Below are 115,343 nucleotides of genomic sequence, written 5' to 3'. Positions count from 1 at the left end.
CGGGAAGTAAATTTAAAACCCTGGCGGATTGTTCGCGCAGTTTTAATTCAGTCAATGCAAGGTTTAACTTTTGAATCTCTTGTTCCTTTTCTTTCAAATGGCGATCGTGCCATTCAACAGTAGGATTAATAAATTGATGAGCTTGTTCGCTGAAATAACTAAATATTTGCTCTTTTATTTCTTGATAAGTCTTTGTTTTCAGAATCAAGTTTTGAATATTTTCGCTTTTCCACAGTACATCTAGAGTGTATTGCAGCAGTGGTAAAGAATCACCTTGTTGGTGAAAATCATCAATAATTTGCTCAATTAGTCCTGGTTCAAAGGTCACGCCATGTCTCGCAGCAGGTTCGGCGATCGCTAACTTTAATTCTTCATCGCTCATTCTAGTGAGTATACAACTATAGCGATCGTGGATCTTCGCAAGTTGCGGATACTCGCTAAATCTATCCAAAAAATCAGAGCGCATTGTTAAAACAATTTTGACAGAGCTATCCTGCTGCTGGAGCAATTGAAAGAGACTAGCAACAAATTTGTCGCGTTCTGGCTTTTGAGTCTTCGTAAACAGTTCTTCAAATCGGTCAATAAAAATTAGAACGCACTCATAATCTTGTTTGAGTATTGTGACAATTTGAATTAAGGTATTTTCTTTGATTTCTCCTGCAATATCTGCTATTTGTGATTTTTTACCATAAGTAAAAGCAAGACACTTATAAAGAGATTTAAAAGGATTTTCATTTGGTTGAAAAGTTATATTAAATAATGAATTTTTATGATATCCTAAATCAGGAATTAAACCTGCCAAAATTAATGATGATTTCCCACTGTATGCTGCTCCTAAAAGCAAGAGTGTATTATCTTTTTTTAGGCGATCGCTAATCTCAGCAATCCACTTTCCCCGACCAAAAAATTTGTCTTTATCTTTAATTTCAAAAGTTTTTAGTCCTAAGTAAGGAGAGTCTATTTTGAGTGGACGACGATGAATGTCCTCAGACTGACTGTCATAAAAAAAGTTGTATTCAGAAATACCTTGGATATGACATCCAATATTTATATCGCTTTCAGAACTGTTAACCATCTTATCTCCTTACCTTTGGACACCCCTGGCTAAATCTTTCCCTCAGTTATAGTTCCTCGGCTAATCTTTGTAAGTAACTCAACAAAATTAATTACACATTCTCTTGCGAAGCTTTCCCTGTCGCCACCCTATAGGATCGCAAGTCGAATTACCCCCCTTAATCCCCCCTTGCAAAGGGGGGAAACCGGAAAATCTAGTTCCCTCCCCTTTACAAGGGGAGGGTTAGGGTGGGGTAAAACCAGCTTTATTCAGCGAAATTACTTAAGTCAAATTTAAAAAATTGTAGTAACTTTATCCTAAAACGCCGGAAATGACAAACGAGATGGAACTTTTTGATCATCTACACCTTGCTATGTTTAGCGGCAAAGGTGGAGTCGGAAAAACAACAATCTCCTGCACCTTTGCATATCGTTGGGCGCAGCAATTTGTCAACGAGCAAATTCTTTTAATCTCAACCGATCCGGCTCACTCTCTTGGAGATGTCTTACAAGTTAGCGTTGATGACATTCCTCGTCCCATAGCGGAACTACCCAATCTACTGGTAAGGGCGTTGGATGCAAAACGTCTGCTACAAGATTTTAAAGAACGTTATGGTCAGGTTTTAGAACTTTTAGTAGAGCGCGGTAGTTTTGTTGAAGGCGAAGATTTACTTCCAGTTTGGGATTTAAATTGGCCTGGACTGGACGAGTTGATGGGTTTGTTAGAGATCCAACGCCTTCTCAACGAACAGCAGGTAGATCGAGTCGTAGTGGATATGGCTCCTAGCGGTCATACTCTCAACTTGTTTGGCTTGATGGATTTTTTAGACACTTTCCTTCACTCTCTGGAACTGTTTCAAGAAAAGCATCGGTATATTAGCAAGACCTTTGCGGGAAGTTACAAACCCGATCGCGCTGACGATTTTTTGCATACCCTAAAAGCTGAACTATCGCAAGGTCGTCGTCTGCTTCAAGATCCTAAGCATACAGCTTGTTTGTTAGTTGCGATCGCCGAACCAATGAGTTGGTTGGAGTCAAAACGATTCCTAGAAGCCTTACAAACCATGCAGATGCCTTGCGGAGGATTGTTTGTCAACCAAGTTCTTAGCAGTGCCACTGACCCAGATCGTTACCAAGAACAACAACCGCTGATCGGTCAGTATACGGATCTTGCTAACGGAAAGCCGATTTTTATTGTGCCACAGCAAGATGAGGAGCCTTTAGGGATTCTAGCCCTCAGCCATCTGATCGACCAAATCCATATTCCTGAGCTTGAACCGCTATTTCCTATCAATCTACTCCCAGTTCAATGGCCTGAAACAATTCCTCCTAGCTTTGGAGATTTTCTCACCCAAGGTCGCCGCCTGTTACTAATTGGCGGTAAAGGTGGAGTAGGCAAGACTACAGTAGCAGCTGCGATTGGTTGGGCGATGGCTCAACGACATCGCGATCGCAAAATTCGCATGGTTTCTATCGATCCAGCGCACTCCTTGGGCGATGCCTTTGGTCTGAGTTTAGGGCACGAACCATATCAAATAACTGCTAATCTTCGAGGGTCAGGAAGTAGATAGCGATCGCCTTCTGGAGCAATTCAGAGCCGATTACCTGTGGGAACTGGCCGAAATGATGAGTGGCGAAACCCAAACAAGCGAAGCTATTGAAATGGCATACTCTCCTGTTGCTTGGCGCAAAATTGTCGAGCAAGCTTTACCGGGGATTGATGAAATGCTTTCCCTGTTAACAGTAATGGAATTGCTAGAGCAACAAGAAGAAGACTTAATTATTTTAGACACAGCTCCTACAGGACATCTTCTGCGTTTTCTAGAAATGCCAACTGCACTAGCAGACTGGCTAGCTTGGATTTTCAAACTCTGGATCAAGTATCAGAATGTCCTTGGTCGTACAGAGTTTATGGGGCGTTTACGAACTTTGCGACAGCGCGTAGTCAAAGCCCAAAAAGTGCTAAAAGACCCACAACAAGCAGAGTTCATTGGCGTTACACTTAACCAGGCTAGCGTACTTGCCGAACAACAACGCCTATTCAAATCTCTGCAAGAAATAGGTGTAAGCCAGAATTACCTTGTTCTAAACCGCTTTACTTCTACAGCGATCGTTAATTGCGATTTTCCAGGTTTGACAATGGTTCGCTTACCAGTGCTTCCTCGCTCAGTTCAGCCTTTAGAACGCATTCAAGCAGCAGCCCGCTGTTTATTTTAAGTGCTAATTAGACTAAATACTTTCATACCCAAAGAGAAATTTATTATGCATCGCACTCCAAATCGCGGACAAATTCAAGCCAAACTTAGCTCAATGCCTCCTCAACGTTCACAAGCAAGAGTTTACTTAAATGCTTACAAAATGATGTTGGAAAAAGAGCGTTTAGAGCAGGAACTACAGAAACTCGAAGCACGCCGACATCAGATTCAGCAGCGTCTTGCTATTTTAAACAGTCAAATCATTGCTGAAGAAGATAAGACTCACCAGCAAGCAAATACTGACTTAGAGGACAATACACCAAAATTCAACACCATAACATTAGAATACTAAGTATTAAGATTTCAGCTGCCTATTCTTCACAACTTCCTTAGGTGGTCGGGGCTTAAATCAGATTTTGTAATGATACTTAAAAATAAAATGAGTGCTTCAATTAAGGAATTTGATATATGGGTTGAGCTTGATGAATATGATGCTACGGAAAAGCAGAATTTAGATGAAGACTTCTGTAATGCAATAATATGCTATCCTGATGGTTCACGGATTACTCTTAATATCTGGAGTGAAAATTACCTCTACAACCAGATTAATAATCTTGATTGGATAGATAAACAAGTAGCTATCTTGCCAGATATTGTAGTACGTAATTTTAACTCTGACTCAATTCGGCAAGCTATTAAAAATTTAGTTAATAATTATAGTTGGCTAGAAGGGCGTGGCTTTCCAGCGTTATCTTGTGAGTAGTTCGGTTTATCCTGTTTCGATACTAATACAAAACATTAATGCAGCGATCGCCTTGTGTGATGTCGGAATTTTTGGGTTAAGCGATATTGGGGTAAAAGCGGTTAGAATAGAGCATTCAGTTTGTATTAGCCTGTAAATAACCCATTTTAATAGGAAAATCATGAATGCTCACGAGTTATTGCAGCGATATGCTGTTGGAGAGAGAGATTTTAATGGGGTTGATTTAAGTAATATTGAAATATTTGGCTCACATTTAGAGAAAATCAATTTGAGTCAGGCAAACCTGAGCAGGGCTAATTTAAAAGATACCTGGTTGTCTGAAGCTAACTTGGATGGAGCAATTTTGGTAAAAGCTTCCTTGAGTGGGGCAAACCTTGACTATGCCAGTTTAAGACAAACTAACTTAGATGGGTCTAATTTGAGCGAAGCAAGTTTGATGGGAGCGAATTTAGAGGGGGCTAGTTTGAGAAATGCAGAATTGAGAATGGCTAATTTGTACAATGCTAACTTGAGAAACGCTAATTTGGAATTAGCTTGTATAGGAGAAACTGATTTATCCTATGCAAATCTTATAGACGCAAATATCAAAGGAATTAATATAGATACTTTGCTGTCCTGTTGTGGTAATACAGTCTTGCCTGATGGACAAGTTGCCAGTGACCCCTTGGGCTGGTTAAGCTTTTAACAAAATTAAAAACCAATACTTAAAGAATAATAATCAGAATTTGCTTATCAAAAGGGTAGAAGTTAAGAAACAGATTAAGAAAATAATTTTTTCTAAAGTCAAAAGCTTTATTGATAAGGATTTCAGCCACCAATGCTGACTACCTTGATTGCGCTGTCAAAGTTAGCAGATAGAAAAACCATTTATCAAGCATTTCACAGCAAATGGTGGAATTTTTCATCAATCGTTGCGATACCCCAAAGTGAGCAATAAAGCTTATCTCAAACCCTTATATATTCAGCTTTGCGCTAGGCACGAAAATTCGTTGCTTAGTTATTTCTTACTTCTACTCAATTGTCTAAAATTAGCCATATCGCTTCACAAGGAATGGAGAATCGACATCTAAAAGCCAATTCTCATCAATAAATTCTAGATTTTCATCATAAACAAAAACTAATTCACCAACTTTTTGAGCATTGCTACTTGCAGTTTTCACACGATCAACAGCATCAGCTATGAGCAAAAACTTTAGTTGTAAAAAACGTTCCTTGTGAGTAACGCCTATTGAACTGCTAACTAATTCGGCTTCTAGGGTACGAGGTAACGTAATTTTCTCATAATATTCATCTTGTTCATCCCAATAGCCACACACTTTATAATCACACCGATCAAGATGTTCTTGAACAATAAGAGTAGCATCTAAACTTTGTAATATTTCAGTTAAATCTTGCCAAACTTGATGATTTTTTAATTCGAGCCTTGTCATAGTTATGTGAGTTTAATGTTCTGTTACAAAACAGGGAAGTGCAATATAATTCAAATGTTTACAATTTGATAAGTTAGATTATAAATAAGTAGAAAGTACACTGTTGGGGCAGTAATTTATCAGTAAGCTGGGAAAGAATTAACCGAAATGGACAATTATGACAATTTCTTGCGGGGGCTAAAAGAACGCATACGCAACGCCCAGGTACGAGCGGCATTATCTATTAACCGCGAATTGATATTGCTTTATTGGCAAATTGGACGAGATATTCTTCTTCGACAACAACAACAGGGATGGGGAACAAAAGTTATTGAGCGTCTTGCCAGGGATTTAAAAGAAGCCTTCCCGGAGATGAAAGGATTCTCAGCACGTAACCTGAAGTATATGCGGGCTTTCGCGGAAGCTTACCCAGATGAACAAATTGTGCAACAGCTTGTTGCACTAATTCCTTGGGGGCATAATGTCCGTATTTTGGATACTATCAAAGATACTTCAGCAAAGCTATGGTATGTACAAAAAACCTTAGAAAATGGTTGGAGTCGCAATATTTTAACTCTACAAATTGACAATAGACTTTTTGAGCGTCAGGGAAAAGCTGTCAATAACTTTGATGCTATATTACCCTCTCCTCAATCAGACATTGCTAGAGAGACTTTAAAAGACCCTTACATTTTTGATTTTTTAACTTTAGGAGAAGCAGCACAAGAACGAGAAATAGAAAAAGAGCTTGTTAAACATATTACCCAATTCCTTTTAGAATTAGGTATAGGATTTGCCTTTGTTGGACAGCAATATAATTTAAAAGTTGGAAATGAAGATTTTTATATAGACCTGCTTTTTTATCATGTAAAATTACATTGTTTTGTAGTAATTGAACTAAAAACAGGTAAATTCAAACCTGAGTACGCAGGAAAAATCAATTTTTATCTTTCGGCTGTAGATGATTTACTTAAATCTCCTCTAGATAGTCCTTCAATTGGTTTAATTTTGTGTGCAAGTAAGGATAATATTATTGCTGAATATGCGCTGCGTGATGTCAATAAACCAATTGGTATTGCTGAATGGCAAACTAAACTTACTAAATCACTGCCCAAAGAGTTACAAACAAATTTACCAACTATTGAGCAGTTGGAAGCAGAATTGGAGAATTTGTCTGTAGAAGTAGGTAATGAAGAAAAGGAGTAATAGTGTAAGTTAATCTACAATGCTTGCTCGAATATCTTTTAAAGTCATCATTAGTGTAAATGGTTCTATTGGTGATACTTGAAACGGAAATCGTCATATCGTGCCGCAAGCCCCAGACTCATTAATCCGAAAAGTATAGTGGATTTTGCCTGGATGCTGTTCGCGGCATCGTAATGAAACTACTTCTAAATCTTTATCAACAAAATATTCTCCGCTATCTGGTTCAACTGCAACAAAGCAGTTGTAGTGAGTTTCAATTAATTCTGATTTTACTCGCTCAAAAATAGGTTTACAACGTTGGTAAAAAGCCTCGCGTTCGGCTTCATATCGTGCTTTTTGTTCTTCATTCCACTGAATTTCAGGGAATATTCGTCCCCTGCGTGCGGTACGAGTGGGTTTGGTTTCAGTCATGGCTGATTATATTCGGAATCGCAATACTTATATTTTCTCTCATCCACACATCACGGATTAAATTCGATGAAAAAAGCCTCGCCTTCGGGGGTGTAGTTCCTCCTCTGGAGACACTTGCGTGGGCGGGTTTTCCGACTTGAGCAAAGTGTCGTCCTCCTGCATCACTCTTGTGTGCGATCGCGTTCTTGCTTTTCTGCTTCCAGAATCGCTAATAAAAGGGCTTCTTCCTGAATTTCAAACTCTTCTTCAGGAATTTCTCCCATATCAAAAGCAAGTTGAAGTGCTAGAAGCTGCTTGCTGAGATTTTCTTTATCATCAATTTCAGTACTTGCTTGTTCTAAAATTTTTTCCCCAAGCCACGTTACCCCCATTAATGGGCCGGTAATCGGTAATAGTAAAAAGCGCAGAACCATATCACTTTACACTTGTGTGGTTTTATTAAAGCTGTCTCACAAGACCGTAATCATGCTGATGACATAAATACTAAACATTACTAGTCTTATGTTGATGCCAAAATCCTTTGGATTTGAATCCAGTTAAAGCTTATTGACATCCGTATTTTATATATCCGATGTGCAAAAAATTACTTTTACATAAAATTACTATTGAGGAGGTACTTAGAGCTTGACAACAGTATTAAATGCATCTCCCCAGCGATTTGTCAATACCCCTGCTGTTCAACGCGTCGCTCAACGTGCTTTGCGCTATCTACAGTCAGGTTTTTCAGTACATTTACGTGGCCCGGCCGGAGTCGGAAAAACTACTCTAGCAATGCATCTAGCTGATTTGCTCAATCAGCCTATCATCCTCTTATTTGGAGATGATGAGTTTAAAACCTCAGACTTGATTGGCAATCAATTAGGTTACACCCGCAAAAAGGTTGTTGATAACTTCATCCACAGCGTTGTTAAAGTTGAGGATGAACTGCGGCAACACTGGGTTGACGCACGATTAACCCTAGCTTGTAAAGAAGGATTTACGCTGGTTTACGACGAATTTAATCGATCGCACCCGGAGGTAAATAACGTTTTACTTTCCGTACTTGAGGAAAGGCTATTAGTATTGCCAACAAACCAGCATCGAGCCGAGTATATCCGGGTTCATCCCCAGTTTCGCGCAATCTTAACATCAAATCCTCAAGAGTATTGTGGAGTCCATGCAACTCAGGATGCTTTGATGGATCGTGTTATTACCATCGATATGCCTCCACCTGATGAACTAACTCAGCAGGAGATTGTAATTCAGAAAACAGGCATAGATTCCGAGAAAGCAGACAAAATCGTGCGCTTAGTGCGGATGTTTTGGAGTCGCTCTGGCTCTGGGACAAGGCGGCGGCTTACGTTCCTGTCTGATGATTGCTAGAATCTGCCACGAACACGAAATTTCTGTAAACTTTGAAGAGCCTAACTTCCAAGATATTTGTGCTGATATCCTGCTTTCTCGCACAAATCAACCTCGTATGGAAGCAACTCGGCTACTGGAAGAGGTTTTGCGTGAATTGTATCGTGGTACAAATACTCAATCTCAGTCAGCAGAAGAGATAATATCAGACAGTCAAAATCAGATTGTATTGGAACAACGAGTACCTTACGAGCATGAAGTCTATAACTACCTGTGCAAGTCTCCAGGAAAGCGTTTCTCTGATTTGGCAGCAGAATTAGGGATCGATCGCAGTCAAATTGTAGCTGCACTCAAGTCTCTCAAAGAGCAAGGAGTATTATTGCAAATGCAGGGTAATACTGAACTGCCGAACATATCACAAGTGGCTTTTGATTCAGGCCATTTAATAAACAAATGAGTACTCATACTAACCGGGGAGTTATTACAGCAACTCAAGGTTCTACCTTGGCAGATATTCTCGAACGGGTTTTAGATAAAGGCATTGTGATCGCAGGAGATATTTCTGTTTCCGTCGGCTCCACAGAACTGCTCAACATCCGAATTCGTTTGTTGATTTCTTCTGTTGATAAAGCCAAAGAGATTGGAATTAACTGGTGGGAGAGCGACCCCTATCTTAATAGTCAAGCTCGTTCCTTATTAACAACTAATCAACAACTTCAAGAGCGTGTTGCCAGTCTAGAAACAGAACTGCGATCGCTCAAAGCACTCAATCCTATTAATCATCAGAATGCAGGCGATTAGCAAATCAAAAGGTTCCGATTCCGGTTTAGCACCGTTATTACTGACGGTTGTGGAACTGATACGCCAACTCATGGAAGCTCAGGTGATTCGGCGCATGGATGCTGGCACTCTCAACGACTCTGAGTTAGATCGGGCTGCCGAAAGCCTGCAAAAGCTTGAACAGCAGGTTGTTCAGCTTTGCGAGATATTTGATATTGACCCAGCCGAGCTAAATATTAACTTGGGTGAAATAGGAACTTTACTTCCCCAATCTGGAGGATATTACCCTGGCGAAACCTCTAGTCAACCTTCTATTCTAGAACTCCTCGATCGCCTATTAAATACAGGTGTGGTAGTTGAAGGTGACTTGGACTTAGGACTAGCTCAATTAAACTTAGTTCATGCCAAGTTAAGATTAGTACTCACTTCTAAACCTTTGTAACTTTTTTATCTACATTCTTATTGGTAATACATTCTTATGAGTTATGGCTTTTACATTTACGGAATTTTAACCTTACCTGCTCCGCAAGATTTAAATTTAGAAGGGTTAGATCGTCAACCCGTACAAATTAAAATTTTGGATGGTTTTGCAGTAATCTACTCGGAAGCACAGCAAGAGCGTTATTTAGCAAGCCGTCGTAACCTGCTAAGTCATGAAAAAGTCCTTGAGGAAATCATGCAAGCAGGCGATGTCTACGACGGGCTACGCCAACGCAATTTACTGCCCGTGCAATTTGGACTTTTGGTTGCAAGTTGGGAAACGTTTTCACAACAATTAATTCGTCCTCATCAAGAAGAATTGACCCAGTTGCTAGCAAAATTATCCGGTCGCCGAGAAGTTAGCGTTAAAGTTTTTTGGGATACCGAGGCAGAAATTAAGGGATTATTAGCAGAAAATCCAGATATCAAAACCGAAAGGGATAAGCTAGCGGGTCAACCTCTGAATATAGAGCAGGTGATTCAAATAGGACAAGCCATCGAACAGGGAATGAGCGATCGCAAACAAGGCATCATCAATTTATTTCAAGGCACGCTCAACTCCATTGCGATCGATGTAGTGGAAAATAATCCCCAAATGGACACAATGATTTACAACGCAGCCTACCTAATTCCTTGGGAAGCAGAATCACAATTTAGCGAACAGGTTGAAGCACTCGATCGCCAATTTGAAGAACGTTTGCGAATTCGCTACAACAACTTTACTGCCCCCTTTAACTTTGCTCGTCTGCGATTATTCAGTTCCAACTAAACAGCAATAAAAATTGAAAATCAAAAGACCTCTTGCACCAATCAGATTATGACTACTAAACAGCTAATTTCTCTCGAACTCTCTGCGCCTCTGCGTCTCTGCGTGAGATAAAAAATTCTTGTTTTCCAACATTCGTGCAAGAAGCCTATTGAAATTAAATTTTTCTCTATCTTTTATTTAAGTAAAATCAATGGACGACATATTTAAAGGATTTGAACAACTACTAGAAATTGCCAAAGCTTTAGAAGAAAAAGCAGAGAAAGGCGAGTTAAAAACTTCTATTCAAATTCGCTCTCATAATCTCAGTAGTATTCCCCGACAAGGCAATATTCCGAGAAAAACTAGTTCCAGCCGAGTCCAATCCAATTCCAGCGATGCAGCGACACCAATGGATGATGCTGAAGTCACCCCCCCATCACCTCGGACAAACTCAAAAACTTCTTGGCAAGATGTCGGCGGCTTAGGTGATGTTCTTAAAGAAATCAGAGAGTTAGTTGAAATCCCACTGAAACGTCCAGATTTATTAGCGAAATTAGGGTTAGAGCCTCCGCGTGGAGTTTTGCTAGTTGGCCCCCCCGGAACCGGAAAAACTTTAACAGCCCGCGTTTTGGCAGAAGAGTTAGAGTTAAACTACATTGCCATCAATGGCCCAGAGGTGATGAGCAAGTATTACGGGGAAGCAGAAGCTCGTTTGCGAAGCATTTTTGAGAAAGCAACTCGTTCTGCTCCCTGTCTGATATTTATTGATGAAATTGACAGCCTCGCCCCAGATCGCAGCCAAGTAGAAGGAGAAGTTGAAAAAAGACTAGTGGCGCAGTTGCTTGGGTTAATGGATGGGTTTGCCAAAACCGAGGGCGTACTCGTACTAGCAGCAACAAATCGTCCCGATTACCTCGATCCGGCGCTGCGTCGTCCGGGACGTTTCGATCGCGAAGTTCATTTTCGCGTTCCCGATCGCAATGGACGATTGGAAATTCTCACAATTTTAACAAGTGCCATGCCCTTGGAGACTGCGGTTGATTTAGGAGCGATCGCCGATTTAGCTGTCGGTTTTGTCGGTGCGGATATCAAAGCACTTTGTCAAAAAGCAGCCTACATTGCCCTGCGTCGTCAAGTCCCTTCGCTCAACAGTGCCATTCCTGAGAACATGACTGTTATGCAGCAGGATTTTCTCGAAGCAATTAAGGAGATAAAACCCTCAGTTCTCAGGTCTGTAGCAGTGGAAGCACCGAATGTCAGTTGGGATGACATTGGTGGTTTGGATGATGTGAAACAAAAACTTCAAGAATCTGTAGAGGGCGCACTCCTCTATCCCGAACTATACGAGCAAACCAGAGCCAAGCCTCCCCGTGGGATTCTGTTGTGGGGACCGCCGGGAACCGGAAAAACATTACTGGCAAAAGCGATCGCTTCCCAAGCTAGAGCCAACTTTATTGCTGTGAATGGCCCGGAATTACTCAGCCGATGGGTAGGAGCCGCAGAACAAGCAGTTAGAGAACTCTTTGGTAAAGCTCGGCAAGCAGCACCTTGCGTTGTGTTTGTAGATGAAATTGATACTCTGGCACCAGCACGGGGCAAATTCAGTGGTGATTCTGGAGTTAGCGATCGCGTTGTCGGTCAACTGCTCACCGAATTGGATGGGTTGCATGAATGCCCGAAAGTCCTTTTAGTAGGAGCAACCAATCGTCCAGAAACCCTCGATCCTGCCTTGCTCAGAGCCGGAAGACTAGACTTACAAATCAAAATCGATCTACCAGATCGAGCCAGCCGATTAGCGATTTTACAAGTTCACAATCTAGATCGTCCCTTAGTTGATGTCGATTTAGAAACATGGGCGACAGTTACCGAGGGTTGGAATGGCGCAGACTTAGCTTTGTTGAGCAATCAAGCTGCTTTAAGCGCAATTCGTCGATACCGCGCACAAGGATTGAGCGACTCCAGCTTGATTCAGATTACAAATGATGATTTTCAAGTTACATATCAGATGCTTGCTAATCAGCATCAATCTGAATAGTGATTCATCGCATTGAAGGCTTATAGATCCCCGACTTCTTTAAGAAGTCGGGGATCTGAACACCCCTAACCCATCGAAAATTTATGTCAATATACGCCTATGCTCTTCTAGTACCGATCGCATCACCGCTTATCCTACCTTTAGGGATGGAAAGGAATACCGAACTCGTTTACTCTTCTGGTTTAGCCGCGATCGTAGAGCCGGAAATCTCGCTGGAAGCATTACAAGCAACCGATGAGCGTTTACTTCAATCTGTATTAACCCACGATCGCGTGATTCGAGAACTTTTTCAACAAACTCCCCTTCTTCCCTTACGCTTTGGCAGCGGTTTTACCTCGCAAGAAAAACTGCTGAATCATCTAGAACAGCACCAAGAGCAATATCTAGAAACCCTAACTCAGCTAAGAGACAAAGTTGAGTACACTTTAAAATTGACACCCAGTTGTTTGCTTGACGACTCTGACACTATTGATGCTAGGGGAAAAGCCTATTTATTAGCGAAAAAACAACGCTACCAAACACAGCAAGCATTTCAAGCACAACAATGCCAACAGTGGGAACTCTTGCACCAGCTAATTCTCAAAACATATACGAATGTTATCTGTGAAACTCGACAGCAAGATGTGCGGCAAATCCACTTTTTGGCACAGCGCAACGATTCAACGCTCAGTACACAGCAGTTTTCCCTCTGGCAAGTACAATGCTCGCACTGGCAATTGGCACTCAGCGAACCTCTGCCACCCTATCATTTTCTAAAAAATACTCTCATATAAATTCATAAAAAATAATAATTATAACTTTCCCAGAAAAAATAAAGACGGGCTGATTTTTTCTTGAATTTTTTTCTAAAAAATATTGTTAACTTTTTAGTATTTTTTTATTTTATTATATTTATCTCCGATTTTTGGGAACACTAAACTCAGGAAGAATAAAACACATTGTGTAAGTTTTACCTATTGCTCAATCAGAGCAAGATGAAATAAATAATTAGAGTTGTGAGAGGGAAAGAAAATGGCTGTTGAAAAAGTTAACTCATCTTCAAGTCTGGCTGAAGTTATTGACCGCATTTTAGACAAAGGAATTGTAGTTGATGCTTGGGTACGTGTTTCTTTAGTTGGTATTGAATTACTAGCAGTCGAAGCTCGCATTGTAATTGCTTCAGTTGAAACTTACTTAAGATATGCAGAAGCTGTTGGTTTAACATCTCAGGCTGCTGTTCCATCTGCTGCTTAATATCACATTAGAAAAAGGGAGTCTTAATTTATGGCTCCCATTTAATTTTTCTAGTTAACAAAATAGGAGATTTCAGCTGATGGCTCTCAAGAATTTATGGGAACAAGAGCGACAAGAGCGATTGCAAATAACTGCTGAACGCCGTCAAAAAATTAACCAGTGGAAACAGTTAACTCAACAAGAATTGCAGCTGCAAGCAGATTTGCTTCATCAAGAATTGAGCAATTTTGTTACCAGCCTTCACAACAATAGAAAGTTACAACAGCAGCAATTTCAGCAAGAGATTGTAGAGCGCCAATTAGAAATATTGCAAATAAAAACAGATGTCTGCCAACGCCAACAACAATACCGCCAACAGCGGGCAGCAAAGGCTCAGGCATTATTCCAAGATTTGCAAAATTTCCGGGCAATTTTACATAAAAATGTTTGGGGCGATAGCACTCACAAACAAGTAGTTGCCCCGCCTCCTGCTAAAACAGAGAAATTAGTGCCAACGGTTCCAAAATGGTCAATTTCCCGTTCTGGAATTAAAGCTACTGGTTTTCGTCCTTCCGTCAATACCATGACTAGAAAAGTGCCTACATCGAATGCAGATACTAAATCTAAAGTGCAGCAATATATTCAGCAAGCCCAAGGAGCTACTCTAACAGAAATTGAAGAGGCGATCGGCTTAACCAGGGTGCAAACGATAGATATCCTGCGCTCCTTAATCAAGCAAGGGATACTAGAACAACGCGATCGCCAATACTTTATTCGGCAACAAGCAATTTCTTGACAAACTGGATTCAAGCTCATTTTTTGTAATTGCAGACTAGCTGCTCTTGCGATCGCTTGTGTCTTTTGCCTAAAGCCGACATAGTACGCAATCGCTCGGCATTAAAGCTGGTCTATGGTTTGTAATATTCAACATTTCCATCTTTTTAAGGTCTGTATTGACAAGCAATTGTCTCAGTATATGTAACATTGCAAAAGTAATATAGATAACTTTTTTCTAATTAAAAAAAGAGCTTAAATCTTTGTTAGAGCTTCCGGTTTTGAACTTTCAAAATGTCTGGATTGGAAAGGGATATAACAAGCTGGGGTAGCTCAATTCAAGTTTTGAACTTTGCTATTGGCGATCGCATGATGAGGTTAATAAGCTGGATTGTTTGGGGAATTCTAATGTAAATGCAAAACTCAAGATATATATGGAGGTGCGATCCATTGTGAATCAATTGATCGAGCAACTTCAAACTAAATTATTCACAGGTAGGCTGAATCTTGAAGCAAGGGACGGGCCGACTTGGACGCTATATTTTCGTTTAGGACGATTAATTTGGCAGGCTGGCGGTTCTAATGCCGATGAGCGATGGCGACGGCACTTGTTGCAGTACTGTTCTAATCTGGATGTGACAAAGTTGGAGGGGCTGGTCTCTCCCCAGGAAAGTTATCGCGAGTATTGCATTCTTAGTAAATTGCGAGAACAAAAATTAATCGAACAACAACAACTTGTTAGCCTAATTACAAGCTTAATAGCTGAAGTCCTGTTTGATATAATCCAGTACGTTGAAGCCAAAAGAAATGGCAACAATCCAGCAGGGCAGTTGTCACCTACTACCGTTGTTGGTGCAGTTCCTGGATTTCTCCTAGCTGTAATACCAACTGAGGAAGTCTTAAAACAAGCTACACAAGCCTGGCAAGAATGGCGAGATGCAGGATTGGCTAGTTACTCGCCTAATTTATATCCTGTCATTGACAAACTTGAACTACTCCAAGGACAAGCATCCTCTAAACAGATTATTTCTCTAGTTGATGGCACAAAAACTTTACGAGGTCTAGGGCAAAAAAGCGGTCGGGATGCCTTAGTTTTGGCCCGGTTCTTGATGCCATTGGTAAAAACAGGGGCGATCGCTTTTTCACCCACTCCAAGCCCCAGAAAGGTTGCAATTCAAGAAACTGGCAACCCCTCCAGTGCAGTTAATAATCCCAATTCTTCACCCAAGAGTGAAGAAAACACTGTTATACAAGTTGCACCCCCAGCTACTAGCAAACAAATTGTCACGTCTAGTACAGTTAATCATCCCAATTCTTCCCAGAAGACAGAAGAGAACACTGTTATACAAGTTGCTCTCCCAGCGACTAGCAAACAAATTGTCAGTCCGTCTAGTGCAGTTAATCATCCCAATTCTTCCCGGAAGATAGAAGAGAACACTGTTATACAAGTTGCTCCCCCAGCAGCTAACAAAGCAATTATTGATGTCTCAAGACCTTTAGTAGCCTGTGTGGATGATAGTCCGACGATCTGTCGCAGTTTGGAGGAAATTCTCACCCATCAAAATTATCGCTTTGTTGGCATTCAAGACTCTTTGACGGCAGTTTTAAAGCTAATTAAAAGCAAGCCCGACTTCATTTTTTTGGATCTTTTGATGCCAAAAGTGAATGGCTATGAAATTTGTTCTCAAATCCGTAAAACTCCAAGTCTTAAAGATGTGCCAGTCGTCATCTTAACGGGGAAAGATGGAATAGTAGATCGGATGCGAACAAAATTAGTAGGCGCGACTGACTTTTTGGGTAAACCCGTAGAGGCAGACAAAGTACTTAATATGCTGCACAAGTATTTAAGCGTTTAGGTTAGATAAATCCGAATTTCAATCTCTTTCTCTATGCCTGGAGCGTCTGGGCGCGAGACAAAAAAAGTCTCCTGCCTCCTACCCTCTGCCTTATTTTCAAATTCTGAATTAAATAGTTAGGAATAAAAATGAAAAAAGTTCTTTTAGTTGAAGATAGCCTCACAGAATCCGAAAAGATGACGCGTTACCTCGAGCAAGGAGGATATTCAGTTTATGAAGTTCGCAGTGGTGAAGAGGCTCAACTGCGTTTGAAACAACAAAAACCTGACTTGATTCTACTGGATTTGATTTTGCCAGGCCAAAGTGGATTTGAGTTCTGCCGCAAGTTGAAAGCCGATCCGACAACAAAAGCAATCCCGGTAGTGATTTGCTCAACTAAAAACACAGATGTTGATAGAACTTGGGGCAATATGAGTGGAGCCGATGCCTATTTAGTCAAACCTGTAGATGAAAATACCTTGCTCCAGACTGTTAGTAAATTTATTCGCTAAAGGAAACTGGGGCAATGGTACAGGGCAACGATCGCTTTAAAGAGCTACCCATTAATAGCCAATTTCGACTTGAAAACTCTTCCCAAGGAAACAACCAGAGGTTTTTAAGATTTCCGTTGAATGGAAAGGTGAATGGTTTACTCCCACTAGCTGATTTGCGGGGAGTAATTCAGGTTGCGCTGACGGAGATTTTGCCAGTACCCCAGGTAGCAGAATTCTTGTTAGGCATCATGAATTGGCGGGGAGAAGCGATTTGGATTCTTGATTTAGCAGGTTTGTTGGGAGCAACACACTGGTGTCGGCGAGAAAGTGTGCGTAACTCTGGCATGGCGATGCTCGTTCAAGTCCAGAATCAAACCGTCGGGCTGTTGGTGGAGCAAGTCAATACCATTGAAGTTTATGACCCCCAAGAGCGGTTAGCGATTTCGACATCGATGTTACCTGCTCGACTAGGCTCGTTCTTACAGGGTTATTTTGTGGATTCTCAAGGTAGCCCTTTGATGTTAATTGACACCCATGTTGTGATTCAAGCCCTTCAGCCTATTTAACACTAGACCTCTTGCAAAAATAGTTTTGCACTCTTGGGGGAAAGGGGAAAGGGGAAAAGGTAAAAACCTCGCCCCGCACTTCGGGCCTCTACGCTAACGTGGGCGACTTGTTCATTCCTTTTCCCTTTAACCTTTTCCCTCTTTCTTATCCCTTTTCCCGACTCCTGCAAGAAGTCTACTCTGCATTCTACTTTTTAACTCCGACAACCTTCATAGCAAGAAAGATTATGGTAATGCATACACCCAGCCAACCACACTCAAATTCCGGCAACGGTTATAAGGATACCGATAACGGGCATACCGACGATCTAAGAGCAAAACAGCAAATCACCTCCACTCTAGAAGAATTGCGGACTGAACTGGATCAAGCTGATTGGGTGGAAACAGGGCCATTGCGAGACAGAATCCGCAAGTTAAAAGAACTGGTAAGTGTGTTGCCATATCAAAACGGAGGAAACGGAGGAGATGGATTCGAGGTAGAGCAATTACAGGCGATCGCCAGCAAAATCCGCCAATTTTCCGATCTAGATACCTTGCTTGCTACTGCTGTCATGGAGGTACAAAACGCCCTGCAAGCCGATCGCGTGGTGGTGTATGAGTTTACGAATCCGACGCTGGGGATAGTTGCTGCGGAGGCGATGAGGGATGGCTTTACGCCAATGCTGAAGGAAAAACTGCCCGCCGTTACTTTTGGGTTAGGTTCTACCAAACTTTATCAACAAGACAAATTAGTAGCGATCGCGGATACTCATACTGCAAGCTTGTCTCCTTACCAAAAGCAGCTTGTAGATCGGTTTCAGGTAAGGGCTTGTTTGAGCTTGCCAATCTTAACAAAAGATGGGGTTTGGGGTTTATTGGTAGTGCAGCAATGTACTGCACCTCGCCAGTGGCAGAATGCGGAAATTAAGTCACTAAAATTACTCGCGCAGGAATTAGAAGCGCAACTGCAAGTTGCCGCGATTCAATCTACATTGAAACAAGAAGTAGAAAAAGACCAAATCCTTACCGATGTAGCGAGTAAAATTCTCCAGTCCAAAGATGTGGATACCATCTTTCGCATTGCCACCCAAGAAGTGCGACAGTCACTAAAATGCGATCGCGTGGCAATCTATCGTTTCCAGCCAGATTGGAGTGGAGAATTTGTTGCTGAATCTGTGGGATCTGAGTGGGTTTCTTTATTACAAGAACAGCGAAACAACCCTGCAATTGTCAAGAACGTTAACTATTGCAGTGTGAGGAACTTTGCAGACGAAGGGGGATTAGTTGGGACAACAGGGCGATCGCACGATAGCTACATTCAACACACCCAAGGCAAAACCTTCCATCGCGGACAGGTCTATCGAGTCACTAATGATATTTACAGTGCTGGTTTTTCTGACTGCTATATCAAAATTTTAGAAAGCTATCAAGCCAAAGCATACATTATTGTTGCCATCTTCCAGGGAGAACAATTGTGGGGCTTGCTTGCTGCTTATCAAAATTCGCAGCCTCGTCAGTGGAAAGATAGTGAAGTGCGACTGATGGTGCAGGTGGCATCTCTATCTAGTATTGCTATTCAACAGTTGCAATATCAGCAACAACTTTATCAACGCTCTGAAGAGTCAGCCAAACTAATCGAACGAGAACGTACTGTTTTCGGCATCATTGAAAAGATTGGACAAGCAACGGAGCTTCGCACCCTTTTCCGCACTACCACCCAAGAGTTACGGCGATTTTTAAAATGCGATCGCGTAGTCGTTTATCAATTTTATCCAGACTGGAGTGGAGAAGTTATCGCTGAATCTGTGGCTGCTGGTTGGTCGTCCCTGTTGGATATTCAGGAACAAGAAACCATTTTAAAAACAGGCATGGTATCTTCAGAGCGTTGCAGTGTTAAAGATTATGGCTCCCCTGGAAAACTCGATCCCGATACATATCTCAAGGAAACGCAGGGTGGAATGTACGCCAAAGAAAGGCGCTTCCGCAAAGTCAATGATATTTATGCTGCTGGTTTTTCACCTTGCTATGTAGAAGCATTAGAAAAATTCCAAGCTAAAGCGTACATCATTGTTCCGATTTTCCGCGCTGGTAAGCTTTGGGGTTTGTTAGCAGCTTATCAAAATTCTGATGTTCGCAAATGGACTGAAGAAGAGACTGGTGCTTTGTTGCAGATTAGCGAACCGTTGAGCATTGCCCTCCAGCAAGCTGAATATATCGAACAGCTACGGTTAAAAAATCTAGAAATGGCCCAAGTAGCTGAAGTAGAAAACGCCATTGCGCGTATGGCGGAGAGAATGCGTCAGTCCCAACAGCTAGAAATCCTCTACCGCACTACCTTGGCAGAATTGCGCCAGTTGTTCAAGTGCGATCGCTTGGCAATCTATCGCTTCAACTCTGACTGGAGTGGTGAATTTATTGCCGAATCTGTAGGAAGTGAATGGATACCTCTAATTGGCCCCGATGTCAAGACCATCTGGCAAGATGAATACCTACAGCAAACCCAAGGCGGGCGATATCGCAACAATGAAACCCTTGCCGTCAATAACATTTACACTTCTGGTCATACCCAGTGCTACATTGACCTACTGGAGCAGTATCAGGTTAAAGCTTATACCATCGCCCCGATTTTTACTGGAAACAAACTTTGGGGTTGGTTAGGAGCCTATCAGAATAGCGGCCCCCGCCAGTGGAATGCCGATGAGGTGCGATTACTGAGCAAATTGGGCATTCAGTTGGGTTTAAGCGTGCAGCAAGCCGAGTATATCGAACAACTGAAAACCAAGAATGCAGAGTTGGCGCGAACAGCAGAAGAAGAACAAGTGCTGACAGGGATGGTAGAAAAAATCCGTCAGGCACAGGATACAGACACAATTTTTCGGAATTTGCTGCCAAGTTTACGCAAACAACTACAGTGCGATCGGCTAGCAGTATTTCGCTTTCATCCCGACTGGAGTGTGGAATTTGTTGCCGAATCCGTAAAAGACCAATGGTTGTCTTTAGCTGGTTCCGACATCAAAACGATTTGGATGGACGATCACTTGCAAGAAACTCAAGGCGGACGCTATCGCAATCATGAAACCTTTGTTGTCAATGATATTTACACTGTCGGTCACGTTCAGTGCCACCTAGAGATATTAGAAAAAATCCAGGCCAAGGCTTACATAATTGCGCCTATCTTTACTGGCAGCAAACTCTGGGGCTTTTTAGGAGCATACCAAAATACTGGCCCCCGACACTGGAAGCCCAAGGATGTGCAACTGTTGAAAAAAGTAGCCGTGCAAATGGGTATAGGTTTGCAACAGGTTGAGTATATCGAACAGCTCAAGAAGAAGAATGCAGAGTTAGCCAGAACCGCAGAAGGGGAACGAGCCTTGACAAGGCTGGCAGAAAAAATCCGCCAAGTTCAAGAGCTAGATACGATTTTCCGCAATGCCTTACCAGAATTGCGATCGCACTTGGAATGCGATCGGCTGGCAGTGTATCGCTTCAATCCAGATTGGGGTGGGGAATTTATTTCCGAATCCGTAAGTCGTGAATGGGTAGCTTTGGTTGGCCCCGATATCAGGACTGTATGGGAAGACGAACACCTCCAACAAACCCAAGGTGGACGCTATCGCCATAACGAGACGTTTACGATTAATGACATTTACACTTCTGGTCATGCCCAGTGCCACATAAAAATTCTAGAGCAATTCCAGATTAGAGCTTATATCATCACCCCAATTATTGCTGGAAACAAGCTTTGGGGTTTGTTAGGAGCATATCAGAATGACGGGCCGCGGCAATGGCAAGATAATGAAATCAACTTGGTAGCGAAAATCGGTACGCAGTTTGGGGTAGCTGTCCAGCAATCGCAATACTTACAACAAACCTTAAACAAGAATGAGGAACTGACAAAACTGGCAGAACGGGAAGTAGCAAACGCCAGATTTTCTTATCGCTTGCCAAGTCGGTTAACAGAGATGGCTCAAACTCATGGTGATGTTCTGGAATTTGTCCAGTTTGCCACCCACGAACTTCGTCAACTGCTGAAAGTAGACCGAGTTGGAGTTTACCGTTTTGAGCCTGATTGGTCTGGAGAATTTGTAGTTGAGTCCGTAACCGGGGATTGGCCGAAGCTTGTGGGAACTAGCCTTGCCAGAGTTAGAGATACCTTTCTCCAGTACAACAAAGGCGGACGTTATGCCCGCAAAGAAAGTTTGCGGGTTGACGATATATATAGTGTCGGTCATGACGAATGCCACATTCAATTGTTAGAAACGTGGGGAACTAAAGCCTACATGATTGCGCCGATTTTCCAAGAAGATCGGCTCTGGGGGCTGATGGCAGTTTATCAAAATAGCGCATCGCGCCAGTGGGAGCAATCAGAGGAGGATGTTCTCAACCAAGCCAGCGTCCAGATTGGTATTGCCCTGAATCTTGCAGAGTACCTAAAACAGGTGCGTACTCAAGAGCAGCAACTAGCAGAAGCAGCAGAGCGCGAACGCACTGCACGGGAAAAACTGCAACAAGGAGCAGTACGCGTTCTCATGGCTTTAGAACCATCCTTCAGAGGCGACCCTCACCGTTCGCGCTCCCTTATCTGAAGATGAAATTGGGACGATCGCCGATGGTTACAATACTACAATCCAAAGCTTGCGAGATTTAGTGCGACAAGTCCAGATTGCTGCTAGCAGGGTGAGTGAAAATTCCAGCAGTAACACTACCTCAGTAGTACAACTATCTAACCAAGCTCAACAGCAAGCAGAACGACTCGAACGCGCTTTGGAACAATTACAAATGATGGTAGCTTCCACCCAGGTAGTTGCTGTTGATGCCCAAAGAGTAGGACAGGCGGTGCAAGAAGCTAATAGAACCGTCCAAGCTGGCGATTCTCTGATGGAAAGAACCGTAGATGGCATTTTGGAGATTCGGGAAACCGTCTCCGAAACAGCGAAGAAGATTAAACGCCTCGGTGAAGCTTCTCAGAAAATCTCGAAAGTAGTCAGCCTGATCGAAAACTTTGCTACTCAAACTAATTTGCTGGCTCTGAATGCGGCGATTGAGGCTACCCGTGCCGGAGAGTACGGTAAAGGCTTTGCGGTGGTTGCAGATGAAGTGCGTTCCCTGGCTTATCAGTCAGCGAGTGCCACCACAGAAATTGAGCGACTCGTGCAAGAAATTCAAAGTGGAACCAACGAAGTTACCGAAGCAATGGAAGTCGGGATTACCCAAGTTGTCCAAGGCTCGAACTTAATCGATGAGACGCGTCATTCCCTGATTGCGATCGTGGCAGCTACCAACGAAATTGGTGGACTAGTGCAAGGAATTACTCAAGCAGTTTCCACGCAAAGCCAGCAATCTCAGATATTGACAGAAGCGATGATGGATGTATCGGCGATCGCTCGCAAGACTTCCCAAAGTGCCATCCACATTTCCGAGTCTTTTGAGGAACTACGAATGACTTCACAACAACTGGAAACCAGCGTTAGCCAGTTCAAAGTTGACTAAGTAAGTCGTGGTGAATATTTGTTCTCAGGATAAGGCAGGAGGCAGAAGGCAGGAGGCAGGAGGCAGGAGGCAGAAGGCAGGAGGCAGAAGGCAGGAGGCAGAAGTGAAGACTTATCTTCCTTGTCCCCCTTGTCCCCCTTATCTTCCTTGTCTCCCTTGTCCCCCTTGTCTCCCTCATCTTCCCCTGCCTCCCCTGCCTCCCCTGCCCCCCTGCCCCCCCTGCCTGCCTTAACAGATAAATCTCCTTGACACCAAGCGTATTATGAACCCCGATCTCATTAATCAAGCGCAGTTAGAGCAGGCTTTTCTGGCTGAAGCGGCAGAGTTGTTGCAAACCATTGAGCAAAGTCTGCTCGGTTTACTTGATGAAAAAACCACAGAAAAAGTTCACGCCTTGATGCGAAGCGCCCATACTCTCAAAGGGAGTGCTGCCAGTGTTGGACACGAAACGATTAAGACAATTGCCCATCATTTGGAAGATGTATTCCAGGCGTTATACCCTCAAGAGTTGGAAATCGATCCAGAATTGGGTGCTTTGCTTCTAGATGCTTATGAGTGCCTGCGAACTCCATTGAGTGCAACCTTGATGGGCTTATCCTACAATGAAGCAGAAATACTCGATAAAACTGCCTCAATCTTCGCCGAACTCCAACATAAACTAGGCGACTTTTTTGGTCGTGAGGCTCCGCTCCCCAATTCTGAAGAACTTGGCTTTGATGTAGTAGAGTCAATATTTTCTGGGAGTGTACCCCAGGATTTGCAACAGCTGGAAGCTGACATTCAAAGCCAAGATCCGCAGCAAATTCAAACAACACTCAACTCTCAAGCAGAATTTTTTGCCGAACTAGCAGCGTCTTATAGCTTATCTGGATTGGGAGAAATTGCCCAAGCAACCCTAAACGCTCTCAAAGCGCATCCAGACAAAGTACTGCAAATCGCTCAGGTGGCTTTAGAAAATTTTAAAGCGGCTCAAGCAACAGTACTCGCAGGCGATCGCATTCAAGGTGGAGAGATATTTCCCCAATTGCGAGAATGGGCAGGAATAACTACTCCTGTCCCAGAACCGCAAGGGCAGCCAGTTTCCATAGCTGCCCCACCCACACAAACGACTACAACTGAAAATCAGCCATCTCCTCTCCTCAGTGCCAGCGAAGCCGAATCAATTTGGTCGTTTTTCCCGAAGCGAACTGATAACTCCGTAGCGAAATCGCCGGAGGTACTGGAACCAATTTCTCAGGATTCAGTAGTAGCTCCCTCTGCCATAGATCGGATTTTACAGTCAATCTGGATAGGAGATCCACAGACATCCTGTCGATACACAGACTCAGAACGGCCAGCCTCTCCACCACCAGCGCCAAGCCTCCAGGCTCAGTCATCGGCAGCACTTCCCAGTATCCGAGTAGCGATCGAACAACTCGATCGCCTCAGCCATACGATTGGGGAATTGCTCATCAACGAAAACCAACAAAACCTCCAATCTAATCACATCCACAAAGCTGCTCAAGAGACTCTACTACAGTTTTTGCACTGTCAACAACAACTGAGTAAAGTTTCTACTTGGTCGGATCGACAATTGCTTCCCGAACGCGCAAAGCAGCGATACCCACGCTGCTCAATTGTCCCTGCTTCCCCAACTGGCCAGGCACAATCTAATTTTGATGCCTTAGAAATGGATAGCTATAGCGAGTTGCACATTCTCTTGCAAAATCTGACAGAAGACATGGTGCAATTAGGAGAACGGATTGAGACTTTTAATACTTTAGTTCAGCAATCTCGCTTTAGTCTCGGAAAGCGCAAGCAACTGCTCTCAGGAGCGCAGGAAGATTTGCTGCAAGCGAGAATGGTGCCACTGGGAACAGTGTTAAATCGCTTTCCTCGCCTCCTGCAACAGATGGTAGCAACTTATCATAAGCCTGTTGAACTTAAGCTTGACGGTACGAAAGTACTGGTCGATAAAGCCATTTCCGAGCAGCTGTACGATCCCTTGCTGCACATGATTCGCAATGCTTTCGATCACGGCATTGAATCAGTAGAAACCCGTAGACAGCAAGGTAAACCAGAAACCGGAACAATTACAATTCAAGCTTATCATCAAGGCAACCGCACTACTATTGAGGTACGAGATGATGGTCGAGGCTTTAACTGGGAATCCATTCGTCAACGAGGTATAGAAAAACACTTATTAACATCGGATCAAGCTGCCTACGCCTCCGAAGACCAACTGGCAGAGTTATTATTTGAACCAGGCTTTTCTACTGCTAACCAGGTTGGTGAGTTATCTGGCCGCGGTATCGGCTTAGATGTCGTTCGCACTCAATTGCAAGCTTTACAAGGTTCGATTGTGGTGCGATCGCTTTCAGGTCAGGGAACCACCTTCACCCTGCAATTGCCCCTGAGCTTAACAACGGCACGCTTGCTCGTTTGTCAATCTCAAGGTATTACTTATGCCTTGCTGTCTGAAGGAATTAGCCAAGTTTTATTACCGCAGCCAGACCAGATTCAAGTCCAGCAATCTTTACACGGTCAAGGTATGCAAAAATTCTGGCAGTGGGGAGAAGGGCAAAATCAGCAACTAGTTCCCATCCGCCCGCTTGCCAATTTGCTGGATTACAAATATCCTTTATTCACCCAAGACCACAATTTAACCCTCAGTCCTTTTCCAGTCAAACAACGCAACACCGTCGAACCTCTGCTACTGTTGCAAACAGAGCAGCAATACCTGTGTTTGCAAGTCGATCAGATTTTAGTCGAGCAGGAATTAGTAATTAAATCCCTCGGCAGAGTCCTGACTTTACCTAGTTACATCCAAGGCTACAGCGTGTTGGGAAATGGTAGTCTCACCCTAACGATTGACCCGTTGGAGTTAGTTCGTCAAACCTGGGAGACAGATATAATGCCGACTTCCCCGGCATCAAGTCTGACAACTAAACTCTTGCCTGCGCCTGAGACTGTTCTTACTCTAGAGGGGCAGCAATCTGAGCTAACGATAACCCAACCGCAACAACAGCCAATAGAACTTAATACAGCCGTTGCTCAACCCAACCGACTAACAGTGTTAGTGGTGGAAGATTCGGTTGTCCAAAGGCAAAGTTTGGTGCAGACGCTCCAGAAAGCCGATTATCAAGTGTTGCAAGCAGGCGATGGTCGAGAGGGAATCGCGCAAATGCTTCAACACGGTAATGTCAATCTAGTGATTTGTGACATTGAAATGCCACGGATGAATGGATTTGAGTTTTTAGAACACCATCGCCAAGACGAGCGTTTGTCCGGAATTCCTGTAGTGATGCTGACTACTCGTAGCGGCCAGAAACACCGCCAATTAGCTTTAGCTCTAGGGGCGAAAGCTTATCTAACCAAACCCTATTCCGAACAGAACTTCCTAGCCACCATCGGCGAACTGGTTAATGGGTAAAGGGGAAAGGAGAAAGGAATGGAAAGGAAAAAAATTGAAACTTTTGAGGATTTAAAAGTATGGCAAAAAGGTATTGACTTAGTTAAACAAATATACTTAATAACTAAGAAAGGTGAACTGAGTAAAGACTTTGCTTTAAGAGATCAGTTAAGACGTGCATCCGTATCAATACCTACAAATATTGCAGAAGGATTTGAACGATATTCTCGCAAAGAATACTTAAACTTTCTAAATATTGCTAAAGGGCTGCTGGTGAAGTTCGCAGTCTTTTAAGAGTAGCGTTAGAAGTGGGCTATCTAGACCAATCAACTTATACACAACTTTCTAATCAAGCTATAGAGTTGAGCCGTATGCTATCTAATCAAATTCAATCTATAAATCAGTCATTAAAATAATCAAACCTTTACCCCTTACCCTTTCCCCCTTCCCCTTCTTCATGAATATTTATGCTCAACACTCCCTTTCCGTTTAAGCGATTATCTGGCGCTGTGAGCGAAACCGACTCATTACGAGTCGTTGTTTTTGCGATCGCAGACTATTTATTTGCTCTGCCAGTTGGTGCAGTTCTCAAAGTGATTGCTTGTCCCCCTATTAGCAGTACGGTTGAAAGTGGTATCGGGATGGTCGATTTGGGAGCGCAAACTATTACGATTGTGGACTTGCGCCAAAAGTTAATTCCGCAATTACAAACCCAACAGGCGCATCAAGTTTCTGCGGTTGACACTTCAGGGCGCTTCCTACTCCTGACTCAAACGCGGACTGGGGAAATTTGTGGCATTTCTGTAGACAAGCCTCCTGCTTTAATCGATATTCCTTTGGAAGTTGTGCGTCCGGTGCCGTGGTCTTATCGGCAAGTGGCGGAGTTAAGCTGTGTGAGCCACATGGCTGTTTTGTCTGTAGCACCAAACGAGGAACCACTCAAAGTACTTCTTCTAGGCATGAGCCAGATATTGGCTGATAAGTTGGGGTTGCCCGGAACAACCCCAACCTTAACTCCTGGGCTGACATCAGGCGAACAACGGCAAAGATTTCTTCGTTTTTCCTTGGGCGATCGAGGAAGTGGATTGCTACCATTCCACTCATTACAGGACATTATTCATCTCGCTAGCCAAGAAATTTCCCCAGCCCCGGCCTTACCAAGTTGGATTTTAGGTTTCTATAATTGGCAAGGACAGATGTTGCGGGTGGTTGACTTAGAACATTTGCTTGGTTATGCGCCGCTTTTAAAGCGGCACTCACGACCAGAAAAGCCAATGGTTCTGGTTATCGAGCTGCAAAATCAGATAATCGGGTTTTTGGTAGCTCATGTCTACGATGTAGAGTGGCAGGATTTACAGCAAGCACAATCGGTACCAACCGACTTTTCTCCAAACAAACTGCAAAATTTTGTTCGAGGTATTCTGCCAGGCGATCGCTGGATTTTAGACACCAAAGCCATCGCCCAGACATTGCAATGGCAAACCCACTGATAAGAGGGAGGGGGCATAAAGGTACAAACCAAACTTCGTTCCGCTCCGCTAACACCCACAAGTGGCGTGATTTTTCCCCCTGCTCCCTTGCTCCCTGCTCCCCTGCTTTTTTATTTGACTTGATGCTGCCAAGGAGTTTTGTGTGACGATCGCAACTTTAGACCCTAATTTTGAAACCCAGCCTGACAATCAAATCCAGATAGAAGAAATTTTGGCTAATGTGGCTGTACTCAAAGCAGTCTTTCAATCTGCTAAGGGGCCAAAGGTCGCTCAATTGCAGCACAAGGTCAGTCAAATCGAAGCTTTTATCCAAGCTTTGACTCAGGATTCGCCCAGTAACAATGATGACTATGTGCAAAGGGCTTTTCAGTCCCAACGAGAACAACTGGCGGCAATTGCTCGGCAAATGCAGCAGGCAAAAGGCCAAACCGCACTTTTGGAAGCTACAGTCACCGCCTTGCGAGATGTTCTCAGTGCCGATCGCGTCCTGATTTATCGTTTTGAGGAAGATAATCGCACTCGAGCGATCGCTGAAGCTATACAACCGATTTGGACATCCTTGCTCAACCAATCCCTACCGATAAATTTGTTTGTTACTCAACCCGATGTTAGTGACCCAACTGAAGTATTAGAACTAACCCCACGCCAACAGCAATTTTGGCAACGCTTTCAGGTGCAAGCGAGTCTGTGCTTACCCTTGATTGTCAAACAACAGCCTTGGGGTTTGTTAGTGATTCAGCATTGCCTTGCACCCCGAAAATGGCAAGAAGCAGAGCGCAGTTTGCTGCAACAAGTAGGAATGATGTTGACAATTAACTTGCACTCGGCTGAAATAGTACCACCTGCTCAACAACTGTCACCGCCTCCCGAAAAGGCTGAATCTTTCGATCGCTCACAGTTATTAGTACCATTGCAGCAGGTGAGCCAGGCCGTACAACAAGGAGTAAGAATTGCCGAGCTAGAGCGCGAGTATTTAATGTCTATTCAAGATACTGTTACTTTTACTAATAAACAGCTGCAATACCTTGGTGAATTTTGCCAGCAAGCTTCTAGCTTTGTTGGCCTTGTGGAAGGCTTAAGTAGCAAAATTCAGATTTTGTCTTTAAATACAGCCATCGAAGCAACAAAAGCTAACGACCAGGAACTAAGTTTGTTAGCTGCTGCCGAACAGGTGGAAATTCTCGCCCGTCAAGCCCGCGAAAGCACTGTAAATATAGAGGAATGGTTCCAAGAACTTCAAGTAGCAACAAAAGACGTTGCTTCTGCTATCGAGCCCTGCGATCGCCAAATTAGTGCGGGGCTGGAGTCAATCGCGCAAATCCAAGAGCAATTTAGAGCGATCGCCCAGATTGCTGCTTCTACCCTCAAATCAATAGACCTCTTGCAAAAGTAACTTTTGCAAGATGGGGAAAGGGAAAAGGTTAAAGGGAAAAGGGTTTTTCTGAGCCGCTTTCCCCTTTCCCCCTTCCCCTTTTCCCGACTTCTGCAAGAAGTCTATAGAATTGTCACAAACCAGGAGTTTCGATGAGTACCGATTTTGTCCCCCAACCGCAGAACGACGATCGCTTTCTAGAAGAAGCGATCGATTTGTTACTGTTCTTGGAGCAGGAGTTGCCTAACTATACAAAAGACAGTAACCCCGGTACAGCTTTGGCTCTCATGGAAGCTGCTGGCTCTCTACATTCGATTGCTATCGCAGCCGAGTTAGATACGATTGCTATAGTTGCGGCTGCCCTAGAAGAGATTTTTCAGCTTTTGTATCAGTATCGAGCAACTATTGACGGCACAATTGCCTCTCTGTTGTCGGAAGGATTAGATTGCTTACAAATGCTATTGATGGCATTTTTAACAGCCTCGAAAATTGAGGAAGTAGAAATTCTGGAGCGGATGTCTGCCATTGTTGCTCGTCTGCAAGCAGAGTTTAGGGATTCCCAGGATACACACCTTGATACATCGTTAGAGCGATCGCAGAAACATCAATCAGTTATCCAGTTTGGCGATTCCTTGGCCGAGGTGGAATCTTCTGCATCTCTACCAGAGCAAGTTATGGTTAAAGACAAGGAACTAATAAGCCAAATTACACAATCCGTTAGTAGCGTTTGTGACTTAGATACTGAGCAGCTTCCCGTTAAGGTAAGGGAACTAGCAAACTTGGAGGAGTATGGGGAAGAAGATTTTCAGGCTTGGTTGGGAGATTTTTTCCTGCCTGCTGAAATATCTGAAGCATCCTTAGTTAAATCTTCGAGCGATCGCCATCCACTCTCTTTGCAAGAATTCATTCCCACCATTATTGCAACCAGTATTCCAGCCGCTACACCCATCAATATTCAACATCTCGAACAACTAAACGCGCTGATTGCAACATTACTAACTAACTACGATCGGCAAGCTTGTCACGAAGAACAACAGCAACATACCATCGGGCAGTTGCTACGACAAGTGAAGCGATTACAACGCCTGTTGGACAATTTACAGGAATGGTCAGGACGTTTAGCAGCAATTTCAGATACCCTTTCTCCTCTAGCTGCTTCTCGCTCTCAGCAATTGTACAGTACTCTGCAATCTGTTTTAGCCCAAGCGTCTCAGGTGACATCAACTGTTCATTCCCTGAATAACGATCGCCATCAACTCAAACAAGAACTCATACAGCAGGAAAATTTACTTAATCGTTCTGCCGATTTAGTCAAAAAAGTTACAAACATTTCTTTAAAAGTAGCCTTAGAACCGTTGCATCGGCTTTGGTCACAGTTACAAGCTCTACAAGATAAGTCTGCTAGATTACATTTACAAATTAGCGATATTCAAGTCGATCGCGCGTTTAGCGATCGCCTCCGTGTCCTCCTGTTGCATATAAGTTGCTATTTACTAGAGCAAAGTATAGAATCTTCCCAAACACGCCAACAGCTAGGTAAAAATAGCAACGGAATTATTGAAATTCAAATTTACCAGCAGGGAAATCAATTAATTATTGATGGCTGTGATGATGGTGCAGGACTTAACTTATCTCAAATCTATCAACAAGCTTTAGCCCAAGGATTCGCCCTGACAAAACCAGGGGATATTTTACAAGTGACTGAGTTGGTACTTGAACCAGAGGTTTCATCTGTTTTGTGCGATCGGGCTGCCTTAGAGTTAGGAGCAGAATTAACCGAAGTTTGCAAGCAATTAACAGCTATTCAAGGAAGAATAGTATTGAAGTCTAAAGCTGGACATGGTACAGCCTTCTCGCTGCAAATTCCCCTAGAGCAAAAAATTGCTCAACTGATTGTCTGTCAAGCTAACTCCAGAGTATATGCATTTATTGCCGATTCCGTAGAGCAAATTTGTCTATCCCAGTCCGAACAAATTATCCAAACTCAAGCGGGACGTATGTTATTATTGCAGTCTTCTGGCACCAGTGGCTTCCTTGGTTATGCTGACGAGCATCTGACAACAGAAATGCTCGTCCCTATCTACTTATTGACTGATGTGCTGACTTGTCTTAACCACCTTCCCACTTCAGTTACTACCTACAGCACAGATACACTAAATGCTTTCAAGCAGGATAAGCCTTTATTAGTATTTCGTTACTTAAACAAACGATGTGCTGTAGAAGTAGATTGCATCATCGGCAAGCAATCCTCTGCAATCCATCCTCTGGGGGAAGCAATCCCAGTTGCTGCTTATATCCAAGGATCTAGCATTCTTGCCAATGGGCAACTTAGCCTGGTTTTGGATGGTCAGCTTCTCACAAAATCTCTAGAGTGAATCAATACCTGCCGAAAAAACTAAGTTACGACGATACTATCCTCAAATACTTTTGCAGTCTGGAAGACCCTCGAATTGAGGTAAGTCCTACAAGAAATCTCAAATATTAAACTGATATCCATCCACGAGGTAGAAGAAACTACTTACAAAATTCCGTATTGTAGAATTGCTGTCTTAAAATCAGGAAAAAACGCTCGTGGTTCCCATTAGAGATAATAATCCGACAAAAATCACGCCTTATGTAACTTATGGGCTGATTGCTGCCAATGTCCTCGCTTTTCTTTATGAAGCAAATCTTCCTCCACAAGCATTAAATGGATTTTTACATCTTGCGGCTGTAGTTCCACGAGAACTGACTTTAAGTTTTGCGGGTATCTCTGTACATCAACCAGTTCCAGAGTGGGCGACTTTGATTACTTCCCAATTTTTGCACGGTGGTTTCTTGCACTTAGCTGGGAATATGTTGTTTCTCTGGATTTTTGGCAACAACGTTGAAGATAAGTTAGGTCATGCCAAATATTTACTGTTTTATTTATCTTGCGGTGTTTTGGCATCCTTGACCCAGTGGTTCTTCGCTCAAGATTCTAGCATTCCTTCTTTGGGTGCAAGTGGTGCGATCGCAGGTGTTATGGGTGCATATATTCTTCGCTTTCCCAACGCCGAAGTCCTTGGCGTTGTACCTTTAGGGTTTTTCTTCCCAACTTTCCGTGTCCCCGCATATTTCTTTTTAGGATTCTGGTTTCTCGAACAAGCCTTCTACGGATTTACCAGCCTGGAAGCACGTACCAACATCGGTATGGAAAGCGGTGGTATTGCCTACTGGGCCCATGCAGGCGGGTTTATCTTTGGGGCAATTCTTGGCCCACTGTTGGGTTTATTTAGCGATAAATCTCAGGAAGAATCTTGGTACAAGTAATTTTTAATATAGGACTCGTATTTGATTGCGTGAAAAAAACTTAGTACACATTCATTAATTCTTCCCTATTCCCTCCCTACGCAAATAATTTCTCCGAATCAAAGCGGATTCCTATAGTATCGTTTTTAGCCTCAATTATGCTGATTGATTGAATAGGTGAAATTGTTTAACCTTCGCAACTGCTAGCCTGACAAGCTATATTGCAGTTAGTCAATAATTTAGGAAAAACATCTGTGTTTCCCCTCTACGATGAAAATCCGACGCGAATTACCCCGTATTTCACCTATGGGTTAATTGGCATGAATGTTTTAGTTTTTATTCACGAGGTGAGCCTGTCACATGCACAATTGAGTCAGTTTTTAAGTGAGTATGCAGTAGTACCTCAAGAGTTAACTACTAATTTGAATGGAGAGTGGATAACGTTATTTACGTCGCAATTTTTACATGGTGGTTGGTGGCACTTAATCTCAAATATGGTGTTTCTCTGGGTTTTTGGCAACAATATTGAAGATCGATTGGGTCATGCCAAATATCTGATTTTTTATTTGGCATGTGGTGCTTTAGCTGCCTTGTGCCAATGGTTTATTGGGATGAATTCTGAGATTCCTTCTTTGGGGGCAAGTGGTGCAATTTCTGGGATTTTAGGTGCGTACATTATCCGCTTTCCCCACGCTCAAGTCATGACTTTAATATTTTTGGGGTTTTTCATCACCACAATCAGAGTTCCAGCACTAGTAATAATTGGACTTTTCATCGTGCAAAATGTAATTTCCGGTCTTGCTACCCTGCAAACAGCCGCTAACATGAGCGTGGAAACTGGTGGAGTCGCATATTGGGCGCACATCGGTGGTTTTGTCTTTGGGGTAATTCTTGCTCCCTTATTTGGCTTGTTTCGGCGCGACTGAATACAGCATTTTCTGAAACTCGTAGCACAAAAATTGCTACCTCTCAATTCTCTGTCCTAATCTTCTCAACGAAACGCTTCTCTTTCTGAGACGCTAAAGCGAATGCCAATGCCATACTCTGCGTTAAAATTTATACATTTGAAAACTATTAGTTTTTGTTGGCACTCGCTGAAACTTCTTCTGACTGTTCTACTTGAGATGTAAATGTTGATGATTTTGCAACTTCTTCAGGTACAGAAACGATGATATCAGCACCATTAATAATTGCTCCCAATAACCCCAGTTCAGATTCAACCAATTGATCGATAGTTTCACCTAGCATATTCTCTTGCGTATAGTTTGGTCGCGCCACCAATACGATCCCATCGCTGTAGGGTTGAATTAACAATGGGTCATTGGATGTGCTGAGTGGGCTAGTATCTAAAATAACTAAATCAAATCGTTCGCGGACATCTTCGATCAGCCGCCGCATTTCGCTGGATTCAAGAATAGCAGCGGATTGCCGTACTGGGCCAGGGCTGGGAAGAATGTATAAATTTTCAACATCAGGAACTAAACGAATACATTCACTCAAATTAGCGTAATAACGCAGGGGTTCAATAGTAGCTTCAGGGTCAGGGATTACTTTCAAGGATGTACAACGAGAAGGCGATCGCAAATCTGTTTCAATAATTAGAGTTCTTTTACCAGCACGAGCGGAAGCAACACCCAAATTATAAGCACTTGCCGTTTTCCCCTCTAGGCTACTGGTGCTAGTAATTAATACTACCTTTAAGTTTTTACCACCAATCCGGCGCATATTACTACGGAATTTCTCATAAAATTCTAAATAAGGAGAATCTTGGGAAAATACTACCGGTACTGCATCTGGCTCCAAATCATCAACTGGCATTAAAGGCAATTCTCCCAACAGTGCCACTTCTCGTTGCTTGAGGCTCTCGCGAATATCCTCTCTGGTTTTGAAAGTCCCTTCCAGCGCTCCTAACAAAAATATCACCCCGCCACCAATCAATACACCTAAGAAACCACCCACAGCAAGGGTAATAGGCACACTCTTCGGAGGTTTAGGATCGACAGTAACTGCGGGGCGTCTGGCAATACTAAGGCTGCTAGTAGTTTCTGCCTCTGCGGTTTTGGCATCGGTTAGCTTCGCCTGCATTTGGTCATAGATGCCTTTTTTGAGTCCAACCTCCTGTTCTAAACGCGATCGCTCTAATTGCTTATTAGGTATCAGAGCATACTCTCGCCGGAGTCGCGCTTCTAGTTGGATTTCTTGAGCTAGTTGTTGTTGCAGTGTCTCCCGTTGGGTTTGTAAAGACACCATTTGGTTTGCCAATTGCTGGCGTGTTGGATCTAAACTGCTTTGAGTCCGAATACCTGCAACGCTACCCTGAAGCGGAGCCGCAGTTCCACCACCACCTAAAACCTCAGCAGCACGTTGTTGTAGTAATTCCTCAGCAGCTTGTTTCTGACGCATTAACTGCACCATCGTTGGATGTTCCGGCCGCAAATCTTTTCTGAGTACAGCGATTTGCGATTCACTTTGATAAATTTGCGCTCGTAAGTTACCAATAATTGGATCGGCACTCAAAGCAGAAGAAACATAAGCTTGTCCGACTGTTAAGCCTAACTTATTTTGTAAACTGCGAGCTTGACCATCAACCCCAGAAATAGTTAATTGAAGTTGTCGTTGTAGATTTTGGCTGGCAGTAATGGCGCTTAACAAGCTGCCATTCTCTGCTGCTAATATTGCAGTTCGCTCGACGCGATCGTATTGTTCCAGCTTCTTTTCAGCAATTTGCAATTCCCGTTTAGCTTGTGGTGTGCGATCGTTAATCTTTTGAATAATTGCTTGTAAGCGCCCAGTATTGATGTCACTACTCAACTTAATCATTGCTTGCATCAATTCCGTCACTACCTGTATGGCTCGTTTGGCGTCACTATCTACATATTTAAGTTCAAAGGTAGAAGACTCTAATTCTCCACTCTTAGCATTTTTTTTAGGTAGAGCAAGAGCAAGACTTGCACCGAGTTGTTTCGGTTTGACACCAACTTTCTCCGCCACACCTGCAATTATCTGGTTTGATAGTAAAACTTCCTCATTTAGTTCCTTCCCTTGCTGTTGGATTTCATTACCAGTTGCAGAGAAAGAAACTGGTGGTCCACTATAAGTAAGTGCCCCAGATGCTATATAGCTAGTAGGTGGCTCTGGTTGCATAGCTACCACAGTTGATCCGGCGACAACTAAACCAAAACTAGCTAATCCAATCCACTTATATTTATCAAAAGCAATCAGATAGCGTTTAACAATTGGTGGGGTCATGGTCGCTTCGCTCCAATTCAAAATTTAAATATTCAAAATTCAAAATTTAGGAAGCACCAAACTAAAGATAGTGGCTTTGATACAAGTATGCTATCAACTTCCTACTGTATATATCGGTTGATATCTTTAATATTTTTCCATTAATAAATTCAAATATCAGTTAGACATGTGGCTTCCTACACGCCAAACTATTTCTAGGTTGTATCCTTTTTTTATGTTACTATCTCGAGCCACCTCCGATGTTGTCAAAAAACCGGAGAAAGGATTGAACATTGAAGAAAGGTTGGGTAATGGTGGTCAAGAAATTAGTAATTCTACCAATGAGGTTCCGACCAACAACAATAACATCGTTATCTTGAAGTGCTACATTTTGCGACGCATCACCGCCGAGAGCTTTTTTAGCATCAAGTTTTTGAGTAACAGCTTTGCCTCGTTCTGAATCAAAGCGAACCAGAGCAATATCTCTCAAATTAGCAGTGTCTAGATTTACACCTCCCAAAGCATCTACAAATGTACTGCCGTTGGGCAGTGCTTGAATGGAAAGACCACCCGCAGCGTAGTTTAAAACTCGGACTCTAATCTGTGGTGTGGCTAAGGATGAACGTGCTACTAAATTGCGGTCATAACCATCCTCATTACCAACTTCACGACGGGGCACGAGTATCGCATCTCCGTCTTGTAAGCGTAAATTCGGGATTGAACCGCCATTTTGCAGTGCTGCGTATAAGTCAATAGTTTGTGAAATCACAGAACCATCGATTAACTTTCGGCGTACTTGCACCTGTCGCAGGTCTGCATTCAACGTTGAACCACCAGATACTAGCAAAGCATCAGCAACGCGGGGTGTTGGTGAATTAATTGGATAAATTCCTGGTCGAAATATTTCCCCGCTAATGGTAACTTGAACTGGTCGCGTTCCTGCTAAGGATACTACCACGATTGGATCTGGGAAAAAGCGACTCAAGCCCAGGCGAATTTTTTCTTGAGCTTCTTCCAAGGTTAAACCTTTTAATGACACCGTTCCGACTTGTGGCACGATGATGTTGCCTTCTGCACTAATTACAGCTTGAAAACTAAGGTCTGGACGCTGCGTTACTAAGGCTAAAACTATGATTGGATCGACTACATAACGATTTAAACCCAAGCGAATTTTTTCTTGAGCTTCTTCCAAAGTTAAACCTTGTAAAGAAACTGTTCCCAATAACGGCACCGCAATATTACCTTCTGGGTTAATTAAAGCTTGAAAGCTTAAATCTGGAAAGCGCTGAACCGAAACGCTAATTCCATCCCCTATGCCTAAACGGTATGGGCCAGGAGGACGCTGAAGCACAACACCAATTGCATCTCCTGGTCCCAAGAGGTAGCGACTGAGTTGCGGAGAAATTTCTTCATTCGTACCTTGAGGTATAACTTCAGTACCTGGCAAAGGCGAAGGGAATAGCCCTGGTGATTGTCTTTGAGATGGAAAAGGTTGGGCAACAACAAGTTGGATAGGTGTTGTTAAGAAAACTCCTACTTGAAGACTGACAAAACACAAGGCGCTGAATCCACGCATATAATAACTGGGATCTATGAACATCGGTGCAGAAAATATTTATATTAGAAATTAGTAGCGCCGAGGGGTTATTTTACTCTAAAAATGCCTTCAATGTCTCTTTTATCTACAAGTATTTACCAAGAGAAAGAGAATAACTTTGCTAAATTTAATTTCTAATTTCATGTTATTAACATCATTTTAGGTGAATTTCAACCTGAACATAATTTATAGAGATACTTTTGAAGAATCTCTGCACAACTGCATCTATAACAAACTCTACAAAGGGCCTGCCATTAATGCAGCTTGTACTGTTTCCCCAATAGACTGGGCTAAAGGCCAAGATGTTTCTACCTGCCCCAAAGGTTCCATTGGAATCAGAATGCTCACGCCAACCCAAGGAGTGCGTTGCTTGCGCCACTGTGCCAGTTGATCTGCCAAGAACCAGTGAAAAGGTGATGGATTTCCGCCGTCTGGCATCGCATACCATTGCAAAACAGCGAAGGTTTGCTGTGGTGTAGAGGCGCGAAAAAATCTAGCTTCTACTTTAGTTTCGACATTAGAAGCCAACTTTGCAGATGGTTTGACAGTAAATTCCGCAGAACGAGATTGAGCTACATCCCACTTTCCCCAGCGTGACCCTTCCCCAACCGTTAACATCTGTCCACTCTACCTCTGGTTGATCCATAGGCCCATTTTGCGGCAACAAAAGCAGGATTGCTTGGGATTCGGAACCTTCTTTTTTAATTACTTGCAAAGACCAATTATGTTCGCCAATTTGCTGTTCTGCTTGTTCAATGGTTTGCCAACCAGGAAGGGTTAACCCAGTCTTGCGGATCTGTTTTAATTCGTGGAGGGTAGGAACAGGGGGCGGTTGTTTCCATTGCCAGTGTCCTGTCAGATATCCGGGAACCCCCGCCATTGCTAGCAGCAGTAGCAATAACAAAAGTGCTGCTACCTGAGTCAATTGGTTTTCCTTGAAAAATTTAGAGAAGGAAATCATCAGTAAAATTTGCAATACTTAGGCAAAATCTTACTTTATAAAATCACATTGTGAGTTCAGTAATATTTAGGACTTACGTATAAGCGATCAAAAATTAAGGGAGTGGAGAGTGGAGAACAGGGGAGAAGTTGCAGTAATTTTTCCCCTCTTCCTCTCTGCCTCTTGTGCCCAATGCCTAATGGTGCTAACTTTCTGCTTCTTGCTCAGTTTCTAGAGATGCTGAAAAATAGTTATTAATCCAATTCAGTAAGGGCACTAGTGACACCAGCATACAAGCAGAGTAGAGATCGCCACCCCAACCCTCATGCAGCCATTTAAAAGCGGCTTCTTGACCCGTGCCGTGAAAGAAAGTCAGTAAAGTATTACGAATGATATTGGCAGTAATACTAACGATCGCAGCAAGAGATAAAAACGATATAGTTGTCCGCCGTGAAGACAAAGCATCTGTCCAATAAAGCAGCATCAAACCAACGTAGAGAGTCGTAAACAACATTTTCAGCCCTGCACAATAAGGAGCAACTTCTACAATCCGTCCTCCTACGTAAAGATTGATCTCATCTACGGTTACTTCCATCCCAAATTGATTCAGTATGAAGCCTGCTGTGCCAGCGATGAAGCTTTGCAGAGGCATGGTATAGGGAGCAATGAGATAGGGTAATGCTGTTGGGGTGGCTAAAAATACTAGTAGTAGAGGAAATCCTTGTAATTGCAAACCTGCTATTCCCTTAAACCACAAGCATAATCCGATTAATATAACGGGCAAGGAAAGGTTAACCCACTCTGTAACACCGCTAAGATAAAAAGCTGCCCCTAATAACAATAAAACAGCGCCCAAAGGATTGATAGTATCTGGCAAACGTCTCCACTTTTTCCGGTTCATCCAGCCCAGATAAGCCGCAAATGGTAGACCAATAATCCCGTGGCTGAAATATTCGTGTTCTGTACTGATATTTTTGTGCAGCCAACCATCCAACCAGTGTAGCAATATTGGAGCATAAAGCAGCAGCAAAACGCCTAAAATAGCTAGATTTAACAAGCCTGATGCGTTTATATTTTTAACCTGTTGCTGGAGTGCCATGATTTTAAGTATTAGTCATTAGTCATTGGTCATTAGTAATTGGTCATTAGTCATTGGTCATTTGCAAAGGATAAATGACAAAGGACAAATGACAAATTAAGTATGAATTAACTTCAGGCTACCACGCTGCCCAGGTCAGCAGTAGATAGATTATCTACCTGATAACTTGTTGAGACTGCATTGGCGATCGCTGCTACAACTTCTTTAACTTGGCTACTACTTAAACCAGGATACATCGGCAATGATAATATTTGCTTTGACAACTTCTCTGCTTGGGGAAAATCTCCTGGTTGATAGCCTAAGTTAGTAAATGCTGGCTGGAGATGACAAGGAATTGGGTAGTGAATACCAGTTTGAATTCCCGCCGCAGTGAGTTTTTCCTGGAGTTGGTGGCGTTCTATTGGGCAAGAATCATCTACTTTAATCACATAAAGATGATAAACGTGTCCTGTATCGCTTTGATTTTCTATGGGGATAATTCCAGCAGTTGCTAAGGGTGCTAGTTTAATATCATACTGTTTGGCAATAGTCAAGCGCTCGCGATTCCACTGCGGCAAATATGGAAGTTTTTTGTGCAAAATTGCTGCTTGCAAAGTATCCAAGCGGCTATTCGTACCTGGTTCAGTATGAAAATACTTTTGCGATGCACCATAATTGCGCAAGCGCACCATCTTCTGGGCTACATCTGAATCTCGTGTCAGCAGGATTCCTCCATCCCCAAATGCTCCCAAATTTTTGCTGGGATAGAAACTAAAAGCTGCTGCTATTCCTACTGAACCAGCGTAATATCCGTCTCTTTGGGCGAGATGTGCTTGGGCGGCATCTTCAAAAATTAGGAGTTTGTAGGTATCGGCAAAGTTCACTAGATCGCGTGGTGATACCATCTGACCATAGAGATGCACGGGGATGATTGCTTTAGTCTGAGGCGTAATTGCCTTTGCGGCTTCTCTTAAATCAATTAAAGCAGTTTGGCGATCGCAATCTACCAAAATTGGCTTGGCGCCAGCACGTAGCACCCCAATTAAGGTGGCGACAAAAGTATTTGCGGGTAAAATTACTTCATCGCCAGCACCAATATTACACGCTTGTAATCCCAAAGCGATCGCATCTGTTCCTGATGCTACACCAACTCCATAAGCCGTACCAGATACTGCTGCAAATGCTGCTTCAAAATCTGAGAGTGCTTGCCCTAAAATAAAATCTCCCCGTTCCAATACAGATTGGATTGCATCTTGCAATTGCGTTTGAATTGGTTCATGTTGTAAACTTAGGTCTACAAAAGGAACTCTAATAGTCATTTTATTCATTACCAGTCGTCCTCAAAAAATGTTTCCTCACATGGAAAAAATAGAAAACCTTGTACAATTTTCGACATGAAATTGTCATAGATTTAATCTATTAGATAAAGGCTTAGATCAATTATTTAGTCGTCGATTATGGTTTTCAAAATCACGCCCTCTTAATTTGAGTGCCCAAAGTCGCCATCAGACTTCTCTAAAGCCGGCACTCCAACTTCTCTCAAAATTCAAAAAGTTCATAAACTGGGCTTTTCAATAATTTGGTAGTTTGCTAATCCGTAGAGATATGGTTGGCCTATTTAGGTCATCTTGCACTAGGATTATCATCTCTGGGTGCTAGTTGTTATCAGTAAAATGTCTATATTTAATTACACTAACATCTATTTTATTAAGTAAATCTACTTTGAATGTTCAAGTCAAAATTTTCCCTTATATACATAAAGAATGATAGCCCCTTTGTATTGTATCCTTAGCATTAGCTTACCCTGGCTGAATTCAAATCTAACGCAGTCTGATTGCAAAATCCCAAGCAATAAAGACTACATCAGTGCTAAATAAAGAACATTCAGCACCAGTAACTAGTAACTAGCAGACACCACATCTTGGCTTAGTGCAAGGGAGAAAAAATTTTTGCCCTAAATTTGTTTGTCAGAGGCAAAATTAGGGAATGCTTAAAAATAGCAATTGATAACCTAGAAATAGGACTTGGATCAATTACACGATAGAGAAATTATTAAGGTAGCAGTGGCAATGATAGAGCCTGAAAACAAATTATTTGCCCTAAAGGATGGTTGGGATTCTCATGAATCAAGAGAACAGCAACGCCTCAAAGCTTTGTCCGATTTAGGTTTGCGGCAACCAGAAACGATTCCGGTTTTTGAAGAAGCCACACAGACTGCTGCCCGCTTTTTGGAAGCGCCAATTTCCATATTGGGATTTGTGGATCAAGAACGCCACTGGTTCAAGTCGGCGGTGGGCTTATCTAGGCTGGGATTAATGAATCATTTAGCACAAAGCCGCCAACTACCACGCCGGGAATCATTTTGTACTCAAGTAGTAGAGACTTTCCAATACATTAAAATAAATGATACGCATAAACTTACCGACCCAATACTTGTTAGCAGTAAGTTGGTGCAAGATTATGGTATTCGTGCTTACTTAGGAGCGCCACTGATTGATGCTGAGGGACATTGTTTAGGTGCATTGGCGGTGATGGATTTAGTCCCGCGCAATTTTACACCCCAAGACATTGAGTTTTTACAAATCATCGCTCGTTGGAGCATGAGTGAATTTGAACGTAATAGACTCCTGCAAGGCAAACTCGAATCAACCCCTGCCAAGAACGTTCCGATATTTTCACTGAATGAGGAACGTAACACTGAGATTAAAATCACTGCATCCACTCAAGATAACGACTCTGTTTCTACTAAGCAACTGAAGCTAGAACTTTTGAGTCAGCTAACTCAGGAATTACGCACGCCCTTAACATCTGTACTCGGTATGGCTAGTGTTTTAGGACGTGAGATTTATGGGCCTTTGACGACTAAGCAGAGAGAATATTTAGAAATTATCCAACACAGTGGTCGGTACTTACTTTCCCTAGTAAACGAAATTACCGAACTAGGAGCGATGGATGAAAACTCAACTGTACTAAATCTAGCTCCCGTGGATATTGAAATGCTATGCCAACAAGCTATCAATACCCTAGAAGAAGTAGCTAATCGCCGCGAGCAAGATATTCGCCTGTCTATAGAACCGGGACGCAATCGCATTTGGCCTTTAGATAAAGACAAGGTGCGGCAAATGCTTTATCATCTGGTTTTCAGTGTGATTCAACTTTCGGCTACAGGTAGCATTGTTCGCATTCATGTTTCTTATAAAGAAGATACGCTCAACATTACTATTTGGGTTTCTCATCCCTGGTTAGGGGATGGCATAACAGAGGTCGATCCTTACTTCCGTCTCAATTCTTTGTCGCTGCTGGAGCTTACAGGTGAGGTCGCAACTTACAATACTCATACAGAAAGACAAGAACAACTAGATACTTCATCAGTAGCAGTGGAAAATTCCAAAAACTTGAGTGATTCTCACTCAAATTTCTTGGCTACTAGTTCAGGTATAAATTTAGCTAAATCACATGGAAGTCTTTCTCGTGAAAGCTTAGGTCTATTACTAAGCTGTCAACTGGCAGAATTACATGGTGGACATATTTTGATTCAAGGTTCACCAGAATCAGGATATCGTTATGTGCTTTCTTTACCACTGCAACTAGCGACTTCCTCGCAAGCAATTAGCGATGCCTAATTGTGGGGATTGGGGAAGGTGGGGTCCCAAGAAGGGGATAAGGGGTAATGGAGATTGGGAAAGACGTATTTTCTATCTAGATTTGATTAATTCTCTGTGTGCTTCTACGCTTACCTATGCCTTTAAATTTCAACCCTCAATTAGCCACTATTTTACATCAAGCTGTACTAAGTATATGAAGTAACTATTCTTAACTTCCTATTGGCTGATGGCTAGGAATAAGAGCGCCATCACGCGATGGGCAATTTCTGTTATTACCTTTTTATAGCTATAGGCATTATGATCGATTCCAAGTTCTGCGTCGGCAGGCTAATCGATCGCAATGTTTTTTATGAATTTAGTCTGGCAACGATTTACTCTATCAACTTTACCGCTCAAAGAATATCTTGCTACCAGTTATGTACACCGCTCTCTGGTGGGATTGCTAAGTTCTTGGCGGCAAACTAGCGTCTTGCTTCAATGGGGAGATGCGATCGCAGCGGCTTTACTCAGCTTAATATATGCTCTAGCACCTTTTGCTTCGAGTACATTGGTAGGCTTTTTGCTGGTGGCTTGTGTCGGATTTTGGCTGTTGTTGACTATATCTGATGAAGTAACACCAGCAAATGTCTCGTCAGTCACTCCCATTCACTTACTGGTATTGCTCTATTGGGGAGTTGCCGCAGTCGCAACAGCATTATCACCAGTGAAAAAGGCGGCACTTAACGACTTGGGAACCTTGACCTTGTATTTGCTACTATTTGTCCTTTGTGCCAGGGTATTAAGGTCGCCTCGCCTCCGTTCTTGGATTATCATCCTTTATCTGCACGTATCGTTAATTGTTAGTGTATACGGGTTGCGGCAATGGTTTTTTGGAGCCACAGCACTGGCGACTTGGGTCGATCCTGAATCTCCTATGTCTAAGACTACAAGAGTCTACAGTTATTTAGGCAATCCCAACTTATTGGCTGGATACCTCTTACCAGCAGTAATTTTTAGCTTAGTGGCAATTTTTGCATGGCAAAGCTGGCCTAAAAAAGCTCTTGCATTAACTATGCTAATTGTCAATAGTTCCTGCCTGATTCTGACTTTTAGTCGTGGCGGTTGGATTGGACTAGTGGTGGCAGTTTTGGCTGTGATGACATTGCTAGTTTATTGGAAAAGTGTGGAAATGCCTCGTTTTTGGCGTACTTGGTCAATACCGATTATTTTAGGAGGTTTGATCGGCGTATTGGTGCTAGCAGTGATATTTGTAGAGCCAGTGCGACTGCGAGTGTTTAGTATTTTTGCCGACCGTAAAGATAGCAGTAATAATTTTCGCCGAAATGTGTGGGATGCTGTTTTTGAAATGATTCGCGATCGCCCGATTTTCGGCATTGGGCCTGGTCACAACTCTTTTAATAAAGTTTATCCCCTTTACCAACGCCCTCGTTACACTGCTTTGAGCGCCTATTCGATATTGTTTGAAGTGACTGTAGAAACTGGCTTTGTTGGTTTAGCCTGCTTTCTCTGGCTACTAATTGTCACATTTAATACCGCATTTTTACAAGTGCAACGATTGCGACAAATCAGAAGTGTAGAAGGATTTTGGTTAATCGGAGCGATCGCTACTTTGTTGGGTATGCTAGCTCACGGCACCGTAGATACTGTCTGGTATCGTCCTGAAGTCAATACCCTCTGGTGGCTGATCGTTGCCTTAATTGCCAGCTACTGGACACCTTTAGCTCAAAACCAGACAAATACAACTAACTCAGATCCAGCAACAAACTAATATAAATAAGTCGTCAGTTGTTTTCTTACCGAACAACTGACAACTTTTGAATTTTGCATAAATAAATTTTGAATTGTCTAGTCTCTGTAGGTAGTGGCACTTGGAGCATTAGGGTCGCGATAAGCTACAGATTCGCGATCGTTCTTTTTACCAGCCAACCCGCCTAGACCGAATAAACCAAGCAATCCTAACCAACCCCAATCAAAATCGTTGCGGTTGTTAGTAGTCGTTGTTGGAGCAGTAGTGGTTCCAGTGTCATTAGTTGTTTGAGCTTGTGCAGATAGAGTTAAAGGTAAAACTCCCATACTCAAGGTGAGAATGCCAGCGCTAACAGCGGTAATGAAATTACTTTTCATAAGTTGTAAAAGTTCCTGATGCTATCCGAAGTCACTCACCACTGTATCGATTCTCAACTTTAACAAAATCAATCTGTGGCTATAAACTAAACATTTTCATAACTCACGCTGTAGACATACGACATAGCTTTTACAGCAATACGTTTCTCACTCTTTGTGGTAGTTTAGCAACACTGAATCCTCAATAACTTTTCATTGCCCGTTGAATGTCACGTTGGTCTTGGCGTCGTTTCAGGTCTTCTCGTTTATCGTGGAGCTTTTTACCTTTGCCAAGAGCTATACTGACTTTTAACCAGCCTCGTTTGAGATACATTTTCAAGGGGATTAAAGTTAAACCTTGCTGTTCAACTTTGCCAATTAGCTTACGGAGTTCTTGACGATGCAATAGAAGTTTACGTGTACGCCGTGGTTCATGATTAAAATATTGTCCACTAGCGTTGTAAGGCGAGATATGCACATTGATCAACCATGCTTCGCCATTGCGAAGCAAAGCATAGCCATCTTGGAGATTGACTTTACCCGCACGAATCGACTTCACCTCTGTTCCTGTCAACTCAATTCCAGCTTCGTAAGTTTCTAGAATTTCATACAAATAACGGGCTTGACGGTTGTCGCAAATAACTTTGTAACCTTCGTTCTTGTCGCTCATTGATAATTTTGTGTGCTTTAAATGTACCTAAAAAATTATTTGGATTGGCTTGTGAATTATACGGTGTATCTTAGAACCGCTATAAATGGTGAACTGTATATCACTAATTTAGCTTTTCTAAGTTCACAATTAAGGTTTTCTGACAATTTTAAGTTAGCTGATACCGATTACCTCTAAGATTTCATAAAACAAGTTGCTTGAGCAACTTGTCTCACCAAGCCAGATTTTGTGCAGTTTCACAAATAGGACTTACACATCAAGTAAAGGCAATACCTTGTGGTAAGCCGCTTATCTAGGAAAAACTCCGTACAGAAAATCAAGATTTTCACTTTCTTTTTGCATAAGTCCTGACAAAGAATTGGTATGACACTAATGATGATGAGTTGTTACAAATTACAAAGCTCTCTATGCCTCCTTAGCACAGGGAGTCTAAGGTGGTTACACTTCGTTAACCTTTCTAATGATTTAAGATTTTCTTTATAAATAAACCCTGAGAGCACTCATTAGCTGATAATCCTGTCATAGTATGAAACATAAGAACACTATTATTGTCTGTGTTCATTAACGGAGTACATAAAAGCAAATTTCTGAGTAAAAAAATGCTAGGGGTGTATTATCCATGCCCTTGACGATCCTTGTAGTGGATGATGATTTGGGCACTCGTCTGTCTGTTAGCGACTATCTTGAACTGTCTGGCTACTCAGTGATCGTGGCTAATGACGGTCAAGAGGCTTTGTTTATGGTGGATGAGTATCATCCTGATTTGATTGTCACGGATATTGTTATGCCACGGATGAATGGCTATGAACTGGTGCGCCGGGTGCGTCAACAACCAGTGTTTCGTTTATTGCCTGTAATTTTATTAACGGCACGCATTAAGACCCAAGAAAGAATTCTAGGCTACCAGTCAGGGTGCGATTTATATTTACCCAAGCCTTTTGAACTGGAAGAGTTAGCAGCAGCAATCCGCAATCTTTTGGAGCGATCGCAAATTATCCAATCAGAATATCGTTTTTCTCATAAAGATAGTTTGGGCATTTCCGGTTTGACAAAAGCGGGAGATGCCCATAATTCTCTGTCCACTCAAATTCAGAAATCCCATCTGCACTCATCCCTAACTCACAGAGAACAGGAAGTCTTAGAGTTATTGACTCATGGGCTTTCTAATGCCGAAATGGGTCATCAGCTACACCTGAGTCCTCGAACTGTGGAAAAGTACGTTAGCAGTTTATTAAGAAAAACCTCAACCAGCAACCGCGCGGAATTAGTGCGTTATGCGATGAAGCATGGTTTAGTAGAATAAAAGTTAGGAGAAGAGACGCGATTAATCGCGTCTGTACAGGAGCAAGGAATAAAACTCCTAACTCATAACTCTTCCCTTTTAACTTTTGTCAGCAGACCTTCACAAGCATCGATCAGTAAATCAATAACCTGATTAAATCCCTCTTGACCACCATAATAGGGATCTGGAACTTCCTTTAGAGTGTGTCGAGAGCAAAACTCGCACATCAAACGCACTTTATGCTGATATTGCTTAGTTCGATCGAGAGTGAGGATGTTCTCATAATTTTCTCGATCCATAGCCAAAATCAAATCAAAGTCTTGAAAGTCTGACTTTTCAAACTGGCGTGCTCGACCACGCAGTTTAATTCCCAACTTAGTAGCAGCCGCCGCACTCATGCGTCTGTCAGGTGGACTACCAACGTGATAGCTAGATGTACCAGCAGAGTCACAGAGGATATGTTCGCTCAAGCCAGCCTGCTCAATTAGATGATTCATGATATTTTCTGCCGATGGCGATCGGCAGATGTTACCTAAGCAGACAAACAGCAACTTGTAAGGCATAGATATAATTTGTCAATAGTCAATAGTCATTTGTCCTTTGTCCAATGACTAATGACTAATGACCAATGATTAAAATCCAGGTAACTCCAACCCACTGGTTAATTCTTCCATGCGTTCTCGCATTGTTGCTGTGGACTTGTTGTAGGCTTCTTTCATTGCCACTGTTACAAGATCGGAAAGTACTTCTGCACCTTCTGCTAAAGCATCTGGAGAAATTTCTACCCGCTTGGGTTCTTGGTTCCCACTGACAATCACCCTTACAAGACCACCGCCAGATTCTCCTTGAATCTCCATTTGCTCCAATTCTTCTTGGAGTCGCTTTGCGCCTTCTTGAACTTGCTGCGCTTTCTTAAAAGCTTCGGCTAATTCTTTCATTTTTCCTAAGCCAAAGCCGAATCCCTGTCCTTTTCCTGTCATAATTATTTGTACGCGTATGCGTTGAATAACAAATCAAATTCAATTATAGATGCGGTAAGTAATTTGACTCTTTTTTTACCAATAATTAATGCGTCATTGAGTGGGGAGTATGGAATAGGGAGTAGGGAGTAGGACATTGGTTATTAATTCTTCTCCCTCATCTTCCAATTCCCCATTCCCCATTCCCCATTTTTTATCCACAAGCACCTTGAAACTCTCCGAGCATTTTAACTTCTGGCTCTAAATTAATAGACCAACGTTCTTGTACTTGATGTTGGATGTGACGAATGAGACAAAAGATATCACTAGCTTTTGCTCCACCACGATTAACGATAAAATTAGCATGTAGTAGTGCTACTTGTGCGCCACCAATTTGGTAGCCTTTGAGACCAGTTTGTTCAATTAACCAGCCAGCACTGTAAGGTTTGGGATTGCGAAACACACTGCCACAACTGGGGAAGTTGTATGGTTGAGTGCTTAACCGATGCTTTTTGTGTTCTTTGGTAATTGCCACAACTTTTGCTGGGTCTGCACCTGGCGCGAGTTGTAAGGTGGCTTGGGTGACTATGCGATCGCCACCTTGCAATAATGAAGTCCGGTAGCTATAACCTAATTGTTCCGGGGTAAGGGTTTCCAGCGTACCATCGGGTGAAAGTACCTCGGCACTAACTAACATATCTGCGATACAGCTATTATGTGCCCCTGCATTCATTACCACTGCACCTCCGGCTGTTCCAGGGATACCAACAGCCCACTCCAATCCTTGCCACCCTAACTCTGCTGCGGCCCATGCCAAACTAGGAATTGATTCTCCGGCAGCAACGGTTAATTGACCGGTTTGAGGGTCAAAGTTGCTGAAGCGGAGATGACGAGTAGCAATGACTAAGCCTGATATACCACCATCACTCACCAGCAAGTTAGAACCTGCTCCCAGTGTTGTCACCTTTAGATCGCGTTCTTTAGCGTATTTAAGACTTGCTTGCAGTGCTTCTAAGTTTCGGGGGGCAACGTATAAATCAGCGGCTCCTCCAACTCTATAGGAAGTAAACGCTGACAAAGAAGCCTGGGACTTGATCGCACAATCAGTATTGGGTAAGTAGATTACTTCACTCTCCACCGAATTTGTTATTTGGGGTTTCTTTGTATTCAAAGCAGAAACTGTGCAGACGTTTCCAGCTGCCTGGGAAATGGTCATCTTTACTTTATTTTGGTAAAATTTTTACATTAATTTACCGTAAATATACGGTAACAAAATTCACAAATGAACCGTTGCCAGAGGAGCGCTTTGCTCAGAAATAAAACTTCGCAAAGTCTCGACTTAAGATGTGGCTTTAGCCGGCTCACAAAGTGTCGTAATTATTTCAGGAATCACCTGGTTCAAGTTTCCAGCCCCTAAAAACAGTGCCAAGTCTCCTGGGCGTAGTGTTTGTAGTAAGTACTCACACACTGCGGGTAAAGTTGGTTGATAAACTACAGGAGAATGCTGTTTAGCAATTTCCGCCGTTAGACGTTCACCACTAATTTGCCCTAAATTAGGTTCGCCTGCACTGTAAATATCAGTCAACACCACCAAATCAGCGTGGGTAAATGACTCGGCAAATTCATCTAAAAAGGTCAGTGTACGACTATAGCGATGGGGTTGAAAGATGGCAACCACTCTTTGCCCTGGTCTTGCCTGTAAACGTGCTGCGGCGAGAGTAACGCGAATTTCGCTAGGATGATGAGCATAGTCATCAATGAAGGTAATGCCATTGACTTCACCTCGAAACTCAAAGCGTCGTCTTGCTCCTTCAAAGGTGGCGATACCTTTGGCAATTGCTCCAAATTCTAAACCCAAAGCGCGACCAACAGCCACTGCGGCTAAAGCATTGCTGAGATTATGCCGACTGAGCAACCTCAATGTCAACACGCCCAAAGCTTTGCCTTTTTCCCAAACCAAAGCCGTGGTACCATCAGCACGATAATCAATATTGGTGACGGTGTAATCAGCGTCGGTATCTGAGTGTAAGCTGTAGGTAATTGTGGGTTGCAAGCGATCGCGCACTGTCGCACAGTCAATGCTACCTATTAAAGTTTTACAACCCTTAGCAAATGTCTGGAAGGTGTCAATAACTTCTTCTAATGTATCGTAGTGGTCAGGATGATCGAGTTCAATATTGGTGATGATACCAATTTCGGGAGCGTGTTTTACTAAAGAACCATCCGATTCATCTGCTTCGGCTACCAAATATTGGCTGTGTCCCAATCGAGCATTACCGGACCATGCATTGACTTCGCCACCGACTAAAATTGTTGGATCTAGGCCTGCTTCCAGAAGCATATAGCCAATCATACTACTAGTTGTAGTTTTGCCGTGTGTTCCTGCCACTGCAATACTGTAGTAATCCGCAATTAAAGCTGCTAGGACATCTGAACGATGAAAAACTGGACAACCTAATTCCAGCGCTGCTTTGTATTCTAAATTATTAGTGTTAATTGCTGTTGAACAAATGACTTGAGGCAATTTTGACTTAGTAGCAGTAGGTAATTCTTCTGGTGAATTTAATACTACTGGATTAGCTAATACCTGAGGATGAAAGAATTCGAGATTGCTTGCCTCTTGTTTACTAAAAATATGAGCACCGATAGATTCCAACTTGTGCGTAATGTGGTTAGGACGAAGATCCGAACCTGATACTGGAAATTGACGCTTTGCAAGAACGTATGCCAGAGCAGACATACCTATGCCACCGATACCAATGAAATGAAATGGTCTACCACTAAAATCTACAGAATTAGTCATTTATTGCTCCTTTTACACCACACCACACCATAATCACAAATGACACGCGTATCATAACAGGAATTTGATTTTTACCGTAACTACTCCTGTATCATGTTCATGTTTGATGCCCAAATGATGTTTCTGCTCTGGCTTTCCTGGTTGAGAATGATTTTACCTTGGTTGGAGGTTTTTGCTATTTCTGAACTGTTCTTAAGATTATTCTGAAAATTTTGGCTGCATCGGGAAAGAAATTCTTGTAATGTCAAATACATATTTTTGGCTACCTTACTGGAATTGGCTACATAATACATTGTTTAGTGAAACTAATTTGAAATTGCATCAAGTTTAGGCGTGAATTGAGTACAATAGTACATTGGTAATGAAACTATTTTTCAATTGCATATAACCCAGGTTTATCTGGATGCAGCAACTAGCAATTTTTGGTGGCACATTCGATCCAATTCATTGGGGACACCTGCTCGTAGCCGAGACAGCTTTGCATCAAGTATCCCTTGAAAAAGTAATTTGGGTGCCATCCTTAAACCCTCCTCACAAAGAAGCAGCATTGTTTGAGCATCGCGTGCAAATGCTGCAATTAGCCATCAAAGATAACCCAGCATTTACTGTCTCACTAGTGGAGACTAATCGCTCTGGAACTTCTTATGCCATTAACACCCTGATTGACTTATCTGCTTGTTACTCCAATACTCATTGGTACTGGATTGTGGGCTTGGATACTTTCCAAAGCTTACCCAGTTGGTACCGGGGACACGAATTAGCACAAATGTGTAATTGGTTAATCGCACCCCGACAGCTAGGTGGTGAGACTATAACTCAAAGCAAATTAATCTGCAAGCAAGTCGAGCAACAACTCAGGGAGCAGTCTTTGATCGTTCACTGGCAACTCTTGAATATACCAATAGTCGGAGTTTCGTCAAGTCTAATTCGCAAATTTTGCCGCGATAACTTCGTCAACGCCAAGGGCGAACGCCAGTCAATTCGTTATTTAGTCCCGGAATCGGTCAGATCATATATCACTAACAACAATCTCTACTCTTACAAATCTGAATAAATTATGTGTTTTTTTATTGATCTAACACTTTATGGTTAAAAGTGCCCCCCCCCTTTGCGATATGATTGGGGTCAACGATATCAACATAATAAGCATAAATACAGAGGGCAAGACACTGTGATTAGAGTTGCAATCAACGGTTTCGGGCGGATTGGACGTAACTTTGCGCGTTGCTGGGTGGGTAGAGAGAATAGTCGGATCGATCTTGTCGCGATTAATGACACTTCAGACCCTAGAACCAATGCTCACCTGCTAAAGTATGACTCCATGCTAGGCAAGATCAAAGATGCTGAGATTAGTGCTGACGATAACTCGATCATCGTCAACGGTAAGACCATCAAATGCGTATCCGATCGCAACCCAGAAAACTTGCCCTGGAAAGATTGGGGAATTGACCTAATTATCGAAGCAACCGGGGTATTTACTAGCAAAGAAGGAGCGCTCAAGCACGTAAATGCTGGAGCCAAGAAAGTTCTGATTACCGCTCCTGGTAAAAACGAGGATGGTACTTTTGTGGTTGGTGTGAATCATCATGACTATGACCACAACAAACACCACATTATCAGTAACGCTAGCTGTACTACCAACTGCTTGGCACCAATCGCCAAGGTGTTGAACGATAAGTTCGGCATCATCAAAGGTACGATGACCACCACCCACAGCTATACAGGCGATCAGCGCTTGCTAGACGCTTCTCACCGGGATTTGCGACGGGCAAGGGCCGCAGCGATAAACATTGTACCTACTTCTACTGGTGCAGCAAAAGCAGTGGCACTGGTTATCCCAGACCTCAAAGGCAAGCTAAATGGCGTTGCCTTGCGCGTACCAACCCCGAACGTCTCAATGGTAGATTTCGTAGTTCAGGTTGAGAAGCGTACTATTACTGAAGAAGTTAACCAAGCTCTCAAGGATGCTGCCGAAGGCCCACTTAAAGGGATTTTGGACTACAGCGAACTAGAACTAGTATCTTCTGATTATCAAGGTACTGACGCTTCTTCGATTGTCGATTCCAGCTTGACTTTGGTTATGGGCAGTGACCTAGTAAAAGTTATGGCATGGTATGACAACGAGTGGGGTTACAGCCAGCGAGTCTTGGATTTGGCAGAGTTGGTAGCCGAAAAGTGGCAATAATTAATTTGTCATTAGTCATTAGTCATTAGTCATTAGTCATTGGTCATTGGTTTTTCACAAATGACAAAAGACAAAGGACAAATGACAAAGGATTATTGACTAAAATGTTGAAATCCCTGGCTAAGACTTAGAACTTGGTCGGGGAATTTTTGTTGCTCGTCGTGTAATATTACTGTCGAGCCGGCTGTAATCCTGCCTGCGATCGCAGCACCTTCTCCAAGGTGTTGCACTAAGGCTGATGCCAATTCTTGTGGTAAGCACAGCACTAATTCAAAGTCTTCGCCACCGTATAGAGCATATTCCAGCGCTTGCTCTGGTGTCAGCCAATGGTTAAAAGTTTTTGGTAGGGGAATTTGTCTGTGTTCTAAGACAGCACCAACGCCACTCGCGCGGCAAATTTGAATAATCGCATCTGCTAAACCATCGCTGCTATCCATCCCAGCAATGGGAAGTCGGGAGTTAAGAGTTAGGAGTTGGGAGTTAGGAGTTAAGATTTTCCAGAGGATTGGTAAGACATCTAATCGTGGTTGTGGACGTTGATGTGCGCGGATTAGAGCCGTGCGTTCTGCATCTTTGAGGTTTTGTCCTAATTCGGGATGTAAGAGCAGTTCTAAGCCAGCCTGGGAGGCTCCATGAACGCCTGTAACGACGATCGCATCACCTACAACAGCAGCAGAACGGCGGATAATTTGACTAGGGTTAACTTGACCAAAAGCGGTAATTGCCAGAGTAGTAACAGGCGATCGCACCACATCACCCCCAACAATTGGGGTATTGTATTTTTGCAAGCATTCCGTCATTCCCTGGTACAAGCGTTCTACCCAACTCACCTTAAGTTTACTGGGTAGTCCCAACCCGACAGTGATTCCCAATGGGGAAGCACCCATTGCGGCTAAATCTGATAAATTGGCAGCAACAGCTCGCCAACCAGCATCTTCTGGGGAAGTGGTGATGTTGCTAAAATGTACGCCATCAACCAGTACATCTGTAGTCACTACCAAAGATTGCCCTGATGCAGTTTCAAGTACTGCGGCATCATCGCCGATAATTTCTGGTGGGCAGAAACGCTGTAATCTTTCTAAAAGACCTTGTTCGCCAATGTCTTTTACTTGTTGAGAAGATAACTCACTGTTCACAATCGGTTTTCCGTGTTGCAAAATTACGAAGAAAACTGATGATTTACTTTACTGTTTAAGATAAGGGTATTGTCTAGGAGTCAGTTGGAATGGTCACAACACCAGTAACCAGCATCACATTTGAGGAGTATTTAACCTATGATGATAGCAACGGTTTCCATTATGAACTGGTGGATGGCAAGCTAGAGCTAATGAATCCACCTACGATTGAACATTTTCTGATTGTCGATTTTTTGGATACTGCCTTGAAAGCAGAAATTAAACGTTGTAACTCTACTTGGCTGACTTTTCGAGAAAGTGGCGTGAGAACGGGTAGAAATAAATCTAGGTTGACTGATTTGTGTCTAGTGACACTGGAACAAGCTAGAGAATTGTTGAATGCTTCAGCAGTATTTGAGTCACCACCGTTACTAATTGTCGAGATGGTCAGTCCAGAGTCGATGAAACGAGACTATCGTTATAAACGGTCGGAATATGCTGCTTTAGAGGTTCCTGAATATTGGATTGTAGACCCACTGGCAACAAAAGTTTCAGTGTTACTACTGGAAGATGGATTTTACGAAGAAACAGTTTTTACTGATACCCAGCAAATTATATCGCGGACTTTTCCAGAAATGGCGATCGCAGTCGATCGGATATTCACCGCTGGAAATCTGAATCAGGGGAGACGCGATTAATCGCGTCTGTACAAGATTATTTTCCCCTGCTCCCTTGCCCTATCTTATGCAGCTTGCGGCTGAACCAAATTTTCTATTCCTTGAACCACGGTTGCCGATTCAATTTTGTCACCAGCCTTCAGTTTATCCAAAACTTCTTTACCTTCGGTGAGATAGCCAAAAACGGCATAACGACCATCCAATAGATTGCGTCCGGCGGGGGTGAGTTCTGGTTCAAACAAAAAGAAGAAAAATTGTGATGAACCACCATTTACTTCACTTTCGGGACGAGCCATCACTACTGCACCAAACGCAGAAAAAGGTAGAACTGGCATATCAACGTAACGACCAGCTTCTTCTAGAGTAATGCCATAAGTAGGTGCTTTATCTCCTTGAACTAAGATTTCTAAGGGAATAGCGCGATATTTGCCCGTTTTTGGGTCAATGAAACCCACATCTTTACCAGCAGGATCTCCAGTTTGCAAAAAGTAAGATTCTTCAGAACGGGTAAATTCTAAGTCATTATAAAAACCCCTCTGCACCAAATCTACAAAATTACCAGCAGTCACAGGAGCGCTGTAACCATCTACGACAAGGGACAAATCACCTTTGTTAGTTTTGATTTCTATAGTGGCACGACCTTTAAGTTGCGGCAGATTACTGTACTCAGCAGGCACTTCAAAGGGAAATTGTTTCACCATTGACTCTTCTAGCTGAGTAACAAGATTCAAAAGTTTGCTTCTCTCTTGCAGAATTTGTTCTTTATCTTTGCTGTTCGCCAATTCTTGTAATTTACTCACCCCAGATTTCAACTCGGTAATCCAAGCTTCAGCTTGGGGTTGGCGTTCTTCAGGAACGCTTGTTAAGATTTGGGAAGGTTTATCGAGAATGCGGGATGCTTGGCTGATGTCTTTGGAAATAGCACCCCAACGCCGATTCGCCCGCAGTTGGGCAGAGATGTCCTCTAAGCTGCCTTGTAGTTGCCGCACAGATTTGTTATCTATCGGGAGTGCATACCGCAACAAAGCCTTTCCGTCGGTAATTGCATTGCCGGCTGGCAGTGCGGCGCTACTGGAGGGAGTCCACCCAGCTGTAGTTATGCCTAAAAATATTGTTATCAGCAGTATTGCCATTAGGCTGTTCTTCAGCCAGGATTTTAATAAGTTAAGCATGGGATAACTCAAATGCAGCAGTGAATTGTTGACTGGACGTAACCCATAAATAATCTTCCCACAGTATGAGTGCTGAGTGCTGAGTACTGAGTGCTGAGTGCTGAGTGCTGAGTGAAAATAAATGCAAGTGGATGGGGGGAGTGAGGGAGTGAGTGAGCGAGGTGACAAGGAAATAAACAAAACTCCTAACTCCTAACTCAGCACGGGCTAAACGCCCCGCTGACGCTAACAGCACGGGCTAAACCCCCCGCTATCGCTAACAGCACTCATAATGCCCAATGCCCCGTGACTAAATAGCTAATTACTCCGCTTGAAGGGTACAATAAATGCCGATTGTCTTCCAAAATTTGAAAGTTTCATGATCTCCAGTAACGACTTTCGACCCGGTGTTTCAATTGTATTGGATGGGTCTGTATGGCGAGTGCTTGAATTCTTGCACGTCAAACCAGGCAAAGGTTCTGCCTTTGTACGAACTAAGCTAAAAAATGTCCAGAGTGGGAACGTTATGGAAAAAACGTTCCGCGCAGGGGAAACAGTGCCGCAAGCCACTCTAGAAAAAAGCACGATGCAGCATACCTATAAAGAAGGCGATGAGTTTGTCTTTATGGATATGGAAACCTACGAAGAAGGCAGATTGACTCGCGAACAAATTGGCGATCGCGTCAAGTACCTGAAGGAAGGTATGGAAGCCGAAGTGATTAAGTGGGGCGACCAAGTTCTGGGAGTAGAGTTACCTAAGTCTGTGGTTCTAGAAATTGTCCAAACAGATCCAGGTTTAAAAGGTGATACCGCTACAGGTGGCTCAAAACCAGCAACTCTAGAAACTGGTGCAGTTGTGATGGTTCCTTTGTTTATTTCTCAAGGAGAACGCATCAAGGTTGATACTCAGGAAGACAAATATATCAGCAGGGAATAACTTTCATCTCTACAAAGATGCAAGTCCCGATTTAAATCCCTACATAGGGATTAATTCCCTGCCACACTTAAGATGCTCATTTACGGATAGGTCGAGGTAATAAAAACTGTGCCATTGGACTTTAATGAAATCCGCCAACTTTTGGCAACTATCGCACAAACAGATATTGCAGAAGTCACGCTCAAAAGCGATGATTTTGAGCTAACAGTCCGTAAGGCTGTGAGCATTAGCAATCAGATGTTGTCGGTAGGGTCAAGGGACTTTAGGCGGTGTGGTAGGTTCAGGCTTGACATCAGGTTCATCTGGGGGAAACCAGATGAGCGGAAGTCAGGTAACGGAGATGTCCACATCTCGTGTATTTGAGAATACTGGAACTAGCACACAAATGCAGTTATCAGTAAATTCTCCCTCAACCATTGACCAGAGATTAGTAGAAGTGCCTTCCCCAATGGTAGGAACGTTTTATCGCGCTCCTGCGCCTGGGGAAGCGGCATTTGTGGAAGTGGGCGATCGCGTCCGCAAGGGTCAAACAGTCTGTATCATTGAAGCCATGAAGCTGATGAATGAAATCGAAGCCGAAGTCTCTGGACAGGTGATGGAAATTCTCCTCCAAAATGGCGACGCTGTAGAATATGGTCAACCTTTGATGCGAATTAACCCTGATTAAGTATTAATGTATATATGACATGAGTCATTGTTAAAACTTTCAGTCCTTGTGGGTCAACCCTGATGAAACAAACGTTGCCTTTACCACCAGAAGTGGTGCAACAAGTAGCTGAATACTTCAGCCTATTAAGTGAGCCAATGCGCCTACGGCTGCTACACTTATTACGGGATGAAGAAAAATGCGTGCAAGAGTTGGTAGAGGCAACACAGACTTCTCAGGCAAATGTGTCAAAGCACCTGAAGGTAATGTGGCAAGCAGGTATCCTTAGCCGCCGCAGTGAAGGAACTTGCGCCTATTACCGGGTGGAAGATCAAATGATTTTTGAGTTGTGTAATCGGGTTTGCGATCGCCTCGCCACAAGGTTGGAGCAGCAAGCCCGTAATTTTCGCGTATTAAATAGCAAACGTTAGGTCTTTTGTCCTTTGTCATTTGTCAGTTGTCATTTGTAAAAAACTTATGACCAATGACTAATGACTAATGACTAAAGCGGATAATCTTTTTGAAACTGTTCGCGAGTGAGTGGTTGTTGTAACTCTAGACCCTCACCGCCTAAAACATCCAACGGTTTGCCGTTTACGTCAATGTACACTTTGGCTTTGGGATTTAAAGTTGTTGCAGTGTAAACAACTTGTCCCACGCGGCCCATCATTGAAGTGCTACCACCACCGCTAGTAAAATCTTCAGATAAATTAACGCGAACTTCATCTTTTTCCGCCTTCAGCCCCAATAGCTTGGTTCCTTTGGGTATGGTTGTAGAATCTGTTCCTTCTGTTGGGCCTGCTAACAAACTTTGGAAAGCTGCTTCTAAAGCCTGGTTGGGTAGTACAGAAGCTACTTTAACAGGCTGGGGAACCAAAGCAACATTTTTGTCTTTTGGTCTTAGCCAATAAACGTTGGGGGTTTGCTCATTAGCTGGCTGCCTAGTTGATGGCTGTGCTGGCTGTTCAATTCGGCTAGAAGGGTTTGACGGTGTGGGAGGATTGTTGGATTGTGTGGTAAACCAAGCTACACCGCCACCCACCGCTACAACCGCTGCTGATACAGCTGCAATTACGCCTGAAGAAATACGATTAGATCCTTGTTGGTCTTTCATGTTCAAAACCTTCCTAACTGAGGGCTGATATGGTAGTTATGTGAGGAGCAGCCTGGTTAAAGACGATACTTATAAGTAGAGAGTTTCCCACAATCTAGAGGCGGCTTAAATGCTTCTTAATTCTGTAAGCCCCTAATTCAATTTTAGAATTTTTATTTCTAATCCGTCACCTACCAAATTATGTAAATTTTTGAGAATCGAGAGTGAAAAGTTAAGAGTTAGGAGTTAGGAGTTAGGAGTTAAGTAAGTCGGCGAGAAAAAACCTAACTAGGTTACGAAATGTAAATATACCTAAAACCCTTACAAATGAATAAGGACAAATACTTCGACTACGCTCAGTACAAGTGACAAATGACAACCCTCTCCTGAAGGAGACGCTGCGCGAACACTGGTTATCTTTATTTGCATCTATCTACTTAGAAGTTGGGGACAAAAGGACAAGGGGATAAACAAAACTCCTAACCTAGCCCTATAACTCTTAACTCTTGTACAGACGCGATTAATCGCGTCTCTACTCTTAACTCAGCACGGGCTAAACGCCCCGCTGACGCTAACAGCACTCCTAATGCCCTATTGCTTCTGTAATCCAACCTTTGAGTGTTGTTGTCACTTCATCAATGGCAATTTCTTGAGATTTACGGGTGGCTCTTTCTACAACTTCAACTTTGCCATTAGCGATCGCCCGCCCGGTTACAATTCTATAAGGTATGCCAATTAAATCAGCATCTTTAAATTTCACTCCCGCCCGTTCGTCGCGGTCATCCAGTAGGGTTTCAATTCCGGCTTGATTGAGTTCTGTGTAAAGTTTTTGAGCGATTTCGATTTGTTGAGTATCTTTAATGTTAGGGATTGTGACGATCGCGTGATAAGGTGCGATCGCAACTGGCCAAATAATCCCATCTTTATCGTAAGATTGCTCGACGGCAGCTTGGGCTAATCGTGACACACCGACACCAAAACAACCCATCACTAGCGGCTTTTCTTCACCCTGTTCGTTGGTATAAGTTGCACCCATCGCTTGAGAGTATTTCGTACCTAATTGGAAGATATGACCTGCTTCAACTCCACGGGCGCTTTGTAGGATTTGTTCTGGATTATGAATGGCGCGATCGCCTGGTCTTGACTTACGAATATCTACTACTCTCTCTGGTAACTTAAATTGCTCATCCCAATTAGCACCAACTACGTGATAACCAGCTTCATTTGCGCCTGTAATAAAGTTTTTTAAATCAACTGCTGTTCGATCCACCAAGCGCAAAAACTTGGGATGGATCTGTTTATTAGCAGTAATATACTCATCTGCGATATCTGGCGCAATGTAGCCTAAAGGCAGAGATTTAGTTGTCCATGCTTGCTGGGCTTCTACATTTGGTACATTCAAACTAATAATCGTTTTAGCGCCATATTCAGAAGCTAATTTAGTCAGTTCATTTTGCAATTTGACCTCATTAACTTCCTGATCGCCTCGAATGCTTACCAGAACTAACACCGTTACACCATTATCATAAACTGTCTGATAAAGGACATTTTTCACCAATTGAGTCGCAGAACAGTTGAGGAGTTGACACACCTTTTCAATCGTTTCTGTTCCAGGTGTATCGCGTTTCTCATAGGTTGTAAACCGTGAGGTTTCGGCGTCAATTGGTAAAGAAACAGCCTTTTCTACATTAGCTGCGTATTTACCATCCTCAGTGTAGAGAACTTCATCTTCGCCAGCTTCCGCCAAAATCATAAATTCTGTAGAACCAGAACCACCAATTGCACCAGAATCAGCTTCCACTGCCCGAAAAGCTAAACCAGAACGCCGCAGGATATTGCTGTAGGCTTTATACATATCCTGGTAAGTTTCTTTCAGGCTAGCTTCATCGGTATGGAAAGAATAGGCGTCCTTCATGATAAACTCTCGTCCGCGCATTAAACCAAAGCGGGGACGAATTTCATCGCGGAATTTGGTTTGAATTTGGTAGAGATTTAGTGGTAGCTGGCGATAAGAGCGAATCATATCACGAGCGATCGCTGTAATTACTTCCTCATGAGTTGGGCCTAATCCTAATTGTTGCTCGCGGCGGTCAATTAAGGAAAACATAATCCCCTCAGCTTTGGTATAAGTGTCCCAGCGTCCCGATTCCTTCCATAAATCAGCAGGTTGTAATTGTGGTAGGAGACATTCTTGTGCGCCTGTAGCGTTCATTTCTTCCCGCACAATTTGGGAAACTTTTTGCAGTACCCGCCACATTAGAGGCAAATAAGCATAGATACCACTACCGATGCGACGAATGTAACCTGCACGGAGTAATAATTTATGACTGGGAATCTCAGCATCAGCCGGATCGTCCCGCAGTGTAACAAATAACATTTGTGAAAGTCGCATCGTTTATTCCCTTTCCAGAATCTCTAATTTCTTTATAAACCAACTGGCGATTAGAAATCGCGCGTCAGAAAAGCATCTTAGTTTTTGAACTTGCGTGGTGTGCGGTCGGCATCTTACAGCCATTAAGATATCGCATGATATAATCTTTGCAACTATTTAATCTAGGTCTAGGTTATGAGTCCTTTGACATTAAAACTAGACACCGTTCACTTGAGTGACGAACAATTTTATCACTTATGTCAAAATAACCGCGAATTGAAATTTGAACGCACTGCCAAGGGAGAATTAATCATCATGTCCCCCGTTGGAGGTGAAAGCGGCAATCGAGAAGCAGATTTAATTATCGATCTAGGAATCTGGAATCGGCAAACTGGCCTCGGTTACACTTTCAGTTCTTCTACTATATTCAAATTACCTAATGGTGCTGACCGTTCCCCAGATGCCGCTTGGGTTCAACGAGAACGTTGGCAAGCACTTACACCCGAACAAAGACGCAAATTTCCCCCCATTGCACCCGATTTTGTGATTGAATTAAGGTCAGCAACAGATGATTTGGAAATGTTGCGTTCCAAAATGCAAGAATATATAGATGCAGGGGTGCAATTGGCATGGTTAATTAACCCTCAACAGCAGCAAGTAGAAATTTATCGCCAAAAACAAGATACGAAAGTGCAAAATTTACCCACACAATTATCGGGTGAAGATGTATTGCCAGGATTTAGTTTGAGTCTTTCTTGTTATTAAGTTTGCAAGTGCTGCTAAATCTCCACATCTGCCAACACTTTCCATTGCAGCAGAAAATACTTTATAAGTCTGCGTAAGTACGCTTCATTAAAATAATCTGCGTAGACTAAGAAGGTATCCTAGTTTTCTAAGCTGAGTAATGTGCCAAGCACAGCACAATAGGCCAGTTTTACTTTGACTTCATTACTCAGGGCATATTACAGCCGTTAGGATATCTTAAAAAAATAACCATCAGGCGATTATAATCAGGGCATCTTTAGGAGAAACTACTTTGGCAGATGTAATTTATCAAGCACAGGCACCCTTAGAATTTATTCCTCCCGCGTTTAACCCTTTATTGCTAAGAGTTGTCCATCTATTACTACCCAGTTGGATAAACTGGCAAACACCTATTAGCCAAATTGAAGCAGATAACGTAGAGGTTCTAGTGGATCTTTATCGCCAGTGTCAGGAGGGTAAAATCCGTTTTATACTGGCATTTCGCCATCCCAAAACAGACGATCCGTTTTGTTTAGGTTACTTGCTATCTCAAATCGTACCAAAGACAGCGCGATCGCAAGGTACAAAACTACAATATCCCATTCACGCTCATTTTATCTACGATCGCGGTATTCCTCTCTGGGCAGGTTCTTACGTTGGCTGGATTGCTTCTCGTTTAGGTGGGACTCCGATTCAGCGAGGTAAGGCTGACTGGGACGGGGTTACGTTCGGCGCGTGACTTGTTCGCCAATGGCAAATTCCCAATGGCGGCTGCGCCAGAGGGTGCAACCAATGGTTTATCGGAGAATATTAGCCCCCTAGAACCTGGTATCGCCCAATTAGGCTTTTGGTGTGCTGAAGATTTGCAAAAAGCTGGAAGCGACCAACAGGTTTTAATTGTACCAGTTGGGATTAAATATAGTTACGTTGATGCTCCTTGGGATGCGATCGCTAATCTTTTAAGTGAATTGGAAGCGGCTAGTGGTTTACCTGTGAATCCAGCAGAAAATACTTCTATAGAGTCGCTTTATCCCCGGTTATTGACTTTGGCAGAACATTTACTTTTACTCATGGAGGAATTTTACACCCGGTTTTATCATCAAAAACTGCCAGATCCCAAGATTGTCAACGGGCAAATTCCTGATAGAAATGAAGCATTAGCAGTTCGTTTACAAGCTTTATTGAATGCAGCATTGCTCATCTCAGAACAGTATTTTAATTTGCAGTCAAAAGGTAGTTTGAGTGACCGTTGCCGACGAGTCGAACAAGCAGGTTGGAATTATATATTTAGAGAAGAATTTAAAGATGTCAAAGGAGTATCTGCGGTTGAAAGAGCTTTAGGCGATCGCATTGCTGAAGAAGCGAATGCGCGGATGTGGCATATGCGTTTAGTAGAAAGTTTTGTGGCTGTTTCTGGTAATTATATTCGTGAAAATCCAACAGCAGAAAGATTTGCTGAGACGACTTTAATTTTATGGCAAATGATTGCTAAAATCAAAGGCAACAAAACTGTGGAGCGTCCGCAATTAGGTAAGCAAAAAGTAAAAATAACTGTGGGTGAACCCATATCTATTTCTGAGCGTTACCCGGTATATAAGGAAAATCGGTTGGGTGCTAGACAAGCTGTTGCTGATATAACGAACGATTTGCAACACGCGTTGGAAGGTTTGATTTGATTAGAAAGGTTGCATTTTTTGCTAGAACCAGAATAAAGGTGTCAGTCGTCAGGAGGCTTATTCATTTCGACCCCTGTCTCCTGACTTCCTTAAATAGCAAGTTGCAATGTAAATGCCCAAGTGTTCATCCAAATCGGATATTACTTTCTAAAGTAGATCGCGCGTTTAGATGCTTTGTACGGAGATGCTGGCGGGATATGGTTTATTAAGCTTACACAAACCCAAAAGTTTTTTAAAACTATCTAATTCAATGGGTGCAGATAATCGTAGGCTACTAGACCTACTTGGCTTTGCTGCTATTTCACTTTAATACAATTGGGTTAGATAAAGGCAATTGTAACTAAATATGTCATTCTTTATTTGAGTTTTATAAAATTAACGTTAAGTTATCCAAATTATATTTTCCGAAAAATCACGCTTTTATATTTTTGTAATTCCAATTACAAATAGAGGAGTCCAAAAAATTGTGATTCTCTAAATCAATCAATTTATAAATAATGAAAACTCAAAACTTATTCAATTTACTGAAGGTTGGTATTGCTACTTTTGGAATCTTCTTTGTGGCTGGTCAAGGAGCCTATGCCTCAGACTTAAAGGGAACAGCATTTAGCATCTCTTTGGAGTGTCTGAACGACACTACCGGTCTTTTGATGGGTAAAAACTCCACTGATGCTAACGGGTGGCAGTATGCATTTGATTCAAACAAAGATGGGATGAACGGGAATTACTGGGTTGGTGCCGCGCCAGGGAAAGTAAATCCCTACGATATCTCTGGTATGGCTATCAAAGAAACTGCTACCAGCGTCATTGTGGCAATCAATGGCAATATGAAGTTAACAGGAGAGGCTGAACAGGGTGCTGCTGGTGGTCAGATTGGATATGGTGATTTGTTCTTCAATATGGCCGGTAAGACCTTTGGCAATGCTATGAGCAGCGGAGATTTGTTTGGTATTCATTTCGCTTCAGCGAATGCTTCAGGGGTACAACAACTAGGTGTTTATAGTAATGTTCAGGCAAAGACAGTTACTAATATCAAAGAAGGCTACACCATTGCTACATATGGTGGTTTAGCAGGAGGAGGGAATTCTTACGAAAGTCAGGTAAAACAAGGTGGTGGTATTGTCGGTTATGGTGATTTGACCAATAGTTACTTTACCAATAACGGCAAGGACAATACATTTAATCTCAATGTCATCAACTCTGGAAATTATCTGAGTGGAATCTCGTTTTTAGCGCAGGGTAATATAACCCAGCAGTTGCTAACCACTGGCTATGATGCCAGCAAATTTAATGGCACACAAACCATTGCATTTGAATTCAAGAAATCTTCTATTGTCCAATCGACTCCTGAGCCTGCTAGTCTCGCTGGTTTAGGAATCGTCGGTCTGGCTTTGGCTGGTACCAAGCTACGCAAGAAATTAGCGTAGCAATTGGGTAGGGACTATTCGCAATAGGGCTTGATTTCTCTTCAGTGATTATGGACAAGATAAAAGACTACTTTATCTCGTAATAAATGATAGCTGGAGTCATGAAATTTTGGATACAGCTTAAGCGAAAAGTATCCCAAGCTGTATAGATTTCCTCACTAAAGATTAAATAGGTAAACTTCAATGTCCTTACTTTTTAGCAAGGACATTTTTTTTATAAGATAATTATCAAATACAAAACTACTCAGGCAATTCTTTAAAGAATCTCGGTAACGCTTATGACATTTTTCAAACACAAGCAGACAAGCTGCTAGTTCTTCTGCAAGCTCTCGCTGATTAAACTTCACCGATAGAAGATGATAAAATATATGGGTCTTCTTTATCAGTTTCTGTAGTTGCTTCTATACTTACACCCTTCCAAGGAAAATCAAAATATTGTTCCTGAACCGTTTTTAATTCCTTTATTGACTCTTGGAAAAATGATTTAATAGCAGATACGTGGTTTTCTTCAGATAAAAAATCTTGTAAGCTTTTTCGATAATAAATACCTGACCATGCTGGCAAAACTTTTAAATTGCTAGGAGTCCATAAATTGGGTTTATCGTTAATTATTTTTTGCATAGATTCAATAATTTTTGGGCGTTGTCCAAATCTATGAGAAACCTGCAAAAATATACCTAAATATGGATAATCAGTTAAATTATTTGGATTTAAATTGAAGTATCCAAGACCACACCATAAGTCCCATGTTGAGGGAGAAAAGTGGGTGTAGATAATATATCTCTCGTCCCATTTCCATTGAGTCCTACTTGCTGCGCCTTTGATAACACCTCCAAAAGCTAGCTTGAATTCCTGCTGTACTTCTTCACTGAGAGTTGATTCCATAAGAAGGAGAGTTTTGTTGTAATTCACCATTGTCAATAAGTCAACTGATGAAAATTGATTAGTGTGAGACATTCTGTTATTCCTCATAAAAATTAGTATTTCTTGAGCTAAGATATCAGACGCGCGGTCTTTCAAGAAGCTATAAAACTGATACCACCTCAGTTGGAAGAAATTTATCTTGGGTGATAACTCAAGGCAATACTCTTTGATTGCTGGTTTTGGAGCATAATCATATTCCTTGATTTCTTCTTTTGGATCATAATCACGGGTGATGTAAATTAAAATTCGATGTCTGACATTTGGTAAATTACTCAAAATATCAGCATATTTTTTTAATGCATTGTTGCTATCACGAGAACCAATTTTTGATTCAATAAATATTACATCTGTATTTAAACCAGTTGATAGTTCAACTACAATGTCCAATCTACTATCTTCAGTATGGGTTTCAAGTCCTTGGTGTTCTTGTTGGGTTGAAATCTTGATGCTGGAATAATTATCATCACTAATGATTGAGTGATGCTTTAGCCAATCAATTAAAATATCCTTATTCAAGGATAAAAAATAAGCAACAATCTCAGTAAAAAAATCTTCACGCGGTTTGTTTCCTGAATGCAGATTGAGTAAATTTGTGAACAAAGACATTTATTTCTAAGTACTTAAGGTAATTGCAGAAAATTTATACAAAATAATCTAAGGTTGTAGTCCTGCTAGAACAAGTTGAACAAGACTACTGGAAAGTTTTATAAGTTATGTTTATATTCGGTGTTACTAACGTTGCAGCAGTTATAACTTAGCCGATCGCAGTTTGACAAGGGTGCTATACTATACCAACAAAAATAGGGGTAAAAATTTTACCCCTACAAATTTATGTATTATCTTAAGAATAACTAGAGAAGATTATTACTCTGTTAAGTGACTTTCTAGCAAAGTTGCGATCGCTTCTGGATGAATATTCTTGTATTTCTTTTTACCAAGCTGTAAAACACAGTTGGGAGCGCTACCACAGCATTTTTGGCAACTAGTATGTTCAATGCTAACTTTGTCTAGCAAACCGCGATCGCACAAAGTTTTTTCTAATTCTGATAATAAACCTTTACCACCACGTTTCAAGCAACCGCCCTTTTGACATACCATAATCCTCGCTTTGGGTTGAGGTGGTAAATCTTGCTTTGGACACGCATCAATTGGTATCACCTTATAGGCTTTAATTTTAATTTTACTTGTGCGCGAGTCTATCTTACTATGACCACAAACGCGAATTTTCTGACCAGGAACTAAGGATGAACTTAGTAACCGCCGCAACTCTTTAGGCAGTTTAATTTCCACATCTCCAGATGGAACTGCCAATTGCAAGTATTTATATTTTCCTGGTTCACCGCCAACAAAACCTAGTAACTGTCCCTCAAGGTTCAATTCTGATAACGTCAAATATTTGTTACCCATGATTGATAAAAAGTTAGGAGTGGGGAGTTAGGAGTGAGGAGTTAGAAGTGAGGAGTGAGGAGTTAGAAGTGAGGAGTGAGGAGTTAGGAGTTAATAATTCATAACTCTTAACTCATAACTCTTAACTTATAACTCTTAACTCCTAACTATTTTTAAGCTAGGCGTTTAGCTTCTACTGTTTGAGGTAAATTTGCTGTGTCTGGCAATTCACGAAATTCTAATTCCCAACCATTTGCTAGGGTGAGAATCTTGCCATCGTTTCCATCGATTTGTTTGACGACTTCTTCTTCCAGGTCTTTTTTAGCAACGTAAACTACTAAAGTGCCGGCATCATTCATCCGTAGCATTACTTTCATGAGACTCCTCAACCGATTCTAGTTCTTTTTTCTTACAGCCGACGACAAACCCTGTTTCTAAGAAATGCACAGCATATATATAGGAAGTCTGCAAATATGTGCCTATACTCGCTATGTAACCGATATCTCCTTTGTTGACTAAAACTTGGCCGACTTCCTTACCAGGAAAGGTACCATCGTTTTTTAGCAGTTTACGAACTCTGACTTTTTCACCAATTTCAAAAGCAGGTGGCAAGTTTAGTTCTAATTCATCGCGTTGCATGAGAGTACCTCTGTTCTCTGACCAAATTCAATAATTCTTCTGTCGTCAAACTGCGTTTTTTCTGTACCGATTGATGGCGCACTGCGTCTAAAACAGATTGGGTTTCTTGGGAATTCAAGAAAATTCCATGCTGTTCTAGTAAGTTAGCAACTAAATGCCGTCCAGAATGTTTTCCTACTACTAAACGCCGTTCCCAACCCACTTCTTCGGGTGCAAATGGTTCGTAGGTGATGGGGTTTTGCAATACTCCGTGAGCATGGATGCCAGATTCGTGAGCAAAAGTGTTTTCGCCAACGATCGCTTTCCAAGGTGGTACGCTAGCTCCTGATGCGGCTGCAACTAGTTGAGACAGTTCCAGCAAACTGGGTGTGTCAATGCCCAAATTAACGCCGTAGATGCGTTTAATCGCCATGACGACTTCTTCTAATGCTGCATTTCCCGCCCGTTCACCTAATCCGTTGACTGTGGTATTCACTGATGATGCTCCGGCTTTGATACCAGCAAGGGCATTGGCAGTTGCCAGACCAAAATCATTATGCGTGTGGATTTCTAGGGGAATCGTCAACGCTGAAACCAGCCTTTGGACTTTGGTGTAGGTGGTGAAGGGGTCGAGAACTCCCACGGTGTCGCAGAAGCGGAAGCGGGATGCACCCCAGTCTTGAGCATAAAGTGCTACATCTAAGAGGAAGTTTTCATCAGCTCTAGAAGAATCTTCTCCGCCGACTGCGACCCAAAGACCTTGGTCAAGGGCGAAGTGGATTGAGTCTTTGAGTTTTTGCAAACTTACTCGCCACTGACCATGAAATTTAGTGGCAATTTGGATACCAGAGACGGGAATAGCAATATGCACCCGATTCAAACCACAAGCGATGGAAGCTTTGATATCTGAAATGACAGCACGGTTCCAGCCTAAGAGTTTTGCTTGTAAACCTAAGTTAGAAATTGCGGCGATCGCCCGCGTTTCTTCGTCGCCCATTGCCGGTATCCCTACTTCTAATTCCGGTATACCAATGGCATCGAGAAACTTAGCGATCGCTACTTTTTCTTGTAGAGTAAAGGCAACACCTGCTGCTTGTTCGCCATCACGTAATGTAGTGTCATTAATTATGATTTGATTCATTGCAAATATCCCTCTCTTGGAAGTATTCTTAATATCCTTTCCCTCTACAATCCCTCGTGATGGTAAATGCTAAAAATATCACAATTCATAATGTAGGATACATGATCCTTAATTATTGCCCCATTATTAGCATTACATCTGTATGGCAGGGAACTAAAACAATGTATAAATTACTAATCGTTTTTACCGATGTCAGTTGAAATGTCATCGAGTAGCAATGAACTAATATAACTATTAGCAAATCCAGAACAAAGTAATACGCAGAAGCCAGCAATTAAGGATGTAATCATCTTCGTAACCTCATCTTTTCTAGTGCATTTTGGTGTAATTTAGGCAGGTAATGGTACTCAACACTAAGAGGTGCAAATTCGCTAACTTTGGTCTGCTAGCCAATCAAAAATTTTTCCTAGCTGCTCCAAGTCAACGAAACCATACTGCCACAGAAGCATCGGTAGCGGGCCATTTTCTAATTCACGGTGTCGCAGAGCTACAGCAATATCGGCATTTGAAAGTTCAAGTTCATTGTGCAAAAAATTGAGGAGTTTTATATCTCTGTTCCGAGTCGCCATAATTGAACTTTCAATTTCTTAATTTGGGAAAAGGTTAAAAATTAGAAAATCCAATTTATATTTGGGAATTTCGCCTTTTTAATTGTTGCTATATGTCAGGGAAGTTTCAGATTTAGTAGACCCAACAAAATCTCAACCCCATCTAATCCATCTCAGTCTGCAATAAATTCTGCTAGCGGACAGTAGCTTCAAACTCTAAACCTATTTGAGCTTTGTGCATCTATGAACAAAAAGGATGAAGTTCAGTGCTTGCGTCATGAATTCAAGATTAATCGTGCCTAAATTAGGTCTTTTTGAAATAATCATGACTCATCACTGTAATACCAGCAACGCTCTAGCCATTCTAATAATTCGTGACGAGAAGCAAGAAGTTGCATAACTGTACTACGAATTAGAATTACTTCCAGCAAATTGTTCACTTGCACTCGCAAAGAACCATCGGGGGGACAAGAGCAATTAATTTTTAACTCTTGCAAACGGTGATAGATTCGCCAGCGATCGCTCAAAGGAATCTGCAAAACTTGATCGCCTAAAGTGTCATTTGTCATTTGTCAGTTGTCCTTTGTCATTTGTAAGTCGTCCTTTCTCATTTGTCTGTTGTCATTTGCAAATGACCAATACTTCTCTGCGAGACGCTACGCGAACGACTACGCTCAGTACAAGTGACCAATGGCTAATGACTCTTAACGCCTAAAGTTTGCAGTTGTTTTTCGAGTTGTTCGATGCGCGAGAGCAAAGAACGAATCACGGTTGCTTCCACATCGGGTAGCTTTCCATGTTCTAAAGGAGAAAGGCTAGCGCTTTCGTTGCGAGAAATAATTCGACCGGGAACGCCTACAACAGTGCGATCGCTGGGGACATTCTGCAAGACAACGGAACCTGCGCCAATACGGACGCGATCGCCAATTTGCAGATTACCCAAAACTTTCGCACCCGCCCCAATCACTGCATTTTTGCCGACTGTGGGATGACGCTTACCAGTTTCTTTACCAGTTCCGCCAAGGGTGACGCCCTGATAAATCAGTGTATAGTCGCCGACGATTGCAGTTTCGCCAATGACTACTCCCATTCCGTGGTCGATAAACACGCCTTGACCAATCTCTGCACCTGGGTGAATTTCAATTCCTGTCAAAAATCGCCCCAAATGAGAAATTAAACGGGGGATGAAACCCACTCCTCGACAATATAACCAGTGAGCAAGACGATGCAAACATAGCGCGTGTAATCCAGGGTAGCAAAACACCACTTCTAGCCAATTACGTGCTGCGGGATCGCGCTCAAAAATAATGCGAAAATCACTCAATAATGGCTCAAAAAAAACGCCAGAGAGTAAATTTTTCAGCATGGATGTACGGGCAGAATCCTGCGTTTTGGTACTTGGGGGATCGCTAATACTGTCTAAAGACTGTTGCATCGGTAATGTCTATCTGGTAAGAGAGTCATCTGCTATTTTTATGCTTATATCAGGTGACATCCGACTCGATAGAAAACCCAATGCTGATTGGATTTATTGGATTGATTGAGGTTGTACTCAAACACCGAAACCCCGACTCCAAATAAACTTAAAATTTATCTTGGGGTAGGGGCACTAGTATTTAATGATGGGGGTACTAGTATTTTTGGGGCAGGGGTTAAGAATTTATGTTCGCGCTACAAGAAACTTTACCCGTAAGCATTTGCTAAGATTTTATCAAGATATTTTGCAATATATTAAGCTGTACTCAGATGCACTCAAATATGAATTTGGTAAAGTTATAAATCTATTTTTTGTATATCCTATTACTATTAGTATCTTATTATTTGGATAGGCGAAAGACAGCTTTCTTTATTTTGTTTTAGGATTTGCTGTCTGTATGTATGTATACGTTTCAAAATATAGTTATCGCTCATCACGACTGTTTTCTTATTATATAGATGTGTGGGAATAGCGATCGCCAAAATTTTTATAAATCTCGTTTCCAGATTTAAATCTCGTTCCAGGTAGAACCTAGAAATGTACTTCATTGCGACTCTGCCGCGAATTCGGGAGGTAGAGGCTGCAAATAGGCATTCCCAGCCACAGACTGGGAACGAGGTATCTGAAGATTTGTTAATGGAGTTCAAAGGCTCATTAATGGAGTTCAGAGGCTCATTAATGGAGTTCAGAGGCTCATTAATGGAGTTCAGAGGCTCATTAATGGAGTTCAGAGGTGCATTAATGGAGTTCAGAGGCTCATTAATGGAGTTCAGAGGTGCATTAATGGAGTTCAAAGGCTCATTAATGGAGTTCAAAGGCTCATTAATGGAGTTCAGAGGTGCATTAATGGAGTTCAAAGACTCAAGAACCAGATGCAGCTTTAGTAGGTCTACCTTTGATAGCTTTAAAGCGTTCGCCTAACTGTTCAGCGACAGTCTTTAAGCCTGGAGTCTTTTTTGATGCAGTCTTGACATAATCATAAACAGTCAAACTGCTAGTCATAGCTTCACTACCGACAGCCATTAGGGTATCATCTACCTGTTCGCTGAGTTGCTGGATTGAGATTAAAAGTTCGGTCAGCGCTGCGGCTAATTGATAATCCCGAACAAGTTCTTCAACATCAAAAGTGGCTGGAAGGATTTCGCGGTTCGACTGAGCAGCAGTGATACTATTGTTTACAAAGGCTAGGCTTTTGTCGCCCATTTTTACTACCTTACGGCGTTCTTCAGGGCTGAGAGTAACTAAAAAGGGTAGCTTTTGTTGGACTTTCTGTAGCGCGGCTTTAATTTCTTGGATATCTTGTGCAGAAAGGGAGGCTGTAATATTTTGATAGGCCATCGTATATTTACCTTGGAAGTTCTAGGAGTTAAGTAGCAAGTGTAGCTAAGTATAGAATTCCCATTGGTGGATGCGATCGCACATCATAACCTATTTATTTATCTGTTTTAGCGCCGATACTGACCAGATGCAATCAAAGCTTGTCATTCTATAATCCTTTCATCGCCGTTAAAATCTAGGATGCGTGCGGTAACTTCACCGATATCTGTTTGATGCTGAATTACAGCCTCATCTAGCCGAAAATGATCGCCCCAAAAGTCTCTGCGTGGGTTAAAAAACTGTACAAGTTCGCCAGTTTGCCAATTAATTGATCCTAAATCCGTCCCTTTTTGCAGGTTACAGAAAATACAGGCATAGCAGAGATTATCTTCTGTTGTAGCGCCGCCGTGTTTGACGCTGATTATATGGTCAACTTAACAACCTGACGATCTATCTTCTTCAGAGACGAGACAGTACTCGCAAATATGCTCGGCGCGATCGCTAACTAAACGCCGCAATTCTGCATTAATATATGGACGAGACACTTTGAATACTTACTCTGCGCTGATGTACTGACGAGCTTTTGCTTTTGCTAGTAGCATAATATGCTCTAGCGTGAGGAAATGATCTAACTCTCGCTGGTCACTTCCTGTAAGACCTTCAGTTTTTGCGCGGTAAACGAGATCCTCTAAACGGTCTTTGGCTGCATCTGAAAGTTTGAAATCGATAACGCTTTGGGGAGTGGTTCCAGCAGCAATAAACTCTATAATTTCATCGTAGACTTTGGTGGTATTTACAGATGTGTTCATAAGCTACCTTTTTAATTCCTAAATTTTATGCAACTTCCAAAGACTTTCCTAGCGTTTTAGGTTCTGGTAAAAGTTCACCATTAGCCAAAGATGATTCAATCAGCATTTCTAAAACTTCTTGAGCATTTTTAAGAGCTTCTTCATAAGTCTCTCCGTGAGTGCAAGGCTGCATTATATCCGTAAACTCAGGTAGCGAAACCACATAACATTGATCTTCTTCTGACCATTGAATCACAATTGTATATTTCATATTTATTCATAAACTTCTCGCCGATGAGCAATAGTAGTTACCATAACTTGATTTGTTGCATCATCAACTTGATAAATTACTCGATAGTTACCAATGCGATAGCGATAATAAGCTGCAAAGTCACCTTTGAGAGGTTTAACATTAGGATGAAACCGAGGATTTTGTTCTAGTTGCTCAAAGCATCTAGCAACCTTTTTGGCTAAAGCTTGGTCTGCTGTAGCATAAATATCCTCGGCTTTAGCGGATAACACAACGTTATACATCAGACCGAATTGTTCTCCAGCTTTTTACCCGACCTTCAGCAATATCTTTTTTACCTTCTTCAAATGATTCAATAAATCCAGGGATATCAAGTAACTCTTTGGTAGCATCTTCACTCTCCTTATCTGCTAGATATGCTAAAAAATCAGCAACCAGTTGTAAGCGTTCTGAAGATAATCCATCTAGATATTGGTTAATTTGCTGACGAACTTCTGTGTTGTTCATATTTTCACTGCTCTTTTACTTCTCTAATTGTGCCAACTTTTTCTGAGCATACTCCCGCACTTTCTTATCTGGGTCATTCTCTGCTCGGTCACGCAACAGTGGTAAAGTCTGGGGATGTTGAGAATATTGCTTGATAATTATCTCTAGTGCAATCCGCCGAGGGTTAGTGTCCCTGCTTTGCTTACGTTCAAAAGGGTCACAGAAAGCGCAGTTGTAATAAGTGTCAAATAACTCAGGTTGATACCTGAAGTGCTTGGCTAATATTTGGATGGCTATACATCGCACATCCGAATCATCATGTGTGGTTTGTTTTTTAAGGATTGTGTAGGTATTGGGGTCATCTGGAAAATTGCTAGCTAATGTTTCAATGGCTGCAAGTCGTACATTCCCAGATATATCATAAGTGGTGTAGTCTTGCAGGATTGTATCAGTATTGGTGTCATCAGAAAAATTGCTGGCTAATGCTTGAATAGCTGCAAGCCTAACATCCTCATTTTTATCATCAGTGGCGCAGTGTTGAAGAATTGTACAAGTATTAGGATCATATTTGAAACTTCTAGCTAATGTTTGGATGGCTGCAATTCGTATATTCTTAGATTTATCAACAGTGGTGCGATCTTGGAGGATTGTGCAAGTATTGGGATTATATTTGAAATTCCTAGCTAATGCTTGAATGGCCGCAAGTCGCACATCCTCATTCTTATCAGCAGTAGCGCGGTCTTGGAGGATTGTGCAAATATTGAGGTCATATTTGAAATTCCTAGCTAATGCTTGAATAGCTGCGAGTCGCACATCCTCACTTTTATCATCGGTGGCACAGTCTTGCAGGATTGTGCAGGTATTAGGGTCATCTGGAAAATTGCTAGCTAATGTTTCAATAGCTGTACGTCGTACATCCGAATTATAGTCACCAATGGCACGGTCTTGGAGAATGGTATGGGTGTCCGGGTCATTTGGGAAATTTCTAGTTAATGCTTGGATGGCTGCAATTCGCACATTTGCAAATTTATCAGCACAAACGTGAGCTTTAAGGATTGTACAGGTATTGGCATCATCTGGAAAATTTCTAGCTAATGCTCGTATGGCTGCACATCGCACATCGGAATTATCAGCAGTGGTGCAATCTAGAAAAAAGGTTTGAGTATCGGGATCATTTGGGAAATTTCTAGCCAATGCCACAATGGCTGCACGTTGTACATTTTCAGATTTATCAGTAGTAGCGCGGTCTTGGAAGATGGGGCGGGTATCTGGGTCATCTTTAAAATTCTTGGCCAATGCTTGGATGGCTGAACGTCGAACATTTCCAGATTTCTCAACAGTAGCAAGGTCTTTAAGCCAGTGTAATGTATCAGGATTATCTTTCCAAATTGAGCCGACTGTTGCAACTGCTTGAGTATGAATTTCCTGAATTAGCTTAGTTTCTTCTTCATCTTGATAGGGCACGTAATAGTACCAGAGGTCATATTTAGTTAAATCTTTTAGCTTGTTAAGTAATTTAGTAGCAGTTGACGCGATCGCCGAGCGATTTCTCACCTCTACAAGACACTTAGCCGCTAAAAAGAGATTAACAAACTTTTCCTCTTCGCCATCTTGCACCATTAAATACTCAAGAATTTCACCAACAAATTTTGGCTCAATCATTCCCGCAATTAGCAGCAATACCTCATGCCAACTTTCATCTCGCCAGTGTTTGCCAAAAACTTCATTCTTAAGTTCCTCAAGAGTCAGCGTTTGCGTTTCTTTAAACTGCCAGACAAACTCCCAAGCACAGAAATATTCTAAAAATGTCCGATGCACAAAAGCATAATAATCCGCACCCAGGAAACATAACATAAAGTTGCGAGTCCGCAGTTGATTAATCATCACCCGCGCAACATCTCTGGGTTTATCAAATTCTATGGTTTTGAGATAATCAGTCAGAACTTTGACTAAATCATTTTCATTAATCAAATTACCTGCCAAACCTTTCTCACTAGTTTGCATCAGATAAGCAAGCTGACGCAGCATCGCTTGCTTATCTTTATAATCAATAGTCTTGGGGTCTAATCTCTTATCTTCAATCAAAACGCGCTCCACATCCCATTGATGTAGCAGTACCCGCGATGCTTGATTATAAAGCTCCGCTCTATCTCTTGGTAGCTCTTGGTTACGATTCAGAATTGCCATCATCGTCAACAGCAGAGGATTTCCCGCCAATTCTGCAATAGATTTGGAAGCTGCAATTCCTCTTTTTAGCCGTTCCCGTTTTCTCACCTTATCTACTGCATCGGTAAAAGTTAACTCATGCCAACGGTTGATAAAATCCTGAATTTGTTCTGAGTCTAAATCTTGTAAGATAAAGTGGCGAAACTCAGCATTAAGCAATCGTTGCGGTTTATAGCCAATAATCCGAGAAGTGACAATTACCTGCACATCAGGATAGTCATTAGTAAAGCGATGAATATCAGTAATGACATCCTCTCGCTTACCAGGGTCAAAGACCTCATCCAAACCATCAAACATCACTAAGGCATTACCAGCTTTTAATTGTTTATCTAGTTCAAGCTGATTGAGATGATGAACAGCACCACTACATTGATGAAAAAATTCTAGAAAATTATTGCACTCTTTATCTTCCCGTCGCCGCATATAAGTGCGTAATTCAATTAGCAAGGGAATTGGTAAAGATATAACATTATCCAGTGGTGACTCAGCCCAATTCAAAGCCAGAAATTGCAACAATGTAGACTTCCCGGAACCAGGATCGCCCAAAATCACAATATATTTATAATCTTGCTTTTTATTGACAACATCTAAAACTGAACGGATCGGCTGTTCAAAATAAACTCTTTTGTGGCGTTCTAATTCTTCTAATTCAACTGCTTCTACTTGGTCGCTTTCTCGCAGCCGTCTAAGATGTTCTTTAGGCAGTTCGTGAACTTGTGCTAAAACTTGATGAGTTTCCCGGACATTTTGAGCAGTAAAAATCCGCCATAATTTCAGTTCGTTATAGGCATAGCCGCTAGTATCTAAACTATCTAACTTGAGATTGCCATAGCGTTCGCGGATTCCTTCTTGATATTTAACTAAATTAAAATCTACAATAATACCAGCAATTTCTTTGGTATTTATTTCAATATCAGATAACTTTTGTAATTCTAGGATATGGTGTAATTCTTTTAAATCTAAAAGAAGTTCTTGGACTTGTGTAAAATACTGTTCTGTAAGTGATTGCCAGTTAAACTTAGATGGCAGAGGTTTTAATTGCAGCCTGTTCCAACTATCTTCTAGAGTTTTAGCGTCTAGAGATTCACAATTAATATCAAAAGCCTTACCAAGAGTTTCTGTAACCGACTTATCACTGATAAATTTTTGGATGTCTGTGGTGTACTCTTTAATCTCAGTTTCAGCAAGTTTGCAACGAACCTTTAACTGCTGCTGCATTAGTTGCAAAAATTCCTTTAAGGCTTTACCAGCAGCAATTGCTATGTCTTCGTTCTTAAGCTTCTGGAAAATCTTGCCAGGAATGCCTTTTAATAAATCTTTAGCCCAATCTTTAGCAGCATCTTTGGCTAAGTCTTCCAGAATGGGTTTAAAAATCAACCCGGTGGCCTGAGTTACACCCCACATAGCTAACCAGTCCAGCATAATACTCGCTTCTGTTGAGATTTTGATTACGAGTATATCCACTAGCTGGAGTCATGTTTCCAGATTTTAGGGTTATTGCAGAAACATCACAGGTATCTGAAGAACCTCTCTCTAAATCTCTCTCCTAAAAGGAGAGAGACTTTGAATTTTTTTCTTTCACGCTTCGGGAAAGGGTTAGGGGGGTAGGTTTCGCGTTAGTTTTTCGCAGATTAATCAAGATTATCTGGATTTATGCCGAGCGATCGCAATTTCCCCCATAGCACGCTCACCTCACGTCACTCTCGCTACAACCATGAGCCGCCGCTAGTTATACCAAGAGATACGTGCAATCAATTACCACTATTTGAGAAAAACCAAGTCCTCAGCGTTGGGTTTGTCAAACACAAACTTGGCTTTTTGACCGAGAAGTAAGGCTGTTAAGACGCTCTGCATAATGGTTTCGAGGCTAAGTAGCTTGAGAAATATTTTAGTTGACAAGAGCGATCGCTCTGCCTTTTTTATCGATTCACCCATTTTTTGATGAGTTAGAAAAAATAGCAGTAGATAAAGATATTTTAAGTATTTAAAAAAAATAATAGTCCTGAGTTAACTTTGTTCAAATTCTTGGTTGAATCGGCTAGCCAAGAATTATGTGTAATATATCGCTACCAAGCTAGAGGGAAGTTCAAAATGGTTGCATCTACTCTAAAACCAACACAGATACTTGGACGCATACTATCCGCATCACTAATTAGTTTGATGTCCTTAGAGGTTCTTAGCAACGCAGCGATCGGTCAACCCCCCCCTGCGTCTGTTGAAACCAAGCTGAAAGTGCCTAGTACAATGACCTCTTGGCCCTTTAATACTACCCGTTACTTGAAAGTGCCGCCCAATTTCTCTATCTCTGTTTATGCTCGCATTAACAAAGCTCGCTTTATGGCAGTTGCTCCCAATGGGGATCTTCTAGTATCACAGCCCAGTTCCGGTAAAGTGTTAATTGTCCGCCCAAATGGCAGCAAAGACCCGATTATTTCTGACTTTGTAACGGGTCTACGCAAACCACACGACATTGTGTTTCATAAGATTGATAACACCACATACGTTTATATCTCTGAGAGTCATCAAATTAACCGCTTCATCTACAACTCTGGAGACTTAATCGCAAAAAATCGTCAAATCGTTGTAGTTGCCTTACCAGACAGCAGCACACGGGAACTCAAAGGCGCTTATGGTCACGAACTGAAAAATATCGCACTTGATGCCAACCATAAACTTTACGTGTCGATCGCCTCTACATGCAATGCCTGTAAGGAAGATACCGTCAGTACTCCAAAGCGTGGTGCAATTTACCAGTACAACGCTAATGGAACCAATCAGCGGCTTTTTGCTCAAGGTTTACGTAATGCCGAAGGGTTAGCATTCTTACCTGGTACAAACGATCTTTGGGTAGTCGTTAATAATCGAGATAACATCGCCTATCCCTTCAACGATAGCAGTGGCAATTACGGTAAGATTATCCCCTCTTATGTAGACAACCACCCACCAGAAGAGTTTACGAAAGTTCGAGATGGCGGTAACTACGGTTGGCCATTCTGCAATCCCAATCCTGACACCTCAAATGGCCTTGACAATATGCCATTTGACCGCGACTATCAGTTCAATGCTAATGGAAGTGTTAATTGCAATGCAATGGACAGGATTAGCAAAGGTATCCAAGCCCATTCAGCTCCCTTGGGACTAACATTCTTACAAAATACCAACTTTCCCAGCCTATACTCAAATGGGGTAGTAACAGGGTTGCATGGTTCATGGAATCGGCAGAAGAAAACGGGCTACAGAATAGCTTACTTTCCCTGGAACAGTACAACAAAAACCCCAGGACAAGAGATAGATTTAGTCACCGGTTGGGTAGTTCCGACAACGCAAGAAACCTGGGGGCGACCCGTGGATATGGTAGTAGACCAGCAAGGTAATTTGTTAATTTCGGATGACTACAGCGGCGCTATCTATAAGCTTTCATACACACCGTCACAACAAGTTAAGGTCTACAGAGACCCTAACTTTGGCGGAATTTCCCAATCTTTTCCTACAACTCCAGGAGTATACCAAGCCAACCAAGGTGACTTAAATATTGTTGGTAATGACACTATTAGTTCATTCAGTATACCACCAGGTACACGGGTACGTGTGTGCCAACATGTAAATGGTAACGGTTTATGCCGTGAATATACTGCTGGTGATTATAAATCCCTTGGAAATGACCTTGATAATATCATCTCGTTTATAGAGGTCAAGTAGCACGACTCACCGAATTGTTGATTTTAAATTTTGGATTGAATACTTTAAAAGTTTTCTACTGAACGCTTACGCCGTACCCCTCCGGGGAAGCAAGCTACGCGTAGCGTTCTGCAAGAAAGTCCAAAATTTCAAAAGGTCTGATATCAAGTCCGGTTAATCACTTATGATTACCGGATCTGTGCAAAAATCGGAAACGCCTCTTTCCTCCTGCTCTCTGCGGTCTAAATTATAAGTCCTTAGCCAGACATGAGATAAGACGATGTTTGAAAAGTCAACTAGAAACTGCGATGTCTACGACGGGCTGCGCGATCGCAATTTTCCCCACTGCACGACCTGTTTCGCTGTAAGCATGAGCCGCTGCTAGTTCTTGTAAGGGATATGTGCGATCGATTACCACACGAATTTTACCCCCTTCAATCAATTCTTTCAGATAAATCAAATCTTGAGTGTTGGGTTTTTGCAAAATAAATTTCGCTTTTTGGCCGGGAAGCAACGCTGTTAAGACGCTCTCTAAGAAGACTTCGGGGCTGGGTAGTGTGGTGATATAAATTCCATTGGGTTTGAGGACTCTTTTGGTTTGAGAGAGCGATCGCTTACCCACTGCATCAAAGATAATGTCATACTGCGCTATATCTTCAGTGAAATCCTGCTGCGTATAATCAATCACGCGGTCTGCTCCCAGAGATTTCACCAAATCCAAATTTTTGCTACTGCTAACTCCTGTCACCACTGCCCCTAAAGCTTTAGCAATTTGGACTGCAAAAGTGCCCACACCGCCCGCAGCCCCATTAATCAATACAGTTTGTCCTGTTTGAATATTTCCCTCATTTCGTAGCGCTTGCAGAGCGGTGAGCGCTGCTAACGGCACAGCCGCAGCTTCTTCATAAGATAAGTTCGTTGGTTTAAGCGCCACCAAGTTTTCTGGAACAGCTGCAAATTCGGCATAACTTCCTCCAGGGAAGCTAGTACAGCCATAAATAGCATCTCCTGGTTTAAAACGGGTGATACCAGAACCAACGGCTACGACATCTCCCGCCACATCGAACCCCAGAATCTTCGGAAATTTGCTGCCAGTAATTAAACTCAACATTCCCTGACGAATTTTCCAATCAATGGGATTAACGCTACTAGCACGAACTTTCACAAGTAATTGTGTTGGCTCAATTTTCGGTTGCTCCACCTCTTCATACTGCAACACCTCAGTCGCGCCATACCGACGGATAACGACTGCTTTCATCACATTCCTCCTGCTACCATATTTTGCTGAATGAACTCAGACAGCCTGTTTTTCCTGATAAATCTAGTGTAGCGATTTCCTAAAATAGAAATATCAGTCTAAAACTACACCTGTATGCCAGCTAGAGAGCTTGATCGCAACAATGTTAAAAATGCTTTGATTAAAGATAAATGGACAATTACTCACGATCCACTGACTCTAAAGTTTGGTAAAAAAGATTTGTATGTTGATTTAGGTGCTAGACAACTGTTGGCGGCGCAAAAAGCAGAATAAAAAATTGCAGTTGAGATTAAAAGTTTTACTGGCAGATCGGATGTTGATGATTTAGAAAAAGCATTGGGTCAGTATATTTTATATCAGGATATCTTGATGGAATTGGAGCCGGAACGAATACTATATATTGCAGTACCTAATAGTATTTTTGATGATTTATTTGAAGAACCTATCGGCAAACTGTTACTGAGAAATCATCGTTTAAAGCTGATTACATTCGATCCAAAACAGGAGGTCATTAAACAATGGATTACACCAAGTTAGACAACTATCGCCAGGTAATTGAAACTATTCTCAGTGAATATGCTTCACTACCCTATTCTTATGCCAATATTCAATCGGAAGTGGTGTTCGATCGAAGCCGCAATCGCTATTTGTGGATGGATTTAGGTTGGGATGGCGATCGCCGGATTCATGGTTGTCTGGTTCATATTGACCTGATTGATGGCAAAATCTGGATTCAACGAGATGGCACGGAAGAAGGCATTGCCGCCGATTTAGAACGGGCTGGAATTCCTAAAGAACATATTGTTCTGGGGTTTCGTCCACCGGAGTTAAGACCCTACACAGGCTATGCAGTTGCCTAAGGTGCAATCGTTCTTTCTGATGCAGGAAGGGGGTGAGATTTTTTGTTAAGGTTTGTAGTGAGCAATTCAGAAAATTCATTGCGATCGCTCAATCATGTTAGATTATAGTTTGTTGTTTCTCTTAAACACAAAACCTGAGAGTTTCCTGCCCATCTCTTCATTGTGGGAATGAAAAAAAAGAACTGAAAAGTTAAGTTTTTTGAAAACTATGTGCAGCAATACATCTATTCCCACTAGCTTATATGGCTTACCAGACAAGGCTTAAAGGCATAATTGAACATCATTTTCAAAGAAAACTTAAAAGAATATGAAGTGCATTTTTACCCTCAAAAAAATGATATGTTAGATACAGAATTCAATTTAGCGCGTTTATGGAGTAGAACAATATAGATTACTTCAGTTTTTCCCCCTCAAACCCTTAATATTTATTGCTTTTGATGCAAATTGAGGGCAATGTGAGTACACATTTAAATAACTAAAACCCTGTTGCAAATAGATTAAGTTCTTTGCTGGGATTGGGTTGTGGCTGAGTACAAAGAAATCCTGAACCCCTATCTATAAACACTAGAACCCCAACCAAAAAATACCAGAACCCCTACCTGAAAAAATTTTTTTTAATTCTTGTAATGCTTGAAGAATTAGGGTTTTTAGTATTTGAGTACAAAAGTAATAAATCCAATAAATTCTATCCTAGAGAGATGCAACATCTGGCTGGGAGACGGCTGCTATAAATCTTATATCGCCAATCACCTAACGCTCTAAAACAAAGCGAAGAGTGAGTGGAGGGATGACATAGCACCATGCCAGAAGTGAATAGAAGTCGCGCCTTGGGGCACAAATTCTACCCAAGAAGCGAAGGTTGACACACACCAGCAGAACATCAGATATCTATCGCCTGCTTTACTTGAAAACAAGTTACCCGAACCCAAGGGTTTGCAGGTAGTGTGGAAGACGCGACTTCAATTCTGGGCATGAAAGAGTAGCAACAGCATCTCCCACAGTGGCAGCCAAGTCCACCGACCTTTTGCGAAACTCAATGACATCACCGTCTACACGACTCCTCAACTCCAACGCTACGGAATCGCCAACCCAAGCAAAATCAGGTGGTTGCGGCTGCGACAGCACCAGCAGCACCACCGTGGAAAGGGACGAAAAGCTCCAAGAACGCATTGCGAAACATCCCTGCTACAGCGAAGACGCTCATCATCACTACGCCCGGATGCACGTTGCAGTTGCTCCCGCTTGCAACATTCAATGCAACTATTGCAACCGCAAATATGATTGCGCTAACGAAAGCCGTCCTGGAGTAGTTAGCGAATTGCTAACACCAGAAGAAGCCGCACACAAAGCTTTGGTCATTGGTGGCAAGATTCCCCAAATGACAGTTGTGGGAATTGCTGGCCCTGGCGACCCATTGGCGAACCCAGAAAAAACTTTCCGCACATTTGAGTTGATTGCAGAGCAAGCACCAGACATCAAGCTGTGCTTATCAACCAATGGTTTAATGCTGCCAGACTACATCGATCGCATTAAACAATTAAATATAGATCACGTTACGATCACCATTAACGCGGTAGATCCAGAGATCGGTGCTAAGATTTATCCTTGGGTTCACTACAGACGCAAGCGTTACAGAGGTCTTGAAGGCGCAAAAATCCTCCACGAAAGACAGATGGAAGGATTGCAAGCCTTAAAAGACGCTGACATCTTGTGCAAAGTCAATTCCGTGATGATTCCTGGAATTAATGACCAACACTTAGTCGAAGTGAATCGAGTCATCCGTGAAAAAGGTGCATTCTTGCACAACATCATGCCATTGATTTCTGCACCAGAACATGGCACACACTTCGGTTTAACCGGTCAACGCGGCCCCACACCCAAAGAACTCAAAGAAGTTCAAGACAACTGCTCCGGTAACATGAAAATGATGCGTCACTGTCGCCAGTGTCGTGCCGATGCAGTCGGATTATTGGGAGAAGACCGCAGCCAAGAGTTTTCTAAAGAGAAATTCTTGGAAATGGCTCCCGAATATGACATGGAACAACGCGCTACTGTTCACGAAGGAATTGAGAAGTTTAAAGAAGAACTTAAAGTAGCCAAAGATAAGGCGCTAGCCAGTAAGAAAATTGCCAATAGTCCGAAAGTTTTAGTTGCAGTAGCAACCAAAGGCGGCGGATTAGTTAACCAACACTTCGGTCATGCGAAAGAATTCCAAATCTACGAAGTGGGTGGAAACGAAGTTCGCTTTATCGGTCATCGCAAAATTGACCAATACTGCCAAGGTGGATACGGCGAAGAAGCTTCTTTTGAGCATATTATGAAAGCGATCGCAGATTGCAAAGCAGTTCTAGTCTCTAAGATTGGTAACTGTCCTCAAGAAAAATTGCAAGAAGCTGGAATCAAGACTGTTGAAGCTTACGACGTAATTGAAAAGGTTGCTTTGGAGTTTTACGAGCAATACGTTAAGGAATTAGGTAATTAGGAAATAGGTTACAGGTTACAGAGGACAGATTATTGCCTATCATCTGTCACCTGTAACCTCTACCCTAACTCTAATGCCCCGTTCCCCAAAAGGAGAATAAATCATGGCTTACAAAATTCTTACTAGCCAGTGTATTTCCTGCAATCTCTGTCTATCTGTATGTCCCACAAATGCAGTTAAAGTGGTTGACGGACAGCACTGGATTGACCCTGAACTTTGTACAAACTGTATTGGTAGCATTCATACCGTGCCTCAGTGTAAAGCTGGTTGTCCCACCTGTGACGGTTGCGTTAAGCAGCCTAGCGATTATTGGGAAGGCTGGTTTGCTAATTACAACCGCGTAGTCGCTAAATTAACAAATAAACAAGATTACTGGGAACGTTGGTTTAACTGTTATTCCCAGAAATACTCAGAACAGTTGCAAAAGCGCCAACCCCAAACAATTCGTAATTCGTAATTCGTAATTCATAATTGAAGACAACAATGCAAAATAACTGCATCTATCTCGATAATAATGCCACCACTAAGGTAGACCCAGAAGTTATAGAGGTAATGCTACCTTACCTTACAGATTATTACGGCAATCCCTCCAGTATGCATACCTTTGGTGGGCAAGTCGGTAAAGCAGTGAGAACAGCAAGAGAACAACTTGCAGCCATCCTGGGAGCCGATGAATCTGAAATTGTCTACACAAGTTGTGGAACTGAGGGAGATAACGCGGCGATTCGAGCCGCACTGTTGGCGCAACCAGAAAAGCGACATATTGTCACCACCCAAGTTGAACATCCAGCAGTACTCAATGTTTGCAAACAATTAGAAACCCAAGGTTACACTGTTACCTATTTATCAGTAAATCATCAAGGGCAGCTGGATCTAGATGAACTAGAAGCTTCCTTGACGGGTAACACCGCCTTGGTGACAATTATGTATGCTAATAACGAAACCGGCACGGTTTTCCCGATTGAGCAAATTGGGTTGCGCGTCAAAGAATATGGCGCTATCTTCCATGTAGATGCGGTGCAAGCAGTGGGAAAAATCCCCTTGAATATGAAGACTAGCACGGTGGATATGTTAACCCTGTCTGGTCACAAGCTGCACGGCCCGAAAGGAATTGGTGCTTTATATATCCGGCGTGGAGTTCGGTTCCGTCCCTTCATGATTGGGGGACACCAAGAACGCGGACGTAGGGCGGGAACAGAGAATGTTCCAGGAATTATTGCCTTGGGCAAAGCTGCGGAACTAGAACTGTTACACTTAGAAGAAGCGACAGCCAGAGAAAGAAAGCTGCGCGATCGCCTGGAACAAACTTTACTAGCTAAAATTCCCGATTGTGTAGTCAATGGTGACGTTACGCAGAGATTGCCAAACACAACCAATATCGGCTTCAAGTACATCGAAGGTGAAGCAATTCTATTGTTATTGAACAAATACGGTATCTGTGCATCATCCGGTTCTGCTTGCACCTCCGGTTCTCTAGAACCCTCCCACGTTCTGCGGGCAATGGGCTTACCCTACACAACTTTGCACGGTTCAATTCGCTTCAGTCTTTGTCGCTACACAACAGTTGCCGAAATCGATCGAGTCATAGAGGTAATGCCCAGTATTGTAGAACGTTTACGCGCTCTCTCACCATTCAAAAATGATGATGCAGGTTGGTTGCAAGGACAAGAACAAGCACTAGCGCATCGTTAGGAACTAGCGAATAGGGAATAGGGCATAGCGCATTAAGAATGGAACCTATGCCCCATGCCCAATCCCCAATCTAAAATCCAAAATCTAAAATCTAAAATTCGTTATGTGGGACTACACCGATAAAGTATTAGAACTGTTTTACGATCCCAAAAATCAGGGAGAAATTGAAGAAACGAGCGAACCTGGAATTAAGGTTGCAACGGGAGAAATCGGTAGCATTGCTTGCGGTGATGCTCTGAGATTGCACCTGAAAGTGGAAGTAGAATCTGATAAGATTCTAGATGCTCGTTTTCAAACCTTTGGTTGTACTAGTGCGATCGCATCTTCTAGTGCATTAACCGAAATGGTCAAAGGTTTAACTTTAGATGAAGCTCTGAAAGTGTCCAATAAAGACATTGCAGATTACCTGGGTGGTTTGCCAGAAGCAAAGATGCATTGCTCTGTGATGGGACAAGAAGCGCTAGAAGCTGCTATCTATAATTATCGTGGCATACCTCTAGCTTCCCACGATGATGACGATGAAGGTGCATTAGTTTGCAGTTGCTTTGGCATCAGCGAGTCCAAAATTCGCCGCGTGATTCTAGAAAATCATCTCACGGATGCCGAACAAGTAACAAATTATGTAAAAGCTGGTGGCGGATGCGGTTCCTGTCTGGCGAACATTGATGATATTATTAGATCAGTTCAACAGGAATACGCCTCACCTGCTCTCAACAATTACGGCGTACAAGTTGCCACAGAAATTGTTACGTCCAAAGAACGATCGCTAACAAACGTGCAAAAGATTGCTCTAATTCAAAAGGTTCTTGATGAAGAAGTCAGACCCGTACTCATCGCTGACGGGGGAGATGTAGAACTCTATGATGTTGAAGGCGATCGCGTTAAAGTTGTACTGCAAGGTGCTTGCGGTTCCTGTTCAAGTAGTACAGCAACCCTAAAAATTGCGATCGAAGCCAGATTACAAGATCGTGTCAGCAAGAGCCTTGTAGTCGAAGCAGTTTAGGAATTGCTGTAGGACTTAACGTAATCTACAAATACGCTCTAATATGCATTCAGCCAGGAACAGAAAGTAGGATTTGAACCATATAATTGTCTCCACATCAATGCTTCAATCCTACCGAGAACCGATAGCTAGATTAGCTATCACGGCTAACAGCATATAGGCTTCATACATTAAGCGCCTACTTGCTTTCTTTCATCATCCAACTCGCTTCAAAGGAACAGGATATGAGCACATTGTACGACAAACTTGGTGGACAATCAGCTATTGAACAAATAGTAGATGAACTCCACAAACGCATTGCCACAGACAGCCTCCTCAATCCCATTTTTGCTGGTACAGATATGGCGAAGCAACGTAATCATCTAGTTGCTTTCTTATCTCAAATATTTGAAGGGCCAAAGCAGTACGCCGGTCGTCCAATGGACAAAACCCACGCAGGATTGAATTTACAGCAACAACACTTCGATGAGATTGCAAAACTCCTGGGTGAATCAATGGCTGTGCGTGGAGAGTCGCCAGAAGATACCAAAGCTGCACTAGAGCGCATCTCAAATTTCAAGGGCGCTATTTTGAACAAGTAATAGGACCATGCATTGATTGTTGACAAATAACAACATCAAGTCCTATTGAATCTTGCAAGCTGAAACACATTATGACGTATTTGTAAATTGCGTAATTTTCTTTGTTCTTTGTCATTTTTTGACAAAGGACAAAGGACAAAAAGAAAAGAAATTTAACCACGAAATATATGTACCTACTCTCAATCATTTTAGCTGTGGAGCGATCGCCCCCAGCAGGCATTTATGCCAACGCTACCAACGATGCTCTACACGCGCTCACTACTGTCGCTCAACTGGCGTGAACGCAACTGACAAACGCACAGACCCACTAACCAACCAATTGCAGGGAAATACGAACCATGACAGACGAAAATATAAGACAGATAGCTTTCTACGGAAAGGGCGGTATCGGTAAATCTACCACTTCCCAAAACACCTTAGCAGCTATGGCAGAAATGGGTCAACGCATCCTCATCGTCGGTTGCGACCCGAAAGCTGACTCTACCCGTTTGATGCTGCACAGCAAGGCTCAAACAACCGTTCTTCACCTCGCCGCAGAACGTGGTGCAGTAGAAGATATCGAAATCGAAGAAGTAATGCTCACCGGTTTCCGGGGTGTACGTTGCGTAGAATCTGGTGGTCCAGAACCTGGTGTAGGTTGCGCCGGTCGTGGTATTATCACCGCCATCAACTTCTTAGAAGAAAACGGTGCTTACCAAGACCTAGACTTCGTATCTTACGACGTATTAGGTGACGTTGTATGCGGTGGTTTCGCTATGCCTATCCGCGAAGGTAAGGCACAAGAAATCTACATCGTTACATCTGGTGAAATGATGGCGATGTACGCTGCTAACAACATCGCTCGTGGTGTTCTTAAGTATGCTCACACAGGTGGCGTGCGTTTGGGTGGTTTGATTTGTAACAGCCGTAACACAGACCGAGAAATCGAATTGATCGAAACCTTGGCAAGCCGGTTGAACACCCAAATGATTCACTACGTACCTCGTGACAACATTGTTCAACACGCAGAATTGCGCCGGATGACTGTTAACGAGTACGCACCTGAAAGCAACCAAGCTAACGAATATCGGATTTTGGCTCAGAAAATTATCGACAACAAGAATCTGGCTATTCCTACACCCATCGAAATGGAAGAACTAGAAGAATTGTTGATTGAATTCGGTATTCTCGAAAGCGACGAAAATGCTGCCAAGTTGGTTGGTAAGACTGCTGCTGAAGCTCCCGTAGTCTAAGTCGCTGCTAATAAATAACGCTTTAGCACAAGGAAAAAGGAAGAGTTTTATATCTTACCTTTTCCTCTCTCTAGCATCTCCCCCCTAACCTTAGAGGGGACTCCTAGTCCCCCTATGCCCCGATCCTTACGAGTCACAGAGGCTAAATATGACACCTCCAGAAAATCAAAACATCATCGAAGAAAGAAAAGAACTAATTAAAGAAGTTCTCAGTGCTTACCCAGAAAAAGCTGCTAAAAAGCGCGAAAAGCACTTAGGCGTATACGAAGAAGGTAAGTCCGATTGCGGCGTTAAGTCTAACATCAAATCCCTTCCTGGGGTAATGACCGCTCGTGGTTGTGCTTACGCCGGTTCTAAAGGCGTGGTTTGGGGCCCTATTAAGGACATGATCCACATCAGCCACGGGCCTGTAGGTTGCGGTTACTGGTCTTGGTCTGGTCGTCGTAACTACTACATCGGTACCACAGGTGTTGATACCTTTGGTACCATGCACTTCACCTCTGACTTCCAAGAAAGAGATATCGTTTTCGGCGGTGACAAGAAACTTGTCAAGCTGATCGAAGAACTAGATGTACTTTTCCCCCTCAACCGTGGTGTTTCCATTCAATCTGAATGTCCCATCGGTCTAATTGGGGATGACATCGAAGCTGTTGCTCGCAAGACATCGAAAACAATTGGTAAGCCAGTTGTACCTGTGCGTTGCGAAGGCTTCCGGGGTGTTTCTCAATCTTTGGGACACCACATTGCGAACGACATGGTTCGTGACTGGGTATTCACCAGAGCAGACCAAGCGAAAAAAGACGGTACACTTCAATTTGAAGGTACTCCTTATGATGTAGCCATCATTGGTGACTACAACATCGGTGGAGATGCTTGGGCTAGCCGCATCCTGTTAGAAGAAATCGGCTTGCGCGTAGTCGCTCAGTGGTCAGGTGATGGCACCATCAACGAAATGTTGATGACCCCCAATGTGAAGATGAACCTCATCCACTGTTATCGGTCGATGAACTACATCAGCCGTCACATGGAGGAAGCTTATGGTATACCCTGGTTGGAATACAATTTCTTCGGCCCCACCAAGATTGCTGAATCTTTACGGGAAATCGCTTCCAAATTTGACGAAACAATCCAAGCAAACGCTGAGAAGGTAATTGCCAAGTATCAGCCCACAATGGATGCGGTAGTTGCTAAGTACCGCCCCCGCTTGGAAGGTAAGACCGTTGCCATCATGGTTGGTGGTCTACGTCCTCGCCACGTTGTCCCAGCTTTCCAAGACTTGGGCATGAAGATGATTGGTACAGGTTATGAGTTCGCTCATAACGATGACTACAAACGTACCACTCACTATATCGAAAACGGCACCATCGTTTATGACGACGTTACCGCTTACGAATTCGAGGAATTTATCAAAGCGCTGAAGCCTGATTTGGTAGCTTCTGGTGTGAAAGAGAAGTACGTCTTCCAAAAGATGGGTCTACCTTTCCGTCAAATGCACTCTTGGGATTACTCCGAACCTAGCGATCGCTCTTACAATTTATATAATGCAAGGTTTTTTCGCCGCAAGAGAAAAAAGAGTTTATTTCTAGCCTAAATGCCTGTTGCAGGGTTATATAAGAACAATCTGTTTTGATGCCTTAGATACTATAACTCTTATGGAGTCTAGTTTTTGGATTTTGCTTGCATTTTGCTCCAAGAAAAACTGTAAAATAAAAAACTATTTTTAATGACGATTTTTTAGATTAAATGGTGCGATCGCTTTGAAGGGTAAATGCGATAACCTCGCTTTGCAGGAGCAATAGCACTAACTACCTAACTTGTGGCAAGTAACTTCTTGCATTATTAGAAGTAATTACCTGTCTGGTGTAGTATGTATTATGAAGTGAAAAACAGATTCAAGGTCAAAATTTAGTAACGTGGATCGTAATCATCTCTCCAATCCCCACACAGATATAGACCGCCATACTCTAATGAGTCGCCATAATTCGTTACTGAAGACATCTCATTAGAAAATATAAAACCAAGCTTCTCTCGCCATTCTTCAAGCACTGTATATTCCATTTTTCCATCAAAATACAACACCTTAGCTGCTTCAAGAAAAGAATCTATAAGTTGCTTATTAGTTGCTAACGATATTTCTTCTGGGCAGTTCAATAAGTGAAGTATAGTGTCTGGAACTTGTATCAGTTTGTTAAACTGTGCCTGGTTTAGTCTAAACACTTGATTGTTTGTTTTTAATTCATATTCATTATTTAAAATAGTAATTAATTCTCCTATCATCCCTGTGTTTGGAGATGCAAAAAAGTTACTCAACTTTAATAGAGTTCATAAGATTTGCTTGACCACTGAGAGTTATGAAGATACTAGAGCTAAAAAAAGTGGCATTTTTATAAAAGCTGCATCAAATATGAAATATAGTTTTTTTTGAAGTTTTATCACTTTTTGGTATTTCAGTATCGTTTAGCAAATGTATCATTATGAAGATAATACCCAAAATTGCCGCTTTTTAATCACCTAATTATACTGAATATTACTAGATAGATAACAGTATTAGCAACTAAGTTAAATTAAGGGTTTTGGGCTTTTTGATGATACCAGTGATTTTTTTATATTACTAATATCTTGCTATTTACAAAATTTTGGACAAGAAGTAGACCGTTGTAGCGCTCGCCTTTAATCAACAACACACCACTTTATATTTAGAGATTGTGTGTGAGATGCATAAGAAGTAAAGCATTGTAGCGATCGCCTTTACTCGAAAATAAACTAGGCGATGTCTACGACGGGCTGCGCCTACGCATTAAACTGTCCAATCCGCAATTAACAATTCGGGTACTTTGCTAAGATCCCGATGATTGCGTGTTAATAAAACTAATTTACGAGATAGTACGATCGCCTTTAATAACTAAATCATTGCGGATTCATCCGAATCATATCTGTCAAAAGATTATCCAAGCTGCCGTTAACTTGAATGCGATCGATCTTCTCTGCAATCCGCTCTAACACTTCGAGTTCCTTTAAACGCAACGCAACCGGGTTATCCTCCATCACTTTGGCTGTGTTTAACATACTGCGGGTAGCAGCAGTTTCTTCTCTACGTCTGACTACGTTTGCTTGAGCAGCTTTTTCTGCCTCGACTACTTTACTCAAGATACTCTTAATCTCGCCAGGTAAAATAATGTCTTTGACACCTACAGAATCTACTTCAATTCCATAGTCTGCGGCTTTTTGGCGAATGTATTCAGAGATGCTTCTATCCATTGCACCTTTATCTTCTAACAAAGCATCTAAGTTGCGTTCGCCGACTGCACCACGCAAAGCAAACTGCAATTCTTTGTACAAATAACCAGAAATATCTGATAAGCCGTTTTTTGCTCTCAATGGGGTCGAGTATGCGGAAGCCAGCCGTCAAATTCAACCGCAGAGGTACTTTATCTTTAGAAAGGATGTCTTGACCGGATACTTCCATATTTTGTAGTCGCAAGTCAATGGTTTCGGTTTGAAAAGAGCGGCCAAATAACCACCAAGCGTGTGTCCCTGGCGATCGCAATCCTTGAAACTCTTGATTAATGTATACTAGTCCCACGTGCTGGGCGGGAACTTGGCAAATATGCAAACAGTTACGACTGAGCAATTTCACTTCTGTTAAACCTTCAACTAACTCAGCTACTAAGTTAGGCTGTAACTGAGCATCAGCGCTGATGTCGAGAATTTCCACTGCAACACCTTGCCAAAATAGCTTGCGGCTGGTGGGTGGCAAAATAGAAATCACTTTCCCTCGATATCGCACAATTGCAACTTGCGAAGCCAGTAATTGCACGGTTTCACAGTAAGCAGCAATAAAGTCGGGATGTTTTTCAATGAGTACATCTTCGAGGGGAAAGTCTGGGTTAGGGATAATCCGGCTGAGAATTCGGACTGTAACATCTCTATCTACCGACCAAAAAGCATACTCTCCTGGTTCTAGAGGTCGCACAAAATTATTTTGCACATATAGTAAACCAATCTCATACTCTGAGATTTGGAACTTCTTCACTCCATTCAACGTAACTGAGCGCAATTGCTGCACAAAGGAACTAGGCAATTCTAAGCTTTCTTCCAAGTTGAATATATGAGACTCTACTTCGATAAAACCACGCCAAAAAGCAATCAATTTATTTGGTGCAACGCTTACCCAATTTTGACCGTAGCGGACTAATGCAACTTGATTGAATGCGGTTCTGATAATCAATAAGTGTTCTTGTAGTTCGGCTTGGTGATTTCGCAACAACAGTTCTAGGTTTTCAATCTGAGCTAGTGGCTGATTGAGGTCATAAATTTTTACTTGCCAATGCCAACCTAAATATGTATACGTACCGGGTTGCAAAATTTTCTTAAAGTCACTGCGGTGATATAAGATACCGATTTCGTTAGGTTTAATATAAAACGTTTGCCACATAGTAATTTGCATAAATAATTTGTGTGATAGCTTATGAATTGGTATTACTCTGCCAATGCAGGTTTTTACAGTTCCGGTGCGGGCAAAAGCTTCTCCAAAGCTGGATTAAGATTGCTGTTACTTTTCCCAAATTGCTCAATGACAATCTAAAAAAAGAGAACCGCGCTCAAATATGCCGTTCGCTTTGCCAATTCAGAATCCCCAAAGGAAAACCAAATGTAAGAAAAGGAAGGAACATACTCAAGTTAGGGAGAGATTCAGTTGCGCTAGCTCCTTGACTGTTATAAATACCTGCATAACAGAGTAGAAAAAACAAAAAGTTTTTTTGATTGGGTCTTTTTGAATACCCAATAATTCTGCGGCCTTGTCCCTAACAAGGTGCCCGTACCCAGGGCGAGGGTTTTTGCCCGAAAGTATAGGAATCGAACCTACAAATAATCGGCGATACACCGATCGCTCTACCAAATGAGCTAACTTTCATGGTGAAATAGTTGAAAGTACTGGGCGGTATACGCTATTACCAGAGGTTAGCGTACCAGTCGGGTATACAGAACCCAAACTACAGCTTGGTGACTTTGTTACTATTCCGGTTCAAATCTAGCACAGGTAAAAAGTTAAAAGGGTGAATTTCATTCGCGCTGGCTATTATTGGCTGAGGTACACCTAAAATGAGTCTTTTCTAGCTAAATAAGCAGCTTTAAAAACGTACTTCATCAGTTTGGGAGTCACCATATTTCTGCTTGATACGTTCCACGCTTGATTTAAATTCTGCACCTTTGGTCGGGTTAATCATTGCTACATAATTGGCAAACCCGGTAATTGCAGCAATTAAATTAGTTGATTTTCCCCAACTTTTTCCTGATAAACCTTCTTGTTCTATTTGATATAGAGTTGCACGAAAGGCTTTTAATGTCTTTTTAGATATATTTAATTGTGTATTTACAATTATACCTGTTACTTCTTGCTGCACTGATTTACCGGAAATCTTGGTTTTATTATCATTAACGGTAAAATTTTCACTATGAATAATAAATTTAGTGTTTTTAATCAAATTAGATATTTTGGACGATGCATCCTCAGAAGTAGAAAATGTTAAATCGTCAGCGTACCGCGTATAGCAAAACCCAAGATTTTCAGCGATCGCAGCCAGACGACTATCGAGATTACGGCAAACTAGATTAGAAATAGCAGGACTTGCAGGCGAACCTTGAGGTAAATGGCGGTTTTCTGAAGCTGTATAGTTAATTTGTCCATTTATTGCTATTTCAGCGGTTGTACAAATCAACCCGAAAATTGTCGCCGTAGGTTCTGAATAACCAAACCCAGAAAATAATTCTTTGACACGCTTGTAAGAAATTGACTGAAAAAAATTCTGTAAATCAATATTGACTATTACATTTGCACCAACATGGGGTTTAGCATTGGTGACTATCGAACGATTTTTACAAAAGCCGTGCGCTGCATTATGAATTTCTAATTTCTCTAAAATATTCTCTAGAATCCACCTTTGAGCAGCTTTAAGTTCGGGCTTTGGTGCAGAAATAATTCTTTCTCCACCTGTCTTTTTTGAAATTTTGAAAGGGAGGTAATGTGTAGTTAGGGATGTACTAGTTGTTAAAAAGCGCAGTTTTTCTAAGCTTATCCCCATTGCCAAGGCTATTTCTTCGGCAGTATTATATTCAGCTAAACCATGCGATCGCAAAAGTGCTAAATTATCAGTTCGCAACTTTTCTAGATTACTTTCAGTCGCTAATGAGGTAGTGCTGAGATTTTTGCCGTACATAATACAAAATATTTTTTTACTCTGCAAGTGCAAGTGTTTACAGTTTAGGTGTGGGCAAAAGCTTCTCCAAAGCTGGATTAAGATTGCTGTTACTTTTCCCAAACCGCTCAATAACAATCTAGAAAAAGAACCGCGCTCAAATATACCATTCAATTTACCAATCTAGAATCCCCGAAGGAAAACTAGATGTAGAAAACGAAGGGACATACTCAAGTTAGGGAAAAATGCAGTTGCGCTTACTCCTTGACTGTGGCTACCGAACATCACCCTTACGAGTGATGACCGACAGCAGAACACTGCACCGCAGAGTTGAGAAAATGAGGGGTCTCGAATCTGTTAAGATTCGTACCATATTGGCTACCTTGGAAGGGTATTGTCTTTTAACCCGGACAGGGTTTTGGTTGAAAGTATAGGAATCGAACCTACAACACATCGATTTACAGTCGATTGCTCTACCAACTGAGCTAACTTCCTTTGGTGTTTGATACAGGAGTCGAACCTGTGACGTATCGATGTTACAGTCGATCGCTCTGCCAACTGAGCTAATCAAACGATGGTATAGTTTAAAGCCCTCGGCGGTATACGCTTATGCAAAAGCTTGGCGCACCAGTTAGGCGTATAGAACCTAAACTATAGCTTTGTAACTTTATTACTATCCCGCTTCAAATCTAGCACAGGAAAAACGCTGTAATCTATTCTTTAGGAATCCCTAGATGTTCTCTCAAATCAACGTAAGGTGTTCTATTGCTTTTACTCAGGGGTTGGTGCCAAGCTAGGAGATTATTTAGCGCTTGCACACCATCTTCATTGGGTTTGAGGGTCAATATCAAGTTTTCACAGCGTCCACTAACTTGATTTGCGGTGCAAACCACATTTTGTCCGTTCATTTTGCCGACAGTAATAAACTTCAGTTCTCCGTTGCGGCGGTAAGTTTCCAAACGGTGGCTTACGTCTTGGCAGCGCGTTAGTTTATTGTAGCCAGCGTCTCTAAAGTAATTGGAAGTCCAGCGAATCCAAGGCTCAGAAACACCTCTAAAATTTGTGTACACCGTCACGGGTTTGTTACCTGATGTGTCACAATAAAATCCTCGCCTACTTTCGGCTTGACTTGGCTGATTGATGGTTGCAGTCGCGCCGAGAGCGATCGCACCTGCAACCAAAACATTTGTCACTGATGCCAATTTCATGATTATCTCTCAAATCTTCAGTAAAAAGTTTTTATTTACCTTGCATTTCACACTCTCCCTACTAAAAATAGAGAGAGAATATAACAGCAAATGGTAAAAGAAGCACTGCACTAGCAAGAATTTGTTTGATATTCATGACTAAATTTCCTTTAGTAAATTGTATGATTAAAGTTATGGAAACCTTAATCTGGTTGATGTCTCATGTTTATAAGAATATGATTTCAAACAGCTATAGACTAGGGATAAAAGTAACTAGTTAAATTATGACTTAAGTAATCAGGACTTACGCAACTGGCACAGAGCGATCGCCGCTAGCTAGTACATGAGTATTATTTGAATTTAATTCCGAAAGCCTTGTATTCGTAATAGAGGCAGGTGTATTGGAGGCAAAGCATGAAAGATTCATGAGAAAATAGGTAGAGGTTGTATTAGATAAATGTTGCTTACGGTAATGAAATTTACTAAGCTTGATTACTGCCAATACTTATTAAGTAGTCAGATTAATTATACAATGACTAATTTGGCAGAGCATTTAGAAAGTATTAGCCATGATGCAATTAACTATTATTTAAACAGAGAAAAATTAACACCTCGGTTATTATGGGATAACGTGAAAGAGGTAATTGAACCTGATGCTAATGGTTACATAATATTTGATGATAGCGTTTTAGATAAAAGGTATTCTAAAGAAATAGAAACAGTCAGAAAACAATATAGTGGTAATGAACATGGTGTCCTCAAAGGTATTGGTGTAGTTAGCTGTGTGTATGTCAACCCTACTCTTCAAAAATTTTGGGTAATCGATTACCGCATTTTTAATCCTGATGTCGATGGTAAAACCAAGATAGACCATGTGAAAGACATGCTGCAAAACCTTGTATATCATAAGCTTTTACCATTCGATACTGTTTTGATGGACACATGGTATGCCGTACATAGTTTAATGCTTTATATTGATGCAATCGAGAAAATATATTATTGCCCTTTAAAAAATAATCGGTTAGTTGATGATACATTTGGACAAGACAAATATAAACGTATTGAATTATTAGAATGGAGTCCTGAAGAACTAGACTGTGGTAAGATAATTAAAATTAAAGGGTTCCCAGCTAAGAAAAAAGTGAAACTATTCCGGGTTACTGTTTCTACCAACAGAACGGATTATATCGCCACTAACGATTTATCTCAAAGCTCCACGGATGTTGTACAAGAGGTGTGTAAAATTCGTTGGAAAATCGAGGAGTTTCACCGAGAGATTAAACAACTAACAGGCATTGAATCTTGTCAATGTCGTAAAGCTAGGCTTCAAAGAAATCATATTGCTTGTGCAATGTTGGTTTGGATTAGATTAAAGAATTTAGCCTATCAAACTGGTCAAACTATTTATCAAATCAAGCATAATTTGCTTTCTAATTATTTAATTCAGCAACTAAAACGCCCAAGTATTCTTATGTGCTTGGTTTGAGTTGAATTGTCGCTGGCTAGGGCTGCACCTTACCCCCTTTTTGTGCCAGTTGCGTAAGTCCTGGTAATATCTTATGTCTGGGTTTATCAATGTTATATACTCGTAAAGCTTTCTCTGTCACCTTCTCATGATGGTTGTCATAATCTTAAAAAAGCCGAATGCTCCATTTAAAACACCTGCTGTTTTCACTCCAGCCATCATCGCTCCCATAATGCCGAGTGAAAGTGTATCGACTCCGGTCAGGTATAGATTTTTAATTGGCGTTCTAGCCCCGATCCAGGATTGATCCAGGCGTTCAGGAATACAGGGAATGCCAAAGATAGCACCGCGATCGCTAGCATCAAAGTGTTCCACCGTCAGTGGAGTCGAGAGTTCGGTATACTCAATCAAATCCTGAAAGCCAGGATAGTGGCGCTCCACTAACTGAATCAGGGATTGGGTAATTTGGGCTTTGAGTTCAGTGTAATCCGCGCCTCGCCGTCGCCAGGATTGTTCTCGCCACTGCGAAAAGAAATCATAGTCAACGTAGGCAATGATTTCTGCCGTATGCCCCTCAGCTAATGGATCTTTCAGCGATGGAAACGAGAGATAGCAGAATTTAGGTAAATTATCAGCAGAGATGGGTGGATCTTGGAAAATTGCATCGTGGTTATAGGTCGTGTAAATCCAATGGTTCTCACCCTGAAACCCTAGTTGCTGTGGACTATCTTTTAACCCTAAATATACCGTCACCATACTGCTACTTTTTGGAAACGCTTGAATTTTCTGGCGCTCTGCCAGCGCGTAGTTGGGTGGAATCAGCTTCACATAAGTATTGAAGGCTCCGGCATCAGATACCACAATAGGTGCAAAGTACGTTTCCAGGTCTGCCTTGGTATGTGCTGTATCTTGGGCTTTCACTCCCACTGCCACCCCGGATTCCAACAAGATTTCTGTGACTCGGCGTTGGGTGATGACGACACCACCCCCCTGTTCAATCACGGGAATAATGGCTTGGGCGATCGCCTTTGCCCCACCCACAGGATACCAGCCGCCCTTAAAATAATGGGTAACAATCGCACCATGAATCCCAAAGCAACTTTGGGATGGCGGTAAGCCATAATTTCCCCACTGGGAAGCCAGTAATGCTTTGAGTTGGGCATCTTGAAAATGTCTGTTCAAATAATGCTGGGTCGTTTGTCTAGCAATAGCCCCAAAATGACGAACAAACCGCCTGAGTAGAGGATGCAGCAATACCGGAAATAGCTCCAACATTGAATGCGCCCCAAACCAAAATGCCGCTTTCTGGACATCCTTAAAGTACCGTCGAATAGCTGTCTGCTCGCGAGGAAAGCGCTGGATTAGATCGGACTGAAAGCGATTGGGGTCAGAATAAACCTCAAAGGTAAAGTTCGGGTAGACAAATTTTTCAAACGGATCGGGCATCTTGTGCCAATTCAAATTGCCATTGGTGAGATAGTCAAACACAGCTTTGCCAGTGCCTCCATCTCCCATATTTCCAACATAGTGCAGCCCCACATCCCAAAGAAATTTTCCCTTGCGCTCAAAGGTATGGGTGAATCCTCCAGGGGTGAAATGCTGTTCTAACACTAAAACGCTTTTGTGATAAAGCTTAGATAGGAGCGCGGCAACCGTCAACCCACCAATTCCAGAGCCAATCACAATTGCATCAAACTGCTGCTGTCGAGTTGTTGTTAGCATAGTTGTTCTCACAAAGAATTCTCACAAAGAATGTAGATGTTGTCGCTGTCAACTTCAAGTGAGTTACATTTTGTCAAAACAAATTAGATGCTTTTCCCCTGAGGATCTGAGTCTGTTTATGGAGAGCAAATCAAATAGGATTGATACACTAAGAAAAACGAAAACGCTAGCACTTATTTATAATGGTTTTTAACTAAATATCGTCTGAATTAAGTCGCAACATATCACGCATAAAAATTACCAGTCTTGGATAGGTTCGATGAAATTCTTTTTCGTTATTGAACTGGTGACTTTCATAAAAGACATTGTTACCAGTAGATATTTCTAAAATATCCATCTCACAAGCTCCTGACTCCCAAACTGTTACTCTACCAAGATGTAATGAACTTTCAAAATCAAGACGCATAGCTGAATTATCACTAGGTTCACAGTAAGTCAGTGTATATTTCAGCCTATAAGCAGCGAAACGCGATCTTAATCCTGATTGAAATCTGTCAAAACCTCGTTTTAAAATTAGCTGCGTGAGTGGATTTAGATGCATTCCCGATATTGAAAGCAGAAGTATTATTAATTCTACCCTTCTCACGATTCATCTTTATGGCTCAATCTGGGAAAGCCAAACCAGTCATAGGGTCACGGATATACAGCCCTAACGTGAGACTACGGATTGCTTCATCCCAAACGGGTATTAGTTGTTCTGCTTGATCTGCCCAATAATCAAATGTAATTAAGCATTGAACATTCGACCCCAAACCAATGCAAGTCCGCGAAAAAGCTTCCCGTGGTTCTTCTTGAGTGTCAATGAACTTCATCTCTGTCCAGACAATTCTGGCAGTTTGACGCTTGACGGTAATAATTTCTCCCCTCTCAATGACGTTGCGGCTGTCGTCTTCCAGGATTTTCTTCAATGTGGATTTTAGCGGAAACTGGCTCCAGTCGTTGGGTGGGAGGCGATTAAAAGATACTTCTAGACAGCAATCATCGTTGGGCGGTTTTTTATCCATGAACTTGAAGGATTTCTCTTGTGGCTCAAACACCCAATTTTGAGGAACATTGAAGCGAACAGCGCCTCGATCTGCGACAAAAATTTTATAACCTGATGGAGATTCCCAGCGATGATCGGGTTTTAGTTCAAGGGTTTCTTTTATCCACTGAAGATTGCTTTTTTTACGCTTTGCCATAATATTTCTGGATTTTCTGCTGAAGAGGGCGTCACCAATAGCGTAGCGTAAAGCCTCTGGCATAGCTCTCTTTGAGACGCTACGCGTAGCTTGCTTCTCCGTAGGAGTATGCTTAAAGCGACACAGGAGGGTAACAGCCCATCGTAGACATTGCCCTTTTTGTATATGTTATCAAATTGCTAGTATTTTGAATAACTCTTATATTAAATAAATAAAATTAAATAAAATTTTTGGGATTCTATTATATAAAAGAATCCAAGGTAACTGTGACATTGTGATTAAAGTTTCAGCTTTTAACATTAAAATCTTAGCCGCAGTGTTCATGGTTATGGATCATGTGTGCTATTTGCTAATGCCAGAGTTAAGAATCTTGCACTTAGTTGGACGATTCAGTTTTCCCCTGTTTGCATGGCTTCTGGTTGAAGGCGAAAAACACACCCAAAATGCATACCGCTATGGGAGGAGACTATTAATTACAGCAATAATATCTCAGCCTATTTATAGTATTGTTTTCCAGAGTTTAGCACTTAATATTCTCTTTACGCTTCTTCTGGGACTTGTGATGTTGCGCTTAGTAAGGCGTTATTCGCAATTATGGCAGCAATTAATAATTATCGGCTTGTGTGCAGTAGTTGCCGAGGGCTTGGGCGTTGAATATAGAGTATATGGGATTGGAGTAATTTTTTTAATGTCCCTAATAGAAAAACTAAAGCCTAATGTATGGTTGCTTTACTGGTGCTTCTTTCACTTTATTTTAGTAACTCTATTTATAAGTGATAGAGTGCAATATTGGGCTATTATTGCAGGATTCATTGTTTTTCAATTCAATGGAAAACAAGGTTCACGAGCTAGATGGTTTTATGTGTTTTACCCGACTCATTTAATTATTTTAAATATAATTAATTATTTAATCCAGTCTAGATAGGATTAACTATCTGTATTGCTCTACAGATAACCTTAATACAATTGGCTTCACGGATTGAGGCAAAGTAATCCTCTAAGAAAACGGCGAGCGCATAAGAAAGCTGATATCAATCCTTTAAAATCAATAAGGGCTGGTAGTGAGGCGGACAATAATTTTGCTAGATTGTTTTTTTAGGCTTTGCTATAGTGTTTTTGCTTTCTCTGCCCAAGAGTACGTGGGCGTAGCCTGTTGTTGACATCGCCCAGATTATTATCAGCGATCGCGCAACGCACTACTGCATATATGGCTAATTCCTTAAGCAACGCCGTAATCTGTGTACTGCCTTTTATAGGGAGGCTGCAATCCCAAAACGATGTCATCTTTGGGAACACCCATCTTGACTAACTCCTCAGCAGGATTCTGATCTGTTAAGTTCTGCTGAAGCCATATTTTTCCGTTTTTAATGTCAAAATGGATGACACATCGATAAATGCGATCGAATTCTTGCCAACCCACATTCATCCACTGATAATGATCTCGCTCTGTATCGAAGATGAGTTGAGCCTCGACCTTATCATCTGAAACATCGTCACTGGCATAACGAGTAAGCAAAGTCTGAATATACTCTCGATACTTAGCTATTTTATCCATTGCACAATCACCTCATTCACTGGATCGTACACAACCAACAAAACTTGATATATTTGTACTGCTGTTTGCGTGAACTCAAGTTGAAAGAAAGTTCGATAGGCATCTACTGGAACTGCCAAATATAATACTCGCTCAGGCTCAGTCGCTTTGAGTGCCAAGCGATAACTAAGGAATTGACCCTAAAGCCCCGTAGAAATCTGTAATTGCAGAAGGATTCAGAAAGCTCTTAATCTCGACTGCTATTTTCTCACCTGCTCTCTCGGCTGCAACTAGTCTTTCTGCACCCAAATCAATCTGAAAGTTGACGTTACCAAATTTAAATTTGAGTGGATCGTCTGTAATTACCCATTGCTCTTTTTGTAGAGCTTGCTTAACTGCTTCGTGAAAAATGTCTTTTGCTGACACAGATAAAATTAGATAGTTCTACACTCATGATGGTACTCTTTTTGCTGAAAAAGTAAACGCCTTTACCTGTTGTGACCTATAAGTTTTCGCTAGTCTGCTCAAAAGACTAAGCGATCGCTCACTTTGTTAATATTATCAAATGAACTTCTACTTCATGAGCTGATTTATCATCACTAAGAGCTAATTTGTAAACTAGAGTAAAGTATTTGTCTGGTAAGGGTTTCAGGAATTTGAGTCAATTAAGGGTTAATTCTCTGAAAGTCATGCCCAGCAATAAATTGGGTATCCTTAAGATTTTCTTTACGAATCAGCTCTCACAACGATCGAAACTAGTTATTGCACCTTAAAAATATAGATAAAGTCAAATTTAGTTAACAAAAGCAGCTTTTACTTACTCAAAAGCAGCTTTTACTTACTCATTTTAGTGTTTTCCGCAAGCAAAAGCAGCTTTTACTTACTCAAAAGCAGCTTTTGCTTACTCATTTTGGTGTTTTCCGCAAGCAAAAGCAGCTTTTACTTACTCATTTTGGTGTTTTCCGCAAGCAAAAGCAACTTTTACTTTCTCAAACCCCAGTTTGCTTTCTCATTTCAGTATTTCGCGCATTCATGACAAATATCGCGCTTGTAGCAAAAACCATTGCAGATTTGCCAGAATTCTCTCAGGCTGAATTATACGTAAGCCTTTTAAGGTAAAGAATATTAACCGTACTTTATTAGAAGGTGTAGATCGTGGCTCGGAGAAAAAGAACTTCTCTTGTACTAGAAAAAGCAGTGCGTCGGGCGGCTAGCATCAACTCAATCGATCCAAGTTTAGATTTAGGCAATGGACTTACTTTACCTGCCTTTTCTACTCTCATCGAAACGATGCGAACTAGAGAAAATGCATATAATAGTGCCCTTTCCAGCTTGGATAAATTGTATCGTGAAATGCTGGAAACAGAAGGCGAATTGGCAGATATGACAGAACACATGCTAATGGCAGTGGGGACTCGATACGGCAAAAGCAGTGTGGAGTACGGGATGGCGGGAGGAGTTCCTAAAAATCAGCGTCGTCAGAGACTACGAGGCGAGTCACCAACTCCCAGTAACGAGCAATTGTCATTCGTTGCCAGTGTGGAGAGCAAGAATGGAAACAAACCAGCAGCGACAACTTAGGATATGGGTTATTACTCAAAATTCCGAATTAGGTTTGGGGAAAAGGTTAAAGGGGAAGGGGAAAAGGTTTTTTCCCTTTTCTCCTTCCCCAAAACCTGACAAGTATTAGAGACTTCCAAATAAAAAAATATACAACTATTTATTGTGGGGTGGGCGTCTCGCCCGCCCTATGGACTGGGACGAAAAGCCGGTCCAGTCCATAATATTGGATAATTTATTTCTTGGAGTTCCCTTAGTTGTAACCGAACTCTGAGATGCGATCGCACCTCAGATTTTCCATCAGGTACACTTTTATAAAGACTCGATCCGTTCTACGCCACCCCATATTTCAAAGAATCGTTGAGTTTCAGCTTCTATTTCGGAAATTGTTTTTGGCTGTCCATTCCCAGAACCTGGAAAAACAATATAAATGATATCCTTGGGAATTCCTCGCTTGACTCTTGATTGTACTAATGGATCGTTTCCAACAGCCTGAGACAAAGCTATTGAACCCTCTCCAATCTGGTTTTTAGGGCCAACATCAGCATAAATTGCAAAAGCGAGTTTTTTGTTGTTAGTGTTGTAAACAACTGCAAAATCTCCTAATTTAACGCCTGTAGCTTTTCTAAAACCATCATTTCCTGGAAGAACAATATACGGAATCTTTGTTGAATCAACATAGCGACGTGGATCTTGTTTAGCAAATCCAGAGTCGCATAATGCAGTTGTAGAAATATAGTATCCAGGATATGGATCGGTACTGCCTTGAATAAATGGATTGCCGTTTTTATCTACAGCTAGTGCCCACCAGTTATCTGAATACCCAGCATTTGCCAAAAAATCAATCCCTTTATCTGCGGGGTGATAAGCATTAGGCGCACCATCAGCATTAATGCTCATCCCTGCTTCATAGAAAAATGCAGATTCTCCATTCGCCTGGAGAATAGGAATTTCACCAATTTTCAGAACGGTCTTAATAGAAAATTTTGTGACTGGACTCAGGAATTTTTGAGCGACAAAACCTTCTAAAGTTTTTCCTTCAATAATAGTTGCAACCTTCCACCACTTTTCATTATCCGAATTTTGAATTTTAGATACAATATATCCTTTTGAAAGAGATGCTAATTGATTAGCTTCATCAACAATCGGTGCTGAACGTATATTCAAACTATCTAAGATTACTTGAAATTGCTGCATAAATTACTCCAAATTGAAAAGTTGAACTCATCAAAATACATTAAAAAAATCAAATTTGGTGCTGATGTGATTGCTAATATCTAGAATTAAACTCTGATTTTCCTGCTTTGAAGCAAGGCAAATACACGAAAAATAACTTCTGCAACGCACCCTAAATCTAAATGTCACTTACTAAATCGCTGGATTTAGATCCCCAACTGCTTGCAGACATCTGGAGAGTGGAAGTTGGGAATCTGGGCAGCAATTTTTGCCTAAGAAAGTACCATTCCACCCTAAAGCCGACTTTGACTGGACAAAAAAATTTCAACAAATGTGAGTATGCGAACATCTTGGGAACTATAGAAGCAAATCAAATCAGCACAACTTTCAGCTTCCAGCAATGAAGACTCCCTATCTCGGCAAAGCTAAGGCGTTCCCATTACAGATTGTTCTTATTGTTCCCTTCCTGATCCAAATTTTTGCAGCGGTCAGCTTAGTAGGTTATTTGTCTTTTAAAAATGGGCAAAGAGCAGTTAACGACCTAGCCGAACAGTTGATAAATCGCACCAGCGATGTAGTGGATGAACACCTCAAGTCTTATCTTTCCATTCCACAAACCCTTAATCAGATCAACGCAGATGCTATTCACAGGGGACTATTGGATGTGGGCGATCGCCAAACCCTTGGCAAGTATTTCTGGGATCAGATGCAGGCTTATGACCTAACTTATATTGGTATTGGACTAACAACGGGTGAGGGGCTGGGAGTCGCTCGTTATGATGGCAAAACTATTACCATTGATGATTGGACTGCCAAGCTTTCCAATAATACTTTCACTTATGCCACAGACGATCGAGGTAATCGAACTCAAATAAATACCCGATGGACTTGGAACAATTTTACTGAATCTTGGTATACCCAACCCATCGCCGCTGGTAAACCTATTTGGGCAAAGATTGTAGCTGGAAATTATCCCACTGGCCCCTATATTGCTGCTTCTGCTAGTCGTCCCATCTATGATTCGCAAAATCGCTTACTAGGAATGATTGCAACAGACATTCACCTACTAAAACTCAGCGATTTTTTACGCAGTTTGAATATTAGTCAGTCTGGGCGAGTGTTCCTTTTGGAGCGGGATGGCACATTAATTGCCAGTTCCGGTACAGAGAAGCCTTTTGTCGTGGTCAATCAACAGACCCGGCGCTTGCACTCGATCGATAGTTCTGACCCCAATCATCCAGAACGTTGGCAAACATTTCCAAACTTCTGGGTTTGGGTCTATTACCCAAGACACAGATTTTCAAATTGAGATGGAAGGAAAACGGCATTTTGTCCATGTTTTACCTTGGCGTGACAAATATGGTTTGAATTGGCTGATGGTAGTGAGTGTGCCAGAAAACACATTTATGTCCCAAATTAACGCCAACACGCGCACCACGATCGCTCTTTGTTTTGGCGCATTAGTTGTTGCTTCTGTGATGGGCGTGTTTACCTCCCATTGGATTGTCCGCCCGATTCTGCGCTTGAGTTGGGCAAGTGAGGCAATGGCGTTTGGTAATTTCAATCAGACATTAAAAACTAGTTCCATTCAAGAACTTAATACCCTATCTAACTCTTTCAACCAGATGGCAGGGCAATTGCATGAATCCTTTACTGCTTTAGAGAAAAGCAAAGAAGAACTAGAAGAACGGGTAGAAGAACGCACCACTGAACTTAAAAATGCATTAGGAGAATTGCAGCGTACTCAATCTCAAGTTGTTCAAAGTGAAAAAATGTCTAGTTTGGGACAACTAGTGGCTGGAATCGCACACGAAATTAATAATCCGGTTAACTTTATTCATGGCAACCTCGCCCATGTGCAGGAATATACTCAGGATTTATTAGCACTGATGCAGTTGTATCAGCAATATAATCCCTACCCTGCTGCTGAGATTCAAACCGTTGCTGAAGACATCGATCTAGAGTTCTTGCAGTCAGACTTGCCAAAAATGTTGTCTTCAATGAGAGTAGGCACCGATCGCATTCGCCAAATTGTACTGTCGCTACGGAATTTCTCTCGCATCGATGAAGCGGAATTTAAACGGGTCGATATTCATGAAGGCATCGACAGTACTTTGATGATTTTGCAGCATCGCCTCAAAGCTAAACCAGAACAACCTGAAATTCAGGTGATTAAAAACTATGGCACTGTACCCCTAGTAGAATGCTATGCCGGACAACTCAATCAGGTATTTATGAATATTTTAGTAAATGCGATTGATGCGTTAGAAGAAAATAATACTAAGCTTACCTATGAGGAAATTAAGGAAAATCCCAGTCAAATTAAAATTCGCACATCGGTAGTTAATTCAACGTGGTTAGAAGTGGCGATCGCTGATAACGGAGTTGGTATTTCTCAAGACTTTCTGCAACGAATATTCGATCCCTTTTTCACCACTAAACCCGTTGGCAAAGGAACCGGAATGGGTATGTCCATCAGCTACCAAATTGTCACAGAAAAACATAACGGTAAACTGGAGTGTTTCTCAACTCCTGGAAAAGGAACCGAGTTTATCATTCAGATTCCTCTGCGGCTAAAGAATGGTTGAACTATGAATTATGGCTGAGGCATGGGGGCACAGGAAGATGTAGAGAGTTTTGAATTATACAGCAGATTTCAAGTTGAGGAGGGGTGTACTTCATTGACTTGTAAACTGCTGTAAGTAACAATACCTTTGCTAATTTACGAAGCTTGAGCAATAATTTGCTGTTTAGGGCGATCGCGATTTTTGATAAGACACCAACCAATCTTGTCACTTCGCTGTTATAGATATTGTTCGCTCAAAGGATATCGGAGAATTTATCTATTATAAAGTTTTTTTGTTGGTTAGAGAATATACTATAAAGTTTTTTTGTTGGTTAGAGAATATACAAGTTTTGGGCGCAAACAGATTATACAGTTGAACAGATAGTTAAAGTCAGTAGTTCTGTTTGTTAAAAAATCTATGCACATACATCAGGTGATTGAAACCTACGATCGGGGATCGATGGATTATGACGCAATTATGAAGCGTTACTGGCACATTGAGCGCGAACCCTTAATTGCCTCCTTGCAGCTCAAACCAGGACAAACCGTATTGGATGCTGCGGTAGGAACTGGCCTTAATCTTCCAGCCTATCCTGAAGGTGTAAGTGTCGTTGGTGTCGATCTTTCTGAGAAGATGATGGATGAAGCACGTAAAAAGCGCGTATCCGCAGACATCACCTTTAAGGTATCGGATCTCTGCAATCTGGATTTTCCTGATAATAGTTTTGATGCAGCAGCATCGGGATTTACCCTCTGTGTCGTTAGCGATCCAGTCCGCGCCCTTGCAGAGATCCTGCGAGTTACTAAGCCTGGTGCCTTAATTGCCATTCTCGATTACTGCAAATCACAAGATCCAGAGATTCAGAAATGGCAAGAGTTGATATTTGATTCAGCTTCACAGCTAGGCTTCCCGACTGGCAAGATCAAGTGGGATGCATTGATGGATTATGACAAATTGATTTACAACAGCAAGCTTACCATTGAAGTGCTTGCAGACGATCGCATAGAAAATCCAAACCCGTTTTTATGTGGTTGTCAATTACTGCTGAAAAACTCAAAAGCTTAAAGACAACAGTATCGCACTCTTGTCCAATGAGTGCGATCGTAGTATGTGTGTTATTACTCAAAATTTTGGCAAATTGAAATAAAAGCGATGCTACAAAATTAAGAAGATTTTGGAAACCAAGCTTAATAATTAAGAAGTTATAGCATCCTTAATTTAATAATCATTCTGGATTCTGACTTTTGATTCCTGAATTCTTACATTTCACAAGTGATTTTGAAACAGTTCTAAAACATGTTGCCAAGCATCAGGAGCCGCTTCAGGATTATAACTTGGGTGTTGTTCCATAAATGGGTACTTGTCTTTGAAGAATCCGGCGAAGAAACCGTGTCCGGCATCGTATCGAAATACACGATGATTAATGTGATGTTTCTTTAATTCTGCTTCAATTTGCTCGTTTTCTTCCTGGGAAACTAATGTATCTCTTGTACCAAAAAATGCATAAATAGTACCTTTAATTTCCGAGGTACGATTAACGGTTGGAGTGTCTTCACCATAACTAGCAGTGGTAATCCCGCCACCATAAAACGAAGCTGTGGCTTTGATATCCGGTAAAGTTGCAGCCATATAAGCAACATGACCGCCAAAACAGAAACCAATCACACCGATCGCATCATCTTTGACATTGGGTAAAGTTTTGAGATAAGTAATGGTAGCTTGAATATCACTGAATATCTCTTGATATTTTACTTGTTGATAATATTCCAACCCCAGCCGATAGGCTTCTGGACTAAATCCAACATCTTCAGCGCTAAAATCAGCCTCAAAACCCGGAGCAATACGTTGATACATTGCCGGAGCGATCGCTACATAACCTTGTTTGGCGATTAATTCGGTGATATCTCGAATATTACTGTTGATACCAAAAATTTCTGGAAAAACTATAACCGCGCCAAAGATTCCATTTTGTGCTGGTTGAGCTAAATAAGCATCGATTTTTAAGTCATTGTTAGGAACTTTGACATGGGAAGTGTGAATTTCGACGTTTGTTGTTTCTAGCATCTTTGTTTCGGCTGCTTTTATACTAACTCATTTATTTTGACTGTTTTTTGGTACCAATGGGCGATGTCTACAACAAGCAAAAACACTAGGAGTATTGCTCTACTCAATAGATTTCTTGGCATTTGTGGGGTAAAGGGTAAAGGGGAAAGGGTAAAGGATGGAATTTTCTCAAACCCAGTAACCTTTCACATGCACCCCAACGTCAAGGCAAAAGTTACAAATGCCAAGATATCTAATAGATATGATGTTTTCAGAAATTAAATATGTGCCCTCCAAAACCTTTGTTGGGGCGTAGTCCTGCTACCTGTATCCATGCAAATCAGATGGATTTCTAACTTTTGAATAGATGGCATCTCAAACTTCTGGATGATACTAAGGGTTTTTGATTTGTGCGACCTTACATAAGGTAAGCATAAAGACTCAAAATTAATAACCAGAAGAAAAAACAATGCCAGATCAAAGTTTTAGAACAGATATTCCAGAAATTGACCCAACGGAGATTGAAGATAATCGAACTGCGATCGCCGACGAACATCACTCATTTCTTGAAAAAGTTATGGTTCAAAGCGGATTTGCAGATTTGTATGATGCAAGAGACTTTACCGAAGTTGTGTATCGCGTTATGCGTGACTTAATGACTACAGACACAATCGATCGCGTCGAGTCAGAACTGCATACAGAGGCTGTGTCCACAGATGAAAAAGCACTCCAGTTAGAAGTGGCTGAACTCTGGAAAGACACCAATCCAATTGTGAGATTTATAAGTAAAATCCGTCAACCTTTAAAAGGCCCGGCTCCTATTGGAATTGATTCCAAACTATTTCTAACGCGGGTTGCTAATGAAGGAGGGGTTCCAGGATCGGTCAACGCAGAACAGGCAGTTAAAGCGGTGTTTTCTGCTACCAAAGACGAACTTTCCCCAGAGCGGATTCAGGAAGTTGCTGGCGCGCTCCCTGATGATGTACGTCAGCTTTGGGAACAGGCTTAATTAGAAAGGTGAAAAAGTCAAGTCTGTTTGCGAGTAGCGATCGCAAACAGACTTTTTCAATAGGTTTAGCCTACAGCAAATGTATACTGCCGTACATGAGGTGCATGATATGCGATCGCAATATCTTGCTTAGGCACTCCCTCGCTCACAAGTTGATCGGCGTTCCACCGCAGATTACGATCGCCAAAGTAAATTTCGGATGTATCGATCAATTCCGAGTTTTAGCGAATATTTATTAGTCGAGCAAGATGAACCTTTTGTGAAACGCTACAGTAAACAAGCCGAAGGTTAGTTGCTCAGTGATTTTAGCAGTTTAGAGGTATCTATTTTTTTAGATTCAGTTGCGATCGCATTATCGATGGCAAAAATTTATCGCGGCGTTGTTTTTGAGTAAAGTGACTCTGGTTTTTTGCAACAACGCACGCTAAGTAAGGGATGCGTACTAAACAGAGATTTATTCTGTAATTACTTTTTAGATAAATTCACGCTACGCCATACTGCGTCAATATACGCAGGTAAGATGGCTGTAATCCCAAAACAATATCTCCTTTAGATACTCCCATCTCAGTCAAATCTTCAGCAATTTGGATATCCGTCATATTACGTTGAATCCATATTTTTTCATTTTTGATATCAAGATGTATCACACAATTATAAATTCGGTCATATCCATCCCAACCAATCTCTAGAATCTGGTAATGATCTCGCGCCGTATCGAATATCAATTGGATTTCAACATCTTCTTCTGAAGGTTGGTAACTGTCATACTTCGTTAGTAAATTTTGAATATATTCACGATACTGGTCTAGCTTTGCCATTGCACAATCACCTCAAGTTTTGGATGTCAATCAATGCAATAACGCACCCTACGCGAGAAATGCGATCGCCTGCTGATACAATGAAGGTGCGTTGTCCTTTGTGACACACACCTTACATCAGAGATGCGATTATACTAAATTTATTTTTTCCACTACGCGATCGCGCTAAATCATGTTTAATTATTGCCGAGCGCGCGCCTATGAATATCCTTTCTTTTTTACTCCAGCATCTATTGAGGCGATCGCTCAACTTGTTCTTTCAAGCATTTATCATTTTATCTAACCGCAGACTTACCCATTAGCTTAATATGCTAACTGTGCATTGCTATTTGTTAAAACGCCTAATAAGGATTGGAGTCATCAGACGTTATTTTATTAGGTAATGGATTCTCCATTGCCCACTTTGTCACAGCTTTATCAAGAACATCGCCTAGTTGTAACTCAACAGATTTAAACCAATGTTCTCGAATATCATCTGGCAAACATCTAGCTGCTGCAAGCAAAGCACGTCGCGTCCAAGGAGATTCATTAGACAACTTTCTCAGCTTAATATGAAGTAACCAATCTCGCTGTTTAGCTATACCTAAAGCTAGAATTAATTGTCGCCGACTAATTTCAAGATCAGCACCAAGAAGACTAATTAGCTTTTTGTGATTGCCCCACCTATTGGAGGTTACAAATAAGTCAATTGCCCATATTCGATAATACTCTAGTTCACTAATGATTGAGTCTTCAACTAATTCAAGTAGAAGGGAGCCAATCTCTTCTCTTCTTGCGAAGCTCAACACTAATTCAAGGTTTTGCAAATATTTGATTATATTACGAAAAGCAGGGAGAATCAGAACTAGTTTCTCATTATCTAGTATTTCATTAACAATTGAATCATCTTTAAATTTTGTGAATGATATTAGTCCTGTTTTAACAATACCTAAGTCTGATTTTTCACGATCGCTATTAAGTTCTTTTCTTAAAAATTGAATTATTTCATTTAATAAAAAAGTATTTTTTTCTTCATTTTTTGTATTTGATTTTATTTCTACATCTTTATATATATTGTCTAATATTTTAGCATTTTTTTCCTGAGATTCTTTTTTCCTTGAGAATACTTCTTGATAACTGTTGATAGACAATATATCAGTTTTCTCGGATTGTACTTCAAAATGATTAGCTTTGAGTATTTCTGTCATAAAAGCTAAATAACGATAAGCTTCAGTACGACTTGAGGCAAATATGCGAAAATCATCAACATATCTTACGAACTTAACACCATTGGCAAGTAACGCTTCATCTACTTTAGATATGGCTGCTTCTGCTAAAAGTCTTGCTGGAGCAGTACCAACAGGAATTCCATAATCTTCAGTGATGCTCCAACCTTTAAGCATATTCATTAGCACTTTTATGTGCATGGAAAATTTAGAAGAAATATAACTTAGTAATTTTTGTAATGAAGGCAAATGAATACGCTGATAGAAACTAGTGATGTCTACTAATAAAATATGGGTAAAATCAGGTTGCTGTTCTATAATCTTTTGAATTTCTTCTTCAAACTGTAGATATCCAATGTGTATATCAAATATCTGCCCGGTTTTTTCAGGTAAAAACCTATTTGAAAATACGATTTTCTTTTCAATAGGTATTCGTATTGATTCTATATCTCTACCAATTTCTTTAATTATTGCAGCAAAAATAATAAAATCTAAGGGATCTATTTGGCTAATATCACGAAAAGCATACCTATAACCTTTTTTAGGTGCCAGCAGCGTTATGTAGGGACGAACTTCCCATTCAAACAGATTTTGGTCTAACAAATACTGACGTATTGCAGGCCAATTATATTTAATTGCTTGATATTCAAATGGAATTGGTAGTAAATCAGTATCACCAATTCTTACAGCATGTTCAAGTGCCCAGTCAAGGCTTTCTTGCTGAAGAATTAGTTGGTCTGTTTTATTCTCAGATAAAGGTTCACGTAGCCAAAAATATTCTGGCTTAACACTATCAATACCTCTTTTATCAAATTCGATGTACTTTCCTTCTAGAAACTGCTGTAACTTAGTTAGTTTTCTGGAACCACTCTCATTAATATTAAACTTCTTGTAAACCGCACTAAGTCTAACTCTCAAAGCTGTAGGTGAAATTTCTAGCTCATCAGCCACAGCCTCCATACCCTTTTCATTACCGAAAACGAGTACAAATGCTTCTGTTTCAGCAGGAGAAAGATTATATTCACGCGCTATTGCCAATAGAAATTGCTTAGTAAGCATAGTTTTAACCACAAAGTACGGTAGTACCCCGGCTGATTATAGACACTAGCATCCGCAACTGTATGTCTAGCACTCATGAACCTAGCAGAACTACTACATCGTAATTTTACATCACATTGTTAGAAAAAAGTTAGAAAATTGAAGAATAAGCTAACATAAGCTAACATAGCCCTATCACAATCGAAACCTAATAAAATGGTAAAGTTAAAATTCTTTGGTAATGATCAACCCGATCCTCTCCGTGAAATTCAGATAGCGTATCTTCAAGAACAACTGCGGCAGGCTAGGTTAACTTTTGACCTTTTGGCAGCAGCAGTTGCCTTTTCAATTAGCATCAGTGTTGTAGGAGCAGCATTGCTGTTTAGTGGCAGAACTTCAGAAGGAGCTGTCACTGGTGCATCAGGATTAATTTCTACTACCTTTTGTGCCCAAATTGCTAAAGATGCTACTGATAAGCTAGAGAGACTTGCCAAAGATTTGAAGTCTATTCATCCAACCCCCGATTAAAAATTTTGCAATGCCTATTTGTAATAAGGCGTTCTACTGGTGTGACAAACTTCAGTAGTTAAGGTGCGTCTTGCATAGCATAACGCACCATATAAATTTGTTAAGAAATTTAACTATACTTACAAGCTAACTCCATTCTTAACTTCTCAATCTCCAGCTTCAATATTTCATTCTCCATCCTCAACTTAGCATTCTCTTCCCTAATTAGCTCAACTTCATTCCTCTTACTCAAAGCCTGATTAATCGCCAACTTCCGCATATCAAGCGAGAAGCAACGCTGATAAGTTTGCGTATGAACTTGCACACTATGCCCCAAATTATCTGCCGCCGCTTTAATTGGTATTCCCAAAATATGCGCCCGAATTGCCCAAGCATGACGTAAATCATACGGTTTAAAATTCAATCCTATTTTGCGAAACCACCAACTAACTCGCTGTGTTAACGCGGTTATCTCAGCATGATTAGTGTTATCTTTTTTATTGATGTCTAGATGGGCTATACCTACGCTGTTGTTAACATCTCTAAATATTTAGGATTTCTTAAATCAAAATCTTCAATCTATTCATTGATGTGATATTAATGCTTGTCTTTACCCAGTAAGCAGTACTATCACCGCATAGTGCAACGTACTACATCAATCTCAGTAGTAAATATAATAAGTGAGTCTGCATTATGAGTGACTATTAGGGTTTTCAATCATTAATCCCTCACTTCCAACTGCTGCATTTAATTCATTATCTGCGGAGACAAAAGTAATAGAAGGTAATCCATTAGCAATACCAATGGTGTTGACTGCACGACCTACTGCTAGTTGGATAGCATCATAACCTCTTAAACCATAAGTTTCAGACAATACTATTCCAGAATTAATAATATTTTCTGTGATTTCAACAATTTGATAGTCTTTCTGTAAATCACGTTTGAACTGATTGCGTGTTATTGTCGCATCTGTAATGCTGATACTTCCACCACGCGATCGCCTGGTAATTGCCGCTATAATTTCTACACTGGTTATTGCAGCAATAAATACCTCATTATTGAGAGTTGGATCAAATAGCTCCAAAACCCAATCTGACCCAGTTTCACTAATATAACGCTTGACCAATGCACTACTGTCTATGAAGTAAATTGCCATCTAACGGCGTTCCTCAATGATAGTTTCAGAAATAGGCTTTCCCTCGACATGAATTAGCCGTCGCTCAGTTATTGGTTCATAAGCAGGATGTTTAATCTGCTTTACTAAGCCAGAAGAGATTAGAGCTTGATGAAATGCTGCTTGCTTGACTGTTTCTTCTTTATCAGCTAAATACTTTTGAATCATCTGATTAAGCTGTTGAAGTTCTTCTATTTCAAGTGTTTCAAGCTGCTTAATGATTTGTTGGAGAGTTACTAGCGCCATAATTTTCTATTTTTTTATATCTCAATAATTTCATCCATAGATTATACCAAATTATCTAAAATTGGTATTAATTCTGAGTATAACTCCGCTTATAAACTAACTCCATCCTCAATTTCTCAACCTCCAACTTCAACTTATCATTCTCCATCCTCAACTTAGCATTCTCCTCCCTAATCAATTCAACTT

106 protein-coding genes, 3 tRNA genes and 10 pseudogenes (2 of these 119 cut by a window edge) are annotated in these 115,343 nt (G+C 41.7%); 60 read left to right on the top strand and 59 right to left on the bottom strand.

The genetic code is table 11. The features are described from left to right. Positions 1 to 1,075, bottom strand: partial view of a WD40 repeat domain-containing protein gene (locus NSTCB13_RS25235; protein WP_448274164.1) — the beginning only. The gene continues 2,162 nt to the left of window position 1, outside the view; the window shows 1,075 of its 3,237 coding nt (coding positions 1–1,075); it begins with the start codon at positions 1,073 to 1,075; its stop codon lies off the left edge, out of view. A 310-nt stretch (positions 1,076 to 1,385) separates the two neighbouring features. Here NSTCB13_RS25235 and NSTCB13_RS25230 point away from each other — a divergent pair, with 310 nt between their 5' ends. The 6 genes from NSTCB13_RS25230 (at position 1,386) to NSTCB13_RS25205 (ending at position 4,696) form a co-directional block, all read left to right on the top strand. Further along, the gene (locus NSTCB13_RS25230) at positions 1,386 to 2,624 is read left to right on the top strand and encodes a TRC40/GET3/ArsA family transport-energizing ATPase (protein WP_448274163.1); all 1,239 of its coding nucleotides are present in this window, start codon (positions 1,386 to 1,388) and stop codon (positions 2,622 to 2,624) included. A gap of 52 nt (positions 2,625 to 2,676) precedes the next feature. Next, positions 2,677 to 3,270 carry an ArsA family ATPase gene (locus NSTCB13_RS25225; protein ID WP_448274162.1) on the top strand — a complete coding sequence of 198 codons (594 nt, stop codon included), beginning with the start codon at positions 2,677 to 2,679 and terminating at the stop codon, positions 3,268 to 3,270. Between the two features lie 45 nt (positions 3,271 to 3,315). Next, the gene (locus NSTCB13_RS25220) at positions 3,316 to 3,600 is read left to right on the top strand and encodes a hypothetical protein (protein WP_445630233.1); all 285 of its coding nucleotides are present in this window, start codon (positions 3,316 to 3,318) and stop codon (positions 3,598 to 3,600) included. 69 nt (positions 3,601 to 3,669) lie between these two features. Continuing rightward, positions 3,670 to 4,011, top strand: coding sequence for a hypothetical protein (locus tag NSTCB13_RS25215; RefSeq protein WP_448274161.1), 342 nt, complete (start codon positions 3,670 to 3,672; stop codon positions 4,009 to 4,011). Then, positions 4,004 to 4,147: a hypothetical protein gene (locus tag NSTCB13_RS25210; RefSeq protein ID WP_448274160.1), complete on the top strand. Its 144-nt coding sequence runs from the start codon at positions 4,004 to 4,006 to the stop codon at positions 4,145 to 4,147. Before NSTCB13_RS25215 ends, NSTCB13_RS25210 begins: the two co-directional genes overlap by 8 nt. Positions 4,148 to 4,171: 24 nt before the next feature. After that, a complete protein-coding gene (locus NSTCB13_RS25205) occupies positions 4,172 to 4,696 on the top strand; it encodes a pentapeptide repeat-containing protein (protein WP_448274159.1) in 525 nt (174 codons plus the stop codon). Between the two features lie 343 nt (positions 4,697 to 5,039). Here NSTCB13_RS25205 and NSTCB13_RS25200 read toward each other — a convergent pair whose 3' ends face one another. Continuing rightward, positions 5,040 to 5,441, bottom strand: coding sequence for a hypothetical protein (locus NSTCB13_RS25200; RefSeq protein WP_445630235.1), 402 nt, complete (start codon positions 5,439 to 5,441; stop codon positions 5,040 to 5,042). A 147-nt stretch (positions 5,442 to 5,588) separates the two neighbouring features. Between NSTCB13_RS25200 and NSTCB13_RS25195 the strand changes: the two genes are divergently transcribed. Then, positions 5,589 to 6,626 (top strand): PDDEXK nuclease domain-containing protein, encoded by a 1,038-nt coding sequence (locus NSTCB13_RS25195; RefSeq protein ID WP_445630236.1) that lies wholly within the window; start codon positions 5,589 to 5,591, stop codon positions 6,624 to 6,626. 93 nt (positions 6,627 to 6,719) lie between these two features. Here NSTCB13_RS25195 and NSTCB13_RS25190 read toward each other — a convergent pair whose 3' ends face one another. Both NSTCB13_RS25190 and NSTCB13_RS25185 read right to left on the bottom strand, forming a co-directional pair. Further along, positions 6,720 to 7,037: a hypothetical protein gene (locus tag NSTCB13_RS25190; protein WP_445630237.1), complete on the bottom strand. Its 318-nt coding sequence runs from the start codon at positions 7,035 to 7,037 to the stop codon at positions 6,720 to 6,722. Between the two features lie 161 nt (positions 7,038 to 7,198). Further along, the gene (locus NSTCB13_RS25185) at positions 7,199 to 7,450 is read right to left on the bottom strand and encodes a gas vesicle protein GvpG (protein ID WP_099068605.1); all 252 of its coding nucleotides are present in this window, start codon (positions 7,448 to 7,450) and stop codon (positions 7,199 to 7,201) included. Between the two features lie 211 nt (positions 7,451 to 7,661). Between NSTCB13_RS25185 and gvpN the strand changes: the two genes are divergently transcribed. From gvpN to NSTCB13_RS25075, 22 genes are all read left to right on the top strand, one after another. Then, the gene (gvpN, locus tag NSTCB13_RS25180; protein ID WP_448274158.1) at positions 7,662 to 8,399 is read left to right on the top strand and encodes a gas vesicle protein GvpN; all 738 of its coding nucleotides are present in this window, start codon (positions 7,662 to 7,664) and stop codon (positions 8,397 to 8,399) included. Continuing rightward, positions 8,389 to 8,835 (top strand): helix-turn-helix domain-containing protein, encoded by a 447-nt coding sequence (locus NSTCB13_RS25175; protein ID WP_448274157.1) that lies wholly within the window; start codon positions 8,389 to 8,391, stop codon positions 8,833 to 8,835. Before gvpN ends, NSTCB13_RS25175 begins: the two co-directional genes overlap by 11 nt. Further along, positions 8,832 to 9,179, top strand: a complete 348-nt coding sequence (locus tag NSTCB13_RS25170; protein WP_445630239.1) for a gas vesicle protein — start codon at positions 8,832 to 8,834, stop codon at positions 9,177 to 9,179. The genes NSTCB13_RS25175 and NSTCB13_RS25170 overlap by 4 nt, the downstream gene beginning before the upstream one ends. Continuing rightward, complete coding sequence (locus NSTCB13_RS25165) at positions 9,166 to 9,600, top strand: gas vesicle protein K (protein WP_445630240.1); 435 nt, start codon at positions 9,166 to 9,168, stop codon at positions 9,598 to 9,600. The genes NSTCB13_RS25170 and NSTCB13_RS25165 overlap by 14 nt, the downstream gene beginning before the upstream one ends. Before the next feature lie 36 nt (positions 9,601 to 9,636). Then, positions 9,637 to 10,407 (top strand): gas vesicle protein GvpF, encoded by a 771-nt coding sequence (gvpF, locus tag NSTCB13_RS25160; protein ID WP_445630241.1) that lies wholly within the window; start codon positions 9,637 to 9,639, stop codon positions 10,405 to 10,407. 190 nt (positions 10,408 to 10,597) lie between these two features. After that, positions 10,598 to 12,421 (top strand): AAA family ATPase, encoded by a 1,824-nt coding sequence (locus NSTCB13_RS25155; protein ID WP_445630242.1) that lies wholly within the window; start codon positions 10,598 to 10,600, stop codon positions 12,419 to 12,421. Between the two features lie 83 nt (positions 12,422 to 12,504). Next, a complete protein-coding gene (locus NSTCB13_RS25150) occupies positions 12,505 to 13,194 on the top strand; it encodes a GvpL/GvpF family gas vesicle protein (protein WP_445630243.1) in 690 nt (229 codons plus the stop codon). A gap of 238 nt (positions 13,195 to 13,432) precedes the next feature. Beyond that, complete coding sequence (gene gvpA / locus NSTCB13_RS25145; protein WP_086756007.1) at positions 13,433 to 13,654, top strand: gas vesicle structural protein GvpA; 222 nt, start codon at positions 13,433 to 13,435, stop codon at positions 13,652 to 13,654. Between the two features lie 79 nt (positions 13,655 to 13,733). Further along, complete coding sequence (locus NSTCB13_RS25140) at positions 13,734 to 14,429, top strand: gas vesicle protein GvpC (protein ID WP_445630244.1); 696 nt, start codon at positions 13,734 to 13,736, stop codon at positions 14,427 to 14,429. A gap of 430 nt (positions 14,430 to 14,859) precedes the next feature. Beyond that, entirely contained in the window at positions 14,860 to 16,263 is a 1,404-nt protein-coding gene (locus NSTCB13_RS25135; RefSeq protein ID WP_448274156.1) for a response regulator, read from the top strand. Positions 16,264 to 16,391: 128 nt separating this feature from the next. After that, positions 16,392 to 16,754 (top strand): response regulator transcription factor, encoded by a 363-nt coding sequence (locus NSTCB13_RS25130; protein ID WP_448268196.1) that lies wholly within the window; start codon positions 16,392 to 16,394, stop codon positions 16,752 to 16,754. A 14-nt stretch (positions 16,755 to 16,768) separates the two neighbouring features. After that, complete coding sequence (locus tag NSTCB13_RS25125) at positions 16,769 to 17,302, top strand: chemotaxis protein CheW (RefSeq protein ID WP_448274155.1); 534 nt, start codon at positions 16,769 to 16,771, stop codon at positions 17,300 to 17,302. A 227-nt stretch (positions 17,303 to 17,529) separates the two neighbouring features. Then, entirely contained in the window at positions 17,530 to 21,867 is a 4,338-nt protein-coding gene (locus tag NSTCB13_RS25120; RefSeq protein ID WP_448274154.1) for a GAF domain-containing protein, read from the top strand. A gap of 61 nt (positions 21,868 to 21,928) precedes the next feature. Further along, complete coding sequence (locus NSTCB13_RS25115) at positions 21,929 to 22,771, top strand: methyl-accepting chemotaxis protein (protein ID WP_448274153.1); 843 nt, start codon at positions 21,929 to 21,931, stop codon at positions 22,769 to 22,771. Positions 22,772 to 23,033: 262 nt separating this feature from the next. Beyond that, positions 23,034 to 26,183 carry a hybrid sensor histidine kinase/response regulator gene (locus NSTCB13_RS25110; RefSeq protein WP_448274152.1) on the top strand — a complete coding sequence of 1,050 codons (3,150 nt, stop codon included), beginning with the start codon at positions 23,034 to 23,036 and terminating at the stop codon, positions 26,181 to 26,183. 18 nt (positions 26,184 to 26,201) lie between these two features. Continuing rightward, on the top strand, positions 26,202 to 26,456 hold the full coding sequence (locus NSTCB13_RS25105) for a four helix bundle protein (protein WP_448274151.1): 255 nt from the start codon (positions 26,202 to 26,204) through the stop codon (positions 26,454 to 26,456). A 14-nt stretch (positions 26,457 to 26,470) separates the two neighbouring features. Further along, positions 26,471 to 26,578 carry a hypothetical protein gene (locus tag NSTCB13_RS25100; RefSeq protein ID WP_448268191.1) on the top strand — a complete coding sequence of 36 codons (108 nt, stop codon included), beginning with the start codon at positions 26,471 to 26,473 and terminating at the stop codon, positions 26,576 to 26,578. Positions 26,579 to 26,629: 51 nt separating this feature from the next. Further along, positions 26,630 to 27,652 (top strand): chemotaxis protein CheW, encoded by a 1,023-nt coding sequence (locus NSTCB13_RS25095; RefSeq protein WP_448268190.1) that lies wholly within the window; start codon positions 26,630 to 26,632, stop codon positions 27,650 to 27,652. 142 nt (positions 27,653 to 27,794) lie between these two features. Then, a complete protein-coding gene (locus NSTCB13_RS25090) occupies positions 27,795 to 29,045 on the top strand; it encodes a GAF domain-containing protein (protein ID WP_448274150.1) in 1,251 nt (416 codons plus the stop codon). A gap of 131 nt (positions 29,046 to 29,176) precedes the next feature. Beyond that, the gene (locus NSTCB13_RS25085) at positions 29,177 to 31,399 is read left to right on the top strand and encodes a hypothetical protein (RefSeq protein WP_448274149.1); all 2,223 of its coding nucleotides are present in this window, start codon (positions 29,177 to 29,179) and stop codon (positions 31,397 to 31,399) included. Between the two features lie 196 nt (positions 31,400 to 31,595). Beyond that, a complete protein-coding gene (locus NSTCB13_RS25080; RefSeq protein ID WP_445630254.1) occupies positions 31,596 to 32,315 on the top strand; it encodes a rhomboid family intramembrane serine protease in 720 nt (239 codons plus the stop codon). Between the two features lie 233 nt (positions 32,316 to 32,548). Then, complete coding sequence (locus tag NSTCB13_RS25075) at positions 32,549 to 33,220, top strand: rhomboid family intramembrane serine protease (protein ID WP_322707346.1); 672 nt, start codon at positions 32,549 to 32,551, stop codon at positions 33,218 to 33,220. A 148-nt stretch (positions 33,221 to 33,368) separates the two neighbouring features. On the opposite strand, the gene NSTCB13_RS25070 is transcribed toward NSTCB13_RS25075, so the two are convergent. The 5 genes and pseudogenes from NSTCB13_RS25070 to NSTCB13_RS25050 form a co-directional block, all read right to left on the bottom strand. Continuing rightward, complete coding sequence (locus NSTCB13_RS25070) at positions 33,369 to 35,543, bottom strand: GumC family protein (RefSeq protein ID WP_448274148.1); 2,175 nt, start codon at positions 35,541 to 35,543, stop codon at positions 33,369 to 33,371. Positions 35,544 to 35,763: 220 nt separating this feature from the next. Beyond that, a complete protein-coding gene (locus NSTCB13_RS25065) occupies positions 35,764 to 37,122 on the bottom strand; it encodes a polysaccharide biosynthesis/export family protein (RefSeq protein WP_448274147.1) in 1,359 nt (452 codons plus the stop codon). A gap of 234 nt (positions 37,123 to 37,356) precedes the next feature. Then, positions 37,357 to 38,080 (bottom strand): annotated as a pseudogene (locus tag NSTCB13_RS25060) (cyanoexosortase B system-associated protein). Positions 38,081 to 38,264: 184 nt separating this feature from the next. Beyond that, on the bottom strand, positions 38,265 to 39,158 hold the full coding sequence (gene crtB / locus NSTCB13_RS25055; protein ID WP_445630258.1) for a cyanoexosortase B: 894 nt from the start codon (positions 39,156 to 39,158) through the stop codon (positions 38,265 to 38,267). Positions 39,159 to 39,271: 113 nt separating this feature from the next. Next, positions 39,272 to 40,465, bottom strand: coding sequence for a DegT/DnrJ/EryC1/StrS family aminotransferase (locus NSTCB13_RS25050; protein ID WP_448274146.1), 1,194 nt, complete (start codon positions 40,463 to 40,465; stop codon positions 39,272 to 39,274). A gap of 741 nt (positions 40,466 to 41,206) precedes the next feature. On the opposite strand from NSTCB13_RS25050, the gene NSTCB13_RS25045 reads away from it, so the two are divergent. Both NSTCB13_RS25045 and NSTCB13_RS25040 read left to right on the top strand, forming a co-directional pair. Beyond that, the gene (locus NSTCB13_RS25045) at positions 41,207 to 42,760 is read left to right on the top strand and encodes a GAF domain-containing sensor histidine kinase (protein WP_448274216.1); all 1,554 of its coding nucleotides are present in this window, start codon (positions 41,207 to 41,209) and stop codon (positions 42,758 to 42,760) included. A gap of 331 nt (positions 42,761 to 43,091) precedes the next feature. Beyond that, on the top strand, positions 43,092 to 44,510 hold the full coding sequence (locus NSTCB13_RS25040) for an IctB family putative bicarbonate transporter (RefSeq protein WP_445630260.1): 1,419 nt from the start codon (positions 43,092 to 43,094) through the stop codon (positions 44,508 to 44,510). 77 nt (positions 44,511 to 44,587) lie between these two features. Here the strand turns inward: NSTCB13_RS25040 and NSTCB13_RS25035 are convergent, their stop codons facing one another. Together NSTCB13_RS25035 and smpB are read right to left on the bottom strand one after the other, a co-directional pair. Then, a complete protein-coding gene (locus NSTCB13_RS25035) occupies positions 44,588 to 44,866 on the bottom strand; it encodes a WGxxGxxG family protein (protein ID WP_445630261.1) in 279 nt (92 codons plus the stop codon). A gap of 181 nt (positions 44,867 to 45,047) precedes the next feature. Further along, entirely contained in the window at positions 45,048 to 45,515 is a 468-nt protein-coding gene (smpB, locus tag NSTCB13_RS25030; RefSeq protein ID WP_094349892.1) for an SsrA-binding protein SmpB, read from the bottom strand. Positions 45,516 to 46,134: 619 nt separating this feature from the next. Between smpB and NSTCB13_RS25025 the strand changes: the two genes are divergently transcribed. Continuing rightward, entirely contained in the window at positions 46,135 to 46,818 is a 684-nt protein-coding gene (locus NSTCB13_RS25025; RefSeq protein WP_445630262.1) for a response regulator transcription factor, read from the top strand. 62 nt (positions 46,819 to 46,880) lie between these two features. Here NSTCB13_RS25025 and NSTCB13_RS25020 read toward each other — a convergent pair whose 3' ends face one another. The 4 genes from NSTCB13_RS25020 to murC all read right to left on the bottom strand — a co-directional run bounded on the left by NSTCB13_RS25020 (position 46,881) and on the right by murC (position 50,559). Beyond that, on the bottom strand, positions 46,881 to 47,360 hold the full coding sequence (locus tag NSTCB13_RS25020) for a low molecular weight protein-tyrosine-phosphatase (protein WP_445630263.1): 480 nt from the start codon (positions 47,358 to 47,360) through the stop codon (positions 46,881 to 46,883). Between the two features lie 69 nt (positions 47,361 to 47,429). Then, entirely contained in the window at positions 47,430 to 47,777 is a 348-nt protein-coding gene (locus NSTCB13_RS25015) for a YbaB/EbfC family nucleoid-associated protein (RefSeq protein WP_322673862.1), read from the bottom strand. A 193-nt stretch (positions 47,778 to 47,970) separates the two neighbouring features. Next, a complete protein-coding gene (gene murB, locus NSTCB13_RS25010; protein WP_448274145.1) occupies positions 47,971 to 48,972 on the bottom strand; it encodes a UDP-N-acetylmuramate dehydrogenase in 1,002 nt (333 codons plus the stop codon). Positions 48,973 to 49,095: 123 nt separating this feature from the next. Continuing rightward, positions 49,096 to 50,559, bottom strand: coding sequence for a UDP-N-acetylmuramate--L-alanine ligase (gene murC, locus NSTCB13_RS25005; protein WP_448274144.1), 1,464 nt, complete (start codon positions 50,557 to 50,559; stop codon positions 49,096 to 49,098). A gap of 403 nt (positions 50,560 to 50,962) precedes the next feature. On the opposite strand from murC, the gene nadD reads away from it, so the two are divergent. Both nadD and NSTCB13_RS24995 read left to right on the top strand, forming a co-directional pair. Next, entirely contained in the window at positions 50,963 to 51,613 is a 651-nt protein-coding gene (nadD, locus tag NSTCB13_RS25000; protein WP_448274143.1) for a nicotinate (nicotinamide) nucleotide adenylyltransferase, read from the top strand. 117 nt (positions 51,614 to 51,730) lie between these two features. Further along, on the top strand, positions 51,731 to 52,744 hold the full coding sequence (locus NSTCB13_RS24995; RefSeq protein WP_322681363.1) for a type I glyceraldehyde-3-phosphate dehydrogenase: 1,014 nt from the start codon (positions 51,731 to 51,733) through the stop codon (positions 52,742 to 52,744). A gap of 92 nt (positions 52,745 to 52,836) precedes the next feature. On the opposite strand, the gene thiL is transcribed toward NSTCB13_RS24995, so the two are convergent. Further along, positions 52,837 to 53,880: a thiamine-phosphate kinase gene (thiL, locus tag NSTCB13_RS24990; RefSeq protein WP_448274142.1), complete on the bottom strand. Its 1,044-nt coding sequence runs from the start codon at positions 53,878 to 53,880 to the stop codon at positions 52,837 to 52,839. An 89-nt stretch (positions 53,881 to 53,969) separates the two neighbouring features. Here thiL and NSTCB13_RS24985 point away from each other — a divergent pair, with 89 nt between their 5' ends. After that, complete coding sequence (locus NSTCB13_RS24985; protein ID WP_448274141.1) at positions 53,970 to 54,557, top strand: Uma2 family endonuclease; 588 nt, start codon at positions 53,970 to 53,972, stop codon at positions 54,555 to 54,557. A gap of 44 nt (positions 54,558 to 54,601) precedes the next feature. Here the strand turns inward: NSTCB13_RS24985 and NSTCB13_RS24980 are convergent, their stop codons facing one another. Continuing rightward, positions 54,602 to 55,708, bottom strand: a complete 1,107-nt coding sequence (locus NSTCB13_RS24980) for a peptidylprolyl isomerase (protein ID WP_448274140.1) — start codon at positions 55,706 to 55,708, stop codon at positions 54,602 to 54,604. Positions 55,709 to 56,066: 358 nt separating this feature from the next. On the opposite strand from NSTCB13_RS24980, the gene efp reads away from it, so the two are divergent. The 3 genes and pseudogenes from efp to NSTCB13_RS24965 all read left to right on the top strand — a co-directional run bounded on the left by efp (position 56,067) and on the right by NSTCB13_RS24965 (position 57,701). Next, positions 56,067 to 56,624 (top strand): elongation factor P, encoded by a 558-nt coding sequence (efp, locus tag NSTCB13_RS24975; protein WP_448268177.1) that lies wholly within the window; start codon positions 56,067 to 56,069, stop codon positions 56,622 to 56,624. Between the two features lie 108 nt (positions 56,625 to 56,732). Then, positions 56,733 to 57,291: pseudogene (accB, locus tag NSTCB13_RS24970) on the top strand (acetyl-CoA carboxylase biotin carboxyl carrier protein). A gap of 62 nt (positions 57,292 to 57,353) precedes the next feature. Continuing rightward, complete coding sequence (locus NSTCB13_RS24965) at positions 57,354 to 57,701, top strand: ArsR/SmtB family transcription factor (RefSeq protein ID WP_094349905.1); 348 nt, start codon at positions 57,354 to 57,356, stop codon at positions 57,699 to 57,701. A gap of 71 nt (positions 57,702 to 57,772) precedes the next feature. On the opposite strand, the gene NSTCB13_RS24960 is transcribed toward NSTCB13_RS24965, so the two are convergent. Together NSTCB13_RS24960 and NSTCB13_RS24955 are read right to left on the bottom strand one after the other, a co-directional pair. Then, the gene (locus tag NSTCB13_RS24960; RefSeq protein WP_445630271.1) at positions 57,773 to 58,384 is read right to left on the bottom strand and encodes a GerMN domain-containing protein; all 612 of its coding nucleotides are present in this window, start codon (positions 58,382 to 58,384) and stop codon (positions 57,773 to 57,775) included. Between the two features lie 562 nt (positions 58,385 to 58,946). Then, a complete protein-coding gene (locus tag NSTCB13_RS24955) occupies positions 58,947 to 60,755 on the bottom strand; it encodes a proline--tRNA ligase (RefSeq protein WP_448274139.1) in 1,809 nt (602 codons plus the stop codon). A 174-nt stretch (positions 60,756 to 60,929) separates the two neighbouring features. On the opposite strand from NSTCB13_RS24955, the gene NSTCB13_RS24950 reads away from it, so the two are divergent. The 3 genes and pseudogenes from NSTCB13_RS24950 to NSTCB13_RS24940 all read left to right on the top strand — a co-directional run bounded on the left by NSTCB13_RS24950 (position 60,930) and on the right by NSTCB13_RS24940 (position 64,581). Continuing rightward, positions 60,930 to 61,499 carry a Uma2 family endonuclease gene (locus tag NSTCB13_RS24950; protein WP_445630273.1) on the top strand — a complete coding sequence of 190 codons (570 nt, stop codon included), beginning with the start codon at positions 60,930 to 60,932 and terminating at the stop codon, positions 61,497 to 61,499. A 271-nt stretch (positions 61,500 to 61,770) separates the two neighbouring features. Further along, positions 61,771 to 63,154, top strand: a pseudogene (locus NSTCB13_RS24945) (1-acyl-sn-glycerol-3-phosphate acyltransferase). Between the two features lie 497 nt (positions 63,155 to 63,651). Next, a complete protein-coding gene (locus tag NSTCB13_RS24940; RefSeq protein ID WP_448268171.1) occupies positions 63,652 to 64,581 on the top strand; it encodes an XDD3 family exosortase-dependent surface protein in 930 nt (309 codons plus the stop codon). A 336-nt stretch (positions 64,582 to 64,917) separates the two neighbouring features. On the opposite strand, the gene NSTCB13_RS24935 is transcribed toward NSTCB13_RS24940, so the two are convergent. The 16 genes and pseudogenes from NSTCB13_RS24935 to NSTCB13_RS24860 all read right to left on the bottom strand — a co-directional run bounded on the left by NSTCB13_RS24935 (position 64,918) and on the right by NSTCB13_RS24860 (position 77,677). After that, entirely contained in the window at positions 64,918 to 66,111 is a 1,194-nt protein-coding gene (locus NSTCB13_RS24935) for a PD-(D/E)XK nuclease family protein (protein WP_448268170.1), read from the bottom strand. A 258-nt stretch (positions 66,112 to 66,369) separates the two neighbouring features. Further along, on the bottom strand, positions 66,370 to 66,912 hold the full coding sequence (locus NSTCB13_RS24930) for a (2Fe-2S) ferredoxin domain-containing protein (RefSeq protein WP_448274138.1): 543 nt from the start codon (positions 66,910 to 66,912) through the stop codon (positions 66,370 to 66,372). A 152-nt stretch (positions 66,913 to 67,064) separates the two neighbouring features. Beyond that, complete coding sequence (nifT, locus tag NSTCB13_RS24925) at positions 67,065 to 67,268, bottom strand: putative nitrogen fixation protein NifT (protein ID WP_448274137.1); 204 nt, start codon at positions 67,266 to 67,268, stop codon at positions 67,065 to 67,067. Beyond that, entirely contained in the window at positions 67,243 to 67,530 is a 288-nt protein-coding gene (locus tag NSTCB13_RS24920; protein ID WP_069070441.1) for a nitrogen fixation protein NifZ, read from the bottom strand. The genes nifT and NSTCB13_RS24920 overlap by 26 nt, the downstream gene beginning before the upstream one ends. Further along, positions 67,517 to 68,650, bottom strand: coding sequence for a homocitrate synthase (nifV, locus tag NSTCB13_RS24915; protein WP_448274136.1), 1,134 nt, complete (start codon positions 68,648 to 68,650; stop codon positions 67,517 to 67,519). The genes NSTCB13_RS24920 and nifV overlap by 14 nt, the downstream gene beginning before the upstream one ends. A gap of 371 nt (positions 68,651 to 69,021) precedes the next feature. Beyond that, positions 69,022 to 69,219: a DUF2949 domain-containing protein gene (locus NSTCB13_RS24910; RefSeq protein ID WP_094349915.1), complete on the bottom strand. Its 198-nt coding sequence runs from the start codon at positions 69,217 to 69,219 to the stop codon at positions 69,022 to 69,024. Between the two features lie 302 nt (positions 69,220 to 69,521). Next, positions 69,522 to 69,767, bottom strand: coding sequence for an Asr1405/Asl0597 family protein (locus NSTCB13_RS24905; protein ID WP_448274135.1), 246 nt, complete (start codon positions 69,765 to 69,767; stop codon positions 69,522 to 69,524). 125 nt (positions 69,768 to 69,892) lie between these two features. Next, a complete protein-coding gene (cysE, locus tag NSTCB13_RS24900; RefSeq protein WP_448274134.1) occupies positions 69,893 to 70,633 on the bottom strand; it encodes a serine O-acetyltransferase in 741 nt (246 codons plus the stop codon). A 903-nt stretch (positions 70,634 to 71,536) separates the two neighbouring features. After that, positions 71,537 to 72,013: a hypothetical protein gene (locus NSTCB13_RS24895; protein ID WP_448274133.1), complete on the bottom strand. Its 477-nt coding sequence runs from the start codon at positions 72,011 to 72,013 to the stop codon at positions 71,537 to 71,539. Between the two features lie 143 nt (positions 72,014 to 72,156). After that, positions 72,157 to 72,537 (bottom strand): annotated as a pseudogene (locus NSTCB13_RS24890) (HNH endonuclease). A 9-nt stretch (positions 72,538 to 72,546) separates the two neighbouring features. After that, positions 72,547 to 72,801 carry a hypothetical protein gene (locus NSTCB13_RS24885; protein WP_448274132.1) on the bottom strand — a complete coding sequence of 85 codons (255 nt, stop codon included), beginning with the start codon at positions 72,799 to 72,801 and terminating at the stop codon, positions 72,547 to 72,549. Positions 72,802 to 72,826: 25 nt separating this feature from the next. Next, positions 72,827 to 73,051, bottom strand: coding sequence for a type II toxin-antitoxin system HicB family antitoxin (locus NSTCB13_RS24880; RefSeq protein ID WP_448274131.1), 225 nt, complete (start codon positions 73,049 to 73,051; stop codon positions 72,827 to 72,829). Between the two features lie 2 nt (positions 73,052 to 73,053). Then, the gene (locus tag NSTCB13_RS24875) at positions 73,054 to 73,314 is read right to left on the bottom strand and encodes a type II toxin-antitoxin system RelE family toxin (protein ID WP_448274130.1); all 261 of its coding nucleotides are present in this window, start codon (positions 73,312 to 73,314) and stop codon (positions 73,054 to 73,056) included. Further along, positions 73,307 to 73,537: a hypothetical protein gene (locus NSTCB13_RS24870; protein WP_448274129.1), complete on the bottom strand. Its 231-nt coding sequence runs from the start codon at positions 73,535 to 73,537 to the stop codon at positions 73,307 to 73,309. The genes NSTCB13_RS24875 and NSTCB13_RS24870 overlap by 8 nt, the downstream gene beginning before the upstream one ends. Before the next feature lie 15 nt (positions 73,538 to 73,552). Then, positions 73,553 to 77,164, bottom strand: coding sequence for a HEAT repeat domain-containing protein (locus tag NSTCB13_RS24865; protein ID WP_448274128.1), 3,612 nt, complete (start codon positions 77,162 to 77,164; stop codon positions 73,553 to 73,555). A gap of 339 nt (positions 77,165 to 77,503) precedes the next feature. Next, on the bottom strand, positions 77,504 to 77,677 hold the full coding sequence (locus tag NSTCB13_RS24860) for a hypothetical protein (RefSeq protein WP_448274127.1): 174 nt from the start codon (positions 77,675 to 77,677) through the stop codon (positions 77,504 to 77,506). Positions 77,678 to 77,833: 156 nt separating this feature from the next. On the opposite strand from NSTCB13_RS24860, the gene NSTCB13_RS24855 reads away from it, so the two are divergent. After that, the gene (locus NSTCB13_RS24855) at positions 77,834 to 79,441 is read left to right on the top strand and encodes a PQQ-dependent sugar dehydrogenase (protein WP_448274126.1); all 1,608 of its coding nucleotides are present in this window, start codon (positions 77,834 to 77,836) and stop codon (positions 79,439 to 79,441) included. A gap of 271 nt (positions 79,442 to 79,712) precedes the next feature. Here the strand turns inward: NSTCB13_RS24855 and NSTCB13_RS24850 are convergent, their stop codons facing one another. Then, positions 79,713 to 80,678, bottom strand: a complete 966-nt coding sequence (locus NSTCB13_RS24850; protein ID WP_448274125.1) for an NAD(P)-dependent alcohol dehydrogenase — start codon at positions 80,676 to 80,678, stop codon at positions 79,713 to 79,715. A gap of 114 nt (positions 80,679 to 80,792) precedes the next feature. On the opposite strand from NSTCB13_RS24850, the pseudogene NSTCB13_RS24845 reads away from it, so the two are divergent. From NSTCB13_RS24845 to nifD, 9 genes and pseudogenes are all read left to right on the top strand, one after another. Beyond that, positions 80,793 to 81,215: pseudogene (locus NSTCB13_RS24845) on the top strand (element excision factor XisH family protein). Beyond that, positions 81,197 to 81,538 carry an element excision factor XisI family protein gene (locus NSTCB13_RS24840; RefSeq protein WP_448274124.1) on the top strand — a complete coding sequence of 114 codons (342 nt, stop codon included), beginning with the start codon at positions 81,197 to 81,199 and terminating at the stop codon, positions 81,536 to 81,538. Before NSTCB13_RS24845 ends, NSTCB13_RS24840 begins: the two are co-directional and overlap by 19 nt. A gap of 1,036 nt (positions 81,539 to 82,574) precedes the next feature. Then, entirely contained in the window at positions 82,575 to 84,020 is a 1,446-nt protein-coding gene (nifB, locus tag NSTCB13_RS24835; protein ID WP_322698465.1) for a nitrogenase cofactor biosynthesis protein NifB, read from the top strand. Positions 84,021 to 84,123: 103 nt separating this feature from the next. Continuing rightward, entirely contained in the window at positions 84,124 to 84,477 is a 354-nt protein-coding gene (locus NSTCB13_RS24830) for a 4Fe-4S binding protein (protein ID WP_448274123.1), read from the top strand. Between the two features lie 26 nt (positions 84,478 to 84,503). After that, on the top strand, positions 84,504 to 85,712 hold the full coding sequence (nifS, locus tag NSTCB13_RS24825; protein WP_448274122.1) for a cysteine desulfurase NifS: 1,209 nt from the start codon (positions 84,504 to 84,506) through the stop codon (positions 85,710 to 85,712). Between the two features lie 103 nt (positions 85,713 to 85,815). Further along, positions 85,816 to 86,715 carry a Fe-S cluster assembly protein NifU gene (gene nifU / locus NSTCB13_RS24820; RefSeq protein WP_445630324.1) on the top strand — a complete coding sequence of 300 codons (900 nt, stop codon included), beginning with the start codon at positions 85,816 to 85,818 and terminating at the stop codon, positions 86,713 to 86,715. 224 nt (positions 86,716 to 86,939) lie between these two features. Then, positions 86,940 to 87,296, top strand: a complete 357-nt coding sequence (locus NSTCB13_RS24815) for a globin domain-containing protein (protein ID WP_322709718.1) — start codon at positions 86,940 to 86,942, stop codon at positions 87,294 to 87,296. Positions 87,297 to 87,634: 338 nt separating this feature from the next. Next, positions 87,635 to 88,528: a nitrogenase iron protein gene (gene nifH, locus NSTCB13_RS24810; protein WP_445630325.1), complete on the top strand. Its 894-nt coding sequence runs from the start codon at positions 87,635 to 87,637 to the stop codon at positions 88,526 to 88,528. Positions 88,529 to 88,676: 148 nt separating this feature from the next. Beyond that, positions 88,677 to 90,119 (top strand): nitrogenase molybdenum-iron protein alpha chain, encoded by a 1,443-nt coding sequence (nifD, locus tag NSTCB13_RS24805; RefSeq protein ID WP_448274121.1) that lies wholly within the window; start codon positions 88,677 to 88,679, stop codon positions 90,117 to 90,119. 314 nt (positions 90,120 to 90,433) lie between these two features. Here the strand turns inward: nifD and NSTCB13_RS24800 are convergent, their stop codons facing one another. From NSTCB13_RS24800 to NSTCB13_RS24765, 8 genes and pseudogenes are all read right to left on the bottom strand, one after another. Further along, positions 90,434 to 90,838 (bottom strand): hypothetical protein, encoded by a 405-nt coding sequence (locus tag NSTCB13_RS24800; RefSeq protein ID WP_448274120.1) that lies wholly within the window; start codon positions 90,836 to 90,838, stop codon positions 90,434 to 90,436. A gap of 597 nt (positions 90,839 to 91,435) precedes the next feature. Beyond that, positions 91,436 to 92,963: pseudogene (locus tag NSTCB13_RS24795) on the bottom strand (slipin family protein). Positions 92,964 to 93,370: 407 nt separating this feature from the next. Further along, positions 93,371 to 93,443: transfer RNA gene (locus NSTCB13_RS24790), tRNA-Ile, on the bottom strand. Between the two features lie 217 nt (positions 93,444 to 93,660). Beyond that, positions 93,661 to 94,746, bottom strand: a complete 1,086-nt coding sequence (locus NSTCB13_RS24785; protein ID WP_448274119.1) for a reverse transcriptase family protein — start codon at positions 94,744 to 94,746, stop codon at positions 93,661 to 93,663. Between the two features lie 398 nt (positions 94,747 to 95,144). After that, a tRNA-Tyr gene (locus NSTCB13_RS24780) sits at positions 95,145 to 95,220 on the bottom strand. 1 nt (position 95,221) lies between these two features. Further along, positions 95,222 to 95,298 (bottom strand) — tRNA-Tyr (locus NSTCB13_RS24775). A gap of 140 nt (positions 95,299 to 95,438) precedes the next feature. Then, positions 95,439 to 95,933 (bottom strand): COP23 domain-containing protein, encoded by a 495-nt coding sequence (locus NSTCB13_RS24770; RefSeq protein ID WP_448274118.1) that lies wholly within the window; start codon positions 95,931 to 95,933, stop codon positions 95,439 to 95,441. Between the two features lie 283 nt (positions 95,934 to 96,216). Then, a complete protein-coding gene (locus NSTCB13_RS24765; RefSeq protein ID WP_448273232.1) occupies positions 96,217 to 96,414 on the bottom strand; it encodes a hypothetical protein in 198 nt (65 codons plus the stop codon). Between NSTCB13_RS24765 and NSTCB13_RS24760 the strand changes: the two genes are divergently transcribed. After that, on the top strand, positions 96,385 to 97,398 hold the full coding sequence (locus NSTCB13_RS24760; RefSeq protein WP_448271396.1) for an IS701 family transposase: 1,014 nt from the start codon (positions 96,385 to 96,387) through the stop codon (positions 97,396 to 97,398). The genes NSTCB13_RS24765 and NSTCB13_RS24760 overlap by 30 nt on opposite strands. A gap of 117 nt (positions 97,399 to 97,515) precedes the next feature. Here NSTCB13_RS24760 and NSTCB13_RS24755 read toward each other — a convergent pair whose 3' ends face one another. The 3 genes from NSTCB13_RS24755 to NSTCB13_RS24745 form a co-directional block, all read right to left on the bottom strand. Then, a complete protein-coding gene (locus NSTCB13_RS24755) occupies positions 97,516 to 99,099 on the bottom strand; it encodes a phytoene desaturase family protein (protein WP_445630330.1) in 1,584 nt (527 codons plus the stop codon). A 193-nt stretch (positions 99,100 to 99,292) separates the two neighbouring features. After that, entirely contained in the window at positions 99,293 to 99,640 is a 348-nt protein-coding gene (locus NSTCB13_RS24750; protein WP_448274117.1) for an immunity protein TriTu family protein, read from the bottom strand. 61 nt (positions 99,641 to 99,701) lie between these two features. Further along, positions 99,702 to 100,280, bottom strand: a complete 579-nt coding sequence (locus tag NSTCB13_RS24745; protein WP_445630332.1) for a hypothetical protein — start codon at positions 100,278 to 100,280, stop codon at positions 99,702 to 99,704. Positions 100,281 to 100,554: 274 nt separating this feature from the next. On the opposite strand from NSTCB13_RS24745, the gene NSTCB13_RS24740 reads away from it, so the two are divergent. Further along, positions 100,555 to 101,205: a TraX family protein gene (locus NSTCB13_RS24740; RefSeq protein ID WP_448274116.1), complete on the top strand. Its 651-nt coding sequence runs from the start codon at positions 100,555 to 100,557 to the stop codon at positions 101,203 to 101,205. 170 nt (positions 101,206 to 101,375) lie between these two features. Here the strand turns inward: NSTCB13_RS24740 and NSTCB13_RS24735 are convergent, their stop codons facing one another. The 3 genes and pseudogenes from NSTCB13_RS24735 to NSTCB13_RS24725 form a co-directional block, all read right to left on the bottom strand. Next, positions 101,376 to 101,507, bottom strand: a complete 132-nt coding sequence (locus tag NSTCB13_RS24735; RefSeq protein WP_448274115.1) for a hypothetical protein — start codon at positions 101,505 to 101,507, stop codon at positions 101,376 to 101,378. Next, positions 101,500 to 101,835 (bottom strand): XisI protein, encoded by a 336-nt coding sequence (locus NSTCB13_RS24730; protein ID WP_448274114.1) that lies wholly within the window; start codon positions 101,833 to 101,835, stop codon positions 101,500 to 101,502. Before NSTCB13_RS24730 ends, NSTCB13_RS24735 begins: the two co-directional genes overlap by 8 nt. After that, a pseudogene (locus NSTCB13_RS24725) lies at positions 101,823 to 102,240 on the bottom strand (XisH family protein). Before NSTCB13_RS24725 ends, NSTCB13_RS24730 begins: the two are co-directional and overlap by 13 nt. A gap of 729 nt (positions 102,241 to 102,969) precedes the next feature. Between NSTCB13_RS24725 and NSTCB13_RS24720 the strand changes: the two are divergent. After that, positions 102,970 to 103,395: a hypothetical protein gene (locus NSTCB13_RS24720; protein WP_448268129.1), complete on the top strand. Its 426-nt coding sequence runs from the start codon at positions 102,970 to 102,972 to the stop codon at positions 103,393 to 103,395. 291 nt (positions 103,396 to 103,686) lie between these two features. Here NSTCB13_RS24720 and NSTCB13_RS24715 read toward each other — a convergent pair whose 3' ends face one another. After that, positions 103,687 to 104,571 carry a glycoside hydrolase family 75 protein gene (locus tag NSTCB13_RS24715; RefSeq protein WP_448274113.1) on the bottom strand — a complete coding sequence of 295 codons (885 nt, stop codon included), beginning with the start codon at positions 104,569 to 104,571 and terminating at the stop codon, positions 103,687 to 103,689. A 161-nt stretch (positions 104,572 to 104,732) separates the two neighbouring features. Here NSTCB13_RS24715 and NSTCB13_RS24710 point away from each other — a divergent pair, with 161 nt between their 5' ends. The 3 genes and pseudogenes from NSTCB13_RS24710 (at position 104,733) to NSTCB13_RS24700 (ending at position 108,182) form a co-directional block, all read left to right on the top strand. After that, positions 104,733 to 104,954 (top strand): hypothetical protein, encoded by a 222-nt coding sequence (locus tag NSTCB13_RS24710; protein WP_448274112.1) that lies wholly within the window; start codon positions 104,733 to 104,735, stop codon positions 104,952 to 104,954. Beyond that, positions 104,951 to 107,138 (top strand): annotated as a pseudogene (locus NSTCB13_RS24705) (sensor histidine kinase). Before NSTCB13_RS24710 ends, NSTCB13_RS24705 begins: the two are co-directional and overlap by 4 nt. A gap of 396 nt (positions 107,139 to 107,534) precedes the next feature. After that, positions 107,535 to 108,182 carry a class I SAM-dependent methyltransferase gene (locus NSTCB13_RS24700; protein WP_448274111.1) on the top strand — a complete coding sequence of 216 codons (648 nt, stop codon included), beginning with the start codon at positions 107,535 to 107,537 and terminating at the stop codon, positions 108,180 to 108,182. 201 nt (positions 108,183 to 108,383) lie between these two features. Here the strand turns inward: NSTCB13_RS24700 and NSTCB13_RS24695 are convergent, their stop codons facing one another. Continuing rightward, the gene (locus NSTCB13_RS24695) at positions 108,384 to 109,181 is read right to left on the bottom strand and encodes a dienelactone hydrolase family protein (RefSeq protein ID WP_445630340.1); all 798 of its coding nucleotides are present in this window, start codon (positions 109,179 to 109,181) and stop codon (positions 108,384 to 108,386) included. Positions 109,182 to 109,629: 448 nt separating this feature from the next. Here NSTCB13_RS24695 and NSTCB13_RS24690 point away from each other — a divergent pair, with 448 nt between their 5' ends. Then, the gene (locus tag NSTCB13_RS24690) at positions 109,630 to 110,169 is read left to right on the top strand and encodes a DUF2267 domain-containing protein (protein ID WP_448268124.1); all 540 of its coding nucleotides are present in this window, start codon (positions 109,630 to 109,632) and stop codon (positions 110,167 to 110,169) included. A 65-nt stretch (positions 110,170 to 110,234) separates the two neighbouring features. On the opposite strand, the gene NSTCB13_RS24685 is transcribed toward NSTCB13_RS24690, so the two are convergent. Next, entirely contained in the window at positions 110,235 to 110,318 is an 84-nt protein-coding gene (locus tag NSTCB13_RS24685; protein ID WP_448274215.1) for a hypothetical protein, read from the bottom strand. A 14-nt stretch (positions 110,319 to 110,332) separates the two neighbouring features. Here NSTCB13_RS24685 and NSTCB13_RS24680 point away from each other — a divergent pair. Then, positions 110,333 to 110,563, top strand: a pseudogene (locus NSTCB13_RS24680) (Uma2 family endonuclease); the annotation flags it as partial. Between the two features lie 88 nt (positions 110,564 to 110,651). Here NSTCB13_RS24680 and NSTCB13_RS24675 read toward each other — a convergent pair. Then, positions 110,652 to 110,987 carry an element excision factor XisI family protein gene (locus NSTCB13_RS24675; protein WP_448274110.1) on the bottom strand — a complete coding sequence of 112 codons (336 nt, stop codon included), beginning with the start codon at positions 110,985 to 110,987 and terminating at the stop codon, positions 110,652 to 110,654. A 341-nt stretch (positions 110,988 to 111,328) separates the two neighbouring features. Next, positions 111,329 to 113,251: a reverse transcriptase domain-containing protein gene (locus NSTCB13_RS24670; protein WP_448274109.1), complete on the bottom strand. Its 1,923-nt coding sequence runs from the start codon at positions 113,249 to 113,251 to the stop codon at positions 111,329 to 111,331. A gap of 195 nt (positions 113,252 to 113,446) precedes the next feature. Between NSTCB13_RS24670 and NSTCB13_RS24665 the strand changes: the two genes are divergently transcribed. After that, entirely contained in the window at positions 113,447 to 113,758 is a 312-nt protein-coding gene (locus NSTCB13_RS24665) for a TRADD-N-associated membrane domain-containing protein (RefSeq protein ID WP_448274108.1), read from the top strand. Positions 113,759 to 113,867: 109 nt separating this feature from the next. On the opposite strand, the pseudogene NSTCB13_RS24660 reads toward NSTCB13_RS24665, so the two are convergent. The 4 genes and pseudogenes from NSTCB13_RS24660 to NSTCB13_RS24645 form a co-directional block, all read right to left on the bottom strand. Then, positions 113,868 to 114,316: pseudogene (locus NSTCB13_RS24660) on the bottom strand (site-specific integrase); the annotation flags it as partial. A gap of 112 nt (positions 114,317 to 114,428) precedes the next feature. After that, a complete protein-coding gene (locus tag NSTCB13_RS24655; RefSeq protein ID WP_448274107.1) occupies positions 114,429 to 114,893 on the bottom strand; it encodes a type II toxin-antitoxin system VapC family toxin in 465 nt (154 codons plus the stop codon). Further along, positions 114,894 to 115,157, bottom strand: a complete 264-nt coding sequence (locus NSTCB13_RS24650) for a hypothetical protein (protein WP_448274106.1) — start codon at positions 115,155 to 115,157, stop codon at positions 114,894 to 114,896. A 67-nt stretch (positions 115,158 to 115,224) separates the two neighbouring features. Beyond that, on the bottom strand, positions 115,225 to 115,343 hold the end of the coding sequence (locus NSTCB13_RS24645; RefSeq protein ID WP_448274105.1) for a site-specific integrase. Its footprint extends 1,195 nt past the window's final position; only the last 119 of its 1,314 coding nucleotides appear in the window; its start codon lies off the right edge, out of view; it ends in the stop codon at positions 115,225 to 115,227.

The sequence above is a fragment of the Nostoc sp. DSM 114160 genome, from assembly GCF_053470305.1.
The sequence above is the reverse complement of the archived record's forward strand: the minus strand, read 5'-3'. Positions and strand labels throughout refer to the sequence as shown.

Excerpts from the sequence above, each read along its gene's own strand:
- NSTCB13_RS25230 (WP_448274163.1), top strand. The coding sequence starts at position 1,386 with ATGACAAACGAGATGGAACTTTTTGATCATCTACACCTTGCTATGTTT.
- NSTCB13_RS25225 (WP_448274162.1), top strand. The coding sequence starts at position 2,677 with ATGATGAGTGGCGAAACCCAAACAAGCGAAGCTATTGAAATGGCATAC.
- NSTCB13_RS25220 (WP_445630233.1), top strand. The coding sequence starts at position 3,316 with ATGCATCGCACTCCAAATCGCGGACAAATTCAAGCCAAACTTAGCTCA.
- NSTCB13_RS25215 (WP_448274161.1), top strand. The coding sequence starts at position 3,670 with ATGATACTTAAAAATAAAATGAGTGCTTCAATTAAGGAATTTGATATA.
- NSTCB13_RS25205 (WP_448274159.1), top strand. The coding sequence starts at position 4,172 with ATGAATGCTCACGAGTTATTGCAGCGATATGCTGTTGGAGAGAGAGAT.
- NSTCB13_RS25200 (WP_445630235.1), bottom strand. The coding sequence starts at position 5,441 with ATGACAAGGCTCGAATTAAAAAATCATCAAGTTTGGCAAGATTTAACT.
- NSTCB13_RS25195 (WP_445630236.1), top strand. The coding sequence starts at position 5,589 with ATGGACAATTATGACAATTTCTTGCGGGGGCTAAAAGAACGCATACGC.
- NSTCB13_RS25190 (WP_445630237.1), bottom strand. The coding sequence starts at position 7,037 with ATGACTGAAACCAAACCCACTCGTACCGCACGCAGGGGACGAATATTC.
- NSTCB13_RS25185 (WP_099068605.1), bottom strand. The coding sequence starts at position 7,450 with ATGGTTCTGCGCTTTTTACTATTACCGATTACCGGCCCATTAATGGGG.
- NSTCB13_RS25175 (WP_448274157.1), top strand. The coding sequence starts at position 8,389 with ATGATTGCTAGAATCTGCCACGAACACGAAATTTCTGTAAACTTTGAA.
- NSTCB13_RS25170 (WP_445630239.1), top strand. The coding sequence starts at position 8,832 with ATGAGTACTCATACTAACCGGGGAGTTATTACAGCAACTCAAGGTTCT.
- NSTCB13_RS25165 (WP_445630240.1), top strand. The coding sequence starts at position 9,166 with ATGCAGGCGATTAGCAAATCAAAAGGTTCCGATTCCGGTTTAGCACCG.
- gvpF (WP_445630241.1), top strand. The coding sequence starts at position 9,637 with ATGAGTTATGGCTTTTACATTTACGGAATTTTAACCTTACCTGCTCCG.
- NSTCB13_RS25155 (WP_445630242.1), top strand. The coding sequence starts at position 10,598 with ATGGACGACATATTTAAAGGATTTGAACAACTACTAGAAATTGCCAAA.
- NSTCB13_RS25150 (WP_445630243.1), top strand. The coding sequence starts at position 12,505 with ATGTCAATATACGCCTATGCTCTTCTAGTACCGATCGCATCACCGCTT.
- gvpA (WP_086756007.1), top strand. The coding sequence starts at position 13,433 with ATGGCTGTTGAAAAAGTTAACTCATCTTCAAGTCTGGCTGAAGTTATT.
- NSTCB13_RS25140 (WP_445630244.1), top strand. The coding sequence starts at position 13,734 with ATGGCTCTCAAGAATTTATGGGAACAAGAGCGACAAGAGCGATTGCAA.
- NSTCB13_RS25130 (WP_448268196.1), top strand. The coding sequence starts at position 16,392 with ATGAAAAAAGTTCTTTTAGTTGAAGATAGCCTCACAGAATCCGAAAAG.
- NSTCB13_RS25125 (WP_448274155.1), top strand. The coding sequence starts at position 16,769 with ATGGTACAGGGCAACGATCGCTTTAAAGAGCTACCCATTAATAGCCAA.
- NSTCB13_RS25120 (WP_448274154.1), top strand. The coding sequence starts at position 17,530 with ATGGTAATGCATACACCCAGCCAACCACACTCAAATTCCGGCAACGGT.
- NSTCB13_RS25110 (WP_448274152.1), top strand. The coding sequence starts at position 23,034 with ATGAACCCCGATCTCATTAATCAAGCGCAGTTAGAGCAGGCTTTTCTG.
- NSTCB13_RS25105 (WP_448274151.1), top strand. The coding sequence starts at position 26,202 with ATGGAAAGGAAAAAAATTGAAACTTTTGAGGATTTAAAAGTATGGCAA.
- NSTCB13_RS25095 (WP_448268190.1), top strand. The coding sequence starts at position 26,630 with ATGCTCAACACTCCCTTTCCGTTTAAGCGATTATCTGGCGCTGTGAGC.
- NSTCB13_RS25085 (WP_448274149.1), top strand. The coding sequence starts at position 29,177 with ATGAGTACCGATTTTGTCCCCCAACCGCAGAACGACGATCGCTTTCTA.
- NSTCB13_RS25070 (WP_448274148.1), bottom strand. The coding sequence starts at position 35,543 with ATGACCCCACCAATTGTTAAACGCTATCTGATTGCTTTTGATAAATAT.
- NSTCB13_RS25065 (WP_448274147.1), bottom strand. The coding sequence starts at position 37,122 with ATGTTCATAGATCCCAGTTATTATATGCGTGGATTCAGCGCCTTGTGT.
- crtB (WP_445630258.1), bottom strand. The coding sequence starts at position 39,158 with ATGGCACTCCAGCAACAGGTTAAAAATATAAACGCATCAGGCTTGTTA.
- NSTCB13_RS25050 (WP_448274146.1), bottom strand. The coding sequence starts at position 40,465 with ATGAATAAAATGACTATTAGAGTTCCTTTTGTAGACCTAAGTTTACAA.
- NSTCB13_RS25045 (WP_448274216.1), top strand. The coding sequence starts at position 41,207 with ATGATAGAGCCTGAAAACAAATTATTTGCCCTAAAGGATGGTTGGGAT.
- NSTCB13_RS25040 (WP_445630260.1), top strand. The coding sequence starts at position 43,092 with ATGAATTTAGTCTGGCAACGATTTACTCTATCAACTTTACCGCTCAAA.
- NSTCB13_RS25035 (WP_445630261.1), bottom strand. The coding sequence starts at position 44,866 with ATGAAAAGTAATTTCATTACCGCTGTTAGCGCTGGCATTCTCACCTTG.
- smpB (WP_094349892.1), bottom strand. The coding sequence starts at position 45,515 with ATGAGCGACAAGAACGAAGGTTACAAAGTTATTTGCGACAACCGTCAA.
- NSTCB13_RS25025 (WP_445630262.1), top strand. The coding sequence starts at position 46,135 with ATGCCCTTGACGATCCTTGTAGTGGATGATGATTTGGGCACTCGTCTG.
- NSTCB13_RS25020 (WP_445630263.1), bottom strand. The coding sequence starts at position 47,360 with ATGCCTTACAAGTTGCTGTTTGTCTGCTTAGGTAACATCTGCCGATCG.
- NSTCB13_RS25015 (WP_322673862.1), bottom strand. The coding sequence starts at position 47,777 with ATGACAGGAAAAGGACAGGGATTCGGCTTTGGCTTAGGAAAAATGAAA.
- murB (WP_448274145.1), bottom strand. The coding sequence starts at position 48,972 with ATGACCATTTCCCAGGCAGCTGGAAACGTCTGCACAGTTTCTGCTTTG.
- murC (WP_448274144.1), bottom strand. The coding sequence starts at position 50,559 with ATGACTAATTCTGTAGATTTTAGTGGTAGACCATTTCATTTCATTGGT.
- nadD (WP_448274143.1), top strand. The coding sequence starts at position 50,963 with ATGCAGCAACTAGCAATTTTTGGTGGCACATTCGATCCAATTCATTGG.
- NSTCB13_RS24985 (WP_448274141.1), top strand. The coding sequence starts at position 53,970 with ATGGTCACAACACCAGTAACCAGCATCACATTTGAGGAGTATTTAACC.
- NSTCB13_RS24980 (WP_448274140.1), bottom strand. The coding sequence starts at position 55,708 with ATGCTTAACTTATTAAAATCCTGGCTGAAGAACAGCCTAATGGCAATA.
- efp (WP_448268177.1), top strand. The coding sequence starts at position 56,067 with ATGATCTCCAGTAACGACTTTCGACCCGGTGTTTCAATTGTATTGGAT.
- NSTCB13_RS24965 (WP_094349905.1), top strand. The coding sequence starts at position 57,354 with ATGAAACAAACGTTGCCTTTACCACCAGAAGTGGTGCAACAAGTAGCT.
- NSTCB13_RS24960 (WP_445630271.1), bottom strand. The coding sequence starts at position 58,384 with ATGAAAGACCAACAAGGATCTAATCGTATTTCTTCAGGCGTAATTGCA.
- NSTCB13_RS24955 (WP_448274139.1), bottom strand. The coding sequence starts at position 60,755 with ATGCGACTTTCACAAATGTTATTTGTTACACTGCGGGACGATCCGGCT.
- NSTCB13_RS24950 (WP_445630273.1), top strand. The coding sequence starts at position 60,930 with ATGAGTCCTTTGACATTAAAACTAGACACCGTTCACTTGAGTGACGAA.
- NSTCB13_RS24940 (WP_448268171.1), top strand. The coding sequence starts at position 63,652 with ATGAAAACTCAAAACTTATTCAATTTACTGAAGGTTGGTATTGCTACT.
- NSTCB13_RS24935 (WP_448268170.1), bottom strand. The coding sequence starts at position 66,111 with ATGTCTTTGTTCACAAATTTACTCAATCTGCATTCAGGAAACAAACCG.
- NSTCB13_RS24930 (WP_448274138.1), bottom strand. The coding sequence starts at position 66,912 with ATGGGTAACAAATATTTGACGTTATCAGAATTGAACCTTGAGGGACAG.
- nifT (WP_448274137.1), bottom strand. The coding sequence starts at position 67,268 with ATGAAAGTAATGCTACGGATGAATGATGCCGGCACTTTAGTAGTTTAC.
- NSTCB13_RS24920 (WP_069070441.1), bottom strand. The coding sequence starts at position 67,530 with ATGCAACGCGATGAATTAGAACTAAACTTGCCACCTGCTTTTGAAATT.
- nifV (WP_448274136.1), bottom strand. The coding sequence starts at position 68,650 with ATGAATCAAATCATAATTAATGACACTACATTACGTGATGGCGAACAA.
- NSTCB13_RS24910 (WP_094349915.1), bottom strand. The coding sequence starts at position 69,219 with ATGGCGACTCGGAACAGAGATATAAAACTCCTCAATTTTTTGCACAAT.
- NSTCB13_RS24905 (WP_448274135.1), bottom strand. The coding sequence starts at position 69,767 with ATGACAAATGACACTTTAGGCGATCAAGTTTTGCAGATTCCTTTGAGC.
- cysE (WP_448274134.1), bottom strand. The coding sequence starts at position 70,633 with ATGCAACAGTCTTTAGACAGTATTAGCGATCCCCCAAGTACCAAAACG.
- NSTCB13_RS24895 (WP_448274133.1), bottom strand. The coding sequence starts at position 72,013 with ATGGCCTATCAAAATATTACAGCCTCCCTTTCTGCACAAGATATCCAA.
- NSTCB13_RS24885 (WP_448274132.1), bottom strand. The coding sequence starts at position 72,801 with ATGAACACATCTGTAAATACCACCAAAGTCTACGATGAAATTATAGAG.
- NSTCB13_RS24880 (WP_448274131.1), bottom strand. The coding sequence starts at position 73,051 with ATGAAATATACAATTGTGATTCAATGGTCAGAAGAAGATCAATGTTAT.
- NSTCB13_RS24875 (WP_448274130.1), bottom strand. The coding sequence starts at position 73,314 with ATGTATAACGTTGTGTTATCCGCTAAAGCCGAGGATATTTATGCTACA.
- NSTCB13_RS24870 (WP_448274129.1), bottom strand. The coding sequence starts at position 73,537 with ATGAACAACACAGAAGTTCGTCAGCAAATTAACCAATATCTAGATGGA.
- NSTCB13_RS24865 (WP_448274128.1), bottom strand. The coding sequence starts at position 77,164 with ATGCTGGACTGGTTAGCTATGTGGGGTGTAACTCAGGCCACCGGGTTG.
- NSTCB13_RS24860 (WP_448274127.1), bottom strand. The coding sequence starts at position 77,677 with ATGGGTGAATCGATAAAAAAGGCAGAGCGATCGCTCTTGTCAACTAAA.
- NSTCB13_RS24855 (WP_448274126.1), top strand. The coding sequence starts at position 77,834 with ATGGTTGCATCTACTCTAAAACCAACACAGATACTTGGACGCATACTA.
- NSTCB13_RS24850 (WP_448274125.1), bottom strand. The coding sequence starts at position 80,678 with ATGAAAGCAGTCGTTATCCGTCGGTATGGCGCGACTGAGGTGTTGCAG.
- NSTCB13_RS24840 (WP_448274124.1), top strand. The coding sequence starts at position 81,197 with ATGGATTACACCAAGTTAGACAACTATCGCCAGGTAATTGAAACTATT.
- nifB (WP_322698465.1), top strand. The coding sequence starts at position 82,575 with ATGACATCACCGTCTACACGACTCCTCAACTCCAACGCTACGGAATCG.
- NSTCB13_RS24830 (WP_448274123.1), top strand. The coding sequence starts at position 84,124 with ATGGCTTACAAAATTCTTACTAGCCAGTGTATTTCCTGCAATCTCTGT.
- nifS (WP_448274122.1), top strand. The coding sequence starts at position 84,504 with ATGCAAAATAACTGCATCTATCTCGATAATAATGCCACCACTAAGGTA.
- nifU (WP_445630324.1), top strand. The coding sequence starts at position 85,816 with ATGTGGGACTACACCGATAAAGTATTAGAACTGTTTTACGATCCCAAA.
- NSTCB13_RS24815 (WP_322709718.1), top strand. The coding sequence starts at position 86,940 with ATGAGCACATTGTACGACAAACTTGGTGGACAATCAGCTATTGAACAA.
- nifH (WP_445630325.1), top strand. The coding sequence starts at position 87,635 with ATGACAGACGAAAATATAAGACAGATAGCTTTCTACGGAAAGGGCGGT.
- nifD (WP_448274121.1), top strand. The coding sequence starts at position 88,677 with ATGACACCTCCAGAAAATCAAAACATCATCGAAGAAAGAAAAGAACTA.
- NSTCB13_RS24785 (WP_448274119.1), bottom strand. The coding sequence starts at position 94,746 with ATGTACGGCAAAAATCTCAGCACTACCTCATTAGCGACTGAAAGTAAT.
- NSTCB13_RS24770 (WP_448274118.1), bottom strand. The coding sequence starts at position 95,933 with ATGAAATTGGCATCAGTGACAAATGTTTTGGTTGCAGGTGCGATCGCT.
- NSTCB13_RS24760 (WP_448271396.1), top strand. The coding sequence starts at position 96,385 with ATGAAATTTACTAAGCTTGATTACTGCCAATACTTATTAAGTAGTCAG.
- NSTCB13_RS24755 (WP_445630330.1), bottom strand. The coding sequence starts at position 99,099 with ATGCTAACAACAACTCGACAGCAGCAGTTTGATGCAATTGTGATTGGC.
- NSTCB13_RS24750 (WP_448274117.1), bottom strand. The coding sequence starts at position 99,640 with ATGCATCTAAATCCACTCACGCAGCTAATTTTAAAACGAGGTTTTGAC.
- NSTCB13_RS24745 (WP_445630332.1), bottom strand. The coding sequence starts at position 100,280 with ATGGCAAAGCGTAAAAAAAGCAATCTTCAGTGGATAAAAGAAACCCTT.
- NSTCB13_RS24730 (WP_448274114.1), bottom strand. The coding sequence starts at position 101,835 with ATGGATAAAATAGCTAAGTATCGAGAGTATATTCAGACTTTGCTTACT.
- NSTCB13_RS24715 (WP_448274113.1), bottom strand. The coding sequence starts at position 104,571 with ATGCAGCAATTTCAAGTAATCTTAGATAGTTTGAATATACGTTCAGCA.
- NSTCB13_RS24710 (WP_448274112.1), top strand. The coding sequence starts at position 104,733 with ATGTCACTTACTAAATCGCTGGATTTAGATCCCCAACTGCTTGCAGAC.
- NSTCB13_RS24700 (WP_448274111.1), top strand. The coding sequence starts at position 107,535 with ATGCACATACATCAGGTGATTGAAACCTACGATCGGGGATCGATGGAT.
- NSTCB13_RS24695 (WP_445630340.1), bottom strand. The coding sequence starts at position 109,181 with ATGCTAGAAACAACAAACGTCGAAATTCACACTTCCCATGTCAAAGTT.
- NSTCB13_RS24690 (WP_448268124.1), top strand. The coding sequence starts at position 109,630 with ATGCCAGATCAAAGTTTTAGAACAGATATTCCAGAAATTGACCCAACG.
- NSTCB13_RS24675 (WP_448274110.1), bottom strand. The coding sequence starts at position 110,987 with ATGGCAAAGCTAGACCAGTATCGTGAATATATTCAAAATTTACTAACG.
- NSTCB13_RS24670 (WP_448274109.1), bottom strand. The coding sequence starts at position 113,251 with ATGCTTACTAAGCAATTTCTATTGGCAATAGCGCGTGAATATAATCTT.
- NSTCB13_RS24665 (WP_448274108.1), top strand. The coding sequence starts at position 113,447 with ATGGTAAAGTTAAAATTCTTTGGTAATGATCAACCCGATCCTCTCCGT.
- NSTCB13_RS24655 (WP_448274107.1), bottom strand. The coding sequence starts at position 114,893 with ATGGCAATTTACTTCATAGACAGTAGTGCATTGGTCAAGCGTTATATT.
- NSTCB13_RS24650 (WP_448274106.1), bottom strand. The coding sequence starts at position 115,157 with ATGGCGCTAGTAACTCTCCAACAAATCATTAAGCAGCTTGAAACACTT.